The sequence below is a fragment of the Pseudomonas sp. LBUM1649 genome, from assembly GCF_059716155.1.
In genome coordinates this window covers 5,312,501-5,426,877 of the sequence record NZ_CP166807.1, presented here as the reverse complement: position 1 = coordinate 5,426,877, position 114,377 = coordinate 5,312,501, and the positions used below count along the sequence as shown (strand labels likewise).

104 protein-coding genes, 4 tRNA genes, 2 pseudogenes and 1 riboswitch (1 of these 111 cut by a window edge) are annotated in these 114,377 nt (G+C 59.2%); of the genes and pseudogenes, 65 read left to right on the top strand and 45 right to left on the bottom strand.

Features of this window, described 5'->3' with window-relative positions:
- On the top strand, window positions 1–201 hold the 3' portion of the coding sequence (locus ACA058_RS25095) for a hypothetical protein (protein ID WP_497636363.1). 30 nt of this gene lie to the left of the window's left edge; only the last 201 of its 231 coding nucleotides appear in the window; the start codon falls outside the window, past its left edge; its stop codon occupies window positions 199–201.
- Here the strand turns inward: ACA058_RS25095 and ACA058_RS25090 are convergent, their stop codons facing one another.
- From ACA058_RS25090 to ACA058_RS25080, 3 genes are all read right to left on the bottom strand, one after another.
- Window positions 202–831, bottom strand: coding sequence for a flavin reductase family protein (locus tag ACA058_RS25090; protein WP_497636362.1), 630 nt, complete (start codon window positions 829–831; stop codon window positions 202–204). It lies immediately after the preceding gene.
- A 233-nt stretch (window positions 832–1,064) separates the two neighbouring features.
- On the bottom strand, window positions 1,065–1,280 hold the full coding sequence (locus ACA058_RS25085; RefSeq protein ID WP_497636361.1) for a hypothetical protein: 216 nt from the start codon (window positions 1,278–1,280) through the stop codon (window positions 1,065–1,067).
- A gap of 317 nt (window positions 1,281–1,597) precedes the next feature.
- On the bottom strand, window positions 1,598–2,917 hold the full coding sequence (locus ACA058_RS25080) for an MFS transporter (protein WP_497636360.1): 1,320 nt from the start codon (window positions 2,915–2,917) through the stop codon (window positions 1,598–1,600).
- A gap of 238 nt (window positions 2,918–3,155) precedes the next feature.
- Here ACA058_RS25080 and ACA058_RS25075 point away from each other — a divergent pair, with 238 nt between their 5' ends.
- Complete coding sequence (locus ACA058_RS25075) at window positions 3,156–4,415, top strand: IS256 family transposase (protein WP_497635083.1); 1,260 nt, start codon at window positions 3,156–3,158, stop codon at window positions 4,413–4,415.
- Between the two features lie 173 nt (window positions 4,416–4,588).
- On the opposite strand, the gene ACA058_RS25070 is transcribed toward ACA058_RS25075, so the two are convergent.
- The 3 genes from ACA058_RS25070 to ACA058_RS25060 all read right to left on the bottom strand — a co-directional run bounded on the left by ACA058_RS25070 (window position 4,589) and on the right by ACA058_RS25060 (window position 9,347).
- The gene (locus tag ACA058_RS25070) at window positions 4,589–5,920 is read right to left on the bottom strand and encodes a sigma-54-dependent transcriptional regulator (protein ID WP_497636359.1); all 1,332 of its coding nucleotides are present in this window, start codon (window positions 5,918–5,920) and stop codon (window positions 4,589–4,591) included.
- The gene (locus ACA058_RS25065) at window positions 5,914–7,680 is read right to left on the bottom strand and encodes a sensor histidine kinase (protein WP_497636358.1); all 1,767 of its coding nucleotides are present in this window, start codon (window positions 7,678–7,680) and stop codon (window positions 5,914–5,916) included. The genes ACA058_RS25070 and ACA058_RS25065 overlap by 7 nt, the downstream gene beginning before the upstream one ends.
- Before the next feature lie 143 nt (window positions 7,681–7,823).
- The gene (locus ACA058_RS25060) at window positions 7,824–9,347 is read right to left on the bottom strand and encodes a fumarate hydratase (RefSeq protein WP_497636357.1); all 1,524 of its coding nucleotides are present in this window, start codon (window positions 9,345–9,347) and stop codon (window positions 7,824–7,826) included.
- 496 nt (window positions 9,348–9,843) lie between these two features.
- On the opposite strand from ACA058_RS25060, the gene ACA058_RS25055 reads away from it, so the two are divergent.
- Both ACA058_RS25055 and ACA058_RS25050 read left to right on the top strand, forming a co-directional pair.
- Window positions 9,844–10,950 carry a GGDEF domain-containing protein gene (locus ACA058_RS25055; RefSeq protein ID WP_497636356.1) on the top strand — a complete coding sequence of 369 codons (1,107 nt, stop codon included), beginning with the start codon at window positions 9,844–9,846 and terminating at the stop codon, window positions 10,948–10,950.
- A complete protein-coding gene (locus ACA058_RS25050) occupies window positions 10,943–11,878 on the top strand; it encodes an iron-sulfur-binding ferredoxin reductase (protein WP_497636355.1) in 936 nt (311 codons plus the stop codon). Before ACA058_RS25055 ends, ACA058_RS25050 begins: the two co-directional genes overlap by 8 nt.
- A 137-nt stretch (window positions 11,879–12,015) precedes the next feature.
- Here the strand turns inward: ACA058_RS25050 and pyk are convergent, their stop codons facing one another.
- Window positions 12,016–13,467, bottom strand: a complete 1,452-nt coding sequence (gene pyk, locus ACA058_RS25045; RefSeq protein WP_497636354.1) for a pyruvate kinase — start codon at window positions 13,465–13,467, stop codon at window positions 12,016–12,018.
- Window positions 13,468–13,639: 172 nt separating this feature from the next.
- Here pyk and ACA058_RS25040 point away from each other — a divergent pair, with 172 nt between their 5' ends.
- Together ACA058_RS25040 and ACA058_RS25035 are read left to right on the top strand one after the other, a co-directional pair.
- The gene (locus tag ACA058_RS25040) at window positions 13,640–14,014 is read left to right on the top strand and encodes a tetratricopeptide repeat protein (protein ID WP_497636353.1); all 375 of its coding nucleotides are present in this window, start codon (window positions 13,640–13,642) and stop codon (window positions 14,012–14,014) included.
- Between the two features lie 241 nt (window positions 14,015–14,255).
- Window positions 14,256–14,615 carry a PilZ domain-containing protein gene (locus ACA058_RS25035; protein WP_497636352.1) on the top strand — a complete coding sequence of 120 codons (360 nt, stop codon included), beginning with the start codon at window positions 14,256–14,258 and terminating at the stop codon, window positions 14,613–14,615.
- A gap of 733 nt (window positions 14,616–15,348) precedes the next feature.
- Here the strand turns inward: ACA058_RS25035 and ACA058_RS25030 are convergent.
- The 6 genes from ACA058_RS25030 to ACA058_RS25005 are packed head-to-tail and all read right to left on the bottom strand — an operon-like array spanning window position 15,349 to window position 22,068.
- Entirely contained in the window at window positions 15,349–16,680 is a 1,332-nt protein-coding gene (locus ACA058_RS25030) for a DUF58 domain-containing protein (protein WP_497636351.1), read from the bottom strand.
- The gene (locus ACA058_RS25025) at window positions 16,677–17,678 is read right to left on the bottom strand and encodes an AAA family ATPase (protein WP_497636350.1); all 1,002 of its coding nucleotides are present in this window, start codon (window positions 17,676–17,678) and stop codon (window positions 16,677–16,679) included. Before ACA058_RS25025 ends, ACA058_RS25030 begins: the two co-directional genes overlap by 4 nt.
- Entirely contained in the window at window positions 17,675–18,838 is a 1,164-nt protein-coding gene (locus tag ACA058_RS25020) for a DUF4350 domain-containing protein (RefSeq protein WP_497636349.1), read from the bottom strand. The genes ACA058_RS25025 and ACA058_RS25020 overlap by 4 nt, the downstream gene beginning before the upstream one ends.
- Window positions 18,835–20,382, bottom strand: a complete 1,548-nt coding sequence (locus tag ACA058_RS25015; protein ID WP_497636348.1) for a DUF4129 domain-containing protein — start codon at window positions 20,380–20,382, stop codon at window positions 18,835–18,837. Before ACA058_RS25015 ends, ACA058_RS25020 begins: the two co-directional genes overlap by 4 nt.
- Complete coding sequence (locus ACA058_RS25010; protein ID WP_497636347.1) at window positions 20,369–21,346, bottom strand: stage II sporulation protein M; 978 nt, start codon at window positions 21,344–21,346, stop codon at window positions 20,369–20,371. Before ACA058_RS25010 ends, ACA058_RS25015 begins: the two co-directional genes overlap by 14 nt.
- On the bottom strand, window positions 21,343–22,068 hold the full coding sequence (locus ACA058_RS25005) for an RDD family protein (RefSeq protein WP_497636346.1): 726 nt from the start codon (window positions 22,066–22,068) through the stop codon (window positions 21,343–21,345). Before ACA058_RS25005 ends, ACA058_RS25010 begins: the two co-directional genes overlap by 4 nt.
- Before the next feature lie 184 nt (window positions 22,069–22,252).
- Here ACA058_RS25005 and sbcB point away from each other — a divergent pair, with 184 nt between their 5' ends.
- Window positions 22,253–23,683, top strand: a complete 1,431-nt coding sequence (gene sbcB / locus ACA058_RS25000; RefSeq protein WP_497636345.1) for an exodeoxyribonuclease I — start codon at window positions 22,253–22,255, stop codon at window positions 23,681–23,683.
- Between the two features lie 98 nt (window positions 23,684–23,781).
- Here the strand turns inward: sbcB and mvaT are convergent, their stop codons facing one another.
- Window positions 23,782–24,159 carry a histone-like nucleoid-structuring protein MvaT gene (gene mvaT / locus ACA058_RS24995; RefSeq protein WP_008058684.1) on the bottom strand — a complete coding sequence of 126 codons (378 nt, stop codon included), beginning with the start codon at window positions 24,157–24,159 and terminating at the stop codon, window positions 23,782–23,784.
- A 335-nt stretch (window positions 24,160–24,494) separates the two neighbouring features.
- Between mvaT and purU the strand changes: the two genes are divergently transcribed.
- Window positions 24,495–25,343 (top strand): formyltetrahydrofolate deformylase, encoded by an 849-nt coding sequence (gene purU / locus ACA058_RS24990; protein ID WP_497636343.1) that lies wholly within the window; start codon window positions 24,495–24,497, stop codon window positions 25,341–25,343.
- 186 nt (window positions 25,344–25,529) lie between these two features.
- On the opposite strand, the gene gpgF is transcribed toward purU, so the two are convergent.
- The 5 genes and pseudogenes from gpgF to ACA058_RS24965 all read right to left on the bottom strand — a co-directional run.
- Complete coding sequence (gene gpgF, locus ACA058_RS24985; RefSeq protein ID WP_497636342.1) at window positions 25,530–26,525, bottom strand: glucosaminyl phosphatidylglycerol flippase; 996 nt, start codon at window positions 26,523–26,525, stop codon at window positions 25,530–25,532.
- Entirely contained in the window at window positions 26,522–27,298 is a 777-nt protein-coding gene (gene gpgD / locus ACA058_RS24980) for an N-acetylglucosaminyl phosphatidylglycerol deacetylase (RefSeq protein WP_497636341.1), read from the bottom strand. Before gpgD ends, gpgF begins: the two co-directional genes overlap by 4 nt.
- Window positions 27,291–28,412 (bottom strand): N-acetylglucosaminyl phosphatidylglycerol synthase, encoded by a 1,122-nt coding sequence (gene gpgS / locus ACA058_RS24975; protein ID WP_497636340.1) that lies wholly within the window; start codon window positions 28,410–28,412, stop codon window positions 27,291–27,293. The genes gpgD and gpgS overlap by 8 nt, the downstream gene beginning before the upstream one ends.
- Before the next feature lie 152 nt (window positions 28,413–28,564).
- The gene (locus ACA058_RS24970; RefSeq protein WP_371106612.1) at window positions 28,565–29,329 is read right to left on the bottom strand and encodes a methyl-accepting chemotaxis protein; all 765 of its coding nucleotides are present in this window, start codon (window positions 29,327–29,329) and stop codon (window positions 28,565–28,567) included.
- Window positions 29,330–29,422: 93 nt separating this feature from the next.
- Window positions 29,423–30,454, bottom strand: a pseudogene (locus ACA058_RS24965) (HAMP domain-containing protein); the annotation flags it as partial.
- 189 nt (window positions 30,455–30,643) lie between these two features.
- Here ACA058_RS24965 and ACA058_RS24960 point away from each other — a divergent pair.
- Window positions 30,644–32,131, top strand: a complete 1,488-nt coding sequence (locus tag ACA058_RS24960; protein ID WP_497636339.1) for a helicase HerA-like domain-containing protein — start codon at window positions 30,644–30,646, stop codon at window positions 32,129–32,131.
- 122 nt (window positions 32,132–32,253) lie between these two features.
- On the opposite strand, the gene ACA058_RS24955 is transcribed toward ACA058_RS24960, so the two are convergent.
- Window positions 32,254–32,709 (bottom strand): DUF721 domain-containing protein, encoded by a 456-nt coding sequence (locus ACA058_RS24955; protein WP_497636338.1) that lies wholly within the window; start codon window positions 32,707–32,709, stop codon window positions 32,254–32,256.
- 307 nt (window positions 32,710–33,016) lie between these two features.
- Between ACA058_RS24955 and secA the strand changes: the two genes are divergently transcribed.
- From secA to ACA058_RS24935, 4 genes are all read left to right on the top strand, one after another.
- Window positions 33,017–35,752 carry a preprotein translocase subunit SecA gene (gene secA / locus ACA058_RS24950; RefSeq protein ID WP_497636337.1) on the top strand — a complete coding sequence of 912 codons (2,736 nt, stop codon included), beginning with the start codon at window positions 33,017–33,019 and terminating at the stop codon, window positions 35,750–35,752.
- A gap of 121 nt (window positions 35,753–35,873) precedes the next feature.
- Window positions 35,874–37,091, top strand: a complete 1,218-nt coding sequence (gene argJ / locus ACA058_RS24945; protein WP_497636336.1) for a bifunctional glutamate N-acetyltransferase/amino-acid acetyltransferase ArgJ — start codon at window positions 35,874–35,876, stop codon at window positions 37,089–37,091.
- A gap of 147 nt (window positions 37,092–37,238) precedes the next feature.
- Window positions 37,239–37,871, top strand: coding sequence for a glutathione S-transferase family protein (locus ACA058_RS24940; protein WP_497636335.1), 633 nt, complete (start codon window positions 37,239–37,241; stop codon window positions 37,869–37,871).
- Entirely contained in the window at window positions 37,868–38,812 is a 945-nt protein-coding gene (locus ACA058_RS24935) for a Nudix family hydrolase (RefSeq protein WP_497636334.1), read from the top strand. The genes ACA058_RS24940 and ACA058_RS24935 overlap by 4 nt, the downstream gene beginning before the upstream one ends.
- A gap of 136 nt (window positions 38,813–38,948) precedes the next feature.
- On the opposite strand, the gene ACA058_RS24930 is transcribed toward ACA058_RS24935, so the two are convergent.
- The 3 genes from ACA058_RS24930 to ACA058_RS24920 are packed head-to-tail and all read right to left on the bottom strand — an operon-like array spanning window position 38,949 to window position 42,532.
- Window positions 38,949–39,530, bottom strand: a complete 582-nt coding sequence (locus ACA058_RS24930; RefSeq protein WP_497636333.1) for a cob(I)yrinic acid a,c-diamide adenosyltransferase — start codon at window positions 39,528–39,530, stop codon at window positions 38,949–38,951.
- Window positions 39,531–39,532: 2 nt separating this feature from the next.
- Window positions 39,533–41,569, bottom strand: coding sequence for a sensor histidine kinase (locus ACA058_RS24925; RefSeq protein ID WP_497636332.1), 2,037 nt, complete (start codon window positions 41,567–41,569; stop codon window positions 39,533–39,535).
- Window positions 41,570–41,614: 45 nt separating this feature from the next.
- Window positions 41,615–42,532, bottom strand: coding sequence for a putative 2-dehydropantoate 2-reductase (locus ACA058_RS24920; protein WP_497636331.1), 918 nt, complete (start codon window positions 42,530–42,532; stop codon window positions 41,615–41,617).
- 142 nt (window positions 42,533–42,674) lie between these two features.
- On the opposite strand from ACA058_RS24920, the gene ACA058_RS24915 reads away from it, so the two are divergent.
- Together ACA058_RS24915 and ACA058_RS24910 are read left to right on the top strand one after the other, a co-directional pair.
- Window positions 42,675–43,160 (top strand): YajQ family cyclic di-GMP-binding protein, encoded by a 486-nt coding sequence (locus ACA058_RS24915; RefSeq protein ID WP_060539637.1) that lies wholly within the window; start codon window positions 42,675–42,677, stop codon window positions 43,158–43,160.
- A gap of 141 nt (window positions 43,161–43,301) precedes the next feature.
- A complete protein-coding gene (locus tag ACA058_RS24910; protein ID WP_497636330.1) occupies window positions 43,302–44,144 on the top strand; it encodes a mechanosensitive ion channel family protein in 843 nt (280 codons plus the stop codon).
- 211 nt (window positions 44,145–44,355) lie between these two features.
- Here ACA058_RS24910 and ACA058_RS24905 read toward each other — a convergent pair whose 3' ends face one another.
- Entirely contained in the window at window positions 44,356–45,684 is a 1,329-nt protein-coding gene (locus tag ACA058_RS24905) for an OprD family porin (protein WP_497636329.1), read from the bottom strand.
- A 433-nt stretch (window positions 45,685–46,117) separates the two neighbouring features.
- Window positions 46,118–46,453: a hypothetical protein gene (locus ACA058_RS24900; RefSeq protein ID WP_497636328.1), complete on the bottom strand. Its 336-nt coding sequence runs from the start codon at window positions 46,451–46,453 to the stop codon at window positions 46,118–46,120.
- Between the two features lie 135 nt (window positions 46,454–46,588).
- On the opposite strand from ACA058_RS24900, the gene ACA058_RS24895 reads away from it, so the two are divergent.
- Together ACA058_RS24895 and ACA058_RS24890 are read left to right on the top strand one after the other, a co-directional pair.
- Window positions 46,589–47,014 (top strand): HIT domain-containing protein, encoded by a 426-nt coding sequence (locus ACA058_RS24895; protein ID WP_497636327.1) that lies wholly within the window; start codon window positions 46,589–46,591, stop codon window positions 47,012–47,014.
- Between the two features lie 3 nt (window positions 47,015–47,017).
- Window positions 47,018–47,224, top strand: a complete 207-nt coding sequence (locus tag ACA058_RS24890) for a SlyX family protein (RefSeq protein WP_007977339.1) — start codon at window positions 47,018–47,020, stop codon at window positions 47,222–47,224.
- 75 nt (window positions 47,225–47,299) lie between these two features.
- Here the strand turns inward: ACA058_RS24890 and ACA058_RS24885 are convergent, their stop codons facing one another.
- A complete protein-coding gene (locus tag ACA058_RS24885; protein ID WP_020798465.1) occupies window positions 47,300–47,902 on the bottom strand; it encodes a cold-shock protein in 603 nt (200 codons plus the stop codon).
- A 307-nt stretch (window positions 47,903–48,209) separates the two neighbouring features.
- Between ACA058_RS24885 and ACA058_RS24880 the strand changes: the two genes are divergently transcribed.
- From ACA058_RS24880 to nadA, 19 genes are all read left to right on the top strand, one after another.
- On the top strand, window positions 48,210–48,680 hold the full coding sequence (locus tag ACA058_RS24880) for a Dps family protein (RefSeq protein ID WP_180205182.1): 471 nt from the start codon (window positions 48,210–48,212) through the stop codon (window positions 48,678–48,680).
- Window positions 48,681–48,936: 256 nt separating this feature from the next.
- The gene (locus ACA058_RS24875) at window positions 48,937–49,275 is read left to right on the top strand and encodes a ribbon-helix-helix domain-containing protein (protein ID WP_497636326.1); all 339 of its coding nucleotides are present in this window, start codon (window positions 48,937–48,939) and stop codon (window positions 49,273–49,275) included.
- 135 nt (window positions 49,276–49,410) lie between these two features.
- Complete coding sequence (locus ACA058_RS24870) at window positions 49,411–49,632, top strand: FmdB family zinc ribbon protein (RefSeq protein WP_007977333.1); 222 nt, start codon at window positions 49,411–49,413, stop codon at window positions 49,630–49,632.
- 109 nt (window positions 49,633–49,741) lie between these two features.
- Window positions 49,742–51,517 carry an aspartate--tRNA ligase gene (aspS, locus tag ACA058_RS24865; RefSeq protein WP_497636325.1) on the top strand — a complete coding sequence of 592 codons (1,776 nt, stop codon included), beginning with the start codon at window positions 49,742–49,744 and terminating at the stop codon, window positions 51,515–51,517.
- Window positions 51,518–51,645: 128 nt separating this feature from the next.
- Window positions 51,646–52,392 (top strand): YebC/PmpR family DNA-binding transcriptional regulator, encoded by a 747-nt coding sequence (locus ACA058_RS24860; protein WP_272603363.1) that lies wholly within the window; start codon window positions 51,646–51,648, stop codon window positions 52,390–52,392.
- A 158-nt stretch (window positions 52,393–52,550) separates the two neighbouring features.
- Window positions 52,551–53,075: a crossover junction endodeoxyribonuclease RuvC gene (gene ruvC / locus ACA058_RS24855; protein ID WP_020798460.1), complete on the top strand. Its 525-nt coding sequence runs from the start codon at window positions 52,551–52,553 to the stop codon at window positions 53,073–53,075.
- Between the two features lie 114 nt (window positions 53,076–53,189).
- Window positions 53,190–53,798, top strand: a complete 609-nt coding sequence (gene ruvA / locus ACA058_RS24850) for a Holliday junction branch migration protein RuvA (protein ID WP_497636324.1) — start codon at window positions 53,190–53,192, stop codon at window positions 53,796–53,798.
- A complete protein-coding gene (ruvB, locus tag ACA058_RS24845) occupies window positions 53,799–54,860 on the top strand; it encodes a Holliday junction branch migration DNA helicase RuvB (RefSeq protein ID WP_497636323.1) in 1,062 nt (353 codons plus the stop codon).
- Window positions 54,861–54,987: 127 nt separating this feature from the next.
- Window positions 54,988–55,455: a tol-pal system-associated acyl-CoA thioesterase gene (gene ybgC / locus ACA058_RS24840; protein ID WP_046818806.1), complete on the top strand. Its 468-nt coding sequence runs from the start codon at window positions 54,988–54,990 to the stop codon at window positions 55,453–55,455.
- On the top strand, window positions 55,445–56,140 hold the full coding sequence (gene tolQ / locus ACA058_RS24835; protein WP_007995636.1) for a protein TolQ: 696 nt from the start codon (window positions 55,445–55,447) through the stop codon (window positions 56,138–56,140). Before ybgC ends, tolQ begins: the two co-directional genes overlap by 11 nt.
- A 23-nt stretch (window positions 56,141–56,163) precedes the next feature.
- Entirely contained in the window at window positions 56,164–56,616 is a 453-nt protein-coding gene (gene tolR, locus ACA058_RS24830; protein WP_162135951.1) for a protein TolR, read from the top strand.
- A complete protein-coding gene (tolA, locus tag ACA058_RS24825; protein ID WP_497636322.1) occupies window positions 56,616–57,713 on the top strand; it encodes a cell envelope integrity protein TolA in 1,098 nt (365 codons plus the stop codon). Before tolR ends, tolA begins: the two co-directional genes overlap by 1 nt.
- Window positions 57,714–57,730: 17 nt before the next feature.
- Complete coding sequence (gene tolB / locus ACA058_RS24820) at window positions 57,731–59,011, top strand: Tol-Pal system beta propeller repeat protein TolB (RefSeq protein WP_497639997.1); 1,281 nt, start codon at window positions 57,731–57,733, stop codon at window positions 59,009–59,011.
- Between the two features lie 52 nt (window positions 59,012–59,063).
- A complete protein-coding gene (gene pal / locus ACA058_RS24815; protein ID WP_003178634.1) occupies window positions 59,064–59,561 on the top strand; it encodes a peptidoglycan-associated lipoprotein Pal in 498 nt (165 codons plus the stop codon).
- A gap of 6 nt (window positions 59,562–59,567) precedes the next feature.
- Window positions 59,568–60,413, top strand: coding sequence for a tol-pal system protein YbgF (ybgF, locus tag ACA058_RS24810; RefSeq protein ID WP_497636321.1), 846 nt, complete (start codon window positions 59,568–59,570; stop codon window positions 60,411–60,413).
- Between the two features lie 167 nt (window positions 60,414–60,580).
- Window positions 60,581–61,228, top strand: coding sequence for a 7-carboxy-7-deazaguanine synthase QueE (queE, locus tag ACA058_RS24805; RefSeq protein ID WP_497636320.1), 648 nt, complete (start codon window positions 60,581–60,583; stop codon window positions 61,226–61,228).
- 1 nt (window position 61,229) lies between these two features.
- Window positions 61,230–61,922 (top strand): 7-cyano-7-deazaguanine synthase QueC, encoded by a 693-nt coding sequence (gene queC / locus ACA058_RS24800; RefSeq protein WP_497636319.1) that lies wholly within the window; start codon window positions 61,230–61,232, stop codon window positions 61,920–61,922.
- A gap of 63 nt (window positions 61,923–61,985) precedes the next feature.
- Window positions 61,986–62,061, top strand: a tRNA-Lys gene (locus ACA058_RS24795).
- A gap of 271 nt (window positions 62,062–62,332) precedes the next feature.
- Window positions 62,333–63,391 carry a quinolinate synthase NadA gene (gene nadA, locus ACA058_RS24790; protein WP_497636318.1) on the top strand — a complete coding sequence of 353 codons (1,059 nt, stop codon included), beginning with the start codon at window positions 62,333–62,335 and terminating at the stop codon, window positions 63,389–63,391.
- Window positions 63,392–63,526: 135 nt separating this feature from the next.
- On the opposite strand, the gene ACA058_RS24785 is transcribed toward nadA, so the two are convergent.
- The 12 genes from ACA058_RS24785 to arcD (ACA058_RS24730) all read right to left on the bottom strand — a co-directional run bounded on the left by ACA058_RS24785 (window position 63,527) and on the right by arcD (ACA058_RS24730) (window position 78,115).
- Complete coding sequence (locus ACA058_RS24785) at window positions 63,527–64,015, bottom strand: RDD family protein (RefSeq protein WP_497636317.1); 489 nt, start codon at window positions 64,013–64,015, stop codon at window positions 63,527–63,529.
- A 94-nt stretch (window positions 64,016–64,109) separates the two neighbouring features.
- Complete coding sequence (locus ACA058_RS24780) at window positions 64,110–64,322, bottom strand: cold-shock protein (protein ID WP_007977299.1); 213 nt, start codon at window positions 64,320–64,322, stop codon at window positions 64,110–64,112.
- Window positions 64,323–64,724: 402 nt separating this feature from the next.
- Window positions 64,725–65,849: a glycine cleavage system aminomethyltransferase GcvT gene (gene gcvT, locus ACA058_RS24775; RefSeq protein ID WP_497636316.1), complete on the bottom strand. Its 1,125-nt coding sequence runs from the start codon at window positions 65,847–65,849 to the stop codon at window positions 64,725–64,727.
- A 36-nt stretch (window positions 65,850–65,885) separates the two neighbouring features.
- Window positions 65,886–67,262 (bottom strand): L-serine ammonia-lyase, encoded by a 1,377-nt coding sequence (locus tag ACA058_RS24770; RefSeq protein WP_497636315.1) that lies wholly within the window; start codon window positions 67,260–67,262, stop codon window positions 65,886–65,888.
- Between the two features lie 202 nt (window positions 67,263–67,464).
- Entirely contained in the window at window positions 67,465–70,317 is a 2,853-nt protein-coding gene (gcvP, locus tag ACA058_RS24765) for an aminomethyl-transferring glycine dehydrogenase (RefSeq protein ID WP_497636314.1), read from the bottom strand.
- Between the two features lie 11 nt (window positions 70,318–70,328).
- Window positions 70,329–70,712 carry a glycine cleavage system protein GcvH gene (gene gcvH / locus ACA058_RS24760; RefSeq protein WP_497636313.1) on the bottom strand — a complete coding sequence of 128 codons (384 nt, stop codon included), beginning with the start codon at window positions 70,710–70,712 and terminating at the stop codon, window positions 70,329–70,331.
- Between the two features lie 422 nt (window positions 70,713–71,134).
- The gene (gene gcsR / locus ACA058_RS24755; RefSeq protein ID WP_497636312.1) at window positions 71,135–72,643 is read right to left on the bottom strand and encodes a transcriptional regulator GcsR; all 1,509 of its coding nucleotides are present in this window, start codon (window positions 72,641–72,643) and stop codon (window positions 71,135–71,137) included.
- Window positions 72,644–72,867: 224 nt separating this feature from the next.
- The gene (locus ACA058_RS24750) at window positions 72,868–73,230 is read right to left on the bottom strand and encodes a DUF5064 family protein (protein WP_497636311.1); all 363 of its coding nucleotides are present in this window, start codon (window positions 73,228–73,230) and stop codon (window positions 72,868–72,870) included.
- A gap of 12 nt (window positions 73,231–73,242) precedes the next feature.
- On the bottom strand, window positions 73,243–74,172 hold the full coding sequence (gene arcC / locus ACA058_RS24745) for a carbamate kinase (protein ID WP_497636310.1): 930 nt from the start codon (window positions 74,170–74,172) through the stop codon (window positions 73,243–73,245).
- 145 nt (window positions 74,173–74,317) lie between these two features.
- Window positions 74,318–75,328 (bottom strand): ornithine carbamoyltransferase, encoded by a 1,011-nt coding sequence (locus ACA058_RS24740; protein WP_497636309.1) that lies wholly within the window; start codon window positions 75,326–75,328, stop codon window positions 74,318–74,320.
- A gap of 69 nt (window positions 75,329–75,397) precedes the next feature.
- Entirely contained in the window at window positions 75,398–76,654 is a 1,257-nt protein-coding gene (arcA, locus tag ACA058_RS24735) for an arginine deiminase (protein WP_497636308.1), read from the bottom strand.
- Between the two features lie 33 nt (window positions 76,655–76,687).
- Window positions 76,688–78,115: an arginine-ornithine antiporter gene (arcD, locus tag ACA058_RS24730; protein WP_497636307.1), complete on the bottom strand. Its 1,428-nt coding sequence runs from the start codon at window positions 78,113–78,115 to the stop codon at window positions 76,688–76,690.
- A gap of 444 nt (window positions 78,116–78,559) precedes the next feature.
- On the opposite strand from arcD (ACA058_RS24730), the gene arcD (ACA058_RS24725) reads away from it, so the two are divergent.
- The 6 genes from arcD (ACA058_RS24725) to ACA058_RS24700 all read left to right on the top strand — a co-directional run bounded on the left by arcD (ACA058_RS24725) (window position 78,560) and on the right by ACA058_RS24700 (window position 82,783).
- On the top strand, window positions 78,560–79,987 hold the full coding sequence (gene arcD, locus ACA058_RS24725) for an arginine-ornithine antiporter (RefSeq protein WP_497636306.1): 1,428 nt from the start codon (window positions 78,560–78,562) through the stop codon (window positions 79,985–79,987).
- The gene (locus tag ACA058_RS24720; RefSeq protein WP_497636305.1) at window positions 79,984–80,850 is read left to right on the top strand and encodes a DNA-3-methyladenine glycosylase family protein; all 867 of its coding nucleotides are present in this window, start codon (window positions 79,984–79,986) and stop codon (window positions 80,848–80,850) included. The genes arcD (ACA058_RS24725) and ACA058_RS24720 overlap by 4 nt, the downstream gene beginning before the upstream one ends.
- Before the next feature lie 106 nt (window positions 80,851–80,956).
- Window positions 80,957–81,319 (top strand): hypothetical protein, encoded by a 363-nt coding sequence (locus ACA058_RS24715; protein WP_497636304.1) that lies wholly within the window; start codon window positions 80,957–80,959, stop codon window positions 81,317–81,319.
- Between the two features lie 36 nt (window positions 81,320–81,355).
- Entirely contained in the window at window positions 81,356–82,087 is a 732-nt protein-coding gene (locus ACA058_RS24710) for a DUF6933 domain-containing protein (protein ID WP_497636303.1), read from the top strand.
- Between the two features lie 67 nt (window positions 82,088–82,154).
- Window positions 82,155–82,400: a type II toxin-antitoxin system Phd/YefM family antitoxin gene (locus ACA058_RS24705; RefSeq protein ID WP_497636302.1), complete on the top strand. Its 246-nt coding sequence runs from the start codon at window positions 82,155–82,157 to the stop codon at window positions 82,398–82,400.
- Window positions 82,401–82,411: 11 nt separating this feature from the next.
- A complete protein-coding gene (locus tag ACA058_RS24700) occupies window positions 82,412–82,783 on the top strand; it encodes a type II toxin-antitoxin system VapC family toxin (RefSeq protein WP_497636301.1) in 372 nt (123 codons plus the stop codon).
- 257 nt (window positions 82,784–83,040) lie between these two features.
- Here the strand turns inward: ACA058_RS24700 and ACA058_RS24695 are convergent, their stop codons facing one another.
- The 4 genes from ACA058_RS24695 to ACA058_RS24680 form a co-directional block, all read right to left on the bottom strand.
- Entirely contained in the window at window positions 83,041–83,754 is a 714-nt protein-coding gene (locus tag ACA058_RS24695; RefSeq protein WP_497636300.1) for an HNH endonuclease, read from the bottom strand.
- A gap of 101 nt (window positions 83,755–83,855) precedes the next feature.
- Window positions 83,856–84,404 (bottom strand): BRO-N domain-containing protein, encoded by a 549-nt coding sequence (locus ACA058_RS24690; RefSeq protein ID WP_497639996.1) that lies wholly within the window; start codon window positions 84,402–84,404, stop codon window positions 83,856–83,858.
- Window positions 84,405–84,796: 392 nt separating this feature from the next.
- On the bottom strand, window positions 84,797–86,044 hold the full coding sequence (locus ACA058_RS24685; protein ID WP_108215199.1) for a ribonucleotide-diphosphate reductase subunit beta: 1,248 nt from the start codon (window positions 86,042–86,044) through the stop codon (window positions 84,797–84,799).
- A gap of 541 nt (window positions 86,045–86,585) precedes the next feature.
- Window positions 86,586–86,849 (bottom strand): DUF2790 domain-containing protein, encoded by a 264-nt coding sequence (locus ACA058_RS24680; RefSeq protein ID WP_497636298.1) that lies wholly within the window; start codon window positions 86,847–86,849, stop codon window positions 86,586–86,588.
- A gap of 577 nt (window positions 86,850–87,426) precedes the next feature.
- Here ACA058_RS24680 and ACA058_RS24675 point away from each other — a divergent pair.
- The 15 genes from ACA058_RS24675 (at window position 87,427) to astE (ending at window position 104,816) form a co-directional block, all read left to right on the top strand.
- Window positions 87,427–88,422, top strand: a complete 996-nt coding sequence (locus ACA058_RS24675; RefSeq protein WP_497634894.1) for an IS110 family RNA-guided transposase — start codon at window positions 87,427–87,429, stop codon at window positions 88,420–88,422.
- 166 nt (window positions 88,423–88,588) lie between these two features.
- Window positions 88,589–90,544: an acetate--CoA ligase gene (gene acs, locus ACA058_RS24670; RefSeq protein WP_497636297.1), complete on the top strand. Its 1,956-nt coding sequence runs from the start codon at window positions 88,589–88,591 to the stop codon at window positions 90,542–90,544.
- A gap of 695 nt (window positions 90,545–91,239) precedes the next feature.
- The gene (locus ACA058_RS24665) at window positions 91,240–92,016 is read left to right on the top strand and encodes an ABC transporter substrate-binding protein (RefSeq protein ID WP_180204311.1); all 777 of its coding nucleotides are present in this window, start codon (window positions 91,240–91,242) and stop codon (window positions 92,014–92,016) included.
- Between the two features lie 92 nt (window positions 92,017–92,108).
- Window positions 92,109–92,798 carry an ABC transporter permease gene (locus ACA058_RS24660; protein WP_497636296.1) on the top strand — a complete coding sequence of 230 codons (690 nt, stop codon included), beginning with the start codon at window positions 92,109–92,111 and terminating at the stop codon, window positions 92,796–92,798.
- A complete protein-coding gene (locus ACA058_RS24655; protein ID WP_497636295.1) occupies window positions 92,795–93,493 on the top strand; it encodes an ABC transporter permease in 699 nt (232 codons plus the stop codon). Before ACA058_RS24660 ends, ACA058_RS24655 begins: the two co-directional genes overlap by 4 nt.
- Window position 93,494: 1 nt before the next feature.
- Window positions 93,495–94,607 carry a M14 family metallopeptidase gene (locus ACA058_RS24650; protein ID WP_497636294.1) on the top strand — a complete coding sequence of 371 codons (1,113 nt, stop codon included), beginning with the start codon at window positions 93,495–93,497 and terminating at the stop codon, window positions 94,605–94,607.
- Window positions 94,608–94,634: 27 nt separating this feature from the next.
- Window positions 94,635–95,399, top strand: coding sequence for an ABC transporter ATP-binding protein (locus tag ACA058_RS24645; protein WP_497636293.1), 765 nt, complete (start codon window positions 94,635–94,637; stop codon window positions 95,397–95,399).
- 245 nt (window positions 95,400–95,644) lie between these two features.
- Entirely contained in the window at window positions 95,645–96,625 is a 981-nt protein-coding gene (gene argR, locus ACA058_RS24640; protein ID WP_497636292.1) for a transcriptional regulator ArgR, read from the top strand.
- Between the two features lie 325 nt (window positions 96,626–96,950).
- A complete protein-coding gene (locus tag ACA058_RS24635) occupies window positions 96,951–98,171 on the top strand; it encodes an aspartate aminotransferase family protein (RefSeq protein WP_497636291.1) in 1,221 nt (406 codons plus the stop codon).
- 200 nt (window positions 98,172–98,371) lie between these two features.
- The gene (gene aruF, locus ACA058_RS24630; RefSeq protein ID WP_497636290.1) at window positions 98,372–99,391 is read left to right on the top strand and encodes an arginine/ornithine succinyltransferase subunit alpha; all 1,020 of its coding nucleotides are present in this window, start codon (window positions 98,372–98,374) and stop codon (window positions 99,389–99,391) included.
- A gap of 73 nt (window positions 99,392–99,464) precedes the next feature.
- Window positions 99,465–100,490 (top strand): arginine N-succinyltransferase, encoded by a 1,026-nt coding sequence (gene astA, locus ACA058_RS24625; RefSeq protein WP_497636289.1) that lies wholly within the window; start codon window positions 99,465–99,467, stop codon window positions 100,488–100,490.
- Entirely contained in the window at window positions 100,487–101,956 is a 1,470-nt protein-coding gene (astD, locus tag ACA058_RS24620; protein WP_497639995.1) for a succinylglutamate-semialdehyde dehydrogenase, read from the top strand. The genes astA and astD overlap by 4 nt, the downstream gene beginning before the upstream one ends.
- 138 nt (window positions 101,957–102,094) lie before the next feature.
- Window positions 102,095–103,441: an N-succinylarginine dihydrolase gene (astB, locus tag ACA058_RS24615; RefSeq protein ID WP_497636288.1), complete on the top strand. Its 1,347-nt coding sequence runs from the start codon at window positions 102,095–102,097 to the stop codon at window positions 103,439–103,441.
- Between the two features lie 61 nt (window positions 103,442–103,502).
- Window positions 103,503–103,793 (top strand): topoisomerase II, encoded by a 291-nt coding sequence (locus tag ACA058_RS24610; protein ID WP_497636287.1) that lies wholly within the window; start codon window positions 103,503–103,505, stop codon window positions 103,791–103,793.
- A 12-nt stretch (window positions 103,794–103,805) separates the two neighbouring features.
- Entirely contained in the window at window positions 103,806–104,816 is a 1,011-nt protein-coding gene (astE, locus tag ACA058_RS24605; protein ID WP_497636286.1) for a succinylglutamate desuccinylase, read from the top strand.
- A gap of 49 nt (window positions 104,817–104,865) precedes the next feature.
- Here astE and ACA058_RS24600 read toward each other — a convergent pair whose 3' ends face one another.
- On the bottom strand, window positions 104,866–105,375 hold the full coding sequence (locus ACA058_RS24600) for a 6,7-dimethyl-8-ribityllumazine synthase (RefSeq protein WP_116261900.1): 510 nt from the start codon (window positions 105,373–105,375) through the stop codon (window positions 104,866–104,868).
- A 114-nt stretch (window positions 105,376–105,489) separates the two neighbouring features.
- A riboswitch (FMN riboswitch) is annotated at window positions 105,490–105,661 on the bottom strand.
- Between the two features lie 196 nt (window positions 105,662–105,857).
- On the opposite strand from ACA058_RS24600, the gene ltaE reads away from it, so the two are divergent.
- The 7 genes from ltaE to ACA058_RS24565 all read left to right on the top strand — a co-directional run bounded on the left by ltaE (window position 105,858) and on the right by ACA058_RS24565 (window position 111,825).
- Window positions 105,858–106,862 (top strand): low-specificity L-threonine aldolase, encoded by a 1,005-nt coding sequence (ltaE, locus tag ACA058_RS24595; RefSeq protein WP_497636285.1) that lies wholly within the window; start codon window positions 105,858–105,860, stop codon window positions 106,860–106,862.
- 146 nt (window positions 106,863–107,008) lie between these two features.
- A complete protein-coding gene (alaS, locus tag ACA058_RS24590) occupies window positions 107,009–109,630 on the top strand; it encodes an alanine--tRNA ligase (protein ID WP_497636284.1) in 2,622 nt (873 codons plus the stop codon).
- Between the two features lie 91 nt (window positions 109,631–109,721).
- Window positions 109,722–110,963 carry an aspartate kinase gene (locus ACA058_RS24585; RefSeq protein ID WP_110755162.1) on the top strand — a complete coding sequence of 414 codons (1,242 nt, stop codon included), beginning with the start codon at window positions 109,722–109,724 and terminating at the stop codon, window positions 110,961–110,963.
- Between the two features lie 188 nt (window positions 110,964–111,151).
- Window positions 111,152–111,340: a carbon storage regulator CsrA gene (csrA, locus tag ACA058_RS24580; RefSeq protein ID WP_002554426.1), complete on the top strand. Its 189-nt coding sequence runs from the start codon at window positions 111,152–111,154 to the stop codon at window positions 111,338–111,340.
- A 62-nt stretch (window positions 111,341–111,402) separates the two neighbouring features.
- A tRNA-Ser gene (locus ACA058_RS24575) sits at window positions 111,403–111,493 on the top strand.
- 107 nt (window positions 111,494–111,600) lie between these two features.
- A tRNA-Arg gene (locus ACA058_RS24570) sits at window positions 111,601–111,677 on the top strand.
- A 71-nt stretch (window positions 111,678–111,748) separates the two neighbouring features.
- A tRNA-Arg gene (locus ACA058_RS24565) sits at window positions 111,749–111,825 on the top strand.
- 19 nt (window positions 111,826–111,844) lie between these two features.
- Here the strand turns inward: ACA058_RS24565 and ACA058_RS24560 are convergent.
- Window positions 111,845–112,012 (bottom strand): annotated as a pseudogene (locus ACA058_RS24560) (cell envelope protein SmpA); the annotation flags it as partial.
- A 342-nt stretch (window positions 112,013–112,354) separates the two neighbouring features.
- Between ACA058_RS24560 and mgtE the strand changes: the two are divergent.
- Window positions 112,355–113,797, top strand: coding sequence for a magnesium transporter (gene mgtE / locus ACA058_RS24555; protein ID WP_497636283.1), 1,443 nt, complete (start codon window positions 112,355–112,357; stop codon window positions 113,795–113,797).
- Window positions 113,798–113,898: 101 nt separating this feature from the next.
- On the opposite strand, the gene ACA058_RS24550 is transcribed toward mgtE, so the two are convergent.
- Window positions 113,899–114,225 carry an Arc family DNA-binding protein gene (locus ACA058_RS24550; RefSeq protein WP_003178899.1) on the bottom strand — a complete coding sequence of 109 codons (327 nt, stop codon included), beginning with the start codon at window positions 114,223–114,225 and terminating at the stop codon, window positions 113,899–113,901.
- Window positions 114,226–114,377 lie beyond the last annotated feature (152 nt).

Below are 114,377 nucleotides of genomic sequence, written 5' to 3'. Positions count from 1 at the left end.
GCCGTTTCAGCCGTAGTACCGGGCGAGGGTGGTTACCATGCCGCAATCGCCGTCAAAGCGTTGGGTGGTTCCGGCGCCCCGCGTTTTCACAAAGTACTGGTAGGCCAGACCTTCAAGACCGCCCATGACGCCGATCTGGCGGCCGCCAAAGAGCTGACCCGCCTCAAGGACGTCAAAGAAGACGCCGACCTGCTCTGGTAATTACTTCACCGCCCCCGGGCGATACATCTTGAACAACGCCTCAGGCCCCAGCTGGAAATAATCCGCCGGCCCGCCGCCGCGCAGAATCGGTTCTGCCGCGGCGGTGTCGTACACCCCATCCTTCAACAGCCACTTGGCGATATGCACGGCGACCACTTCGCCGAGAATCAGCCAGCTCGGCACCACATTTCCATCCGCCCGCTGCAGCTGAATGATCTGGGTGACCTTGCACTCGAAGGACACCGGGCTTTCGGCGACCCGTGGTACCGCAATGACTTTCGAGGCGACGGTGGTCAGCCCGGCCAGTTCGAACTCGTTGACCTGCGGCCCGACCATGGCGCTGCTCTGGTTCATCTGCCCGGCCAATGGCCGGGTGGCCAGGTTCCAGGCGAATTCACCGGTCTGTTCGATGTTGTTCAGGCTGTCTTTGCGCCCGACGCTGGAAAAACCAATGATCGGCGGAATGTAGTTGAAGGCGTTGAAAAAGCTGTAAGGCGCCAGGTTCAAGTGGCCTTCGGCATCCTGTGAAGAAATCCAGCCGATGGGACGCGGGCCGACGATCGCGTTGAACGGATCGTGGGGCAGGCCGTGGCCGTTGGCGGGTTCGTAATAGTGGATGTCGTCGGGCATGGAGAAAATCCTGGGGCTTTCGGGAGGTGGCCATGGTGCAAGGCCCCGCTGCATTTTTCCAGCCAATTGAATTTCTGTAGGAGCAAAGCTTGCTCGCGATGAGGCCGGCACATGCAGCATCACTGTTGGCTGATACACCGTCATCGCGAGCAAGCTTTGCTCCTACAGGGAATAGTGCGCTCCAGAAATGACTAAGCCCGGGCGAAGCCGGGCTGTGGTGCCGTTATTGCGGATTAGCTGACGGAAGCACCGCCAGTACGATCGTAGCCATCTTCGGCGAAAGTTGCCGAGCCCGTGCGTTCGTAGCCATCTTCAGCGACGGTAGCGGAGCCGGTACGGTCATAGCCGTCTGCTGCAACAGCGGAGCCAGTACGGTCGTAACCATCGGCGGCGAAGGTGTTGGCAGCCAGTACGGACAGGGCGATGGCGAGGAACAGTTTGGTTTTCATCTTCATTTCTCCAGGTTCTTTGGCGTTTTGTCTCTTGGGCATGGGTTTCATGCTACGCCAATTAAACTGATTAAAAAGCGCAAAATGATGCTAAAAACAATCGATTAAGTAGATGTTAACGCTATCGGTTGTTTTCGCTTTCAAGGTCTGAGTAACCGCATCAGGGCTAATCGATTTGGCAGGTTCAGAATGGGGGACGAGCATTAACTCGTGATTAATCCGTCTTCCAAGGGGATGAAGGATTTTTCATACGGGGCTCAAGCAAAAAAAGGGGCAGATCCCGACGATCTGCCCCTTTTGCTGTAACGCGTCTGGACTTAGTCCGTGAGGATCCGCGAATGCTTGCGGGTATCTTTCATGGTGATGTACACCAGCAAAGACACGGCGATGCACGCGGTGACATACCAGTAGTAACCAGTTTCCATGCCAATGCTCTTGAACCACAGCGCGATGTATTCAGCGGTGCCGCCGAAGATCGACACGGTCAGGGCATACGGCAGGCCCACGCCCAGGGCGCGGATTTCGGTCGGGAACAGTTCGGCTTTCACCACCGCGTTGATCGAGGTGTAGCCGCTGACGATGATCAGCGCCGCCATGATCAGGAAGAACGCGCCCCACCAGGTCTGGATGGTGTGCAGGGTCATCAGGATCGGCACGGTGAAAATCGTGCCCAGTACGCCAAACGCGATCAGGATTGGACGTCGGCCGATCTTGTCTGACAGGCCGCCGATGATCGGTTGCAGGCACATGAACAGGAACAGCGTGGCCGCAGAAATGGTGGTGGAGTCGGAGATGCTCATGCCGACGGTGTTCACCAGGTATTTCTGCATGTAGGTGGTGTAGGTGTAAAACGCCAGCGTACCGCCCATGGTCAGGCCGACCACGGTCATCAGTTCCTTCGGATGGCGCATCAAGGTGCGCATCGCGCTTTCCTTGGCCTTTTCTTTCTTGGTGAACGACTCGGTTTCTTCCATGCCGCGGCGCAGGTACAGCGCGACCACGGCACACAGCGCACCGATGGCGAACGGGATGCGCCAGCCCCAGGCATACAGCTCTTCGGTGGTCAGTACGTTTTGCAGGATGATCAGTACGCCCAGCGCGATGAGCTGGCCGGAGATCAGGGTCACGTACTGGAAGCTGGAGTAGAAACCGCGACGTTCCCTGGTCGCCATCTCGCTGAGGTAAGTGGCGGAAGTACCGTATTCGCCCCCGACCGACAGTCCCTGCAGCAAACGGGCAAACACCAGCAGGATCGGCGCACCGATACCGATGATTTCATAGCCCGGGCTCAGGGCAATCAGCAGCGAGCCGAAGCACATAAGGTACACCGAGGCCATCAGCGCCTTTTTACGCCCGACTTTGTCGGCGTACAGGCCCATCAGCCACCCGCCGATAGGGCGCATCAGGAAGCCCACGGCGAAGATCGCAGCGGTGTTCAGCAGTTGTGCAGTGGTGTCGCCTTTGGGGAAAAAGGTCTTGGCGAAATAGAGAGAGAAAGCGGCGTAGACATACCAGTCATACCACTCGACCATGTTGCCGACAGAACCGCTGAAGATCGATTTGATACGGCTGGAGGTAGTACGTTCTTTTGTCGGCGCGGCAGCCGACCCACGGGGCAGGGTATTGGAGTTATCCATTGAAGGATCCTTCGTTTAATTATTTTTTATGGAGCGCGCATAAACGCAGCCTGCGGGGGCTATAGCAGGAGCTGTGCCAAGAGGGAGATGGCCGGTTTAGAGGGGTCTAGGAAAGTTTGTGAGCGGAAATTCGCTCATGGAAGACTGGGTGTGAGCGGAAAATTGCTTAGGCGCTTCTGATGTTGAGGGACTGTCATAAATTTTGTGTTCGGGCATAACATGTTGAAGAGGTGCATGTATGCCGACCAAAAAGAAACCGGCCCGCGAGGCCCAGCGTGACCTACCATCCATTCCAAAAGAGCTGATCGACCAGTTCGTGAACGGTCCGATGAGTGCCGAAGCCATTCAGGACGCTTCGATGGCGTTCAAAAAGGCGCTGATTGAACGAGCCTTGGGAGCCGAACTCGGCCACCACCTTGGCTACCCTCAGGGCGCGCAGCGCCCTGAGGAGTCGAGCAACCAGCGTAATGGTAAGAGCGGCAAGACCGTGCTGACCGATGACGGCCCGCTTCGCCTGGACATCCCCAGAGACCGCGATGGCAGCTTTGCTCCGATTCTGATCCCCAAGCACGAGCGCCGCTTTACCGGCTTCGATGACAAGATTATTGCCATGTATGCACGCGGCATGAGCGTGCGCGAGATTCGTGCATTTCTATCGGAGCAATACGGCACAGATGTCTCCCATGACTTCATCAGCTCAGTCACCGATGCAGTTCTGGAAGAGGTCAGTGCTTGGCAGCAGCGACCACTTGAACCCATGTACCCAGTCATTTTCTTCGATGCTCTGCGGGTCAAAATCCGTGACGAGGGGGTGGTTCGCAACAAGGCCATTTACTTAGCCCTGGGCGTATTGCCGGACGGTACACGAGATATTCTGGGCATCTGGATTGAAACGACCGAGGGTGCCAAGTTCTGGATGAAGGTTTTCAATGACCTCAAGACTCGAGGCGTCGAAGACGTTTTGATCGCTGTCACTGACGGACTCAAAGGCATGCCAGAAGCCTTGAGTGCGGTGTTCCCTCAGACGACGCTGCAGACCTGCATCGTCCACTTGATCCGTAACAGCCTTGATTACGCGGCCTGGGATAAACGTCGCGAACTGGCCAAAGCCCTGAAGCCGATTTATCAAGCACTCAACGCTGAAGTTGCCGAGCAGGCTTTAGATGCCTTCGAATCTGGACCTTGGGGTAAACAATATCCAACGGTGGCTGCTGCCTGGAGGCGTGCCTGGGACCGAGTCATCCCGTTTTTCATCTTCCCGCCAGCCATACGAAAAGTGATCTACACCACCAACGCCATCGAGAGCATCAATGCTCAGTTGCGCAAGATCATCAAGACAAGAGGACATTTTCCAACCGATGATGCGGCGACAAAGCTGATCTGGCTGGCACTGCAAAATATCACCGCCAATTGGGGCAGTCCGGCCCATGACTGGAAGAACGCAATGAATCAGTTCGCGGTTTTGTACGGAGATCGATTCATCAGGCCAACTTGGTGAAATGAAGGCCTGCCTTACGGCAGGCTGTTACCGGCCCGCACACAAAAAATCTGACACTCTCGATGTTGATCGTTCCCACGCTCCGCGTGGGAATGCAGCCCGGGACGCTCTGCGTCCCAAAAGCCGAACGCGGAGCGTCCGTTGAGGCATTCCCACGCGGAGGGTGGGAACGATCATTCACCGAGGAACATCTCGCGATTAAGCCCATGCCGCTGCATCTTTTCATTGAAGGTACGACGCGGCAGCTGCAGTTCTTCAAGCACCGCTTTCACATCACCTTTGTGCCGGGTCAACGCCGCACGCAGGCACTGCGCTTCAAAGGCTTCCTGCTGCGCAGCCAGTGACTGCCCCGGCTCGATGCCCGCCGGTACAGGCTCGCCAAGTCCCAAAACCTGGCGCTCGGCCACGTTTGCCAGCTCGCGTACATTGCCTGGCCAGTCGTGGCTCAACAGATGGCTCAACTGCGGCCCGCTCAACGGCGCAAAGGTGCGTCCCAAGCGCTCGGCGGCACTGCGGGCAAATGATTCGTACAACAACGGAATGTCTTCGCGACGATCGCGCAACGGTGGCAGGCGCAATTCGGCGACGTTCAAACGGTAAGCCAGGTCCTCGCGAAAGCGTCCGGCCCGTGCTTCGTCGAGCAGGTCCGGCTTGGTCGCGGCGATGATGCGCAAATCCACACGAATACTCTGGTTCGAGCCCAGGCGCTCAAGCTTCTGCTCCTGCAACACCCGTAGCAATTTCACCTGCTGCGCCAGGGGCATGCTTTCGATTTCATCGAGAAACAGCGTGCCGCCATCGGCGTATTCGAGCTTGCCGATGCGCTTGCCCTGGGCGCCGGTGAACGCGCCGCTTTCGTGGCCGAACAGCTCGGCCTCGAACAACTGCTCAGGGATAGCTGCGCAGTTGAGCGCGACAAACGGCTTGCCGGCGCGCGGCCCGAAATCGTGCAGGCAACGGGCAACCAGTTCTTTGCCGCTGCCGGTTTCACCGCGGATCAATACGTTGACCGGCAACGTCGCCAAGTCCAGAACTTGCCGACGCAGCGTTTGCAAGCCACGGGACACACCCAGCAACGTCGCGTCGAGTTTGGCGCGGTTGTCGGCCAGCTCGTGCAATGCGCGGTTTTCCAGCACCAGCCGGCGCTTTTCCAGCGCGCGGCGCAGGCTACCAAGCAGGGTTTGCGGGCTGAAGGGCTTTTCGAGGAAGTCGTAAGCGCCATCGCGCATCGCATCGACGGCCATCGGCACGTCGCCATGGCCGGTCAGCAGAATCACCGGCAAGTCGGCATCACGGCGCTGAACGTCGGCCAGCAGTTCCAGCCCGGACATGCCGGGCATGCGCACGTCGCTGAGGATCACGCCGGGGTAATGCGCGGGCAGTTGCGCCAGGCATTCATCGGCGCGGCTGAACAGTTGCACCTCGAAACCCGACAGGCTCAACCACTGTTCGACGGCGCTGCGGATGCTGCTTTCGTCGTCGACCACCATCACTGAATTCAGCATGTGCCAGGAGCCTCCGGATCGATAGGCAAGGTGAGTATGAACACCGCGCCGTTGTCGTGATTATCGGCGCTCAGTCGTCCGCCCGATTCGTGAACGATGGCAAAGGATACGGCCAGGCCGATACCCAGGCCATCGCCCACCGGTTTGGTGGTGAAAAACGGATCGAAGACCTTCGACAGGTTTTCTTCGGCAATGCCGCCGCCGTTGTCGATGACGCTCAGACGCCACAGTTGTTCGTCGACTTCGAGGCGGATTTCCAGGCGTTTGCAGGGTTTATCCTGCATCGCATCCAGGGCGTTGCGCAGCAGATTAATCAGCACCTGTTCCAGACGAATCGCATCGCCCCGCACCCACGCCGGGCGCGTCAGGTGCAGCACGGTGCTGACCTGTTCATCGCGCAGACGCGTGTCTAGCAGTTGCAACGATTGGTCCACCACTGAAGCCAGGTCCAGACGTTCGCGCAAGCCGCTGGGGCTTTTGCGGGCGAAGGTTTTCAGGTGGCCGGTGAGGGCGGCCATGCGCGTCAGCATGTCATCCACCGGTTTCAGTGCCTTGTAGGCGTCGTCGACCCGGCCGTGATCGAGCAGCAGGCGCAAGGTCGCCAGCTGCATGCGCTGGGCGGTCAGCGGTTGATTGATCTCATGGGCCAGCGCCGCCGACATCTGGCCGAGGGCCGCGAGTTTGGCCGATTGCACCAGACCGTCCTGAGCGGTGCGCAGGTCGCGGGTACGCTCTTGGACAAGCTGTTCGAGTTCTTCGCGACTGCGCTGGCGCATTTTCGCCAGGCGCCAACGCTGGTTGAGGAACAGTAGTAGAAACACCAGCGTCAGCCACAGGCCGGCCGCGGCGAGTGCGGCGTTGCGACTGTCTTCGAAGGCAACGTGCGGGCGGCGCAGCAGGTGCAGGGTCCAGCCTTCGGCGGCCAGCGGCAGAGATTCCCACAGATAATCGACAGGGCCGTCGGGGCCATTGACCCGTGCCAGGTCGCTGTTTTCGTCGAAGCGGCGCAACGATTGGTATTCAAGCGGTGTCAGCGGCTGCTTGTCGTATTGGCGGGTGGCCTTGAGTTCGGCGTGATCGCTGTCGCTCAGCGGTTTCAGGTGCCGATAGCGCCAGCCCGATTGGTTGGCGATGAAGATGATTCCGCGGGCGTCGCTGACCAGCAGGGTGTCGCTGCCCTGGCGCCATTCGCGTTCCAGCTCCGGAAACTCGAGCTTCACCACCATGGCGCCGAGAAACTGCTCGTCGTCGTTGGTCACGGCGCTGGACAGGAAGTAACCCGGTATCCCGCTGGTCACCCCAACGGCATAAAAGCGCCCGGTGCCCTGGGTTCGGGTCTGGTTGAAGTAAGGGCGAAAACCATAATTATGGCCGACGTAACTGCTGGGCAAGCGCCAGTTGCTCGCCGCCACGGCCAGGCCAGTACGATCGAGCAGTTCCAGGGTCGAGGACTCGGCGGCACCGTTGATCTTTTCCAGTTTGCGGTTCAGCACGTCCTGTTGCTCTGGGCTCACCGGGCCTTTGAGCGCGTCACGCAGCTGCGGGTCCAGCGCCAGTACCGAGGGCAGGGCGCGATAGCGTTCGATCAGGGTATGCAGGGACGTGGCGTACAGCGCCAGTTGCTGGTTGGCACGGGCCGCGTCATCGACCAGTGACTGGCGCTCGGTTTGACGAACGGCCAGGGTCGCTGCAAGGGCGGCACCCGCGATAATCAACAAGGTATACAGCGCCAGGCGCAAAGGACGAGAGGACTCAAACATGCTGGGCATTACACAGTGTACGGGGGGCGCACCATAACATGGGCCTTCGCGGTCCTCCCACAAAAGCGGCTCCTGCAAAAGGAGGCAACAAAAAAGGCGTCAGGAGAATCCCCCTGACGCCTTTGTCGTGCCAGTCGAAGCGCTTACTGCACTTCCACCGCCAGGCTTTCACTGATCTTTTGCTGCCAGATGGCAGGACCGGTGATGTGTACGGACTCGCCCTTGCTGTCGACCGCAACGGTCACAGGCATGTCCTTGACGTCGAACTCGTAGATCGCTTCCATGCCCAGTTCGGGGAACGCCACCACGCGGGATTTCTTGATGGCCTGCGCCACCAGATAAGCCGCGCCGCCGACTGCCATCAGGTAAACGGCCTTGTGGTCCTTGATCGCGTCGATGGCGGTCGGGCCGCGCTCGGATTTGCCGATCATGCCCAGCAGGCCGGTTTGCTCGAGGATCTGACGGGTGAACTTGTCCATCCGCGTCGCGGTGGTCGGGCCAGCCGGGCCAACCACTTCTTCGCGCACCGGATCGACCGGGCCGACGTAATAGATGAAGCGACCTTTGAGGTCTACCGGCAGGGTTTCACCCTTGTTCAGCATCTCGACCATGCGCTTGTGCGCGGCGTCGCGGCCGGTGAGCATCTTGCCGTTGAGCAGTACGGTTTCGCCCGGCTTCCAGCTCTGCACTTCTTCCGGGGTCAGGGTGTCGAGGTTGACGCGACGGGCCGACGGGCCGGCTTCCCAGACGATTTCCGGGTAGGCGTCCAGCGGTGGCGCTTCCAGCGAAGCCGGGCCGGTACCGTCGAGCACGAAGTGCGCGTGACGGGTGGCGGCGCAGTTCGGGATCATGCACACCGGCAGGGACGCGGCGTGGGTCGGGTAATCCATGATCTTCACATCGAGCACGGTGGTCAGGCCACCGAGGCCCTGGGCACCGATGCCCAGCTGGTTGACCTTCTCGAACAGCTCCAGGCGCATTTCTTCGATGCGGTTCTGCGGGCCGCGGGCCTTCAGCTCGTGAATGTCGATGGACTCCATCAACACTTCCTTGGCCATCACCGCGGCTTTCTCGGCGGTGCCGCCGATACCGATTCCGAGCATGCCCGGTGGGCACCAGCCGGCGCCCATGGTCGGAACGGTCTTCAAGACCCAGTCGACGATCGAGTCGGACGGGTTGAGCATGGCCATTTTCGACTTGTTCTCGGAACCGCCGCCTTTGGCTGCCACGTCCACTTCCACGGTGTTACCCGGAACGATGGAGTAGTGGATAACGGCCGGGGTGTTGTCCTTGGTGTTCTTGCGAGCGCCCGCCGGGTCGGCGAGGATCGAGGCACGCAGGACGTTTTCCGGCAGGTTGTAAGCCCGGCGCACGCCTTCGTTGATCATGTCGTCCAGGCCCATGGTGGCGCCATCCCAACGTACGTCCATGCCCACACGCACGAACACGGTGACGATGCCAGTATCCTGGCAGATCGGGCGGTGGCCGGTGGCGCACATGCGCGAGTTGATCAGGATCTGCGCCATCGAGTCGCGGGCTGCCGGCGATTCTTCACGCAGGTAGGCCTCGTGCATCGCCTGGATGAAATCCACGGGGTGGTAATAGGAAATGAACTGCAGGGCGTCGGCAACGCTCTGAATCAGGTCGTCTTGCTTGATCACGGTCATGAGTCGCGCTCCTCTAAAAGACGGGAACATTCTGTAGGGCAGCTTGAAGCTTGAGACTTGGAGCTGATCCTCTGGCACGCCGGGCATGCTGGCGCGACGCTAAAAAGGCGCGGCAGTATACCCCGCCTCGCGGGCGGGCACACGCGCCGACAGTCAATCTTGTGGCGAGGGGATTTATCTGTGGCGAGGGGATTTATCCCCGTTGGGTGGCGAAGCCGCCCCGAAAGCTGCACCTCGGTGCTTCAGGCATATCGCATGTGTCGGATTGACGACTGCTTCGCAGTCGAACGGGGATAAATCCCCTCGCCACAGATAAATCCCCTCGCCACAGATAAGTCGTCTCACCACAGGTAATCGGTTAGTCGGGGTCATGGCTTTGACGCCTGTTTGTCAATTTGAAAATTGAATGGTCATTTGTCAGACACACCACTAAAGTGACATTCGGTCTGTAGAGTAGGACGCTCTGTCAGTCTCCTTTCATAGGGTGAGTCAACGATTGACCCATAACGCCATCCAGCGCCTGTTGCTCAAACGTTTTGCCCTCGCAGCCGGCACCTACGCCCTGGCTTTGTTGCTGCTGTGGCTGGCGTTTTTTACCGGCCATTACGATGAACCGCTAGCTAATGTCGCCGTCGGCAGCGCGCTCGTGGTCGTCAGCCAGGCGGCGTTGTTCGTGGTGTTTTACAGCGGCTGCAACCTGCGTTTTTCCGACCCCAGCCTGACCGAGGCGCAGGTACTGCTGGGGCTGGGCTGGCAAACCTGGCTGATTGCCAATCTGGATGAGGCTCGCGGCGCGTTTCTGGTGTTCTACGTGCTGATTCTGTTGTTCGGGCTGTTTCATCTGTCGCGCCGTGCGTTTGCACGGTGCGCGTTGCTGGTATTTTTCAGTTTCAGCGCGCTCACGCTGTGGGAGGGCTACCACTTTCAGCTGGCCCATCCGGCGCTGGCCGCGTTGCAGGTGTGCGTGCTGTTTATCGTGCTGGTCTGGCTCGAGCTGTACGCCCGTTACGTCCAGGCCTCCCGCCTACGCATGCGTCAGCGCCGCTTCGCCTTGCAGGCGCACCAGGACACGTTGCGCGGGATGATGCGCCAGCTCGAGGACCTGGTGGCCACCGACGAGTTGACCGGATTGTTCAATCGCCGGCATTTCCTGCGCCTGGCGTCGCGCGAACTCAAAGCCATGGACGCCGGCATCGTGCATGGCCTGGCACTGATCGACCTCGATCATTTCAAGCGCATCAACGACATTCACGGACATGCGGCTGGCGATCAGGTGTTGCAAGCTTTTGCCGGCGTGGCCTCGGCCTGCCTGCGCGACGGAGATGTCCTGGCACGCTACGGCGGCGAAGAGTTCGTGGTGTTGTTGCCGGATTGCGATGCCGAGCGGTTGACTGCCTGTTGCGAGCGGCTGCGCATAGCCTTCACCGATGTCGAGTTGATCGGCTTGAAGGTCGGCAGTCTCAGCCTGTCCGCCGGCATGACCCTGCTGGTACCGGGCGATGATCTTGACGAGGCATTGCAGCGGGCTGACCAGGCGCTTTATCGCGCCAAGCGTGACGGCCGCAACCGATGCGCGGCGGCGTGGGAAAACGTCGATGCCTGAGTTGCGCGTTGGCGACCGCCAATGGTCGGTGGCAGCGGGCAGTAATCTGCTTGATGCCCTGAATCAGAACGGCGTGTCAGTACCTTATAGCTGTCGTGCCGGCAGTTGCCATGCGTGCCTGGTGCAATGCGTGCAAGGGCTGCCGAGCGACAGCCGCCCCGATGCCTTGAGCGCGGAGCAGCGCCAGCAAGGCTGGCGACTGGCCTGCCAGTGTCAGGTGGTCGTGGACTTGCAGGTGCACACTTTCGACCCGCTGGAGGATGGCCGGCCGGCCGAGGTCGCTGCCATCGATTGGCTGAGCGCCAGCGTGTTGCGCTTGCGCCTGACCCCACAACGGCCGTTGCGCTACAGCGCCGGTCAGCATCTGGTGCTATGGGCGGGCAATGTGGCGCGGCCGTATTCCCTCGCCAGCCTGCCGGAAGAGGACCGCTTTCTCGAATTTCACCTCGATTGTCGCCAGTCGGGGGAGTTCAGCGACGCAGCCCGTCACTTGAGCATCGGCGACCCGATCCGCCTCGGCGAGTTGCGCGGCGGGGCGTTGCACTACGACCCGGACTGGCACGACCGACCGCTGTGGCTGATGGCGGCCGGCACCGGCCTGGGACCGTTGTTTGGCGTGTTGCGAGAAGCGTTGCGCCAGGATCATCGGGGTGCCATTCGTGTCATCCACCTGGCCCATGATGCCAATGAGCATTATCTGGCCAAGCCGCTGCAAGCCATGGCGGTCAGTCGCCCGAACCTGACGGTCGAGCTGTGGACGCCGGCCGAGTTGCCAGCGGCTCTGGAACAACTGCGCCTTGTCTCTCGGCAAACCCTGGCCTTGGTCTGCGGAGCCCCCGACAGTGTCGACGCCTTTGCCCGGCGCCTGTACCTGGCGGGACTGCCGCGCAATCAACTGCTGGCCGATGTGTTCCTGCCCCGTGGTTGAGCGCTAGCACCACAAATCCCCTGTGGGAGCGAGCCTGCTCGCGATGGCGGCCGTTCACGCAACACACCTCCAGGATCAGGAACGCAAAAGCCCCGCCATTCACATGGCAGGGCTTTTGTTTTTCAGCGCTCGGTCACTTAGACCATCGGATCGCCAACGTGCAGGATCTTCATGCCGTTGGTGCCGCCGGTGGTGTGGTAGCTGTCACCCTTGGTCAGGATGACCCAGTCGCCTTTCTCTACTACGCCGCGCTTGAGCAGCTCGTCGATAGCAGCCTGGCTGACTTGCTCAGGCGGCAGCGATGCCGGGTCGAACGGTACGGTATAGACGCCACGGAACATGGCCGCGCGGGCCTGGGTTTCGCGGTGCGGGGAAAACGCGTAGATCGGCACCGAGGAACGGATGCGCGACATGATCAACGGCGTGTAGCCACTTTCGGTCAGGGCGATGATCGCCTTCACGCCGGGGAAGTGGTTGGCGGTGTACATGGCTGCCAGGGCGATGCTCTGGTCGCAGCTTTCGAAGACCTTGCCGATGCGGTGGCTGGAGGTCTTGCTGGTCGGATGCTTTTCAGCACCGACGCAGATGCGCGCCATCGCCTGCACGGCTTCCAGCGGGTACAGGCCGGCAGCACTTTCCGCCGAGAGCATCACGGCGTCGGTGTAATCGAGCACGGCGTTGGCCACGTCGGACACTTCGGCGCGGGTTGGCATCGGGTTCTGGATCATCGACTCCATCATCTGGGTCGCCACGATCACGGCCTTGTTGTGGCGGCGTGCGTGCAGAATGATTTTCTTCTGAATGCCCACCAGCTCGGCGTCGCCGATTTCCACGCCGAGATCACCACGCGCCACCATGACGGCGTCGGAGGCATTGATCAGTGCGTCGAGTGTGTCGTCGTCGGCCACAGCTTCGGCGCGTTCAATCTTCGCCACCAGCCAGGCAGTACCGCCGGCTTCGTCGCGCAGTTGACGGGCGTATTCCATGTCGGCGGCGTCACGCGGGAAGGACACTGCCAGGTAGTCGACCTGCATTTCTGCGGCGAGCTTGATGTCAGCCTTGTCTTTCTCGGTCAGGGCTGGAGCGGTCAGGCCACCGCCGCGACGGTTGATGCCTTTATGGTCGGACAGCGGACCACCGATGATCACGGTGCAGTTCAGTTCGGTAGCGGTGGCGGTATCGACGCGCATCACCACGCGGCCGTCGTCGAGCAGCAGCTCGTCGCCCACGCCGCAGTCCTTGACCAGGTCCGGGTAGTCGATACCGACCACTTGCTGGTTGCCTTCGGTCAGGGGATGGCTGGTGGAGAAGGTGAATTGATCACCGATCTTCAGCTCGATCTTCTTGTTGGCAAATTTGGCGATACGGATTTTCGGGCCTTGCAGGTCACCCAGCAGGGCAACGAAGCGGCCGTGCTTGGCAGCGAGGTCACGCACCAGCTGCGCGCGAGCCTTGTGCTCGTCGGGGGTGCCGTGGGAGAAGTTCAGGCGGGCGACGTCCAGGCCAGCCAGAATCAGCTGTTCGAGAACTTCCGGCGAGTTACTGGCCGGGCCAAGGGTGGCGACGATTTTGGTACGACGGACGGACATGCAAAGACTCCTGAGTTCAAGCGCTGAGTGAGGCTACTATGCTCTTGGGGTGTAGTCATTGTTCATGTGCACTACTTATTCGTTTGTTTCTTGAACCGAATACTTTTGGTTACCGGCAGCCTGAAGATTTTGAGCCACGGGTCGATACAGAGCTCAAGTCAGGAGAACTCCCATGCGATTCGTGCTCATAGCCGTCCTTGCCCTCAGTGTTGTGGGCTGCACCCGTTGGTCGATGAACCACCATTTGAACCTTGCCTACAGCGCCTATGACCGTGGCAATTGCGAGCAGGTGACGCTCGAGCTGTCCAAAGTTGAACGCGCCAGCCGCGCGCGGCCTTATGTGTGGCCGGAAGTGTCGATGCTGCGCGGTTTGTGCCTGGAACGGCAGAAACTGTTTGTCGATGCAGCGCAGACCTACCAATTCATCATCGCTTCGTATCCGCAAAGCGAATACGCCTACCGCGCCCAGGCGCGCCTGGAAACCTTGCAAGCGCTGGGTCACTACCCGCTGCGCAGTACAGCGGCGGTGCGTCCGACCCGCTTCTAATTGCGATGATCATTCAAGGGCTGGCTCACCGGCGACGGTGAGCTATAGTCGAATAAACCGGTTCAGAGCCTTGTCTTTGAACCGACGTAACACCTGTGATCGGCAGGAGTAAGCGGCAGCGGTTCATGGACTGTCGCACCGGGATCAGGGAGAGCGCGCCCATGCCTGATTCAACAGCAGGCAGGCCCGTTCCGAAGCATTAGTGCGGTCCTGCTTAAGGGCCTTGCTGGGCGAATTGCGCATGTTCACTGACCGCCGGATCGAGCGGCATCAACTGCCGTATTTTCTGAAAGTGTTCAACAGAATTACCGACAAACCGATTGGCTTTCTCGGCAACGTCTCCGAAGACGGGCTGATGCTCATCAGTCAACTGCCGATGATGATCGGCGCGGATTTCGATTTGCGCCTGAAAATCCCCGCGAGTGGCGGGCGCATGCAGGTCATCGATTTGCAGGCGTGTTGCCTGTGGTGCCATGAAGACGCAACACCCCACCATTACGACGCCGGGTTCAGCCTGCAACGGGCACCGCCGGAGTATGGGCAACTGGTGGAGGCATTGAAGCAGTACTTCAGTTTTCAGCCGTTACCGGCTTCGGCCTGAGTCGAGGTTGTAAGGTTGGCGGGGAAGAGGCTCATCGCATGAAAATTTGCGGCGCTTGACCGTGATAACCGTTGGTCGTGACTGTCAATTTTGACAGGTGTCATGGATTTTTTATCGCTCTAGATTGTGCTTGCCACCTTTCTGGCCAAGTTACTTTCGGAGCTTAAAAGCATGACTGATCAAAAAGAGCAACCAGCCCAAACTGCGAATCCACTACTTGTTGAACGTCAATGGGCTGTTCCCTTTAAGGGGCAGACTATTGCTCGCGGTCCGGGGGTGGAATTATCACTTGTTTCGGACAGTTGGCGCTATATGGAGGTTCGATACTTTGATAGGAACAGTCAGCACTATCATACGGATGTCGAGACGACAAACGAACGGTACACTTATAGCTTTAGCACGGACTTTACAATGAGAGTTGGCCAAAACGTTATCGAATACAGGTTCTCAGACGGGGGGGGAAAGGGACGGATTGGTACACCAGCGGCGGGTTTAATGTGCAATAGCCTTTTTTGTAGTTGTATTTAGCATTTGAGCTGTGGAGCTCTTGAAGAGGAGGATTTTCCTTAGGAGCTTTACAGCTGTTATTTTGATCATTGCTCGGTTCCACCCCTCAGTTGCCCACGATTGAGTGTCTTTTTCAACTCCCCATCGACTCAAATTATAATCATCGCAAGACGTTCTACCGGTTTGGTGTTTTAAGGGCTTGTTTATTCCTCGTACGTGACAACAGTTAAAAGACTCCTGCTCTCTTCCACTCCAGGTAACGCGTCACCAGCGCGGCGCCCAGTTCATGAGTGTTTGTATCCAGTACCGGCACGCCATGGGCATTCAGCCGCTCATGAAGTTCGGCCCGTGTATTCAAGAAGTCCACCGTCCCGCAATAGACCAGCGCTTCGGACAAGGTTTGCACGGTTGTCTGACGCAGGTTGTCGAGTACGTCCTCGCGCAGGCTCGCGACCAGCACCCGATGCTGTTTGCTCAGGCGTTTGACTGCCGTGAGCAGCTCCTCATCGTCTTCGTCCCGCAGGTTGGTCATCAACACCACCAGCGAGCGGCGTTTTTGTCGGGCCAGCAAATGAGTTGCCGCGGCTTGATAGTCAGCGCTGCGTTGGGTGCTGCTCAGGTCGTAGACGGTGTTGAGCAATACGTTGAGTTGGCCTGCACCTTTCACCGGCGCGAGATAACGTGGTTGCTCGACTGCAAATGTGCTGAGCCCCACCGCATCACCCTGGCGCAGGGCGATATAGCTCAGTAACAGACAGGCATTGAGCGCGTGATCGAAATGCGCCAGTTCGCCGTCCTGACTGCGCATGCGTCGGCCGCAGTCGAGCATGAACATGATCTGCTGATCGCGCTCGTCCTGATACTCCCGGGCAATCGGGGTGCGTTGGCGGGCGGTGGCTTTCCAGTCGATCTGGCGCAGGCTGTCGCCTTCGCGAAATTCCCGTAGCTGATGAAACTCAAGGCCCAGGCCGCGTCGTTGGCGCTGGCGCACGCCGAGTTGGCTGAGCCAGTTGTCCACCGCCAGTAGTTGGCCGCCGTAGAGTCGGGCGAAGTCGGGGTAGACGCGGGTGTGGTCAGTGACACTCAGAAGCCGTCTGCCGGACCACAGGCGCAATGGGCTTGGCAGGTTGATTTCGCAGTGTACGACGCTGAAGTGGCCTCGCTTGAGCGGGCGCAGTCGATAGCCGATCTGGGTGTGCTGGCCGGGCTGAAGTTCGACCGACAGAGGAAGATTCTCGAAGCTCAGACCGTCGGGGACGTGGTCGAAAATCTGGATCGTCAGTGGTTGGGGATAGGCGTGCTCAACTTCCAGTCGCACTTCGCTCCAACGACCGAGTGCCAGGCTGCCTGGCATTTGTCGCGTTATCCGGGGTGAAGGCAGGCGTTTGAGGCGAACAGCGTCGAGTATCGCCAGTGCCAATAGCGCCAGCAGCAATCCCCAGTTGATCGAGAACAGGCTCGATGGCAACGCCATGTCCAGCGCCCGCAAGGTGCCCAGCACGATGCCGATGGCCAGCAGGATCGCGAGCCAGATCAGCAGCAGTCGCGAGGGTTTCAAAGCCGTGGCGCCGGCACTTGATCGAGCAGTTGCCGCAGCACCTGATCGACGTCCAGCCCTTCGATGTCCAGCTCCGGCGCGATGCGCACGCGATGGCGCAACACGGCCAGGGCGCAGCCTTTTATGTCGTCTGGAATCACAAACTCGCCGCCGCGCAACAAGGCCCGCGCCCTTGCGCAGCGCACCAGCGCAATGGACGCCCGAGGCCCGGCGCCGAGGGTCAGGCCGGGCCAGCTGCGGGTGGTGCGGGCCAGGCGTACGGCGTAGTCGAGGACCTGATCGTCCAGCGGCAAATCACTGGCGATGCGCTGCAAGGCCAGCACCTCCTTGGCTTGCAGCACGGTGCGCAGCGGTTGCACATCGAGCATGTCGGCCCGGGTCGAGCGGCTGACCTGACGCACCATGTTCAACTCCTGCGCGGCGTCGGGGTAGTCCATGCGCACTTTGAGCATGAAGCGGTCCAGCTCGGCTTCCGGCAACGGGTAAGTGCCTTCCTGTTCGATGGGGTTTTGCGTGGCGAGCACCATGAACGGCTGTGCGATGGGCAGGGCGCGGCCTTCGAGGGTGACTTGCCGTTCCTGCATGGCTTCGAGCAGCGCGGCCTGGGTTTTTGCCGGGGCACGGTTGATCTCGTCGGCGAGCAACAGGTTGGTGAACAACGGTCCCTTGCGCAGTTTGAATTGCTCGGTCTGCAAGTCGTACACCGCATGCCCGGTGACATCGCTGGGCATCAGGTCCGGAGTGAACTGGATACGCGCGAACTCGCCGCCGAAACAGCGTGCCAGCGCCCTTACCAGCAACGTCTTGCCCAGGCCCGGCACGCCTTCGAGCAATACGTGGCCGCCGGCAAGCAGGGCTGTGAGAACGTCGTCGATGACCGTGTTCTGTCCGATCACGGCTTTTTGCAATTCATGGCGCACCGCCTGGGCCAACTGGCAGGCGCGCTGGCGTTGCCGGGTGGCGTGGTTGATTGCATCGGGCTCGATCGGTTGACTCATAACGCATTCCTCAAAGTTTGCAGACGGGCGACCTGGCGGCTGAATTCAGCGCTGGAAAGCCGCTGCTTCGCCAGCGGGCCCATGACTTGGCTGATCGCGCCCGTGGGGTGGCCGCTCAGGCGGGCGAGCACCTGCCATTGTTCGGCGACATCGAGTTGTTCATAGCCAGGATGACGATGTCTCACTCGGCGCAGTATGTCTTGCTGCAAGGCCTGCAGCAGGCTGTCCTGGCCTTTGTGCCGCAACATGAAATCGGCGCTGGCGCGCAGGTGTTCCTGCAATTGGCGACGGGCTTTGGCTTGCGGTTCCAGCAGTGGGCCCTGGCGCACACCGAAGTGCCAGCAACCCAGGCCGATCAGGGCGACCAAGGCGACCAGCGCCTGGGGGAAATGGCGCAGCAGCAATGTCAGCAGGCTGTCGTGCTCGGTGTTGAACAGCAGGGTCACACCGGTATCGACGGTCAGGTACCAAAGCAGCCAGGCATTGTCGTATTGATCGATGGCCGGGGTTTTCCACAGGTCGGCGTCGGTCACCACAATGATCGAGCCGCGCCCATGGCTCAGTTGCATCATATGAGTGGCCTTGGCACTGTTGGCCCAGACCTGGGCGAGGTTTTTCGGGTCTTCGAGATGGAACGCAGTATCGAAGCCGGCGTAAGCCGGTGCGTCTTCCTTTTCCAGATAGAGTTTGGTCAGTTGCGGGTAGGGGTCGCCCGGGGTATCGGGCGGCGGGTCCTTGAGGTCTTTGCTCAGCGATTGCTGCAGTTGCACCCGATCAAGCAACAGGTCATTGCTTTGCCCGGTCTTTTCATCCCACAGCGACTGTGCAACGAACAGCAGGCGCCCGCCGGCTCGAGTCCAGTTCAGCACTTGATCGATCTGCCAGGGCGTCATGTTGTAGCGGTCGCCGAGCAACAACAGACTGTGATGGTCTGGCGCCAGGCTTGGCAGAATGTCGAGGCTGTTGGCATGGCTGACACTCAGGCCCTGCTTGCGCAGAAAAAGCTCGGCGGCCAGATAGGGATTGGCCAGGGCTTCAGGCGCCGGGCCGTGGTCGATTTCGGCCGAGTAGGGCGTTGCCTTCAGGTACAGCCAAGTCATCAGCACGCCGAGCAGCACAGCGGTCACTGCGCTGACGATCGCCCAGGTGCGCCGGTTCAACGGGCGATTCCCGGGCCGAATACGCCACGCCAGGCGTCGCACAGTTCGCGCTGCACATGCGTGGGCGGCAGTCGGTGCCCGTAGGCCATGTTTTGCCAGTGCGCGGTCAGGTCTTTGCTGAAGGCCAACAGGGCCGGTTGCTGCAGTTGCTCGATGCGTTCCAGTACCTGACCTTCGGTGTCGGCGGCTTTGAGTGGCATGTCGAAGTCGTGCAACAGGCGGCTGAGCAGGGCGCGATAGAGCAAGCCAAGCGCTGCACGCGGGTTGCTCTGCCAGAGACTTTCGGCGCTGGCAGCGATGTCGGGGGGCAGGGTCTCGCGGCTGAAGTCCAGGCCGAATGCTTGCGGGGTAGGCGGGTGCGGGGCTTTTTTAGCGGGGCGCGGGCGACGGTTGACGAACGCCTGCAACCACTCACGGTAGTACCAGATCAAGACACCAATAGCGGTGATCACGGCTGCCCACAGCGTGACTTCAATCAGCGTGGCCAATGCGCCGAAGTGCTGGTTGTCAAACAGCTGGAGCAGCGCCTTCAGCCATTGAGGTAGCTTGTCGTCATCCGCGCGTTCCTCGGCGGCCTGGTTCTCGCCGAATCGATAGCGGGTGACGGTTTCCCTGTTCTTGAACGGTGGCTGTTCGAGGAGGGTCTTGATGCTGTCCCGGGACGCCTGGCTGGTCAGTTGTTGCTCCAGCAAGCGCGGACTGTCGGGCGTCGCAGGGGCCGACCCGGCCGCCCAGACGGTGGGTGCGATCGGCAGCAACAAGGTCGCTGCCAGTAACAGGACAAGGGATGCGCTGCTCAAACGCTGGGACAAGCGGCGAAACACCAGCTCGATATCCCAAGCTTCGAGCGCGGTGCGCCGGTTCAGATACAGGCTGAAGCCTGCGGCCACGTAGACCGGTTCCCAAACCACCAGCACCAGGACGTAGAAGGCGTTGGACAGGTGTTCCAGCCAGCGCCAATCCTGAGTCGCGGCGCTGATCAGCGACTGCCAGCTCCAGTCGAGGGCGACCTGTTGAGGCAACAGCAGATAAAACAGCACCATCAAACCGATCCATAACGCGCCTTCCAGATGCGCACCGATCACGGTCAGCCAGCGTGCCGCGCTGGCGTCACGCTGCAGCAACACCTGCAATCGCTGTTGGCGCGCATCACCGCTCAGGCCTTCGAGCTGCAACACGGGTAGTACGAAGCTGCGACTCAGGCTCAGGCGTCGCCAGGTCAGGCTGGCCAGCAGTTGCGGCTTAAGCAACCGTGGCCACTGGTAAAGCGCCTGCTGGAGGGTGGGCGTTTCTGCAAAAATGGCTTTGGAAAGGATGTACAACGGCAAGCGCTCGAAGGCCGGTTTCAGCCACCAGAAGATGAACACGGCCAGGGTCGGCGAATCCCACAGCAACCAGGTGAGCAACGCGAAAACCGGCAAAGTGACAATCGCCCAACTGCTCATCAGCAGGCGCCGGTGGCGCTGGCTCAACAGCACGCCGAGGTCCATGGCTTCCCAGGTCGGTCTTGGGCGAATGACCACTGTGGTGTCACTCAGGCGCATGGTGGGTCCGTCCGGCGAATAGCAGGTAAACCGCCACCAGCACCCAGAGGGCCGCACCGACCAGGTATTTGGTCAGGGGCGCCGGGGTCGCCATCGACGACCAGTAGGCTTCGATAAATGCCGCGATCAGCAGAAACAACATGACGCCGCAAATCAGCAGCACGCTCTTGCGGGCCGCCAGGCGCAAGGCTTCGGCACGGGACAGGCGTCCCGGTGCAATCAACGCCCAACCCAGTTGCAGGCCTGCGGCACCCGCCAGGGCAATGGCCGTCAATTCAAAGGCACCGTGGCCGACCACGAATGACCAGAAGCTTTGCCCGTAGCCAATATGCGTCAGGTGCCCGGCCACCGCGCCGATCATCAAACCGTTGAAGACCAGGAAAAACGCGCTGCCCAGGCCAAACAGCAATCCGCTGGCGTAGGTCTGAAAGGCGATCCCGATGTTGTGCATGATGTAGTAGCCGAACATCGCCCAATCTTCACTGGCTGCCCGCTCCATCGAGCGCCCCAGGTGACCGGCATCGGGGTCGTACATGCTTTGCATGTCGCTGAGCTGATCGGCCGGAATCAGGTTATAGACCAGGTCCGGAAACAGATACACGAGTCCTGCAAACGCGATCAGGCTGCCGAAAAACATCAGGCTGGCGGCGAGCACGAAGCGCCATTGTTCGCGTACCAGCCGGGGGAAGCCGGCCAGGATGAAACCCAGCGCATGGGCCCCCAGCTGACTGCGATGTCGATAAAGCTGCTGATGCCCGCGCACCACCTGTTGCTGCAATGAGTCGATCAGGAAGCTGCTGTAACCCCGCTCGCGGGCCAGCGCCAGGTGTTGGCAGATGCGCCGATAATCGGCCGGGAAATTGCCGGCTCCATTGGCTTTCCCGTCCCGCTCCAGCCTGTCCAGCATGAGGGAAAACTGCTCCCATTCGGCCAGGTGCCGATGTTCGAAAAGGCTTTGCTTCATGGCGGACCCAACAAACCGTGGGCGATGCCGTTGAGTTCGGCCACGGCGCGGGGAGCCGGAACCTGCAAGGGGCGCGCGAGGATCGAGGCGAGCTCATTGACCCTGGCGTCGGACAGTCCGGCCTGGCGTTCGGCAAACCCGAGGATGGCGCGTTGCTCGGCCAGTGTCAGGGCAAAAGGTGCGCGACGGGGATGTGAGGGTGGGAGTTGCGGGCGGGTGAGCGGCTGCTCGCGGTAGATCACCAGCGTGCCGGCGGCCAGGTCACCAAGGCGCTTGAAGTTGGGGTGTTGCAGGCAACTGATGGCGCCGAGAAAGTAGCCGAACGGCAGCATGTCGACAAATCGCAGCAGGTTGCGCAACAGTGACGTGGACCAGCCAACAGGCGTGCCATCGTCCTGAATGACCCGCAGGCCCATCCATTGTTTACCCGGTGAACACCCCTGGTTGAAGACTTCGAACAGCACCATGTACCACCAGCTCACGCCGAAGAGCAGGATCGAACCCAGCCCTGCACCGAGTTTTCCGAGCATCGCCAGGGCAATGAACAGCAGGCCCAGGATCAACCCGCGCAACGCCAGGTCGATGGAAAACGCCAGTGCGCGCACCATCAACCCGGCCGGGCGCAGTGGCAAGTCTATGCCTTCGGGCGTTTCGACCTGATATCGCGTGTCCAGTGGTGGGGACAGCGTCGCTTTCCGTGGCAGTGCTGTGGTGTCGAGCATGGGCAACCTGATGGTGTGGCCTGATCGGTTTGTCTCTTCATCGGATGCTAGCAGCCTCGCCGGGAAAAACGACATAAGTATGTATTGCACATTGAGAGCCCCGGAATGATTGAATGGCAGGATTGCTGGCCGGAGCGGGACGGGAACGCCTAGACTTCGCCAATCTTCAGTTCAGGAATAGCCCGTGACCTCCATCTTCTGGTACGACTACGAAACGACGGGTATCAATCCCCGTTGCGACCGCCCGCTGCAAATGGCGGGGTTGCGTACTGACTTCGAGCTCAATGAAATCGACGAGCCGGTCAACCTCTTTTGCCGGCCCAGCGACGACATCCTGCCGCATCCCGCGGCCTGCGCAATCACTGGCATCACGCCCGCCCGACTGGCCGAGGGCGGGTTGAGCGAAGCCGACTTCATGACCCGGGTACATGCCCAACTGGCGGCGCCGGGTACTTGCGGCGCCGGGTACAACACGTTGCGCTTCGACGATGAGATGACCCGCTACAGTCTGTACCGCAATTTTTTCGACCCTTATGCGCGGGAATGGCAGGGCGGTAACAGTCGCTGGGACCTGATCGATGTCGTGCGCGCGGCCTATGCCTTGCGCCCCGATGGCCTTGTTTGGCCGACAGACGATGAGGGGAAGGTGACCCTCAAGCTTGAACGCCTGACCGCCGCCAACGGCATCGATCATGGCAACGCCCACGAAGCGCTGTCGGACGTTCGCGCCACGATTGCCCTGGCGCGCCTGATCCGGGAAAAACAGCCGAAGTTGTATGACTGGTTGTTTCAACTTCGCAGCAAGCAAAAGGTTTTGGACCAGATACGCCTGCTGCAACCCATGGTGCATGTGTCGGGGCGCTTTTCTGCGGCGCGCAACTATGTCGGCGTGGTGTTGCCCTTGGCCTGGCACCCACGCAACAAGAACGCACTGATTGTCTGCGACCTGCACCTCGACCCGCAGGGCTTGCTCGATCTCGATGCCGAAACCTTGCGCCAGCGCTTGTATACCCGCCGCGAAGACCTGGCAGAGGGTGAGTTGCCAGTACCGCTCAAGCTTATCCACATCAATAAATGCCCCGTGGTGGCGCCGTTATCGGTTCTTCGTGCGAAAGATCAGCTGCGCCTGGGAATGGATGTTGCGCTCTATCAGCAACGCGCACTGCGGCTAAGTGACGCGCAGCAAAATTGGCAAGCTAAAGTTGTGGCTATTTATGCCCGTGAAGATTTTTCCTCGAGCGAGGATCCTGAACAACAGTTATACGATGGATTTATCGGCGACCGTGATCGGCGTCTATGCGAGCAAGTCAGAACAGTCGACCCGCTGCAATTGGCACAAGAGCAATGGCCTTTCGATGATGAACGTTTACCAGAGCTATTGTTTCGATATCGAGCACGTAACTTTCCCGATACCTTGAGTCTCGACGAGCAAGAACGCTGGCGAATATTCTGTCAGAAACGTCTGTCAGTGCCTGAATGGGGCGCGCCAAATACCCTGGATAGTTTCGTAGAGGCCGCAGCCCAATTGACCCTTACAGCGACATCGTTGCAGCAGGCGGTGCTGAATGAATGGCAGGAATATGTTCAGGATTTACGCAAACGTTTGAATCTTTGAAATCGAAAATGCCCGGGGGCTAAACTCCGGGCATAAAAAAACGCCAGCGTGTGCTGGCGTTTTTTTTGTCGCAATCGATCCGCGACAAGCGCGCGAGCTTAGCCCAGCAGGGTAGCCCAGCCTTCAACCACGTCACCGCCCCACTTGGCTTTCCACTCTTTCAGAGTTTTGTGGTTGCCACCTTTGGTCTCGATGACTTCGCCGTTGTGCGGGTTTTTGTATTGTTTAACTTTGCGAGCACGCTTGGTGCCAGTAGTTTTTACTGCGCCGCCACGTGGTGCTTTGGTTTTGGCTTCTGGATCCAGCAGCGCGATGATGTCGCGCAGGGACTTGGAATATTCGCCCATCAGGGTGCGCAGCTTGCCTTCGAATTCCAGCTCGGTCTGCAGTTTGTCGTCTTGGGACAGATTCTTCAAACGGGCTTGCAGCTCTTTGATAGCTTCTTCGGTGGCGCGATATTCGTTGATCAAGGACATGATTACTACCTTATGTAGGGCGCTGGATGCAGGTGACAGTGCGGCAATAATAGTCAGGCTGTTTCATCAAGTAAACATTAAACCCGAGTTTATTTAATTAAATTCCAGTGAATTCAGCACACATTGGATGCGCAGTTAAATAATGTGCAGCCTGTGCTACAGATATTTACAATCCAGTGCTGGTCGATGGCCAAGTACAGTGTGCCGGGTGTCACTCTGGTGCTGCGCAAACCTTGGCGCAAGCCATCGGGAAAGGCGGCGCGTCATCATTACTGCAGTTTTTCTGCGCAATCGCTAGAATGGCCGCCTTTGCGAAGTTCTGGAGTTTCCCCCTCATGCGCACTTTTCGGCTGGTGATTTCTTGCCCGGACCGCGTCGGCATCGTTGCCAAAGTCAGTAACTTTCTGGCGTCACATAACGGCTGGATCACTGAAGCGAGCCACCACTCGGACAATCTCAGTGGCTGGTTCTTCATGCGTCACGAAATTCGTGCCGATTCGCTGCCTTTCGGGATCGACGCCTTGCGCGAAGCCTTTGCGCCGATTGCCGAAGAGTTCTCGATGGACTGGCGTATCACCGATACCGAGCAGAAGAAGCGCGTGGTGTTGATGGCCAGCCGCGAGTCTCACTGCCTCGCCGACTTGCTGCATCGCTGGCACAGCGATGAACTGGATTGTGAAATCGCCTGCGTGATTTCCAACCACGACGACTTGCGCAGCATGGTCGAGTGGCACGGCATTCCCTACTACCACGTACCGGTCAATTCCCAGGACAAGGAACCGGCATTTGCCGAGGTCTCGCGCTTGGTCAAGCAGCATGATGCCGAAGTGGTCGTACTGGCCCGCTACATGCAAATCCTGCCGCCTGAGCTGTGCCGTGAATATGCACACAAGGTCATCAACATCCACCACAGCTTCCTGCCGTCGTTCGTCGGCGCCAAGCCGTACCACCAGGCTTCCCTGCGCGGGGTAAAGCTGATCGGCGCTACTTGCCACTATGTGACCGAAGAATTGGACGCCGGCCCGATCATCGAGCAGGACGTGGTGCGCGTCAGCCACAGCGACAGCATCGAAGACATGGTGCGCTTCGGTCGTGATGTCGAGAAAATGGTACTGGCCCGTGGTCTGCGTTACCACCTGGAAGACCGGGTGCTGGTCCACGGCAACAAAACCGTGGTGTTCTGATCGCTACACGGCACGGTTGAAATTCGAAGGGCCTGGGCGTTCAATCGCTGCAGGCCCTTCGCCGTTTCTGCACCGAGGACATGACCATGGCCGATCCACTGGACAAAGCCACTTCCAAGGCACCCGCCACCTTGGGCGAGGGTTGTTTGTTCGGCTGTCAGGCCGCCTTCACCGGCAGGCCAACACCTACGGATACACATTCTTCATGAGCTTCTTGAGCAATGGCCGGCCCAGCATCAGTAAAAACACCGGCCCACCCACCACCAAATAGAAGTAATAGGTCACCGCCCGCCAGATCAGAATGGCTGCCGCCGCCGTGGATTTCCCCACCATGGGTGCCAACAGCGCCGCCGACGTCAATTCCGCAGCCCCCGCACCGCCTGGCAACAGGCTGAACTGCCCCGCACTCAATGAAACCATCTGGATCAGAAAGCTCCAGGCCCACTGCAAGTCCGCGCCGAGCCCACGCAGCGCCAGGTACAACACGCTGTAACGCAAGACCCAATGCACGCACGTCAAGCCAAACACAATGATCAGCGTCTGCAGGGGCAGCTTCAGGGTGTCGGTAAACGCCGCCAGAAAGTGCAGGAGTTTTCGTGCCCAACGCATACGGGTCGAGGACTCGACGTTGAGGCGTGCCAGCAGTCGGCCCCCCATACGAATCAGCAGGCGGTGATAGCGCGCCACCACCACGCAACTGACCAGTCCACCGAACATCGAGAGGGCACTGACGATCAGCAACCACGCCATGTGCTGGCTGAGATGCTGGAACAGGGCGTAAATCAGGATCCCGCTCAATGCGCAGAGGAAAAACAACAAATCGCTCAGTTGGTCCATGGCAAACACGGCGCTGCCCCTCGCCGGTCGCACGCCGTTGCGCGCCAGTAACGCCATGATGGTCAGTGGCCCGCCGCTGCCACCCGGCGTGGCGCAATAGGCAAATTCGGCGGCCATTACCACGCCCAGGCTCCTGACCGGGCTGACCTTGTTGCGCTGATCCCCCAGTAACAGGCGCAATCGCAGGGTATTGACCACCCAACACAGCAAGATCATGCCGAACATGACCAGCAAGCTGCTCAGTGGAAAGTCATTGAGCCGCGACCAGGTTTCGCTCCCGCCCAGGAGCCAGGGAATCAGCAGCGCTGCGAGCAGGCCGATGCACAGCACAATCGTGCGACTCATGCCGCACGCCCCATGCGCTCGCTGTGCAAGGCCAGCCAACGGGTCTTGGTCATGGGTATGCGGCCCTCATCGAGCAGGCGCTTGAGGGTTTGCAACCAGTATGTACGCGAGAACTCATGACGCATGTCCACCGGGTGCAGGCCCAATCGAATCACCGGCGCTGTTCGCCAGCGATGTTCGAGTTGCTGGCTGACCAGTTTCGATACACCACGCCGCCAGGCACTGCGCGCACTCCAGACCAGCCCTGGGGCATCGATCGCAGTGAATTCAGGCAGGCGAAAAAGATGCTGCGCGTCGCTGGTGTAATTCAGCGGTAATTGGCTCAAGGCCTGGCGCGTGCCTTCGCTCATCAACCAGGCAGGAGCGACGAAACCCTGCAACGGCCAATCATATCGCTGGAATATTTCAATGCCGGCGTGCAGGCGGGTGAGGGCGGCCTCGCGAGACAAACTGTAGAACTCGCCTTCGTGCGTGTAGATCCGGCGCATGAACCAGTCGCGGGGAGTGCTCGCCTTCGGAGCGTCATCGCAGTGAAAATAACCGTGTAGCACCAGTTCATCGCCGCGCTCGAGCCGGGCGCTGAGCTGACGACAAAATTGCGGGTGGGCTTGCAGGTCGTTGTGTTTGTGAAAATCCGGCACCACCAACCAGGTGATCGGCACGCTGCCAAGCGCGTCGACGGCTTCGACAAAGGGCTGGTAATCGGCCCAGGTGGGTGGCGCGACATCGTGCAGTACCAGCAGCACGCCGGGCGCATTCATGGGTTCAGCCATTGGCGGCTCGCGGCCATTGGCTGCCGAGGACGGCGTGATAATGGCCGAGCAAACTGTTGACCACGGCGTCCCAGGCGTAATACCGCTCGACATGGTGTCGGGCTTGTTGGCCGAGGGCTGCGCTGCCCTGGTTGAACAGTTCTCGCACTGCGTTAGCCATGGCCGACGGATCGTTGGGGGCACACAACAAGCCACATTGATCGGTGATGATTTCCTCAAAGGCGCCAGCGGCCACCGCCACCACCGGGATGCCGCAGGCCATGGCTTCGAGGATCACCAGGCCAAAGGTTTCCTGGTCGCCGGCATGCAGCAATGCGTCGGCACTGGCCATCAGGCGGGCGACTTGCTTGGCAGGGCAGAACTCGTCGATGACCGTGACGTTACCCGGCACAGTGGTCGGCATCGACGAACCGACCAGCAGCAGGTGATAGCGTCGGCCCAGGCGAATCATGCAATCGAGCAGCACCGGCAGGTTCTTCTCCTTGGAACCGCGCCCGGCGAAGATCAATAGATGAGTGTTTTCGTCGAGGCCCAGCTCGGCCCGAAGGCCGGTATCGCGTGCATCGGGATGAAACACCTGGAGATCGACCCCCAGGGGCTGCACGAAAACGTTCTTTACCCCAAGGCCAGTCAGTTTGTCGGCCATGACCTGACTCGGTGCCAGTACCCGGTCGAAGTTGCCGTAGAGCTTGCTGACGTAGGCCTCGACGTTTGGCGTGACCCAGTTGCCCATTCGATTGCTGGCCAGCAGCGGCAGGTCGGAGTGATAAAAGCCGATGACTGGCACATCCAGTTGGCGACGGGCGTCCAGAGCCGCCCAGGCGGTGAGGTAAGGGTCGCCGACTTCAATCAGCTCGGGTTGCAGATCCTGCAGGACATTGCGCCAGGGCGCGAGGCGCAGAGGGAAACGATAACCTTTGCCGAAAGGCAGGGCGGGAGCCGGAACCGTGTAGATGCCATCCTGTTCGCTGAGAATGGCCCCCGGTATCAGCACGCTGTGGCGAATACCTGACCTGGTGCACAGGCGATGATGCTTGGCATCCAGATAAGTGCGCACGCCACCGCTGGCAGGGGCGTAGAACATGGTTATGTCAGCGATATGCACGATGAACATCCCTCCGGGCCGTTGATCTCCTTGGTTGACCTTTATGAAGGATAGATGTTCGGTTGGGGTTTGGAGGGGGGGGGGGCGGGGGGGAATTGGTTTCTGGGAGAACTCTTCGCGGGCAAGGCGGATCGCCGCCCGCGAAGAGGACGGATCAAACGCTAGATGCGGAAGCTGCCCACCAACTGCTTCAACCGCGCCGCCTGTTGCTCAAGGTCCGTACACGCGCGCAACGTCGATTGCAGGTTTTCCACACCTTCCTGGTTCAGCGTGTTGATTTCGGTGATGTCCACGTTGATCGACTCGACCACCGCGGTCTGTTCCTCGGTGGCGGTTGCCACCGACTGGTTCATGCCATCGATTTCGCCGATGCGTTGCGTCACGCTGCTCAGGCGCTCGCCGGCCAGGTTGGCAATTTCCACGCTGTCCTGACTGTGGCGCTGGCTGTCGCTCATGGTACTGACCGACTCACGGGCGCCGACCTGCAGTTCTTCGATCATGGTCTGCACCTGCTGCGCCGATTCCTGGGTGCGATGCGCCAGGTTGCGCACTTCATCGGCTACCACGGCAAAGCCGCGCCCGGCTTCACCGGCCCGCGCCGCTTCGATGGCGGCGTTGAGCGCCAGCAGGTTGGTTTGCTGGGAAATGCTGGTGATCACTTCAAGAATCTGTCCGATGTTCACGGTTTTGCTGTTGAGCGATTCGATGTTGCTGCTGGAGGCGCTGAGCATGTTCGACAGTTGATTCATGGCGGCAATGCTGCGGTCCACCACTTGCTGGCCATCTTCGGCCAGGTTGCGGGCATCGCTGGCCTGGCTCGACGCTTGCGCGGCATTGCGGGCGATCTCCTGGGCGGCGGCACCGAGCTGGTTGATCGCCGCTGCCACACTGCTAGTGCGCGACGCTTGCTGGTCGGAGTTGTACATCGAGGAGTTCGAGGCGGCGACCACGCGCAACGCCACTTCGTTGACCTGGCCCGTGGCCGAGGACACTTCACGGATCGAACCGTGGATACGCTCCACGAAACGGTTGAACGCGGTGCCGAGGCTACCGAACTCGTCGTTGTTCTGGATCACCAGGCGCTTGGTCAGGTCGCCTTCACCGTCGGCGATGTCGGCCATGGCCCGGGTCATCACGTGCAGCGGCTGAATCAGCAGGCGGATCAACATGCCCAGCAAGGCGATGATAATGGCGACGGCAATCACCGTGGCAACCACCGCCGAGGCGCGGAACTCGCTGAGCATCGAGAAGGCTTTGTCTTTGTCCACCGACAGGCCGATGTACCAATTGACCGACGGCAGGCCTTTGATCGGGGTAAAGGTGACGATGCGGGTCTTGCCGTCGACCACGATCTCGCTGAAGTCGTGGCTGATGCGCGGGGTATTTTGCGGGTACGCCTCGCCCAGGGACTTCATGACCAGGGTTTTGTCCGGGTGGACCAGGATTTTGCCATCGGCACTGACCAGGAAGGCGTAGCCCATGCCGTCGAAATCCCGGGCACTGAGGGTATCGATCAAGGTTTGCAGGCTAAGGTCGCCGCCCACCACGCCAACGCCTTGCCCGGCTTTCGTCGAGGCAATGGCCATGGAAATGATCGTTTGCCCAGTCGCCGCATCGATATAGGGTTCGGTCAGGGTCGGCGTGTTGCTGTTTTGCGCACCCTTGTACCAAGGGCGAACCCGTGGGTCGAAACCGTCCGGCATCTTCGCATCCGGACGAATGGTGAAGTGCCCGGTAGCGTCACCCAGGTACGACGCCATGAACGTCGACATCAGTGCTTTCTGTTCCAGCAGGGCGGCGACGTTGGCTTGTTCCGGGTTGATGGCAATGTTTTGCGAGAGGTTCTCGATCAGCAGGATGCGGCCGGTCAACCAGGTCTGGATGTTGTTGGCGGTGACATCGCCCATCTCGTTGAGATAGTTGTCCAGGTTTTCGCGGATGGCATTGCGCTGTAAATAGTCGTTATACAGGGTGAATGAGGCGAAAGTGGCAATGACAATGAGGGCGGCGGCAAGCAGGATTTTATGGCTGAAGCGTAGATTTTTATTCATGGCTTGGGGTTCCGCTAAGGTCTTAATGTCCAGCGCGTGCTTTTATAAAGGGACGCACGATGGGCAATGTTGAAAGCAAGAGATATTTCCGACGCTCCTTAAGGGAAATGTCCGACAAATTTGTGTCTGTCTGCTTTGTCGTTATTTCTATCGGCCGTGTAGGACCAAAGATTAACCATGGGTGACCAAATGCCTGATTCATTGCAACTTGTTATCGGCGCCGATCTCGCGGGGCAGCCGATCGCCCAGGCCATGCGCCTGGCGAACCGCCACGGTTTGATCGCGGGCGCTACCGGGACCGGCAAGACCGTCACGTTGCAACGTATGGCCGAAGCCTTCAGCGATGCCGGCGTGGCGGTGTTTGCCGCCGACATCAAGGGTGACCTGTGCGGCCTGGGCGCTGCCGGCAACCCCCAGGGCAAGGTCGCCGAGCGGATTGCCGGCATGCCGTGGCTAAACCACAAGCCTGCGGCGTATCCGGTGACCTTGTGGGACATTCACGGTCAGTCCGGTCATCCGTTACGCACGACATTGAGCGAAATGGGGCCGTTACTCCTGGGCAGCCTGCTGGAATTGACCGACAGCCAGCAGTCGGCGCTGTATGCCGCGTTCAAGGTTGCCGACCGCGAAGGCCTGTTGCTGCTGGATCTGAAAGACCTCAAAGCGTTGCTCAATCATCTCAAGGACAACCCCGAACTGCTGGGTGATGACGCGGCGTTGATGACCACCGGCTCCAGCCAGGCCCTGCTGCGGCGCCTGGCAACCCTGGAACAGCAGGGCGCTGAAGCGCTGTTCGGTGAACCGGCGCTGCAACTGGAGGACATTCTGCAACCGACCGCCGATGGCCGCGGACGCATTCACCTGCTCGATGCCAGTCGTCTGGTGCATGAAGCGCCGAAGGTCTACGCGACCTTCCTGTTGTGGCTGCTGGCCGAACTGTTCGAGCAACTGCCCGAACGCGGCGATGCGGACAAACCGCTGCTGGCGCTGTTTTTCGACGAGGCGCATTTGTTGTTCGCCGGCACGCCCAAGGCGCTGCAGGATCGTCTGGAGCAAGTGGTGCGGCTGATTCGTTCCAAGGGCGTGGGGGTGTATTTCGTCACCCAGTCACCGGGCGACTTGCCGGACGACGTGCTGGCACAGTTGGGCCTGCGCGTGCAGCACGGCTTGCGCGCGTTCACCGCCAAGGAGCAGAAATCCCTGCGGGCGGTGGCCGACGGCTTCCGCCCGAACCCGGCGTTCGACGCCTTGTCGGTGCTGACCGAGCTGGGCATCGGCGAGGCACTGGTGGGTACCTTGCAGGATAAGGGGACACCGGAAATGGTCCAGCGCGTGCTGGTCGCCCCACCGCAATCACGCATCGGGCCGCTGAGCGAAACGGAGCGCACGCTGCTGATAGCCGGTTCGCCGTGCAAGGGGCGGTATGACAAACCGATCGATCGCGAATCGGCTTATGAAGTGCTGATGGGGCGCAAGGGGCTGGCACCCGAACCTGAGGCGGCGCCGGCAAAACCGGCGGCGCAAGAGCCGAGCTTCACCGAGCAGGCCGGAGAGTTTCTCGGCACGGCGGCGGGGCAGGCACTGAAATCGGCGATGCGACAGGCGGCCAATCAATTAGGGCGGCAATTGGTGCGCGGGTTGATGGGTTCATTATTAGGTGGCAACAAACGCCGCTAACCCCTTGTAGGAGCGAGCGGGCGGCGATCCGACTTGCCCGCGATGAACGATAACGCGGCGCATCTGTTGCACCGCGGCGTCCCCATCGCGAGCAAGCTTTGCTCCTACAGGACTTGGTTATGTCATGCTTTGGGTCTGGCGTGCGCCGCCAGACGCTCCAGCGCCGCCCGCAGATTCGGATCACTGATGCCATCAGCCGTAGCCTGGATGGTCGCGGCCGCGTCAAAGGATAAGTCCATGGTATGCCCGGCCGCACCTTGCAGAACGGTAGGCGGCTGGACCTTGAACAGGATTCGCGTGAGGTTGGCGAACTCGTCGAACATCTGCAATTGCCGCAGCAGACGCTTTTGCTGGTAGCGCAGGCGAGTGGCCCAATGACCGTCGGTGACAATCAACAGCAAGTTGCCTTCGCGCCAGGACGCCACGTGGCAATGCGCGCGTGCGGCAGGCTGCAGCTGGCTTTCGAGCAGGCGTTGCAAATGACCCAGGCGTTGAGCGTGGCCGAGAATGGCCTTGAGCGGCTTGGCTTCGCGAAGCAGAACGGCGGGTGCTCTGGCCGTAAGAGGGCGAAATGCCATGATCAGACACCTGAAGTAACAGAGCCGCCATGGTAGCAGAAAGCACCGGATGCGCCCGACCCATTGCTTCGCGCGCGCTTTACCCATCAAATCAACAAGTAACTTCTGCCGTAAATGGCTTGAAGTTGAGCCATTTGCCCTTATTTTAAGTGAGCCCCGTCACAGCGCTGTGCCAGCATCGTGGAATAACGCCACTTTCCTCACCATCGTTTCCGGGTAGAATGCTCGTTCGCATGCGGCCATGAGGGCTGCACGGGCGACTCACGGGGCCGCCCTCCATCCCTTTAGTGTGGAAGATCCTGCCGATATGTTTGCGCCTTTGTTAAAGAAACTTTTTGGAAGCAAGAACGAGCGTGAAGTCAAACGCATGCTCAAGACGGTGCAATTCGTCAATGCCTTCGAAGAGCGAATGGTGGCCCTTTCGGACGATCAATTGCGTGCCAAGACAGATGAGTTCAAGGCCCGCATCGCCAAAGGGGAAACCCTCGACCAGCTGCTGCCGGAAGCCTTCGCGGTCGCCCGTGAAGCCGGTAAGCGCGTCATGGGCATGCGCCACTTCGATGTCCAGCTGATCGGCGGCATGACCTTGCATGAAGGCAAGATCGCCGAGATGCGTACCGGTGAAGGCAAGACCCTGGTGGCAACGCTGGGCGTTTACCTCAACGCATTGTCCGGCAAGGGCGTGCACGTTGTGACGGTGAACGACTACCTGGCCCGTCGTGACGCCAACTGGATGCGTCCGCTCTACGAATTCCTCGGCCTGACGGTCGGCGTGGTCACGCCATTCCAGCCGCCGGAAGAGAAGCGTTTGGCCTATGCCGCCGACATTACCTACGGCACCAACAACGAATTCGGTTTCGACTACCTGCGCGACAACATGGCGTTCAGCATGGAAGAAAAATTCCAGCGCGAACTCAATTTTGCCGTGATCGACGAAGTCGACTCCATCCTCATCGACGAAGCCCGTACGCCGCTGATCATTTCCGGTCAGGCCGAGGACAGCTCCAAGCTGTACATCGAGATCAACAAACTGATCCCGCAGCTGGAATTGCACATCGAAGAAGTCGAAGGCGAAGTCACCAAGGCCGGCCATTACACCGTTGACGAGAAGACCCGTCAGGTCGAACTCAACGAAGCCGGTCACCAGTTCGTCGAAGACACGCTGACCCGTCTCGGCCTGCTGGCGGAAGGCGAGAGCCTGTACTCGTCGCATAACCTGAGCCTGCTGACTCACGTTTATGCCGGTCTGCGCGCGCACAAGCTGTTCCATCGCAACGTTGAATACATCGTGCAGGACGGTCAGGTCGTACTGGTCGACGAACACACTGGTCGTACCATGCCGGGCCGTCGTTTGTCCGAAGGCCTGCACCAGGCCATCGAAGCCAAGGAAAACCTGAACATCCAGGCCGAAAGCCAGACCCTGGCATCGACCACATTCCAGAACTACTTCCGTCTGTACAACAAACTGTCCGGCATGACCGGTACGGCCGACACCGAAGCGTTCGAGTTCCATCAGATCTATGGCCTGCAGGTCATCGTCATTCCGACGAACAAGCCGTTGGCCCGTAAAGACTACAACGACCTGGTGTTCCTGACCGCCGACGAGAAATATGCGGCAATCGTCACTGACATCAAGGAAAGCATGGCTGCGGGCCGTCCGGTGCTGGTGGGTACTGCGACCATCGAAACCTCCGAGCGCATGTCCGACCTGCTCAACAAGGAAGGCATCGAGCACAAGGTCCTGAACGCCAAGTTCCACGAAAAAGAAGCCGAGATTATCGCCCAGGCCGGTCGCCCGGGTGCACTGACCATCGCCACCAACATGGCCGGTCGCGGTACCGACATCCTGTTGGGCGGCAACTGGGAAGTCGAAGTTGCTTCCCTGGAAAACCCGACCCCTGAGCAGATTGCCCAGATCAAGGCCGACTGGCAGAAACGTCACCAGCAAGTGCTCGAGTCGGGCGGTTTGCAGGTGATCGCGTCCGAGCGTCACGAATCGCGCCGTATCGACAACCAGTTGCGTGGTCGTGCCGGTCGCCAGGGTGACGCCGGTTCCAGCCGTTTCTACCTGTCGCTGGAAGACAGCCTGATGCGCATCTTCGCTTCTGACCGGGTGAAGAACTTCATGAAGGCCCTGGGCATGCAGCCTGGCGAAGCGATCGAGCACCGCATGGTGACCAACGCCATCGAAAAGGCCCAGCGCAAGGTTGAAGGCCGCAACTTCGATATTCGCAAGCAACTGCTCGAGTTCGACGACGTCAACAACGAACAGCGTAAAGTGATCTATCACATGCGTAACACGTTGCTGGCCGCTGACAACATCGGTGAAACAATTGCCGACTTCCGTCAGGACGTACTCAACGCTACCGTCAGCGCGCACATTCCACCGCAATCGCTGCCAGAGCAGTGGGACGTGGCAGGCCTGGAAGCAGCCCTGGAAAGCGATTTCGGCGTGAAGCTGCCGATCCAGCAGTGGCTCGACGAAGACGATCACCTGTACGAGGAAACCCTGCGCGAGAAACTGATGCAGGAGCTGATCGCCGCGTACAACGAGAAAGAAGACCAGGCGGGCGCCGAAGCGCTGCGCACCTTCGAGAAACAAATCGTCCTGCGCGTGCTGGATGACCTGTGGAAAGACCACCTGTCGACCATGGACCACCTGCGTCACGGCATCCACTTGCGTGGTTATGCGCAGAAGAACCCGAAGCAAGAGTACAAGCGCGAGTCGTTCACGCTGTTCTCCGAGCTGCTGGATTCGATCAAGCGCGACTCGATCCGTGTGTTGTCGCACGTTCAGGTGCGTCGCGAAGATCCGGCCGAGGAAGAGGCGCGCCTGCGCCAGGAAGCCGAGGCACTGGCGGCGCGCATGCAGTTCCTGCATGAAGAGGCCCCAGGCCTGGAGCAGCCTGAGCAGTTGGGTGAAGAGGTCGATGTGGCCCTCGCCACCGCCCCGGTTCGCAACGAGCAGAAGCTGGGCCGTAACGAGCTGTGCTACTGCGGTTCGGGCAAGAAGTTCAAGCATTGCCACGGGCAGATCCAGTAACCCCCGTTTCATACGCTGAAATACCCGCGCCGCGACCGGCTCATGCCGTCGCGGCGTTTTGCCAATTTGACCACCGCTTTTGCTGAAGCGGTGCAGACATCATCTATAAAGGAGCGCATTCATGGCTGTTGGTCTTGGTCCTTTGCCAACGTTGCACCCGGTTGCCGGTTTTGAACTCGGTATCGCCTCGGCCGGTATCAAGCGCCCGGGGCGCAAGGATGTTGTGGTCATGCGTTGTGCCGAAGGCTCAACGGTGGCGGGCGTGTTCACCTTGAACGCCTTTTGCGCAGCCCCGGTGATCCTGGCCAAGCAGCGCGTGCAGGGTCCGGTGCGTTACCTGCTGACCAATACCGGCAATGCCAACGCCGGTACCGGTGAACCGGGCCTGGCCGCGGCCGAGCGCACTTGCGCCAAACTGGCAGAGTTGACCGGTGTCGATGCAAGCCTGGTGCTGCCGTATTCCACCGGCGTGATCGGCGAGCCACTGCCGGTCGAGAAAATCGAAGGCGCACTGCAAGCCGCCCTCGACGATCTGTCGGTGAACAACTGGGAAGCTGCCGCCACCGGCATCATGACCACCGATACCCTGCCAAAGGGTGCCAGCCGCCAGTTCCAGCACGACGGCGTGACCATCACCGTCACCGGTATCAGCAAAGGCGCGGGCATGATTCGTCCTAACATGGCGACCATGCTCGGCTACATCGCCACCGACGCCAAGGTCGCCCGCGATGTGCTGCAAAACCTGATGCTGGACGGTGCCAACAAGTCGTTCAACCGCATCACCATCGACGGCGACACCTCGACCAACGACTGCTGCATGCTGATTGCCACCGGTCAGGCGGCGCTACCGGAAATCACCCGTGCCGAGGGCGAGTTGTTCGCCAAGCTCAAGCAAGCGGTGTTCGAGGTGTGCATGGAGGTGGCCCAGGCGATTGTTCGCGACGGTGAAGGCGCGACCAAATTCGTTACCGTTGAAGTCAACGGCGGCGGCACTCACCAGGAGTGCCTGGACGTCGGCTATACCGTGGCCCACTCGCCATTGATCAAGACCGCACTGTTCGCTTCCGACCCGAACTGGGGTCGCATCCTCGCGGCTGTCGGTCGTGCCGGTGTACCGAACCTGGACGTGAGCAAGATCGATGTGTTCCTCGGTGAAGTGTGTATTGCCAGCCGTGGCGCCCGCGCTGCGACCTACACTGAAGCCCAGGGTGCGGCGGTGATGCAGCAGGAAGAAATCACTATCCGTATCGAACTGGGTCGCGGCGATTGCAGCGAAACCATCTGGACCACCGACCTGTCCCACGAGTACGTGAAGATCAACGCCGAGTACCGTACTTAAGACCGAGTCGCCCCTATCGCTAGCAGGCTGGCTCCCACATTGGATTTGTGTACACCTCGAACCAGTGTGGGAGCGAGCCTGCTCGCGATGGCAGTCTGTCAGTCGCTGGCTAGACTGGCCTGTCTCCCTCATCCAAAGGTCCCGAACATGAGCCTGCACCTGATCATCGGCGACAAATTGCTTTCCTCCTGGTCCTTGCGCGGTGCCCTGGCCCTCGATCTGACCGGCGCTTCCTACACCGAAGAACTGATCAAGTTGAACCAGCCAGACACCCGCGAGCGCCTGCTCAAGCATTCGCCGACCGGCAAAGTCCCGCTGTTGAAGACCGAACACGGCACCATCGCCGACTCCCTGGCGATTGCCGAGTACCTGGCGGAACAGTTCCCCGAAGCGGGCCTGTGGCCGAAAGATATCGCCGCCCGTGCCCAGGCGCGTTCGGCGTGCGCGCAAATGCACAGTGGATTCTTCGCCATGCGCGGCAACATGCCATTCGACCTGAGCCATGACGCGCCACTGTCGCCGCTCCCGGCGGATGTGCAGGCGGACATCGAGCGCATGTCGGCATTGTGGGCTGAATGCCGCGCCGCGGCGACCGAAAGTGGCCCGTACCTGTTTGGCCGTATAACCCTGGCCGATGCGTTCTTCGCCCCGATTGCCGTGCGCCTGCGCACCTATCAGGTAAAGCTGCCCGAGGCTGACGAAGCCTATGTTCAAACCCTCTACCAATGGCCTGCTTTCAAGGCCTGGCAAAAGGCTGGCCTGGAGGAAATCGAACGGTGAAACGAGTACATGTAGCGGCCGCCGTTATCCGTGATGGCAGCGGCAAGATCCTCATCGCCCGCCGTACCGACACTCAGCACCAGGGCGGCCTGTGGGAGTTTCCCGGTGGCAAGGTCGAGGCCGCCGAGTCGGTCGAAAGCGCCTTGGCCCGTGAGCTGCAGGAAGAGCTGGGTATCGTGGTCGGCGCGGCGCGCCCGTTGATCAAGGTCCGCCATGATTACCCGGACAAACAGGTGTTGCTGGATGTCTGGGAGGTCTCGGCGTTCACCGGCGAACCTCACGGCGCTGAAGGTCAGCCATTGGCCTGGGTGACGGCGCGTGAACTGTCGGGTTACGAGTTCCCTGAGGCCAACCGGCCAATCGTGGCGGCCGCGCGCTTGCCCGAGCAATACCTGATCACGCCTGAAGACCTGGAAACCCCGGCCCTGTTGCGAGGGATCCAGAAAGCCATCGCGGGCGGCATCAAGCTGATCCAGTTGCGCGCGCCAAACGGTTACGACCCCAAGTACCGCGATCTTGCAGTGGATGCAGTGGGTCTGTGTGCCGGCAAGGCGCAGTTGATGATCAAGGGGCCTTTCGAGTGGCTGGGGGATTTCCCCTCCGCCGGCTGGCACATCACGTCGGCACAGTTGCGCAAGTACGCGGCTGCCGGTCGGCCGTTGCCGGCATCGCGCTGGTTGGCGGCGTCTTGCCATAATGCTGAAGAGCTGGCGCTGGCTGAAGAGATGGGTGTCGACTTCGTAACCTTGTCACCGGTGCAGCCGACCTTGACTCATCCGGGGGCTCTGCCGCTGGGTTGGGAACAGGCTTCGAGCTTGATCGAGGGCTTCAGCAGGCCGGTGTTTTTGCTCGGTGGTGTTGGCCCTGCGGAAGTTCAGAAGGCTTGGGCGGCAGGTGCCCAGGGTGTGGCGGGGATTCGGGCGTTCTGGCCTGAGATCTGATTTTGCGGTGAAGCTGCCGGCCTCTTCGCGAGCAGGCTCGCTCCCACAATGGATTTCTGTGAACACAATATTTGTGAGCACTAAAAATCAACTGTGGGAGCGAGCCTGCTCGCGAAGAGGCCAGTGATTGCGCTGACTATGCCCCAGGTTTCACCGCCGGCTGCCAAAGAATCTCCGCAACCCCCTGGCGTCTTGCAATCAACCTTGCCACCACAAACAACAAATCCGACAGCCGATTGATATACGCCAAACCCACCCCGGCCAACGGCTCAACAGCATTCAAATGCTGACACCGGCGCTCCGCACTACGGGCCAGGCTACGGCAGACATGGGCCTGGGCAATCAACGCCGAACCACCCGGCAGAATGAAATTCTCCAGCGGCCCCAGCTCTTCATTCCACACATCGATCGCCGCTTCCAGGCGTTCAATTTCCGCCGCATTCAACGCCTGATACTCCGGCATCGCCAGTTCACCGCCCAGGTCGAACAACCGATGCTGGCAGGGCGCCAATACCTCGATCACTTCCTTCAGCCCCGGATGCTCGACACTTTCCGCAGCTAGCCCGGCCAGCAAAACGCCCACCTGACTGTTCAGCGTATCGACCTCGCCAATGGCCTCGATCCGTGGGTGGTCCTTGGGCACACGGCGACCGTCGCCCAGACCGGTTTCGCCTTTGTCGCCGGTGCGGGTGTAAATCTTCGACAAGCGAAAGCCCATGGTTACCTCGTTAGCTGGTTGAATTCTTGAGAGACGAGCGGAGTGCTCGCCAATGGCAGGCGCAGGGTAAAGCAGGTGCCTTGACCCAGGGTCGATTGCACTTCCATCTGGCCCTTGTGGTTGTTGGTAATGATGAAGTACGAGACCGACAGGCCAAGGCCAGTACCCTGACCGATTTCCTTGGTGGTGAAAAACGGTTCGAAGGTGCGCTTGCGCACACTTTCGCTCATGCCGATGCCGTTGTCTTCGACCTGGATCTCCGCCCACGGCGGATTCAGCTTGGTGCGCAGAATTATCCGACCTGGTTCGCTGTCGTCTAAACGCTGGTGAATGGCTTGCGCGGCGTTTTTCAGCAGGTTGAGCAGTACCTGTTCCAGCTCGTTGGCGGTGCCGGGTACCGGCCCCAGCGCCGGGTCGAACTGGCGAATGATCGCCTGGCCCTTGAAGTCGAAACCGATCGCCAGGTCGAAGTCGTTTCCGGCGATTTCCACTGCTTGATCGATCAGGGCGGGCAGATCGCACGGGGCCATTTGTCGGGTGCTGCGGCGACTGAAACTGAGCATGTGCGTGACAATCTTTGCCGCCCGGGCGCCGGCCTGCTGGATGCCGTCGAGCAGCTGCGGCACTTCGCGCGCTTGCAGGTATTGGTTGACGGTCGACAGCTCGATGCCGACCTGCTCGGCCTGTTCAAGGTTCTTGGGCAGTTCGGGGGACAGCCGACGGCGGATATTCTGCACGTTGTGAAGGATCGCACCGAGCGGGTTGTTGATTTCGTGGGCCATACCGGCGGCGAGGCCACCGACGGAAAGCATTTTCTCTGACTGCACCATCATTTCTTCAAGGGACAGGCGCTGGGTGATGTCGTCGATGCGGATCACCACGCCACGCCCGGCGCCGCCCATCAGCGGATAAAAGGTCAGGGCGTAGTGGCGGGGCTCATCGTCCTTGACCCAGGTCACGCGCTCGATCTTGGCCACCGTGTGCTGCTCGACGGTTTGCTTGAGCTGCGGCAGAAAGGGCTTGAGCGGTTCGAAGGCGAGGAAGATCGGCTGGTTCAAGGCTTCGTCCAGGCGCGTACCGGAAAGGGCGCTGGCTTCCTGGTTCCACTGCGTCACGTAAAGCTGTTCGTCGAGGGCGATCAGCGCCGATGGCATGGAGTCGATGATGCTGTTGAGGTAATTTTGAAAACCCGTGAGTTTTTTCTCGATCTTGCTCCGTACCTGGACTTCGAGTTCCAGCTTGCGATTGGTGTGGCGGGTTTCTTCGGCCAGGCCCTGGGCCTGGTCATACGCGGCCTGGGAGTCATCACGGGCGCGCTTGAGTTGCTGCTCCCGTGCCTCGATCCGCGAGAGCATAGTGTTGAACGCTTCGGCCAGGCTGCCGATTTCATCGTGGTTGCCCCGGGAGGCACGCAGGGCGTAGTTCTCTTCCCGGGTCACCTGCCGGGACAGTTCCTCCAGCTGATGAATCGGCCGGGTAATCAGGCGTTTGATCTGCCGCGCGATGACCAGCCACAGCAGCACACTGAAAATCAGGATCCCCAGGCTGGCGGTCAGGGTCCCGGTGTAGAACGCCATGGGCAGCTCACTGCTGGCCACCAGCAGCAGGTGGCCGGGTGCGGTGCCGGGGCGGGGCAGGGTGATGACCTGGTTGCTGCGAAACTCGGTGACTTGCCAGGATTCGATGTGCCGGTAACGCTTGGGCAGGCTCAGGTGATCGCCATGTTGCAACTGCGCCAGGCGCTCGCCCTTGCCGTCATACAGGGCCGCAGCGCGTAGCGGTGAATAGCTGTCGAGCTCATCGAGCAGGCGTTGGGCGCTTTGCGGCGACTGCAGTGCCTCAGACACCAGGCTCGGGTTGGAGACCAGCCGGCCGATGGTCTGCAGGGCCTGGGGCGCCATGCTTTCCTGGGAGATATAGTACGCGGCGCTGATAAAGGTCAGGTTGGCAACCAGCAGTACAGTGGTCAACAGCACCAACAGGGCGGCCAGCAGTTTCTGGCCGACAGGGAGGTTTTCAAGACGCTGGCGCAATGGCATCAGGTTTATCACTGCAAAGGAACAAGTGGCCAGCGTAGCCGCTGCTCAGTCGCTGGGCAATCCAAGGCTTTGCAGGCGCGCGATCAACCTCGACTCAAGCTGATTGAGGTGCGGCAGGTTCAGTTGATGCCGTGCGGCGACTTTACAGGCATGACCCAGCAGGTAACTGATTTCGGTGCGGCGCCGGTTGCTGACGTCCTGGTACATCGAGGAGTAGTTGGCAGCGGTCGCGTGGATCACCCGTTCAACCTCCTGTTGCAGGTTTTCGGCAGCAGCCGGCTGGCCGCAACGCTCAAGCAGCTCGATCAGTTCACCGCACAGGGTGGCGACCTCACAGTGGTGCTCCTGCAACCCGCCATTGCGGCAATCGTGCAGCACCGTCAACGGATTGATCGCGCAGTTGAGTGCCAGTTTGCGCCACAACCGGGTGAGGATTTCGGTGCTCCACTCATGGGGAATACCCGCGGCGTCGAGGTCATCCAGCCAGATCGGTGCGACAGGGTGGCCAGCATCCCCCAGCCAGGTAAACCCGTGCCCGGCAAAGACTACTCGCCAGTCACCCTCGCGAAAGGCGCCTTCAGTGCTTGACGCATAAATGCAGCGCGCCTGTGGTACTTGCGCCGCCACGGCGTCCTGGCTACCCAGGCCGTTCTGCAGCAGGATCAGTTCGGCGCCGGGCACCAGGCGCGGTGCCAGCTGTGCCACGGCCTGTTCCGCGTCGTAGGCCTTGCAGGCGACCAGCAGGCGATTGATAGGGGCGTGGCTGTCGGCCGTTTCGGCGCTCACCGGATAGCGCTGTGCCTGGCCATGTTCGACCAGGGTCAAACCGCCTGCCGCCTCGTACGCCTGCAACCGGGCCGCATCACGCAGTATCAGCCGCACCGGCACTCCAGCCCGCGCCAGGCGGGTGGCCCACAATGTGCCGAGGCTGCCGGCGCCTAGAACATGCCAGGTCGTGGACATCAGCTTTTTGCTCTGTTTAAGGCGCGCATGGGAGGCTCGCAGTGAATGATCGGAAAGACCCGTTATAATCAGCGCGGATTTTAACCGCAAGCCAGGCGTGCTCCATCTTGATTGAGCGCGCCCTATTTATTGGAGAGATTACATGCCGTCGTTCGACGTGGTATCCGAACTGGACAAACACGAAGTCACCAACGCGGTCGAGAACGCCGTCAAGGAGCTCGATCGTCGTTATGACCTGAAGGGCAAAGGCAGCTTCGAGTTCAAGGAAAAGGACCTGACCGTCAATCTGACCGCTGAAGCGGATTTCCAGCTCGAAGCGATGATTGAGATCCTCAAGCTAGCCCTGGTCAAGCGCAAGATCGATGTGCAGTGCCTTGAGGTCAAGGACGCTTTTGCATCGGGCAAGTTGATGAAGCAGGAAGCTGTCCTCAAGGAAGGCATCGACAAAGAGATGGCGAAGAAAATCGTTGCTCACGTCAAGGACGCCAAGTTGAAGGTGCAGGCGGCCATTCAGGGTGAGCAAGTGCGCATCACCGGCAAGAAACGCGACGACCTGCAGGAAGCCATCGCTGCGTTGCGGGCCAAGGAATTCGGCATGCCGCTGCAGTTCAACAACTTCCGCGACTGACGTGCGAGGCGGGAACCTCTTGGCGTTTTCGGCGTCCGAGGCCCAAGCAACGGCAGGAACGATCGATCCGGATAGGGTTCGGTCTTTCTGCCGCTTTATTTTACGCGTGCCGGGTAGCCGGAAAAGTGCAGGAGAAAGCAGATGGATTTAAATGCTGAAGTAGACAACCTGGTCAGGGTGTCCCAGTCCTGGATCCCGATGATTATGGAATACGGCAGCCGTGTGCTGTTGGCGGTGATCACCCTCGCTGTCGGCTGGTGGTTGATCAACAAGGTCACGCAAAAGCTCGGTGGCTTGATAGCCCTGCGTAACGCTGACCTTGCGCTGCAAGGCTTTATCAGCAGCCTGGCGAACATCATTCTCAAGATCCTGCTGGTCGTCAGCGTGGCGTCGATGATTGGTGTGGAAACCACTTCGTTCGTGGCAGCGATCGGTGCCGCAGGTCTGGCCATCGGCCTGGCCTTGCAGGGCAGCCTGGCGAACTTCGCCGGCGGCGTGCTGATTCTGCTGTTCCGTCCGTTCCGTATCGGTGACTGGATTGAAGCCCAAGGCGTAGCGGGTACCGTCGACAGCATCCAGATCTTCCACACTGTGCTGCGCACCGGCGATAACAAAACCATCATCGTGCCAAACGGCAACCTGTCGAACGGCATCATCACCAACACCAACCGTCAGCCGACCCGTAAGGTGGTGTTCGATGTGGGTGTCGATTACGAAGCGGACTTGCAAAAAGCCCGTGAAGTCTTGCTGGAGCTGGCCAAGGATCCGCGCGTGTTGGTCGACCCGGCGCCGCAGGCAGTCATTTCGACCTTGGGTGACAGTTCGATCACCGTTTCCCTGCGAGTCTGGGTGAAAACAGAGGATTACTGGGACGTGATGTTCATGTTTAACGAACAGTCCCGTGATCGATTGAAAACGGCGGGTATTGACATTCCATTTCCTCAGCGTGTAATTCGCGTGGTTCAGGAAGCGGCAGTACAGTAACCTTGTTTTGTTAGTTGAAACACAAACCCAAGAGGTTAATAGCCTCTTGGGTTTTTTTGTGACTAATGATCAGTTCATTGAAAAAAAATATTAACGTTATGCGCGCAAGTTGCTTGCTAACAGTGTTTGGCGTGTGGCAGGCATAAAAAAACCGCCCACCTGAAGAGGTGGGCGGTTTCTTGATCTACAGAGTTCCGGTTTTACACCCTGATTACAGGATGCTCAGTGGGTACTCGATGATCAGGCGGGTGTCGTAGACGTCAGACGAGTAGCCGCTGTACGCGCCGTTCGAGCGGTAGTTGGCGAAACGTGCACGGAAAGACAGGTCTTTCGCAGGACCTTCCTGTACTACGTACTTGGACTCCAGGTTCCACTCGTTTTCCTTGCCTTCACCCAAACCGTTGGTTTTGATGTTGTCACCCATTACGTAACGGGTCATGAAGCTCAGGCCAGGTACGCCGTAGGTCGCCATGTTCAGGTCGTAGCGAGCTTGGTAGGATTTCTCCTCGCGGCCCACGAAGTCGGAGATCTGAATGGAGTTGGATACGAAGATGGTGCTGTTGCCGTCAACGCCGTAGTAGTAAGCGTTGTCGCCGCTCGACTGCTGGTAAGCCAGGGTGAACTTGTGAGCGCCCAGGCTATAGGCAGCTGCCAGGGACCACAGGTTGTTGTCCACACCCAGGGTGCCGTCGCCGATGGCGTCAACCAGGTCACCACGTTTGTCGCCCTTGGTTTTGTAACCGTTGAGGTCGAAGTTCAGCGACTGTTCGTCGTTGATTGGCACGGTGAGGTTCAGGTTGACGTAGTACTTCTTGAAGTATTCTTCAGCATCCGATGCAGCGATGGCGCCGGTGAAGTTGTCGGTGAAGGCGTAGCTGGCACCGAAGATGTTGATGCCGTCGCTCAGGCCTTTGGAGTGAAAGCCATCTTCATCTGGCAGGCCGCCGATGCTGTCACGGGCCATACCGGTTTGTTTGCTCAGTGCGGTGAAGCGACCAGCGCTTACTTCCAGGCCTTTGATTTCCTTGGAGGTCAGCAGGGTGCCGGTAGCGACTTCTGGCAGCAGACGGCTGTCGTCGGTGGCGAATACAGGGCTGGCAACGAATTGCTGGCCGTATTTCAGGACGGTGTCGGACAGACGCAGTTTCACTGCACCGCCAACCTTGCCCTGGGATTTTTCCGGGTTGCCGTCGCTGTCGTTGGCGAACAGGCCGTTGCCGCGCTTGCCCGAGCCGCCGTCCAGTTTGACCGAACCCATGGCCATGGCGTCAAGGCCGAAACCAACAGTACCTTGAGTGAAGCCCGACTCGTAAGAGAGCAACTGGCTCAGACCGGAGTCCTGGCGATAGCCGGCGGTGCCGCTGGATGGGTTGCTTGCACCGTTTTTGTAGTCGCGGTTCATATACTCAAAACGGGTTTTGAGTTTCAGGCTCGAATCGTCGATGAAACCCTTGGATTCGTCCTGGGAGGACGCCATTGCGAACTGCGAGGTGCCTGCTGCAACAGCCAGTGCGATCATGCTCCACTTCATCACGCGCATCGTGATTTGCTCCTTTGGTTTTTAGAAGAGTACTGCCGTCCCACCTGTTTTATTATCTGGGCGGCTCTTTCTTTTTGTGTCGGCGCAAACTTATATCACGCCGACAATGTTGGCGATACTTGCGCATCTAACCTTTCAGCTTCTTTACGACCCTGTCGTAAACGGCTAGCTAGATGTCGCAAATTTACAGCCCCGATGCAACCGGACTGACAACTTTAGTGCTGTTTTTCTGGACTGGCGCATCGATAAAAAGAGTCCCTGGTGAAACGTTTGAATCTCCATCGGGCTACCCTGCCACTGTTTTCTTGGTCTTAAGGCCGCCCGCTTCCAGCGGTTGCCTTATAGACGATGTGGGTATCAATGCAACAAGCGTGCACAAATCAGAAATCCATCGATTTTTTTTTCTGTCTGGCTGCCTGATGCGGTAAAAACCTCATAAAGCCGGGGGGGCATGCTTCTTTACTTCGGGCTTGACGCCGAGGTCGGCATCGTGTTTCAGCCTTCTGTCTGCTCGCGTGACAAGCAAAAGCGTTACCGGTTCACCCCTCCAGTGAGTAAAAGGCGGATATGCGAAGCACTCAGCGTAGACGTACTGTGCGGTTTTGGTGCAAAAAATTTCAATGACTGTGCTGAATTCAAACAGTCGGGCGTTTACGTAGTGTGAACAGGCCGTGGTTTTCTGGTCATTTCGGCGTTTTTTAAAGCGTGCTGGTTCTGTAATGGTGCGTTTTCGCAGAAAATGTCTCATCTCGGGGCGGACTTGAGCCATTTGTTGAACCTCGAGCGGCATAGGCAGTGGTTCGTCGTGAAGCCGGCAGGGTATGCTGCCGTCCAGTGGCCTGGCGCGCGATCTCTCTGGAGGGGCGCTAAGCTGACAAATGATGACCTGGCGGGAGTATGCGCAGTGTTCGATTTAGATCCACGACTTCAACAAGACACACTACCGATCGGCGATTTCCCGCTTTGTCGGTTGCTGTTGTCCAATGATTCGAACTACCCCTGGTTCATCCTCGTGCCACGCAGGGACGATATCAGCGAGATATTTCAGTTAAGCGTCGCCGATCAGCTGCAGCTGTGGCAGGAAACAACCTCGTTGTCAGAGTTGCTCAAGGATTCGTTCGATGCCGACAAGCTGAACGTCGCTGCCCTGGGCAACGTGGTCAGTCAGTTGCACATGCATGTGATCGTGCGCAAGCGTGACGACGCGGCCTGGCCGGCACCGATCTGGGGCAAGCATCCGGCCAGGCCCTACAGTGCAGAGCAGGTCGCGGCGATTCGCGAACGGCTGCGCCTGGTGTTGACCGATGATTTTACGTTTGTGGAGGGTTGAGTCATGAGCCTCGAAGAGCGCGTAACCGACCTTGAAAGCCGACTGGCGTTTCAAGATGACACCATCCAGGCGTTGAATGATGTCCTGGTGGCGCAGCAGCGGGTGGTCGAGCGCCTGCAGCTGCAAATGGCCGCGCTGCTCAAGCGGCAAGAGGAAATGGTCGGCCAGTTCGAGTCTTTCGAAGAAGAAGCGCCGCCACCGCACTACTAGCCGCCACCGCACTACTAATAGAAGCGCAGGCAATAAAAAACCGCGAACATGTTCGCGGTTTTTTATTGCCTTTGATCAGCGTCGCGGCAGGGCGGCGATGACGTCTTCGGCTTGCAGGCCTTTGTCACGATTCATGACGGAGAACTCGACGCGCTGGCCTTCGACCAGAACGCGATGGCCTTCACCGCGAATGGCCCGGAAGTGCACGAAAATATCGTCGCCGGAGTCGCGGGAAATAAAGCCGAAGCCTTTGGAGGTGTTGAACCACTTAACGGTCCCGGTATCGCGGTTGCTCATGTCATAGCTAGGCGAAGCGGCGGCCGGTGACGATTTGTAGAAGCTGATGGCCAGGTGCAGGGCAACAGCGATCAGGGCTGCAACCAGGCTGAACAGCACGGCAGGCTGGCCGGCAATGACCGAAATCTCCGCGATCAGCGTCAGGGTTTGCAGGACGACAGCCAGAACCAGCAGGGCGCTGACCAGGTTCTGCAGTTGATGGCGCGGGCCTTTGTTCCAGTAAGGGATAACCGGGGCAAGCGTCAGGTTGAGCAGGCCAAAAAAGGCCAGGTACAGTGCCTCGGGTTGTTGCAGGTAAGGCAGGGCTTCGGATCGCAGGCTAGGGAAGAAGGACAGCAGCAAGGCCGCTGCGCCTATCAGCAGGTGGACGATTTTCAACATTTTGATTAACTCACGTTAAGACAGCTCACAAGGAAGAGCTGATGGCGCACGGTTCGCTTCGGAATAAATAAGAGGCGTTGGACACGTACCCGGTATCAGCCTATGCGCCGCGCCCGAAAAAATAGGCACTGACGACACGCTGCCTATTTAACAGCAAAGCTGCAGCCTACTCAAATCAAGGAGTCGAGCGGTGTATCGGAGGGCCTTGCCGCCGCCCGGCGGGGCATCCGGGCTGCGGTCTGGCGACAGGCTTGCTAGAGTGGTCCTGCACCTGTTGGATGAACTTCATCACCTTTAGGGGAAAAACATGGCAATCGATATCGGTATCAGTGAAGAGGACCGCAAGTCCATCGTCGACGGACTTTCGCGCCTGCTGTCGGACACCTATGTGCTTTACCTGAAAACCCATAACTTCCATTGGAATGTCACCGGCCCGATGTTCCGCACCCTGCATTTGATGTTCGAGGAGCAATATAACGAGCTGGCTTTGGCGGTCGATTCGATTGCCGAGCGAATTCGCGCGCTCGGATTCCCGGCGCCGGGCGCCTATTCTGTTTATGCGCGCCTGTCGTCCATCAAGGAGGAAGAAGGTGTACCGGCTGCCGAAGACATGATCAGGCAACTGGTGGCGGGACAGGAGGCTGTTACGCGCACCGCCCGCGGGATTTTCCCGTTGCTCGATAAAGTCAGCGACGAACCTACGGCTGACCTGCTGACCCAGCGCATGCAGGTCCACGAAAAAACGGCGTGGATGCTCCGCGCACTGCTGGATCAATGAGATGCCGGCGCGTGGATGGCACTGTTGTTCGCGCGCTCCTTTCCTTCGGATGGGCGGCCTGTTGCTTGAGCGAATCTTCGCTTGTTGCTGTGGGAAAAGTGCCGGACTAGGACGCTCTCCCTGATCTGCCTTCCGTTGTTGGCTTATCCTACGCGGATGGTCATAAAGTCATCTGGCTATAACTTTGCCCTGGCGTTTTTATAAGCATTCAAATTGCTTTTATAGAAACCGCAAATGGCAAAGGAGTGTCAGCGATATGGAATATGAAGGCGGGAGAGATGAGGGGCGGCGTGGGCTGGCCAGGGATATAAGGATCGATCCATTTGTCAGTGAGTTCGATATGGGGCTGGCCCAGCCGTTATCCCGATCGGTGCGATTGAATGGCTTTGCCACCTGTTTGCGGCTTGAGCAGGTGTATTGGGATATTTTGGCCGACATGGCCAGGATCAATAGCTGTTCGGTCAGCGCGTTGCTGTCCCATGTTGATCGCCAAGTGCATTTGCGTCATGGCGGGGTGAGAAATTTCAGTGGGCTGGTGCGAGTGGTCTGTGTTGTCCACAGCCTCAAGGAAGGAAGTTGCCCGGTCATGGCTTGAACCTGATGATCAAAGGGCAGCGTGTCGATCTGTGCAGTCTTACGGCTGCACAGGCTGCATTTAATGGATATAATCCCGCTCTTTGCCGCAAAACCCAGCGTGCGCGGTAGCAATCTGATCGCCGAGACAACCCCCATGCCGATGTACGATTACCAATGTGCTTCCTGTGGTCATCAGTTGGAAGCCATTCAAAAGATCAGCGATGCACCGTTGGTCGACTGCCCTGCGTGCCAGGCGCCAGAGCTTAAGAAGATGCTGTCCATGCCAGGCTTCCGCCTCAGCGGCACGGGCTGGTACGAGACCGATTTCAAGACCGGTTCCAAGAAGAACCTGGCCGGCGGCGACAAAGCTGACTAGGGTTCAGGACCTGAGTTGAACCACACGCGCGAGCTCTTGCGTCATCCGTCTGCGGATCGACGCAAGGTCTCCAACCGAATGTCGAATTACGAGAAGTGAAACCACTACCATGATGCGCAGCCATTATTGCGGCCAACTGAACGAAAGCCTGGAAGGCCAGGAAATTACCCTTTGCGGATGGGTCCACCGTCGTCGTGACCACGGTGGGGTGATTTTCCTCGATATCCGTGATCGTGACGGTCTGGCCCAGGTGGTGTTCGATCCGGACCGCGCTGAATCCTTCGCCGCTGCCGATCGTGTGCGCAGCGAGTACGTCGTGAAGATCACCGGCAAGGTTCGCCTGCGTCCGGCCGGTGCCACCAACGCCAACATGGCGTCGGGCATGATCGAAGTCCTGGGCTATGAGCTGGAAGTGCTGAACGAGTCGGAAACCCCACCGTTCCCGCTGAACGAGTTCTCCGACGTCGGCGAAGAGACCCGCCTGCGCTATCGCTTCCTGGACCTGCGTCGTCCGGAAATGGCCGAGAAGCTGCGTTTGCGTTCGCGCATGACCACCAGCATCCGTCGCTTCCTGGACGAGAACGGCTTCCTCGACGTCGAAACGCCGATCCTGACTCGCGCCACCCCTGAGGGCGCGCGTGATTACCTGGTGCCAAGCCGTACCCACGCCGGTTCGTTCTTCGCCCTGCCGCAATCGCCGCAGCTGTTCAAGCAATTGCTGATGGTGGCTGGCTTCGACCGCTACTACCAGATCGCCAAGTGCTTCCGCGACGAAGACCTGCGCGCCGACCGTCAGCCGGAATTCACCCAGATCGACATCGAGACCAGCTTCCTCGATGAAAAAGACATCATGGGCCTGACCGAAGAAATGATCCGCAACCTGTTCAAGGAAGTGCTGGGTCTGGAATTCGGCGAGTTCCCGCACATGACTTTCGAAGAGGCCATGCGCCGTTACGGTTCCGACAAACCAGACCTGCGTAACCCGCTGGAACTGGTGGACGTTGCCGACCAGCTCAAGGAAGTCGATTTCAAGGTGTTCAGCGGCCCGGCCAACGACCCTAAATGCCGCATTGCCGCTCTGCGTGTTCCAGGCGGGGCAAGCATGCCGCGCAAGCAGATCGACGATTACACCAAGTTTGTTGGTATCTACGGTGCCAAGGGCCTGGCGTACATCAAGGTCAACGAGCGCGCCAAAGGCGTAGAAGGCCTGCAGTCGCCAATCGTGAAAAACATTCCTGAAGCCAACCTCAACGTGATCCTCGATCGCGTCGGCGCGGTCGATGGCGATATCGTGTTCTTCGGTGCCGATAAAGCCAAGATCGTCAGCGAAGCCCTGGGCGCGCTGCGGATCAAGCTCGGCCACGACTTGGACCTGCTGACCTGCAAGTGGGCGCCGATGTGGGTCGTCGACTTCCCGATGTTCGAAGAGAACGACGACGGCAGCTTCACCGCGTTGCATCACCCCTTCACCGCGCCGAAGTGCACCCCGGCAGAACTGGAAGCCAACCCGGCTGGCGCTCTGTCCCGTGCCTACGACATGGTATTGAACGGTACCGAGCTGGGTGGCGGTTCGATCCGTATCCACCGCAAAGAAATGCAGCAGTCGGTGTTCCGTCTGCTGGGTATCAATGAAGCGGAACAGGAAGAGAAGTTCGGCTTCCTGCTCGACGCCCTGAAGTACGGCGCGCCGCCGCACGGTGGCCTGGCCTTCGGCCTGGACCGTCTGGTGATGTTGATGACCGGCGCCCAGTCGATCCGTGAAGTGATCGCCTTCCCGAAAACCCAGAGCGCGGCGGATGTCATGACTCAGGCGCCGGGTCAGGTCGATGCCAAGGCATTGCGCGAACTGCACATTCGTCTGCGCGAAACGCCCAAGGCTGAGTAAGGCTCACCTGCAGGGCGCATCTGCGGATGCGCCCTTTCTATATACATAGAGCACTTCAAGATTTTTGTTTGCCGGCCGGCGCAAAACAGCGCGGCGGGCAATGTTTCAAAGAGAATTCGGAGCGAGTTATGGCAGGTCATTCCAAGTGGGCGAACATCAAGCACCGCAAAGAACGTCAGGATGCCAAAAAGGGCAAGATTTTCACCAAGTGGATTCGTGAGCTGACCGTCGCGGCCCGTCAGGGTGGTGGCGATCCAGGCTCCAACCCGCGCCTGCGCCTGGCGCTGGACAAGGCCCTTGGTGCGAACATGAGCCGCGACATCATTGATCGCGCGGTTGCCCGTGGTGCCGGTGCTGCCGATACCGACGATATGGTCGAGCTGACCTACGAAGGGTACGGCCCGGGTGGCGTGGCGGTGATGGTCGAGTGCATGACCGACAATCGCAATCGCACCGCAGCCGCGGTTCGTCACGCGTTCAGCAAGTGCGGCGGTAACCTCGGCACCGACGGTTCGGTGGCGTACCTGTTCGAGCGCAAGGGACAAATTTCCTTCGCCCAGGGCGTTGACGAAGATGCGCTGATGGAAGCGGCCATGGAAGCCGATGCCGATGACGTGGTGACCAACGAAGACGGTTCCATCGATGTCTTCACCTCATTTGCCGGGTTCTATTCCGTGCGTAACGCGCTTGAAGCGGCCGGTTTCAAAGGTGATGACGCAGAAATCGTCATGCTGCCGACCACCAGTGCCGAACTGGACCTGGAAGGGGCGGAGAAAGTCCTCAAGCTGATCGACATGCTAGAAGACCTGGATGACGTGCAGAATGTCTACTCCAATGCCGATATTCCGGAGTCAGTGGCCGCACAGCTCGGTTAAGGGCGACGAGGATCCTTTGTGGGAGCGAGCCTGCTCGCGAATGCGGATTTTCAGGCAACATCGTTGCTGAATATGAAACCGCTTTCGCGAGCAGGCTCGCTCCCACATTTGTTATTCACTGTATTGAATATCGTGCTTTTACTGAATCCGCAGGCGTTATGACTTTAATTCTTGGTATCGACCCCGGTTCGCGTATTACCGGTTACGGCGTGGTACGCGATACCGGTCGGGGCTGTGAGTACGTGGCCTCCGGTTGCATCCGCACCGGTGCCGGTGAGCTGCATGAGCGCCTGCAGATTGTTTATCGCGGCGTGCGGGAAATCATTCAGACCTACGGTCCGGTGACCATGGGCATCGAAAAGGTGTTCATGGCGCGTAACGCCGATTCCGCCCTGAAGCTGGGGCAGGCCCGTGGCGCGGCCATCGTGGCCGGCGCGGAAGAAAACCTGGAAATCGCCGAATACACTGCAACCCAGGTCAAGCAGGCGGTGGTCGGCACCGGAGCGGCCAATAAAGAGCAGGTCCAGATGATGGTCATGCATATGTTGAAGCTGACCAGCAAACCGCAAATCGATGCCTCCGATGCCCTGGCCATCGCCATTTGCCATGCGCACACCCGTTCCAGCCTGTTGCCCCATGGCCTGGGGGCGGCACGCAGTCGTGGCGGGCGCCTGCGTCTCTGATAGCATCAGCAATCATTTTTCTGGAATGAGGGTCATGCGCCTGTGTTGTCGGCGCAAAACCCTTGTTCTCTCAGTCGCTGGCTCAGGGCTGGCCAACGCTCAAGGATCTGTAACGTGATTGGACGCTTGCGCGGCACACTGGCTGAGAAACAGCCACCGCACCTGATTCTGGATGTAAACGGCCTGGGGTATGAGCTTGAAGTGCCCATGACCACGCTTTATCGCCTGCCGTCGGTCGGTGAACCGCTGACGCTGCATACCCATTTGGTCGTACGCGAAGACGCGCAGTTACTCTATGGCTTCGTCGGCAAACGTGAGCGAGACTTTTTTCGCGAACTGATCCGTCTCAATGGTGTAGGGCCGAAACTGGCCCTGGCCTTGATGTCGAGCCTGGAAGTCGACGAGTTGGTACGTTGCGTGCAGTCCCAGGACACCTCGGCGCTGACCAAGGTGCCGGGCGTGGGCAAGAAAACCGCCGAGCGCCTGCTGGTGGAGCTCAAGGATCGCTTCAAGGCCTGGGAAACCGTACCGGCCATGTTTGCCCTGGTGCCCAACCAGCCGGATGCCCCTGCGCCGGTCAATACCGCCGAAAACGACGCGGTCAGCGCGCTGATCTCCCTGGGCTACAAGCCACAGGAAGCCAGCAAGGCGATTTCCGCAATCAAGGAGAAAGGCTTGAACAGCGAAGACCTGATTCGTCGTGCCCTGAAGGGAATGATCTAAGTGATTGAAGCTGATCGTCTGATCGCCGCCACGGGTGCCCCCCGTGATCGCGAGGAAGTCCAGGACCGGGCGATACGTCCAGTCAGTCTGGCCGAATACATTGGCCAACCGACCGTTCGCGAGCAAATGGAACTGTTCATCCAGGCTGCCCGCGGGCGTAAGGAGTCCCTGGATCACACATTGATCTTCGGCCCACCGGGTCTGGGCAAGACCACCCTGGCCAATATCATCGCCCAGGAAATGGGCGTGTCGATCAAGAGTACATCGGGGCCGGTCCTCGAGCGTCCGGGCGACCTGGCGGCGTTGCTGACCAACCTTGAGCCCCACGACGTGCTGTTCATCGATGAAATCCATCGCTTGTCGCCGATTGTCGAGGAAGTGCTGTATCCGGCCATGGAGGATTTCCAGCTCGACATCATGATCGGCGAAGGGCCGGCCGCGCGGTCGATCAAGCTTGATCTGCCGCCGTTCACCCTGGTCGGTGCGACCACGCGGGCGGGGATGCTGACCAACCCGTTGCGTGACCGCTTCGGGATCGTCCAGCGTCTGGAGTTCTACAACACTGCCGATCTTTCGACGATTGTCAGTCGTTCAGCGGGCATTCTTGGCTTGCCGCTGGACCCGGAAGGCGCCTTCGAAATCGCGCGCCGTGCCCGTGGCACGCCGCGGATCGCCAACCGCTTGCTGCGGCGAGTACGTGATTTCGCTGAAGTACGCGCCAAAGGCCACATCACCAAGCCGATTGCCGACCTGGCCCTTAACCTGCTGGATGTCGACGAGCGTGGCTTCGATCACCAGGATCGACGTCTGTTGCTGACCATGATCGAGAAGTTCGATGGCGGGCCGGTGGGGGTAGACAGCCTGGCGGCGGCCATCAGCGAAGAGCGTCACACCATTGAAGACGTGCTGGAGCCGTACCTGATCCAGCAGGGCTATATCATGCGCACGCCGCGTGGCCGGGTAGTGACACGGCATGCGTACCTGCACTTCGGCTTAAACATTCCGTCACGATTGGGCGAGATGCCCGTGGTAGACGAGTTCCTCGATGCCGTGGACGATTAATTAACTTTTGCGCGCTGAATTTTCCGCCATTGTGCTGTCCTAGGACGGTACTTTTGCGCGAAAGCCGCAGAACATTGAAAAACAGTTGCCTGTCCGGATTGGCAACCTGAGGAGTAAGCACTAGAGTATGCGCGCGCAAAACGGGCTTGAGCCTTTCGCACATCGTTGTCGCGTTTATTACGAGGACACCGATGCGGGCGGCATCGTGTATTACGTCAATTACCTCAAGTTTATGGAACGGGCTCGAACCGAGCGGCTACGAGAGCTGGGCTTTGCCCAATCGCAGCTGGCAGGGGAGGACCTGTTGTTCGTCGTGCATTCCAGCGAAGCGCGCTACCACGCGCCGGCGCGACTGGACGACGAACTGCTGGTAAGCGCTGAAGTAATCGAATTGAACCGTGCCAGCCTGCGCTTCAAACAGCAGGTCAGGCGGGCTACGGATGATGCGCTGCTCTGTGAAGGGCAGTTTTTGGTGGCCTGTGTGCGCACTGACAGTTTGAAACCCCGGGCCATTCCCGAAGCTCTACGAGCGGCCTTTGCCGCCGTGAGCGGCGCGGGTACACACTCAAAGCAGGAGATAAAGCGTGGAAGCTAACGTCGTCGACCATTCCTCCATGTGGAGCCTGGTCAGCAATGCCAGTATCGTGGTGCAACTGGTAATGCTGACCCTGGTAGCCGCATCGGTGACCTCATGGATCATGATCTTTCAGCGCAGCAACCTGCTGCGCGCCGGTCGACGCGCCCTGGAGAGCTTCGAAGAGCGCTTCTGGTCGGGTATCGACCTGTCCAAACTCTACCGTCAGGCGGGTAGCAACCCGGACCCGGATTCCGGCGTCGAGCAGATCTTCCGCGCCGGCTTCAAGGAATTTTCCCGTCTGCGCCAGCAGCCAGGGGTCGATCCCGAGGCGGTCATGGAAGGCGTGGCCCGTGCCATGCGCGTTGCCATTTCCCGTGAAGAAGAAAAGCTCGAGCAGAGCCTGCCGTTCCTCGCCACCGTCGGTTCCGTGAGCCCGTATATCGGTCTGTTCGGTACGGTCTGGGGCATCATGAACTCCTTCCGTGGCCTGGCGACTGCCCAGCAAGCCACTCTGGCCACTGTGGCACCGGGTATCGCCGAAGCCCTGATCGCCACCGCGATCGGTCTGTTCGCCGCTATTCCAGCCGTTATCGCTTACAACCGTTTTGCTGCCCGCAGCGAAACCTTGCTGGGCCGTTACTACACCTTCGCCGATGAATTCCAGGCGATCCTGCACCGCAAAGTGCACACCAGCGAAGAATAAGCAGGTAATTTCCAATGGCTTTAATCGCTCGAGCTCGCAAAAAGCGCAAGCCGGTCGCCGAGATGAACGTGGTGCCCTACATCGACGTGATGTTGGTGCTGCTGGTCATCTTCATGGTGACCGCGCCAATGCTCAATCAGGGCGTGAAAGTTGATCTGCCCAAGGTTTCCAGCGAAGCCTTGCCGCAGGACAACAACACCCAGGTCCTGACCATTTCGATCAAGTCTGACAAGACCTACTACTGGAACCTTGGCAGCGAAGTCGACACCGAGAAGCAGCAGGACAGGGCCATGACCTTGCCGCAAATGACCGACGCCGTGACCAAGATCATTCGCGTGGGCAATGAAGGCGGCAAGCGCACCCAGGTCTTCATTCGCGGTGACAAGAGTGTCGACTACGGCTCCGTCATGGGCGCCATGGGCGGGTTGCAGAAAGCCGGCGTGGGTAATGTTGGCTTGATTACCGAGGCGCCCTGATGCAGCAACAGCGAGAGCCGTCCGCCTCGGAAAGCTACTTCTGGCCTAGTGTCTGGGCGATTGGCTTGCACTTGCTGGTGTTCGGCATGCTGTTCGTCAGTTTTGCCTTCACCCCGGAGTTGCCGCCGGCCAAGCCGATTGTCCAGGCGACCCTGTACCAGCTGAAATCGAAAAGTCAGGCAACCACCCAGACCAATCAGAAGATTGCGGGTGAGGCGAAGAAATCCGCCGCGCGCCAGACCGAAGTCGAACAGATGGAACAGAAGAAGGTCGAGCAGGAAGCGGTGAAGGCTGCGGAACAAAAGAAAGAAGAAGCGGCTCAAAAGGCCGAGGAAGCCAAGAAGGCCGACGAGTCGAAGAAAGCGGAAGAGGCGAAAAAGGCTGATGAGGCCAAGAAAGCCGACGAAGCCAAGAAAGCCGATGAAGCGAAGAAGACCGCCGAAGCCAAGAAGGCAGAAGAGAAACAATTGGCTGATATAGCCAAGAAGAAAGCGGAAGAAGAAGCCAAGAAGGCTGCTGAAGAAGAGGCCAAGAAAGCGGCCGCTGAAGAAGCGAAGAAAAAGATCGTCGAAGACGCGAAGAAGAAAGCCGCCGAAGACGCCAAGAAGAAAGCTGAAGCTGAAGAGGCGAAGAAGAAAGTCGCCGACGAAGCGAAGAAGAAAGCTGCTGCCGATGCTGCGAAGAAGAAGTCGCAGGATGCGGCACGTAAATCCGCCGAAGACAAAAAGGCCCAGGCCCTGGCAGATTTGCTTTCCGACACGCCGCAGCGTCAGCAGGCCTTGGCCGATGAGCTCGGTGACGAAGTCGCTGGCAGTTTCGACGACCTGATTCGAGCGCGTGCAGCGGAAGGCTGGGCTCGTCCACCTTCGGCCCGCAAAGGCATGACGGTCGTGTTGCAAATCGGCATGTTGCCGGACGGTACGGTGACTTCGGTCAGCGTTTCCAGGTCCAGTGGCGATGGTCCGTTTGACGCGTCGGCGGTAGCGGCGGTGAAGAATATTGGACGTTTGACAGAAATGCAGGGAATGAAGCCGAGCGATTTCGCTCCGTATCGTTCATTCAAGATGACATTCACACCTGAGGATCTAGCCTTGTGAGAAACCTTCTTCGAGGAATGCTGGTCGCTATCTGCTGCATGGCAGGGATGGCGATGGCAGATGAGAAAAACATTCTGGTCACCAGCGGCAGCGATCGGGCCACCCCGATCGCGGTCGTGCCGTTCGGCAACCAGGGCGGCAGCGTGCTGCCGGACGACATGGCGGAAATCATCGGTAACGACCTGCGCAACTCGGGTTACTACTCGCCGATTCCAAAGCAGAACATGATCAGCCAGCCAAGCCAGGCCAGCGAAATCATCTTCCGTGACTTCAAGGCGCTGGGCGCCCAGTACGTCATGGTCGGCAGCATTGCGCCAGCGGGCGGTCGCCTGCAGGTTCAATACGCCCTGTTCAACGTCGCCACCGAGCAGCAAGTGCTCACCGGCAGCGTGTCGGGCAGCGTCGATCAGTTGCGCGACATGTCGCACTACATCGCTGACCAGTCGTTCGAAAAACTCACCGGTATCAAGGGTGCGTTCTCGACTCGCCTGCTGTACGTGACGGCCGAGCGCTTCTCCGAAAAGAACACGCGTTACACACTGCAGCGTTCGGACTATGACGGTGCCCGTGCCGTGACCCTGCTGCAATCGCGCGAGCCGATCCTGTCGCCGCGTTTCGCTCCCGATGGCAAGCGTATCGCCTACGTCTCGTTCGAGCAGAAGCGTCCGCGCATCTTCATGCAGAACATCGACACCGGTCGCCGTGAGCAGATCACCAACTTCGAAGGCCTGAACGGCGCGCCAGCATGGTCGCCGGATGGTCAGCGCCTGGCGTTCGTGCTGTCCAAGGACGGTAACCCGGACATCTATGTGATGAACCTGGGTTCACGCCAGATCAGTCGCGTTACCAACGGTCAGGGCATCAACACCGAACCGTTCTGGGGCAAGGATGGTTCGACCATCTATTTCACCTCCGACCGTGGCGGCAAGCCGCAGATCTACAAGACCAGCGTGAGCGGTGGCGGTGCCGAGCGTGTGACGTTCGTGGGCAACTACAACGCCAACCCCAAGCTGTCGGCTGATGAAAAGACCCTGGTGATGATCCATCGTCAGGAAGGTTTCACCAATTTCAAGGTGGCGGCCCAGGATTTGCAACGCGGTAGCGTAAAAATCCTCACTGATAGCACTCTGGACGAGTCGCCTACTGTCGCGCCCAACGGCACCATGGTAATCTACGCCACCCGCCAGCAGGGCCGGGGAGTCTTGATGCTCGTGTCCATCAATGGACGCGTAAGGCTCCCGCTTCCTACCGCTCAAGGCGAAGTCAGAGAACCTTCCTGGTCCCCTTACCTGAACTGACGCGGCGCTATACGTTGTACTTAACACACTGGGGTTCATTAGGAGTTTCACGATGGAAATGCTGAAGTTTGGTAAATTTGCTGCGCTGGCACTGGCCATGGCTGTAGCTGTAGGTTGCTCGTCCAAAGGCGGCGACAATGCCGGTGAAGGCGCGGTAGATCCAAACGCTGGTTACGGCGCAAACACTGGTGCAGTTGACGGCTCCCTGAGCGAAGAAGCTGCACTGCGCGCAATCACCACTTTCTACTTCGAATACGACAGCTCGGACCTGAAGCCAGAAGCCATGCGCGCTCTGGACGTTCACGCCAAAGACCTGAAAGCAAACGGCGCTCGCGTTGTTCTGGAAGGCAACACCGACGAACGTGGTACTCGTGAGTACAACATGGCACTGGGCGAGCGTCGTGCGAAAGCCGTTCAACGCTACCTGGTACTGCAAGGTGTTTCCCCAGCTCAGCTGGAACTGGTTTCCTACGGCGAAGAGCGTCCAGTTGCTACCGGCAACGACGAGCAGTCCTGGGCTCAAAACCGTCGCGTCGAACTGCGTAAGTAATTCGTCATGCGAACGTGCCGTCGTGCTGTAACTGTTCTGGCTCTCAGCCTCGCGCCGCTTGCGGCGTGGGCTGCGGTTCCTGTGGTCGAAAACGACTCCGGCTATAACAATAGCGGGACCAGTTATCCGCCTGCAGGTTACGGTACGAACGGCGCCTATGCCGGGGGAGGGGTTTCGGCCCCTGTCTCGGCACAGGGCGAGCTGTTCAACCAACTGCAATCAATGCAGCAACAGATCGAGCGCCAGCAAGGTGTGATCGAGGTTCTGCAAAATGATGTAGCGCGCATGAAGCAGGAAAGCCTGGAGCGATACCAGGATCTTGATCGGCGCATAGGAAGCGGTGTTGCACCTGCCGCGACTCCTGAAAATTCTTCCACCGGTGGCGATTTGAACGCCCCCGGTGCAGCAGCTGGCGCAGCTGCAGGTGCAGGAGCGGCAGCCGCTCAAGCACCCGCCGCGGGTAGCGAGCCGGCGGATCCGGCGAAGGAAAAGCTCTATTACGATGCTGCCTTCGACCTGATCAAGGCCAAGGATTTCGACAAGGCCAGCCAGGCTTTTGCCGCTTTCCTGCGCAAGTACCCGAACAGCCAGTACGCAGGCAATGCCCAGTACTGGTTGGGCGAAGTGAACCTGGCCAAAGGCGATCTGCAAGGTGCGGGTCAGGCATTTGCCAAGGTTTCGCAGCTGTACCCCAAGCATCCCAAAGTGCCTGACTCGCTGTACAAGCTCGCTGATGTAGAACGCCGCCTGGGTCATCCCGACAAGGTAAAAGGCATTCTGCAACAGGTTGTGTCGCAATACCCGGGCACTTCCGCCGCTCAGCTGGCCCAGCGTGATCTGCAAAAAATGTAAGGGCTGCTTGACCCGTTTCGAAGAAACCCGCGCTTGTCGCGGGTTTTTTCGTTAGAATTCACGCCCTTTTTATGAAACACGCTTTTTGGGACCTGCGCATTGCCGGGGTTCCTTGAAGTGCCTGACGGAGGCGGACAGCCTGTTTAGCTGTTACGCCCGTGGCGACTATGCAAGACACATTGAGAATTACCGAAGTTTTCTACTCGTTGCAGGGTGAAACGCGGACTGCTGGCCTGCCCACTGTTTTCGTGCGCCTGACCGGTTGCCCTCTGCGTTGCCAATACTGCGACAGCGCCTACGCCTTCACCGGTGGGACCATTCGCACCCTCGACGATATCCTCGAGCAAGTAGCCGGCTTTCGGCCGCGTTATGTCTGTGTGACGGGCGGCGAGCCCCTGGCCCAGCCCAATGCCATTCCCTTGCTCAAGCGCTTGTGCGATGCCGGTTACGAAGTGTCACTGGAAACCAGTGGCTCTCTTGATATCTCGGCGGTAGATTCCCGGGTCAGTCGCGTTGTCGACCTGAAAACCCCGGGTTCGAAGGAAGCTCACCGCAATCGCTACGAAAACATCGAGCTGCTGACGCCCAACGATCAGGTGAAGTTTGTCATCTGCTCGCGGGAAGACTATGACTGGTCCGTGTCCAAGCTGATCCAGTACGGTCTGGACCAGCGCGCCGGTGAAGTCCTGTTCTCGCCAAGCCACCATGATCTCAATGCTCGAGACCTGGCGGACTGGGTGGTGTCGGACAACTTGCCAGTGCGTTTGCAATTGCAGCTGCATAAATATCTATGGAATGACGAGCCGGGGCGCTGAAATGACTGAACCACTCAACACTGCTGAAAAACGCGCGGTCATCCTGTTGTCCGGTGGCCTGGACTCGGCAACTGTTGTGGCCATGGCACGTGCCGAAGGCTACAGCTGCTACACCATGAGCTTCGACTACGGTCAGCGCTCTCACGCTGAGCTGTACGCCGCCGAACGCGTCGCCCGCGACCTGGGTGTGGTCGAGCACAAGGTCATCGGTCTTAACCTGAACGGCATGGGCGGCTCGGCACTGACCGACACCAGCATCGACGTCCCGGAAGTCGCGGGTGAAGGTATTCCGGTGACTTACGTGCCTGCGCGTAACACGGTGTTCCTGTCCCTGGCGCTGGGCTGGGCAGAAGTGCTCGGTGCGCGGGATATCTTTATCGGTGTCAATGCAGTGGATTACTCCGGATACCCGGACTGCCGGCCCGAGTTCATCGAGTCTTTCGAGCGCATGGCCAATCTGGCGACCAAGGCCGGCGTAGAGGGCAAGGGTTTTCGCATTCAGGCACCGCTGCAAAACCTCAGCAAGGCGCAGATCGTCCAGGCAGGTGTAAAGCTTGGCGTGGACTACGGCCTGACCGTTTCCTGCTATCAGGCCGACGATAACGGCCGTGCCTGCGGCAAGTGCGACAGCTGCCGACTGCGTGCAGAAGGCTTTGCCGCGGCCGGAATCAGCGACCCAACACCTTATTTTTGAATTATTTTAAAATAGGTGTTGAATAGTCCTTAAAAATCAGTATTATACGCGCCACCACACAGCGGGTCGTTAGCTCAGTTGGTAGAGCAGTTGGCTTTTAACCAATTGGTCGTAGGTTCGAATCCCACACGACCCACCATTTTTGGCGGTTTAGAAAATCCGGAAGGCCCACGAAAGTGAGGATTTCCGGGTTTTTTTTTGCCCGCGATTTAACTCCGCCCGATTCCTGGGCTGTACTGCAGGGCGCAGGTCAGAATCATCTTTTGCATCCATCCGATATTCTGTAGCCTTGCGCAGCTTCAACGCTGTCCGTGCCTGATCAATACTCACTTTCCCGGCGGTACCCTGATGGGTCCGGAGCCGGGTGTATACTCGACTTTCGCGCGAATGCGCCTGCAGGTCTTGCGAACATGACGCAGATTCCCGAACGCCTTCTGGTTCAAGCCCACCTCGACGCCAAGCAGCCCAAGCCGCTGACCGCCGATGAGGAAGCTTATTATCGTGCCGCCATCGCCGCCGAGCTAAAAGCTCAGGACGCGGTGCTGGTGGCGCACTTCTATTGCGATCCGGTGATTCAGGCCCTGGCCGAAGAGACCGGAGGCTGTGTCTCCGACTCGCTGGAGATGGCCCGCTTCGGCAACGCCCACCCGGCCAGGACGGTGGTGGTCGCCGGTGTGAAATTCATGGGCGAGACGGCCAAGATCCTCAACCCCGAGAAACGCATCCTGATGCCGACCCTGGAAGCGACGTGCTCGCTGGACCTTGGGTGCCCCGTCGATGAGTTTTCCGCGTTCTGCGACCAGCATCCGGAGCGTACGGTGGTGGTTTACGCCAATACCTCGGCGGCGGTCAAAGCTCGCGCGGATTGGGTGGTGACTTCGAGCTGCGCGCTGGAAATCGTCGAAAGCCTGATGGATAACGGTGAAACCATCATCTGGGGGCCGGACAAGCACCTGGGCACCTACATTCAGCGTCAGACCGGCGCCGACATGCTGCTGTGGGACGGTGCCTGCATCGTTCACGAAGAGTTCAAGTCCAAGCAGCTCGAAGACATGAAGGCGTTGTATCCGGATGCGGCGATCCTGGTGCACCCGGAGTCGCCGACCTCGGTGATCGAGCTGGCGGATGCCGTCGGCTCCACCAGTCAGTTGATCGCGGCGGCACAGAGCCTGCCGAACAAGACCCTGATTGTCGCCACCGATCGCGGTATCTTCTACAAGATGCAGCAGTTGTGCCCGGACAAGGTCTTTATTGAAGCGCCAACGGCCGGTAACGGCGCGGCATGCCGCAGTTGCGCGCATTGCCCATGGATGGCGATGAACACCCTTGAGCGCACGCTCAAGAGCTTGAAGGAAGGGACTAACGAGATCTTTGTTGATCCGGCGTTGATTCCGCAGGCGATTCGGCCGTTGAAGCGGATGCTCGACTTTACTCAGGCTGCGCGGATGAAGCTGGCTGGCAACGCCTGATATCTCTCGGCTAGTTGCAAAAAAACTGTGGGAGCGAGCCTGCTCGCGATGGCGGCCTGTCAGTCACATGCATGTTGACTGATACGCCGCCATCGCGAGCAGGCTCGCTCCCACAGTGATTTTTGTCTGCCGAAACTACTTGGTCTTCTTTGGAATGCGCACCAGCTGGGTGCCGGAATACATGTCATGCCAGCTGCGTTTCTGCTTATCGAACAGCGACCAGAAGAACCCCAGACCCACGCACAGCAACGACGCGATCGACACCACAAAGCGCAACAGCGCCTGCCACAAGCTGATGGACGAGCCATCGGCGTTCTGCACGCGCACGCCCCAGACCTGCATGCCCAGGGTCTGGCCGGAGTAAGTCCAGAACTTGGCGAAGAAGCCGAACAGCACGAACAGCAGCACCGTTGAAAGCAGTGGATCACCATCGAGCGCGCCAGCTTCGGTGAGGGTGCGCATTTTCTCTTCGCCGATGATCGCCATCTGGATCATCTTGTAGACCCCGCTGGTGACGATCAGCAGGGCGGTACACAGCAGGAAGTCATAGAACATGGCTGCCAGGCGACGACCCAGGCCAACGGCGGGGAAGTCGCCCTGGGGTTTGAGCAGGTGTTTCGACATGGCAGCCTCTGGGCGCAAAAGAAGCCATTTTACGGATTTACGCGCACAAAAAAGCCCCTGATGTCAGCATCAGGGGCTTTTTCGTTACAGAAGATTAGGCTTCTGCTTGTACTTCGTCAGCCTGCATGCCTTTCTGGCCCTGCACGGCGATGAAAGTCACTTTCTGGCCTTCTTTCAGGCTCTTGAAGCCGTTGCCCTGGATGGCGCGGAAATGCACGAACAGATCCGGACCGCTTTCAGGCGTGATAAAACCAAAACCTTTCTCGTCGTTAAACCACTTGACGGTACCGCTCTGACGTTGGGACATTTCTTATTTCCTTTGACGCAAAAAATTAATGACAGTCTCCTTCAAATGAAAGAGTACTGGGGCTGGTTGCAGGAGAGTAAGAAGACGTCGAACGGGATGTAGCTAACTTGTAGGCTACTGCCCAGGTCACGATTCCAAGCGACCCATGCAAACACAGTGAACAAACTCTACGCCAACTACGGGAGAAAAAACAAGCCCCGTGGAAGGCCCGGATTTGCTCATGTTGCTGGCACACCCGACAACTAGCACGGGCTTATGCACTGGCGGTGTTCAATTGTTTTCGATCGTTATAAGCAAAGTTCATAATCGAAGCTTAGAGCCAAACGATGCACTGTTTTATGGCGGTTGCGTTACACATTAGTGCAGTGTAAGCGCAACCGCGTTACTTATAGGAACAGTCAATCAGCCGCGATAGTAGCGTTGTGGAACAAATGGCATTTTGCTTACAAGCAACGCTACCTTTTTCCCACGCACAATTGCCCAAACCGGCGTATCGAGGGCGATGTAAGCGCTATCCAGGTAACCCATGGCCAAAGGGCCACCCAGGGTCGGTCCGAAGCCGCCGCTGCAAACGCTGCCGATGATTTCACCGGCTTCGTTGACGATTTCGGCACCTTCGCGCACCGGGGTGCGTTCCTGCGGTAGCAGGCCGACGCGCTTGCGGGTAACACCGGCTTGTTGTTGGGCGAATACGCTTTCTGCGCCAGGGAAGCCGCCGGCGCGCACACCATCAGCACGACGTGGCTTGGAGATGGCCCACAACAGGCTGGCTTCGATCGGGGTGGTGTCAGTGTTCATGTCATGGCCGTACAGGCACAGGCCGGCTTCCAGGCGCAGCGAATCGCGCGCGCCGAGGCCGATGGCCGCCACCTCAGGCTCGGCCAGCAGGGCCCGGGCCAGGGCCTCGGCGCTATCGGCCGGTACCGAGATTTCGAAACCGTCTTCGCCGGTGTAACCGGAGCGGCTGACAAAGCATTCCACGCCGAGCAATTTCACGCGGGCGAACTGCATGAAGGTCATCTTTGCAACCTCTGGCGCCAGGCGTGCCAGCACGGTCACTGCGGCCGGACCTTGCAGGGCGAGCAGGGCGCGTTCTTCAAACAGCGGCTCGATGGTGCACTGGTCGCCGATGTGCTTGCGCAGGTGAGCCAGATCCTGGTCCTTGCAGGCGGCGTTGACCACCAGAAACAGTTCGTCGTTACCCAGGTTGGCGACCATCAGGTCGTCGAGGATGCCACCGGTCTCGTTGGTGAACATCGCGTAGCGCTGCATGCCCACCGGCAAGTCGACGATGTCCACTGGCACCAGGGTTTCCATGGCCTTGGCGGCATTGGCGCCGGTCAGGCGAATCTGGCCCATGTGCGAGACATCGAACAGGCCGGCCTGCTCGCGGGTGTGCTGGTGTTCTTTCATCACTCCCAGCGGGTACTGCACCGGCATGTCATAGCCGGCGAACGGCACCATGCGCGCGCCCAATTCGATATGCAGGGCGTGCAACGGCGTTTTCAACAGTTGTTCGGTGGACATATTCAGCTCCTGGAGAAGTGTGAAGATGAGCGCGCATCAGCACTCGATAATGTTGACCGCCAAACCGCCACGGGCGGTTTCCTTGTATTTGCTTTTCATGTCGGCACCGGTCTGGCGCATGGTGCGGATGACCTTGTCGAGGGACACGAAGTGCTGCCCGTCGCCCCGCATGGCCATGCGCACGGCATTGATGGCCTTGACCGAGCCCATGGCGTTGCGTTCGATGCAAGGTACTTGCACCAGCCCGCCAATCGGGTCGCAGGTCAGTCCGAGGTTGTGCTCCATGCCGATTTCCGCGGCGTTTTCCACTTGCTGCACGGTGCCGCCAAGCACCTCGCACAGGGCGCCCGCCGCCATGGAACACGCCACGCCGACTTCGCCCTGGCAGCCGACTTCGGCGCCCGAGATCGAGGCGTTTTCCTTGTACAGAATGCCGATGGCCGCGGCGGTCAGCAGAAAGCGCACCACCCCGTCATCGTTCGCGCCGGGAATGAAGCGCATGTAGTAATGCAGCACCGCTGGGATGATCCCCGCCGCGCCGTTGGTCGGGGCTGTCACCACGCGCCCGCCATTGGCGTTTTCTTCGTTTACCGCCAGGGCGTACAGGTTGACCCAGTCCAATACCGACAGTGGATCGCGCAGTGCCGATTCGGGGTTGTTGCACAATTGCCGATGCAGCGCTGCTGCCCGGCGTTTGACCTTCAGGCCACCGGGCAGGATGCCTTCGTTGCGGCAACCGGCGGCGACGCAGTCCTGCATCACTTGCCAGATTTTCAGCAGGCCGGCGCGGGTTTCCGCTTCCGGGCGCCAGGCACTTTCGTTGGTCAGCATCAGCTGGCTGATGGACAAGCCGTAGGTGGCGCAGTGAGCAAGCAGGTCCTTGGCGCTTTTGAACGGGAAGGTCAGGGGGGTAGCGTCTTCGACGATGCGGTCGGCGCCGGCGGCGTCTTCATCGACGACAAAACCACCGCCGACCGAGTAGTACTCGCGGCTGCGGATCTGCAGGCCCGCTGCGTCGAAGGCGCGGAAGATCATGCCATTGGGGTGATAGGCCAAGGGTTTGCGAATCATCGCCAGGTGTTCTTTCTCATTGAACGCAATGCTGTGTTCGCCGAGCAGGTTCAAACGAGCATTGCCGCGAATCTCTTGCAGACGGGCGGCAACGGTTTCGGTATCCACGGTGTCCGGGTGTTCGCCTTCCAGGCCCAGTAGCACGGCCTTGTCGCTGCCATGGCCTTTACCGGTGGCGCCGAGTGAACCGTAAAGTTCGACTTTGACGCAGGTGGTTGCAGCCAACAGCCCTTCACGGCGTAAACCTTCGGCGAAACGTGCAGCAGCGCGCATCGGACCGACGGTGTGGGAGCTGGAGGGGCCGATGCCAATCTTGAACAGGTCGAACACGCTTAACGACATGGTTGTTCTCCGGTTTCTTGTTATAGGTATGGGCGGAATCTGGTGCTTGGCACCGAACCTTGTGGGAGCGAGCTTGCTCGCGATAGCGGTCTTCCAGTCGACATTTATGGTGAATGTCAGTCCGTCATCGCGAGCAAGCTCGCTCCCACAGGGTTTTGTGGTGTTCTTGAAAGTGGGGCGAGTAAACCCGCCCCCTTATTTGTTAAGCGTAGCTTTCGATCGACGGGCAGGCGCAGACCAGGTTGCGGTCGCCGAAGACGTTGTCGACACGACCGACCGGCGGCCAGTACTTGCCTTCGATCAGCGAGGCAACCGGGTAAACCGCCTGCTCACGGCTGTATGGATGCGACCACTCGCCGACCAGCTCCGCCGCGGTGTGCGGGGCGTTCTTCAGCGGGTTGTCGTCCTTGTCCAGGGTGCCGTTTTCCACCGCGCGGATTTCTTCGCGGATGCGGATCATGGCGTCGCAGAAGCGGTCCAGTTCTTCCTTGGATTCGCTTTCGGTCGGCTCGATCATCAAGGTGCCGGCCACCGGGAAGGACATGGTCGGGGCGTGGAAGCCGAAGTCGATCAGGCGCTTGGCGACGTCATCGACGCTGATGCCGCTGCTGTCTTTCAATGGGCGCAGGTCGAGGATGCACTCGTGGGCCACCAGGCCGTTGCTGCCGGTGTACAGCACTGGGTAGTGCTCTTCGAGGCGGCGGGAAATGTAGTTGGCGTTGAGGATCGCCAGCTGCGAAGCACGCTTCAGACCAGCGCCGCCCATCATGCGGATGTACATCCAGGTGATCGGCAAAATGCTCGCGCTGCCGAACGGTGCGGCGCACACCGCGCCTTCCTTGCGTGCCATGTGCGCGTGGCCCGGCAGGAACGGCGCCAGGTGCGACTTGACGCCGATCGGGCCGACGCCCGGGCCGCCACCGCCGTGGGGAATGCAGAAGGTCTTGTGCAGGTTCAGGTGCGAGACGTCGCCGCCGAACTTGCCCGGGGCGCAGAGGCCGACCATGGCGTTCATGTTGGCACCGTCGATGTACACCTGGCCGCCGTGGTCGTGAATGATGCCGCAGATTTCGCGGATGCCTTCTTCGAATACGCCGTGGGTCGAGGGGTAGGTGATCATCAAGGCCGCGAGATGTTCGCGGTGCTCGATGGCCTTGGCGCGCAGGTCTTCGATGTCGACGTTGCCGCGGGCGTCGCAGGCGGTGACGACCACGCGCATGCCGGCCATTTGTGCGGTGGCCGGGTTGGTGCCGTGGGCCGAGGACGGGATCAGGCAGATGTCGCGACGGTCTTCGCCACGGCTCTGGTGGTAGGCGCGGATCGCCAAGAGACCGGCGTATTCACCTTGCGAACCGGCGTTCGGTTGCAGCGAGATCGAGTCGTAACCGGTGGCGGCGCAGAGCATCGCTTCCAGTTCATCGGTCAGTTGCTGGTAGCCGGCGCTTTGCTCGGCCGGGGCGAACGGGTGCAGGGCGCCGAATTCGGCCCAGGTCACCGGGATCATTTCGCTGGCGGCGTTGAGTTTCATGGTGCACGAGCCCAGCGGGATCATAGTGCGGTCCAGCGCCAGGTCCTTGTCGGCGAGCTTGCGCAGGTAGCGCATCAGCTCGGTTTCCGAGTGGTAGCGGTTGAACACTGGGTGGCTGAGGATTGGCGATTGGCGAACCAGAGTGGCCGGGATAGTCGCTTGAGTAGCAGCGGCGAGGGCGGTGAAGTCCGGCAGGGTCTGGCCAGCGGCGAAGAGCGCCCACAGGGTTTCAACGTCAGCTTGGGTGCTGGTTTCGTCGAGAGACAGGCCCAGGCGTTCAGCATCCACCACGCGCAGGTTGATCTGCTGGGCGCGGGCCTGCTCGTGCAGCGCAGCGGTTTGCGCGCCAGTGTTCAGGGTCAGGGTGTCGAAGAAGTTTGCTTGTTCAACCTGCAAGCCCAAAGCATTCAAGCCCTTGGCCAGAATCGCGGTCAACTGGTGCACACGCTGGGCGATCTGCGTCAGGCCTTTCGGACCGTGATACACGGCGTACATGCTGGCGATGTTGGCGAGCAATACCTGCGCAGTGCAGATGTTGCTGGTGGCCTTCTCGCGGCGGATGTGTTGCTCGCGGGTCTGCATCGCCAGGCGCAGGGCCGGCTTGCCGAAACGGTCGACGGAGACACCGACCAGACGGCCCGGCATGTCGCGCTTGAACGCATCCTTGGTGGAGAAGTAAGCCGCGTGCGGGCCACCGAAGCCCAGCGGCACGCCGAAGCGTTGTGCACTGCCGATGGCCACGTCGGCGCCGAATTCGCCCGGCGGGGTCAGCAGGGTCAGGGCCAGCAGGTCGGCGGCCACGGCCACCAGGGCGTTGGCAGCGTGCAAGCGCTCGGTCAGTTCGCGGTAGTCGAAGACGTCACCGTTGCTCGCCGGGTATTGCAGCAGGGCACCGAAGAACGGCGTCACGTCGCTCAATTCGCGCTCGTCACCGACCACCACCTCAATGCCCAACGGCTCGGCACGGGTGCGCAGCACGTCGAGGGTCTGCGGGTGGCAATGCACGGAGGCGAAGAACTGGTGGCTGCCCTTGTTCTTGCTCAGCCGCTTGCAGAAGGTCATGGCTTCGGCGGCGGCGGTGGCTTCGTCGAGCAGCGAGGCGTTGGCGATCGGCAGGCCGGTGAGGTCGCTGATCAGGGTCTGGAAGTTCAGCAGGGCTTCGAGACGGCCCTGGGAAATTTCCGGCTGGTACGGCGTGTAGGCGGTGTACCAGGCCGGGTTTTCCAGCAGGTTGCGCAGGATCGGCGACGGCGTGTGGGTGCCGTAGTAGCCCTGGCCGATGAAGGTCTTGAACAGTTGGTTCTTGCTGGCGATGCCTTTGATCATTGCCAGGGCGTCAGCTTCGCTCAGGCCGTCTTCCAGGCCGAGCACGCTGGTGCCCTTGATGCTGTCGGGAATGACGCTGGCGCTGAGGGCTTCGAGGGAGTCGAAACCGAGGGTGTTGAGCATGGCTTGCTCGTCACCGGCACGGGGGCCGATGTGACGGGCGATGAATTCGTTGGCGGTGGTCAGATTGACTTGAGTCATGTCGGCGCTCCTCAGGCTTCGGCTTGGGCTTTGATCAGACGGTCGTACGCGTCCTGATCCAGCAGTTTGGCGACCGCCGAAGCGTCGCTTGGCTGGAAGCGGAAGAACCAGCCTTCGCCCAGCGGATCTTCGTTGACCAGCTCCGGGCTGCCGTCCAGCGCCGGGTTCACTTCCAATACTTCTCCATCCAGTGGCATGTACACGCCGCTGGCAGCTTTTACCGATTCCACGGTGGCTGCTTCAGCGCCTTTTTCGTAGGACTGCAGCTCTGGCAGTTGTACGAAAACCACGTCGCCCAGTGCGTTTTGCGCGAAAGCGGTGATGCCGACTGTGACGCTGCCGTCAGCTTCGGTGCGCAGCCATTCGTGATCTTCAGTAAAACGCAACTCGCTCATGGAAACTCCTAGGGGGCCAGACTCGTCTGGTGGACGCGATTGAATGCTTGGGCAATGCCCTGATTTATGAGGGGTTACTAAGCAAGAACGCGGCCAATGTTTTTTTATCGTTATAAATCAATGATTTATGTTGTTTTGTGGTTCGACGAAAACGACAGCCTGTAGCGAAATCGCTACAGCCGCAGCAGAAGAAAAAAGCTGAACTGGATCAAAGCCTTGCGCAGGGCTGGTTGGAGAGGGGTGTAGCGATATCGTTCCGCTGTAGCGCTTTCAGTACAGGTGGAGGTCGCTTTCAGTGATATTTTTTTGATTCCCACGCTCTGCGTGGGAACGCCTCTTGTGACGCTCTGCGTCACGCTTTGGGACGCAGAGCGTCCCGGGCTGCATTCCCACGCGGAGCGTGGGAACGATCAATCAGCACCTCAGGCTTTGTTGGGAATCCCGTACTTGCGCAACCGATGGGCAATCGCTGTGTGGGAGGTTTGCAGGCGGGTGGCCAGTTGGCGGGTCGAGGGGTAGCTGACGTAGAGCTTTTCCAACAGGGTTTTCTCGAATTCATCCATGGCTTGCTCCAGGCTGTCGACATCGTGATCGCCTTGGCGTGCCACCGAGGTACCGGCGATGTCGAGGTCGCCAATGTCCACCAGACTGCTTTCGCAAATGGCCGCTGCACGGAAGATCACGTTTTGCAGTTGCCGCACGTTGCCCGGCCAGCGGTTGCCCAGCAACGCCGGATAAGTGCCCGGCGCCAGGCGGCAGACCGGGCGCTGGATCTGTGCGCAGGCCTGCTGCATGAAGTAGCGGGCCAGGAGCAGGATGTCCTGTCCGCGTTCGCGCAGGGGCGGGACTTCGACATTGAGCACGTTGAGGCGGTAAAACAGGTCTTCGCGGAACAAACCTTCGCTGACCATTTTTTCCAGGTCGCGGTGGGTCGCGCTGAGGATCCGCACGTTAACCTTGACCTCGCGATCGCCGCCGACCCGACGGAAGCTGCCATCGTTGAGGAATCGCAGCAATTTGGCCTGCAAGTACGGTGACATCTCGCCGATTTCGTCGAGAAACACCGTGCCCTGGTTGGCCAGTTCCATCAGCCCCGGCTTGCCGCCCCGTTGCGCGCCGGTGAAGGCGCCGGGGGCGTAGCCGAACAGTTCGCTTTCGGCGAGGTTCTCCGGCAATGCTGCACAGTTCAACGCCAAAAACGGTGAGTTGTGTCGTGCACTGATGGCGTGGCAAGCCCGGGCCACCAGTTCCTTGCCGGTGCCGGTTTCGCCCTGGATCAACAGCGGTGCATCGAGTGCCGCGACCCGTTGCGCGCGGACCTTGAGCGTGCGAATCACCGGCGATTCACCAAGCAGCGCATCGAAGCCTTCGGCGTGATCATGGTGCAGTGCCGAAAGGCGCTCACCGATGCGATTCGGTTGATACAGGGTCAGCAGGGCGCCGGCGTCGGTGATGGGTGTGGCGTCCAGCAACAACGTCTGGCCGTTGACGGTTATTTCCCGCAGTGGCAAGCGAAAACCGTGTTCGAGCAGCGCATCGAGCAGCGCCGGGTCGGCGAACAGGTCGGCGACACTTTCTCCGGCCGGCTCGCGACCGTACAAATCAATCAACGCCGGATTGGCCAGCAACACCTTGCCGGCGCTGTCCAGCGCAAGCACCGGGTCGGTCATCGCCGCGAGCAGCGCATCGAGCTGCAAGTGCCGACGCTGGCCGGGAAGAATGTCGACCACTGTCATCGCCTGCACGCCACGCACGCTCAGCAGCGCATCGCGCAGTTCTTCCAGGACTTCCGGCCTCAGAGTCGGGGCGTCGATGTAGACGTTGGGCGGGACCATTTCCACCGCATCCAGATTGAGGTTACGTCCACCGAGCAAGGCCAGGACTTCCTGGGTGATGCCGACGCGATCGATGAAGCTGACGTGGATACGCATGGTGCGGTTTTGGGTTCTGGAATGCGGAGGGTGGCAAGTATGCCTTGGAGCAGGGGGTAAGGTGAAATCCAGCGCGGGATATTGCGGTAATGAAAGTTCCCTGTGGGAGCGGGCTTACCCGCGATGACGGCGGCAGATCCGGCATTGATGTGACAGATGTACCGCTATCGCGGGCAAGCCCGCTCCCACAGTGGTTTGGGTTGACCACAGAATGTGTGTTCGGGTTATTCGAAGTGCTCGGGGTTTACCGGGTCACCGGATTTCATTTTCAACTGCTCCCGGATATCTTCAAACATCAAATCGTAATGCTTGTGGATCGAGCCGATCTGGCTGTGTGTTTTCGGAATTCCGTACTTCTCGGCAATTCTCGTCACATCCCTGGCGAAGTTGTAGGCCTCCTCCTTGGGCAGGAAGAAGGGCTCTGACATCTCCTTGCCCTGAATGCTGCCATGCATGGTGAACTGGATGCCTTTTTCACCTTTGTCATTCTTGCTGACTTCATAGTCGAGGTGCACGTTGTAGCTGACATCATCCGGTGTCAGCGCATGACGCTCAATGTGCAAGTGACCTGGCTCAAACTGTGCCATGGGCGTCTCTCCTTACGAGTAGGTAATGCCAGGTGTCGCCGTGCTGATGCGGGTGCCGGCCTTGCCCTGGACGATCGCTTCGATATCCGCGAGTGAGCCAATCACCGCGACCTTTCCAGTATGGCGCGCGAATTCGCAGGCTGCCTGCACCTTCGGTCCCATGGAGCCGGCCGCGAAGCCGAGTTTTTCCATTTCGTCGGGGTGCGCCTGGGCAATGGCTTTCTGCGTGGGTTTGCCGAAGTCGATAAAGGCGGCGTTGACGTCGGTGGCAATCACCAACAGATCGGCTTCCAGCTGTTCGGCCAGCAGCGCCGAGCACAGGTCTTTGTCGATCACCGCTTCGACGCCTTCAAGTTTGCCGGGTGCGGTGTACATGGTCGGAATGCCGCCACCGCCGGCGCAGATCACGATGCTGCTTTTTTCCAGCAGCCATTTGATCGGGCGGATTTCGAAGATGCGTTTGGGTTTGGGGCTGGCGACCACACGGCGGTATTTGTCGCCATCGGGGGCAATGGCCCAGCCTTTTTCAGCAGCGAGTTTTTCTGCCTCGGCCTTGGTGTACACCGGACCGATGGGTTTGGTGGGGTTCTGGAAGGCCGGGTCGTTGGCATCGACTTCGACTTGGGTCAGCAAGGTGGCGAATGGCACCTCGAAGTCCAGCAGATTGCCCAGTTCCTGTTCGATGATGTAGCCGATCATGCCTTCGGTTTCGGCGCCGAGTACGTCCAGCGGGTAAGGCGACACCGAGGTGTAGGCCGCCGCCTGCAACGACAGCAGGCCGACTTGCGGGCCATTGCCGTGGGCGATGACCAGTTGGTTGCCGGGATGGATCTTGGCGATCTGCTCGGTGGCGATCCGGATATTGGCGCGCTGGTTGTCCGCGGTCATGGGTTCACCCCGGCGGAGCAGGGCGTTACCGCCCAGAGCAACGACGATACGCATGGTGCATGTCCTTTCAGTTTGATCGTTCCCACGGTCCCCGTGGGAATGCATCCCGTGACGCTCCGCGTCACATCGGACGCGGAGCGTCCGTGGCGGCATTCCCACGCAGAGCGTGGGAACGATCGGATGGAGGGGGCTTCAGTCCCTACAAGTCAGCCAAGGTCGACACCAGAATCGCCTTGATCGTGTGCATACGATTTTCCGCTTGCTCGAAGGCGATGCAGGCCGGCGACTCGAACACGTCATCGGTCACTTCGATGCCGTTCTTCAGGTTCGGGTACTGCTCGGCAATTTGCTTGCCGATCTTGGTGTCGCTGTTGTGGAAGGCCGGCAGGCAGTGCATGAACTTGGTGCGCGGGTTGCCGGTGGCTTTCATCAGTTCGGCATTCACCTGATACGGCAGCAATTGCTGGATGCGTTCGGCCCAGGCTTCGACCGGCTCGCCCATGGAGACCCAGACGTCGGTGTGGATGAAGTCCACGCCCTTGACTGCGGCTTTCGGGTCTTCGGTGAGGGTGATCCGCGCGCCGCTTTCTTCACCGTACTGTTTGCAGCGGGCCACCAGGTCGTCCGCCGGCCACAGGGCCTTCGGCGCGCAGATGCGCACGTCCATGCCCAGTTTGGCGCCGATCAGCAGCAGCGAATTGCCCATGTTGTTACGCGCATCCCCAAGGTAGGCGTAGCTGATGTCGTGGATCGGCTTGTCGGCGTGTTCACGCATGGTCAGCACGTCGGCGATCATTTGCGTCGGGTGATATTCATCGGTCAGGCCGTTGAACACCGGCACGCCGGCAAACTTGGCCAGTTCCTCGACGATTTCCTGTTTGAAGCCACGGTACTCGATGGCGTCGTACATGCGCCCGAGCACGCGGGCGGTGTCCTTCATGCTTTCCTTGTGGCCGATCTGCGAGGAGTTCGGGTCGATGTAGGTGACGTTGGCACCCTGGTCATAGGCGGCGACTTCGAACGCACAGCGGGTGCGGGTCGAGGTTTTTTCGAAGATCAGCGCGATGTTGTTGCCCTTGAGGTGTTGCTGTTCGGTGCCGGTGTATTTGGCGCGCTTGAGATCGCGGGACAGGTCGAGCAGGTAGCGCAATTCGCGAGGGGTGTGGTGTTCCAGGCTCAGCAGATTGCGGTTATGGATATTGAACGCCATTTTGGATCTCCTAAGGTGTCGGTTATCCCGTTGGCCCGCACTCGGTCAGTGCGGGCCAAGGCTGATAAGTTAGTAGTCGATCGGATCGCGGATGATCGGGCAGGTCATGCAGTGGCCACCGCCGCGACCGCGTCCGAGTTCGCCGGCGCTGATGGTGATGACCTCCACCCCGGCCTTGCGCAGCAGGGTGTTGGTGTAGGTGTTGCGGTCATAGCCGATGACCACGCCGGGCTCCACGGCGACCACGTTGTTGCCGTCATCCCATTGCTCGCGTTCGGCGGCGAAACTGTTGCCGCCGGTTTCGACGACGCGCAGGGCCTTGAGGTTGAGGGCCTGGGCCACGGTGTCGAGGAAGTTGGTTTCTTCGCGGCGGATGTCGATGCCACCCGGTTTGCTTTCATCGGGGCGCAGGGTGAAGGCGACGATCTGGTTCACCACTTCCGGGAAGATGGTCACTACATCGCGGTCGCAGAAACTGAACACGGTGTCCAGGTGCATCGCCGCGCGGGATTTCGGCAGGCCGGCGACTATGACTTTCTCGACGGCTTTGTTCTTGAACAGGTTGACCGCCAGTTGGCCGATGGCCTGGCGCGAAGAGCGTTCGCCCATGCCAATCAACACCACGCCGTTGCCGATCGGCATCACGTCGCCGCCTTCAAGGGTGGAGTTACCGTGCTCCACATCCGGATCGCCGTACCAGATCTGGAAGTCGGCGTTGGTGAATTGCGGATGAAACTTGTAGATGGCGGTGGTCAGCAGGGTTTCCTGGCGGCGCGCCGGCCAGTACATAGGGTTGAGCGTGACACCACCGTAGATCCAGCAGGTGGTGTCGCGGGTGAATTGGGTGTTGGGCAGTGGCGGCAGAATGAAGCTGGAGTGGCCGAGGAAGTCGCGGAACATCTCGATGGTCTTGCCGCCGAAACTGTCCGGCAGGTCATCGGCTGAGACACCACCGATCAGGAACTCGGCGATCTTGCGCGGCTCCAGGCTGCGCAGCCACGAGCCGGTTTCATTGATCAGGCCCAGGCCCACCGAATCGGCGGTGATCTTGCGTTCAAGAATCCAGTCCAGGGCGTCGGGGATGGCGACAATGTCGGTCAGCAGGTTGTGCATTTCCAGCACATCGACATTGCGTTCGCGCATTTTGGTGACGAAATCGAAATGGTCGCGCTTGGCCTGGGCTACCCACAGCACATCATCGAAAAGCAGTTCGTCGCAGTTGTTCGGGGTCAGCCGCTGATGGGCAAGTCCTGGGGAGCAAACCATGACTTTGCGCAGTTTGCCGGCTTCGGAATGGACGCCGTACTTAACTTTTTCCGTGGTCATTTCAGTGAACCTCCAGATGACAAAACAATCGTGTTACAGGGTCAGGAAGCCGTCGTAGAGGCCGTAGGCCGCCACCAGGGCGCCGACGACCACCAAGGCGAAAATCAGCTTCTCGACGTTGGTGAAAACCGGTTTTTTGAGTTCCAGCTTGGCCTTGGCGAACAGGATCACCCCGGGGGCGTAGAGCAGGGCCGAGAGCAGCAGGTATTTGATGCCACCGGCGTACAACAGCCAGACCGCGTAGATCAGGGCCACGGCGCCAATGATCAGATCCTTCTGGCGCTCGCCCGCCGCGCCTTCGTAGGTTTCGCCGCGCACGGCCAACAGCAGGGCGTACGCCGCCGACCACAGGTACGGCACCAGAATCATCGAGGTGGCGAGGTAGATCAGCGACAGGTAAGTGCTGGCCGAAAACAGCGTGATGACCAGGAATATCTGCACCATGGCATTGGTCAGCCATAGGGCGTTGACCGGTACCTGGTTGGCGTTTTCCTTGCGCAGGAACGCCGGCATGGTGTGGTCCTTGGCGGCGGCGAACATGATCTCCGCGCACAGCAGCACCCACGACAGCAGCGCTCCGAGCAACGAGATGATCAGGCCGACGCTGATCAGCACCGCCCCCCACTGACCCACCACGTGCTCCAGCACGGCGGCCATCGACGGGTTCTGCAACTTGGCCAGTTCCGGTTGGGTCATGATGCCCAGCGACAGCACATTCACCAGCACCAGGATCAGCAGCACGGTGATAAAACCGATCACCGTGGCTTTACCCACATCACTGCGTTTTTGCGCACGCGCCGAGAAAATGCTCGCGCCTTCGATGCCGATGAACACCCACACGGTGACCAGCATCATCTTGCGCACCTGGTTCATCACGCTGCCCAGGTCCGGATTCTTCAGGCCCCAGATGTCGGCGGTGAAGATCTCCAGTTTGAAGGCGAAAATCGCAATCAGCACAAACAGTATCAGCGGTACGATCTTGGCGACCGTGGTGACCAGGTTGATGAACGCCGCTTCCTTGATCCCCCGCAACACGAGCAAATGCACGGCCCATAGCAACACGGACGCGCCGATCACGGCGGCGACGGTATTGCCCTCGCCGAACACCGGGAAGAAGTAGCCCAGGGTGCTGAACAACAGCACGAAGTAACCGACGTTGCCCAGCCAGGCACTGATCCAGTAACCCCAGGCCGAAGAAAAACCCATGTAGTCGCCGAAACCGGCCTTGGCGTAGGCGTAGACCCCGCCGTCCAGGTCAGGCTTGCGGTTGGCCAGCGTCTGGAAGACAAACGCGAGGGTGAGCATGCCGACAGCGGTGATCGCCCAGCCAATCAGAATGGCACCGACGTCAGCACTGGCTGCCATGTTTTGCGGCAGGGAAAAGATACCGCCACCAATCATCGAACCGACGACCAATGCAACCAGTGCGCCGAGTTTCAGTTTTCCGGGAGCTTCAGACATTCAGTGACTCCATTGCAGGAGAAGAGAGACAACGAGACTAAGTCCGCCAGCCATTCAGTCGACTGACTTAGATCAATCCAGGTCTACATTCCATTGTTAATAACTGAAAGATTGGCGCGCACACTACGATTGCCGGTAATGCTTGTTCCAGAGGCTTCGTTGAATTTTTGTTGAAACTTTTTCGCATTCCTTGCGATGTATGACGCTAGTCCCTTTTTTTCAATTCGCAAATTTTCCTCATGGTTGTAAGAACAGAAATGGCTTATTTAAAACTCGTATAAAGCGAATGATTATATCGATGCCCATTTCGACATATTTGGGAATTAAAAGGCCGTTGGTTGGCGTTATCCAATAAACGTCATTACGCTTCATCCATTTAGTTAATACAGGTTTAGTGACGATCTCGCGGCTACTGCCGCCCCTTGGGAACTGGAGACGCCGCCCATGTCGCAATCGACGCAAAAGCTTCGCCTGAGCGCACTGATCGCCCTGGTGGTGGGGTCGATGATTGGCGGCGGGATCTTTTCCCTGCCGCAGAACATGGCGGCCAAGGCCGATGCGGGCGCGATCCTGATTGGCTGGTCCATCACCGCCGTCGGCATGCTCACCCTCGCGTTCGTGTTCCAGACCCTGGCCAACCGCAAGCCGGAACTGGACTCGGGGGTATACGCCTACGCCAAAGCCGGATTCGGCGATTACATGGGATTCTCTTCGGCATGGGGCTACTGGATCAGCGCCTGGCTGGGCAACGTCGGTTACTTCGTGCTGCTGTTCAGCACCCTGGGGTTTTTCTTTCCGGTGTTCGGCGAAGGCAACACACCGATCGCCATCGCCTGTGCGTCGGTGCTGCTGTGGACGGTGCATTTCGTGGTGATGCGCGGAATCAAGGAGGCAGCGTTCATCAACCTGCTGACGACCGTGGCCAAGATCGTGCCGCTGATCATGTTCATCGTGATCGCCGCCGTGGCGTTCAGAGCGGACGTCTTTACCCGTGACATCTGGGGACGCAGCAACCCGAGTTTCGGCAGCGTGATGGACCAGGTACGCAACATGATGCTGGTCACGGTGTTCGTGTTCATCGGCATCGAGGGGGCCAGTGTCTACTCGGCGCGGGCGGAGAAACGCGCGGATGTGGGCCGGGCCACGGTCATCGGATTTCTCGGGGTGCTGGCGCTGCTGGTGTTGGTCAACGTGCTGTCGCTGGGAATCCTGAGTCAACCGGAACTCGCCACCTTGCAGAACCCGTCGCTGGCATCGGTGCTGGAGCATATCGTCGGCCCGTGGGGCGCGTTGCTGATCAGTATCGGCCTGGGGATTTCACTGTTGGGTGCCTTGCTGTCCTGGGCGTTGCTTTGTGCGGAGATCCTGTTTGCCACGGCCAGGGACAAGACCATGCCGGCGTTCCTGACCAAGGAAAACGCCAACCATGTGCCGGTCAATGCGTTGTGGATGACCAACGTGATGATTCAGCTGTTTTTGCTGATCACGCTGTTTTCCGCCGGCACCTACACCAGCCTGATCTACCTCGCTTCATCGATGATCCTGGTGCCGTACCTGTGGTCGGCGGCTTATGCGGTATTGTTGAGCGGGCGCGGTGAAACCTATGAACACGCGTCCGCCGAAAGGACCAAGGACCTGCTGATCGGCGGCATCGCCCTGAGCTACGCGGTGTGGTTGCTGTATGCCGGTGGCGTGAAGTACTTGCTGCTCTCGGCGCTGCTCTATGCGCCGGGCGTGATCCTGTTCGCCAAGGCCAGGCGTGAGCAGGGCAAGCCGGTGTTCACCCTCATCGAGAAGGGTATATTTACTTGCGTCATCGGCGCTGCCGGGTTGGCGGCATATGGGCTGTACAGCGGATTGCTCAGCCTGTGAGGTTGCTGCTGGCGTTCCAGCCGCCCTACGACTGGCCCGCGATGCTGGGGTTCCTGTCGGCACGGGCGATCGCCGGAATCGAAGAAGTGGTCGACGACGTCTACTCGCGCAGCATCGGCTTGAACGGGGGGCACGGCACGCTATCGATCAAGCCTGCGACGGCGGATTCACTGGAGCTGACGCTGGACTTTTCCGATACCAGCGCAGTGCCAGAGATCGTCGCCAGGCTGCGGCGGATGTTTGATCTGGATGCCGATCTGATCACGATTCATCGGCATCTGGCGGCTGACCCAATGCTGGCACGGTTGATTGCGGAACGTCCCGGGCTGCGCGTGCCGGGGACGTGGGACGGTCTGGAACTGGCGATTCGTGCGGTATTGGGGCAGCAGATTACCGTAGGCGCGGCCATCAAACTGGCGGGGAAACTGGTGGCGCAATATGGCGCGCCATTGACCTCGGCGCGCGGTAATTTGACCCATGTGTTTCCCGAGGCGGCAGTGTTGGCGGCGGCGGACCTTGCGACATTGGGAATGCCGAAAAGCCGAGGCCGTACGCTATCGGGCGTGGCCCAGGCGTTACTCGATGATCCCCTATTGTTTGAACCCGGTCGGCAGGGCGGCGTGGCACGGTTGCTGGCGTTGTATGGCATTGGCGACTGGACGGCGCAATACATCGCCCTGCGGCAGATGCGGGAAATGGATGGGTTGCCGAATGGAGATGTGGGGCTGATCAATGCGTTGGCGGCACTGGAGGGTGGGCCGGTGACGGCTCGACAGTTGTTGGCGCGGGCTGAGGGGTGGCGGCCTTATCGAGGGTATGCGGCGCAGCTGCTTTGGACTTCGTTGAGTCGGCAAAGCGGATAAGCGTTTGATTGCGGCGCCTGTCGGACAGTGATGACCTGAATGCGACAGGACTTTTTAGCAAGATTCAGTTTTACTTCGTCAATGATTCTTCGCAGAGGTAATGCTCATGTCCATCATCGAAAGCGACTGGAAGAAGTTCAAGGAACTGCACAAGCTTGCGCTCGACCGTTTCTGCCAAGGTGTGTTAGCCGATGCCCAGACCATCACTCAACATGGTGCGCGTTCGGCTCAAGCCAGGTATGGGATGCTTTATCGGCTGATGCGCGACCGGGACAAAGACATCGTCCGGACTTTCGATCCTTACAGTCGCTCTAACGCACTTATGGCTTTGAGAATGATGGTCAGGCACGACTTGCTGACCGATGCAGAGCTGTCGGTCCTCAGCGAAGCGGCGCGGGAAGAGATTGCTGACGCTGTTCGCCAGCCCTATGAGATTGAATGGGCTGATGAGATCGTGCGGCCGGACTGACAACCGCTATCACCCGCCTTCTAACAGAGAACCAGGATGTTGATCTTCAATTGCACCGAAGCCGCCGCCAACTTTTTCAGTCGTGTCCACAAGGGCAAGAAAATCACCCCGGTGGGTAAACCACCATCGCCCATTATTGAGGACGATGCGCCTGATGAGTCTGCCGAACAATGGCTGGTCCACGCCATTACCGTTCAACGCAAGCACGTGCTGTTCGTCATCCATGTGCAAACCCGCTATTGCATGATTTTTGCGGAGGCGAAAAAAGCGGACATCGAAGGTTTTGTCGATCGTTTTGCCGAGCGTTGGATAAACGGCCTGATCCGCCATGCGGGCCACCACGACATCCTTCGCTGGGTCGATGAAGAGCCGATGATGGAACGTTTCCAGGAGAGTTGCCGGGAGTACGTGTTTTTCAAACGCGGGCATCGCGGCGCGCAAAAACATCTCAATGAGATTTCCTGGGTATTCGAGGATTGCGCCGCGGAATGGGGTACGTTGCCCCCGGATGAATTCGCGGCTGGCCGCTTCGACAGTGATATGAACGACACCCCGCGAGGGAGTAAAGGCCACAAAGACTATTACTACCCGGATGAGGAAATGATCGTTCACTGGTTACGTCGTTACGGTGGCCTTGATGAGTCTCGCATTCAAGCCGCCCGAGATAGGCGCATGGAAGTGAAGCGGGAGATATGGGCGCTGGAAGATCAGCTTCGGCACGCGCTCGAGCCAGCGGCACTCGCGAAGGGCCTGCCGGACAGACGGTGAACCTGACATCTTGCCTTCAGAAGATCACCGGCTTAGGCTAGCTTAGCTAACTTTATCGAGGTGCAATATGAATGAACTGGTGCAAGTAAACATGCATGAAGCAAAATCCCAACTCTCCCAACTTGCTGAGCGTGCATGGCATGGTGACAAGGTTGTAATTGCCAAGGCCGGCAAGCCATATCTGGATCTGCTACCTCATGTCGAAACACCTCGGGCGCGCAAGCCTGGGCGGTTGAAAGGGAAAATTCGGATGTCCACGGATTTCGACAAGACGCCTGAAGACATCATTGCTGGATTTGAAGGCAGCTTATGAGGCGATTGTTATTGGATACCCATGTGTTTCTTTGGTGGTTGTCCGATGATCCCGCTTTAGGCGCAGCAGCTCGACAAATGATTGGGGAGCCGCGCAATCAGGTACTGGTGAGCGCCGCTTCGATCTGGGAGATATCGATCAAGCAGGCTAAAGGGATGCTGGAAGCACCAGAGGATCTTGAGGCGTTGGTTGAGGACGAGGGTTTTACCAAACTGCCGATTTCGCTGTTTCATGGACAGCAGGCGGGCAAGTTACCGGAGATTCACCGCGATCCCTTTGATCGGATGTTGATTGCCCAGGCTCAGGCGGAAGGGTTGGAGTTGGTTACAGCGGACGGGATTATTCCGCAGTATGGGGTACGGGTGGTTGCGGCAAGGTTGTGAGGGGGCGGCCACTATTTTTTTCCCAACCCGCCGTAGCTCCCAATGTGGGAGCCGGCAGCCTGCTGGCCGATTCCAAAAATCACCACAGCCATTAAGCCGAGGACCAACCTGTGGCGAGGTGGATTTATCCCCGTTGGGGCGAAAAGCGCCCCTAAAATCAGCAAACGTGGTGTATCAGTAATACGGCTTGTGATTATTGGCGACCTCTACGGAACCGAATTGGGCAAACCCCTCACCACAAAGGTCAATTCGCGCAGCTACTCGGGATTTAATCCTTTAACATTTTTATAAAGCGACTCAGTGAATTTACATCTATCGCTTGAGTGGTGGCAACGTCGATGACAGTTTGGGCAAAGAGCAACCGTATTCCACGTGCTATCAGCGCCGCCATTAATAAGATATTTCACATGATGGACTTCAAGAAAAGGTTCGTTTTTTTCGTTCAGAAACGGGGCAGGTTGTCCACAACCTTCACAAATGCCTTGAGCGCGAGCTAGTACCCATTTTTTCACACTATTTGCACGCGAAAGTCTCATGACCGTTGCACTGGTCAGCTTGGGGTTCAAGATGCCTGATGGAGCATCGTGCATTTGAGGTTGATGAACTTTAACCAGCTGAACTGAAAAGGATGGCTTAGCCTGTTCTATGTTTTTGCGGAACTCATCAATGTCCTTCTTTGTGAGGATTTTTTTGATGCGGCTGCTAACGCCCGTACCAAGATTTTTTGCTGAGACATACCCAGTAATTCGCGGCAAATCCAATTGCTCCATCACCGCAGAAATGTTTTGCATGCGGTACTCAACCGATGAGGCGCTACGTTTGCTCAACGGACCTTCACGCAGGAGCTGTCTTTCCACTGACTTCTTGAACGTTTTCCCGCTTAGTTCAAGGCGCAGCATTTTCAGATAAGCATCGATCGAAGCCTCAAGCTCCTGATCGCTCCAGCCACTTTTTTCCTTTTGGGTATCCATACAATCGCCGAGGGATGTAAACCCTCGGACGATACTGAATGGCCATTACTACTGTCTACGAATTTTCCTACAAGCAATAGCGACGGATCTTGCAGGAGATCCTACAAGCGCGTCATCCAACCCATCGAATGCTTCGACGACTGAAAAATCTTCGCGATTCTCCGCCACCAGAGCTTGGCGACAGGCACTCGCCGCTGCGTGTGATCATGCAGTAGATAAGGCATGTCTCGAAGCCGAATCCAACCTTCGTTCTGCCAATGCAATAGGCTCAGGGACATCTCCGGCCAATCCAACAAACTCAGCATCGGTCGGCCCGTATTTGCCGAAGGTTCAGCGTCGCGTAAGGCCGGTACCACCTGATGAGTCAGCCACTCACGCAGCAATCGATTCCCAGGGACGTAGTGATACACCAACAACGCGTACACACCGGACTCGCTGAGCATCAGTTGTTTTTCTGGTTTCCGGAAATACTCAATCCAAAAAATGCGGCGCTGATCCTTATCCAGCTTGCTGACCATACGATCACTCAGATGGACGCCCATTAAGCGACCGATATCTCGGGCGCAGAACCAGGTTTGGTTTTCCAGGAGAAGGGCATGGAGTTGAAGGTTATGACGGGTAAAGACTGTCGGGCTGCAAGGATCAGGCATGACTGATCGGTGCGGGATTTCTGCAGGCATATCCGTTACCTCTACGTATGAAATTGGAGAGGGCCGGAACCCGACGTAGAGGATCAAAGAAATCCCAACCAGCAGCTCCTTTTACACACAGGATTGCGCAAACATAGCTGGCGCCAGCATGCGTACTGTGTGAGGGAGTTGCCTCTACGTTGGGCGTTTCTTAGGCACCTGCAACAGAGCTTAAAAGCGCTTGAGACGGTCTTCAATACGGACGCAGCTGTAATTTCTGTGGGAGGTTTAGCAACTACTGAGAGGGTTAGTAAGAGTTTTCCTACTCCATAAAAAAAGCCCCCGAACGGATCAGGGGCTTTTAGATTTTCGATTTGCCGATTCAAGTCGTCAAATCGTGGCTAGCTCTGGAATCAATCCCAGCTAAGCGCACCACCGGTTTGGTACTCGATTACGCGAGTCTCAAAGAAATTCTTCTCTTTCTTCAAGTCCATGATCTCGCTCATCCAAGGGAACGGGTTAGTCGTCCCTGGGTACTCTTCTTTCAAACCGATCTGGCTCAGGCGACGGTTGGCGATGAACTTCAGATAGTCCTCCATCATCGCCGCATTCATGCCCAACACGCCGCGAGGCATGGTGTCGCGGGCGTATTCGATTTCCAGTTGGGTGCCTTGCAGGATCATCTGCGAAGCTTCTTCTTTCATTTCGGCGTCCCACAGGTGTGGGTTTTCGATTTTGATCTGGTTGATCACGTCGATGCCGAAGTTCAGGTGCATGGATTCGTCGCGCAGGATGTACTGGAACTGCTCGGCGACGCCGGTCATTTTGTTGCGGCGACCCATGGAGAGGATCTGGGTGAAGCCGCAGTAGAAGAAGATGCCTTCCAGAACGCAGTAGTAGGCGATCAGGTTGCGCAGCAGTTCTTTGTCGGTTTCGACGGTGCCGGTTTCGAACTTCGGATCGGAGATCGAGCGGGTGTATTTCAGGCCCCAGGTGGCTTTTTTCGCGACCGATGGGATCTCGTGGTACATGTTGAAGATTTCGCCTTCATCCATGGCCAGCGATTCGATGCAGTACTGGTAGGCGTGGGTGTGGATCGCCTCTTCGAACGCCTGGCGCAGGATGTACTGGCGGCATTCCGGGTTGGTGATCAGGCGGTACACGGCCAGGACCAGGTTGTTGGCAACCAGGGAGTCGGCGGTGGAGAAGAAGCCGAGGTTGCGCATCACGATGCGGCGCTCGTCGTCGGTCAGGCCTTCCGGGTCTTTCCAGAGGGCGATGTCGGCGGTCATGTTGACTTCTTGCGGCATCCAGTGGTTTGCGCAACCGTCCAGGTACTTCTGCCAGGCCCAGTCGTACTTGAACGGTACGAGCTGGTTGAGGTCGGCGCGGCAGTTGATCATGCGCTTTTCATCGACAGCGACACGGGCGGAGGCGCCTTCGAGTTCGGCGAGGCCTTCGGCGACGTCGAGCGAATCCAGGGCGGCCTTGGCGCGGGCGACAGCGGCGGAGTCAGAAGCGGTCACGGCGCGAGCTTCCAGGGCGGCGGCACCGCCGGCGCTGTCGAGACGGTCCATGTTGGCTTCGGTGGCGTGGCCAGCGTTGGCGCTCTTGACTGCTACTTCCGTGTCTTCTTTGTCGAATTCGTCCCAGCTCAGCATGACGTGTCGTCTCCTGCGTGAGGGCCAGTGTGCCCGTGTGAAAATTGATCGATTGGTTTTTTCACACGGCAGTGCTGGCCGCGTTGGATATCGTTTTTTTGCGGTGCTACGCAGGCAAATAAACATAAATTTGTACGGGGTTCCGAGAGCCACTGATGGGCGCAATCAGCATCGAATGCTGCTGCGGGGCTTCAGACTGGCTATTCATCCCTGTAAGGGGATATTGCAGGCCCGTTTAAGGCCGCATTATAGGGAAATTTTCACGATCGTGGTGGGGCGAATCCGCGCATGGAGCGGTCGAGAGGGCAGGTATTTCGGTCGGAGCGAGGGTTTACAGGGCTTTGGCGGGTGAGAATTTTTTTTCGTGGAAATGGCGTGGAATCGGTTTTGCTCAAAAAGTAAGCAGAAAAGGGCCTTTTTCACTACATCTTGTGTTTGTGGGCGATTTTTGACCAGTCCAGACACAACTGAGCCCGACGTTAGCCGGGCTGGAATCGACCTTCCGCAAGCTGCTGAGCAGACCGGATTCGGCGCAGTCAGATCAGCCGCTGGAGCAGCCGTTACCCATGACGCTGTAGCGCAGAATATGACGCTGGCCTTTGGAGTCGTCATATTCCATTTTCATCGGGACAACTTCACACATATTGGGGACTTCGCTCATTGAAATAACTTTGGCGATGTCCAGGTGCATCGAGTAGGTGTAATCCTCGATGGCCGGTTGTTGCTGCGCGACATCAGTCTGGGCCTCGTCTGCCATGGCGGTTGCGCACAGGCTAGTGAGGGCCAGAACCAATAAAGCTTTCATCTAGTGTTTACCTTTTTGAAGTCGAGTGGGGTCACGCAACCTTTTTGGGGTTGCGTGTGGATCGGACTACTTGGATTTGGGTTAACTGCCTTCGTGGGGGCTGTAACTTGGTTAACTCAGTTTGCCGGGTTGGCGGGGCGAATTTTAGGCGTGGGGGTGGCATTCATATAGGCGTGGTTTTGATAAACACCTTTGACGGATTTTGTAACAATCCCCTGTAGGAGCGAGCATGCTCGCGAAAAACCTGAGAACACCACGGGGTCAGACATGGCGCGTTATCGTTAACGACCATCGCGAGCATGCTCGCTCCTTGTATGTTGACCTTGATTCCATGAGAGAGGTTACGCTCAAGGATTCATTCAACAGCAAGTACGTTTCTGGGGGAGGCCGATCGCTCCTGAAGGCAGGATTTGCTCCTGACCTTGTCTGTAGAGAGGCCCCCCCGCCTCATTGCCCACCACGAAGAGTATCGAGAAGCCGACAAGTCGGACTTCGCATTACAAGGTTGCAGTGGCATGAAGTTCGAGGTCGGGGGAACCAGGTGCAATCTTACCTAAAGCCAAGGAAGTGAAAAGCAATGAATGCGCATGTCGGCATAGATATCAGTGCTCGCAGTTCAGCCATGGGATGGCGGCAGAACGGCAAAGCAGCAGGCAATGGAGACATTCTGCACACGCCCAAAGGTCGCAAGGCCGCTGTGGAAAAGCTGCTACGTCTCAAGCCGCTGAGCGTTGTCATGGAGGCTACCGGTATTTACTACCTGGATCTTGCGATGGAATTGCACGCCGCCGGCTTGCCGGTCTCGGTGATCAACCCCAAAAGCTTCCACAACTTTGCCAAGCTGATGTTGCAAAACAGCAAGACTGACCAGATCGATGCCCAACTGCTGGCCGAATACGGCGAGCGTATGGGGCCTAGGCTGTGGGTCCCGCCCACTGCGGAACAGATGATGCTGCGTGCGATTGGTCGCCACATCAACCGACTGATTGGCCATCGGACGCGAGCCAAGAACGAGCTGCATGCGCTACAAGCGACAGAAACGAGCATCGCACTGCTGATCGAGGATGAGAAAGACGCGATAAGCGCGTTGGACGCTCGAATCGATCGATTAAAACAGGCTGCGCGCGACGCCATCGCCAAATGCCCTGATCTGAGCCTGCAATTTCGCTGCATGATGGCGGCGCCCGGCGTTGGAGAGGCCTCGGCCATCGCCGCACTGGCTGAGCTGACGACCCTTCCAGTGACGCTTAAATCGGCACAGGTAAGCCGCTATGCAGGCCTGGATGTCAGACTGACCCAGTCAGGCACCAGCGTGAACCGGCCAGGACGAATGTCCAAGTGCGGTAATGCTTACTTGCGTGCAGCGATGTTCATGCCGGCGATGACGGCAATCCGTTGTGATGAGAATGTGAAGGCCTTCTACGAGGCACTGGTAGCGCGCGGCAAGAAGAAAATGCAGGCCATCGGCGCGGTCATGCGCAAATACCTAACCGGGTTATGGGCATGCATGCGCTCTGGAGAAGAATTTAATACGGCCAAGCTTTTTAGCAAAAAACATCTCGCGAAAGCTTGACCGTGAACAGAGTATCTACAGGGGGGGAACGTGGAATTTCGGATGTTTGTTCGGTTATCAGGACGTTTTGTGTGGGCTTGTTACTACCATCGTCGAATGGTTCTATAGGCCCCACCCGGCTACAACAGGGTCATACAAAAACAACTATTCCACCGAGGTAAGAAAGATGAGTGCGGCTTCCCTGTATCCCGTTCGTCCCGAGGTTCTGGCCAACACCCTGACCGACGAGGCGACCTACAAGGCCATGTACCAGCAGTCGGTCGTCAACCCGGACGGCTTCTGGCGCGAGCAAGCCAAGCGCCTCGACTGGATCAAGCCTTTCACCACGGTGAAGCAGACTTCCTTCGATGATCACCATGTCGACATCAAATGGTTCGCCGACGGCACCCTGAACGTTTCCTACAACTGCCTCGACCGCCATCTGGCCGAGCGCGGCGACCAGGTCGCAATCATCTGGGAAGGGGATGACCCTTCCGAAAGCCGCAACATCACCTACCGCGAGCTGCACGAACAAGTCTGCAAGTTTGCCAACGCCTTGCGTGGCCAGGACGTGCACCGCGGCGATGTGGTGACGATCTATATGCCGATGATCCCCGAAGCCGTGGTCGCCATGCTGGCCTGTACCCGGATTGGCGCGATTCACTCGGTGGTGTTCGGCGGTTTTTCGCCGGAAGCCCTGGCCGGTCGCATCATCGACTGTCGCTCCAAGGTGGTGATCACCGCCGACGAGGGTATTCGTGCCGGCAAGAAGATCCCGCTCAAGGCCAACGTTGATGACGCCCTGACCAATCCGGAAACCAGCAGCATCCAGAAAGTCATCGTGTGCCAGCGCACCGGTGGCGAGATCAAGTGGAACCAGCACCGCGACATCTGGTACGAAGACCTGATGAAAGTGGCGGGCACCGTTTGCGCACCCAAGGAGATGGGCGCCGAAGAAGCGCTGTTCATCCTTTACACATCCGGCTCCACCGGCAAGCCCAAGGGCGTGCAGCACACCACCGGCGGCTATCTGTTGTACGCGGCCATGACCCACGAGCGCGTGTTCGACTACCGCCCGGGTGAAATCTACTGGTGCACCGCCGACGTCGGCTGGGTCACCGGCCACACCTACATTGTCTACGGGCCGCTGGCCAACGGCGCGACCACGCTGCTGTTCGAAGGCGTGCCGAACTATCCGGACATTACCCGGGTGGCGAAGATTGTCGATAAGCACAAGGTCAACATCCTCTACACCGCACCCACCGCGATTCGCGCGATGATGGCGTCGGGTACGGCCGCCGTTGAAGGCGCCGATGGCAGCAGCCTGCGCCTGTTGGGTTCGGTGGGCGAGCCGATCAACCCGGAAGCCTGGGATTGGTACTACAAGAATGTCGGTCAATCCCGTTGCCCGATCGTCGACACCTGGTGGCAGACCGAGACCGGCGCGACCCTGATGAGCCCGCTGCCCGGTGCCCATGGCTTGAAGCCGGGTTCCGCGGCGCGTCCGTTCTTTGGCGTGGTGCCGGCCTTGGTGGACAACCTGGGCAATATCATCGAGGGTGCGGCCGAGGGCAACCTGGTGATTCTCGATTCGTGGCCAGGCCAGGCGCGTACGCTGTACGGCGACCATGACCGTTTCGTCGACACCTACTTCAAGACCTTCCGCGGCATGTACTTCACCGGTGACGGTGCCCGTCGCGACGAAGACGGTTACTACTGGATCACCGGTCGCGTCGACGACGTACTCAACGTGTCCGGCCACCGCATGGGCACCGCCGAGATCGAAAGCGCCATGGTCGCTCACCCGAAAGTCGCCGAAGCGGCGGTGGTCGGTGTGCCGCACGAAATCAAGGGGCAGGGCATCTACGTGTATGTCACGCTGATCTCCGGCGAAGAGCCGAACGAGCAACTGCGCCTGGAGCTGAAAAACTGGGTGCGCAAGGAGATCGGCCCGATTGCTTCGCCGGATGTCATCCAGTGGGCGCCGGGGCTGCCGAAGACCCGTTCGGGCAAGATCATGCGCCGCATTCTGCGCAAGATTGCTACCGCTGAGTACGATGCGTTGGGCGATATCTCCACCTTGGCCGATCCGGGTGTGGTGCAGCATTTGATTGATACGCACAGGACCATGAATGTGGCGTAAGTAACGTTCAGCGTTATCCAAGCCCTGCCGGGTGTGAGTCCGGTGGGGCTTTTTGTTGCCTGGGGTTTTGTGGTGGCAGTTCGGGCCTCATCGCGGGCAAGCCTTGCTCCTACAGAGTCGGTGTCGTGCCGAGGGCCGGCGGACGACACAAAACTGTAGGAGCAAGGCTTGCCCGCGATGGCGATCTGTCAGACGCCCAATAAAAAACAGCCAATAATTATCGGCTTACCCTGTAGGCTCTTTCCCACTGTTACCTGTCAGTTTTCAAGTAACTGAATGTGTAACCGCTCGGCGCCGATACGGGGCGTTGGGAAACGTAAAATGCCAGCAACGGTGCATTTGCGGTGCTAAAAAAATAACATTCCACGCCAAGCTTGCCGGATTAGAAGGGTTTGCCAATAATAGGCCCGCAACTTGCAATAAAGATCGGTTCACTGTCTTTTGCTCTTGCATGATTTTGCAGGGCTGTCAACGCGCCCGGGCGGCTTTCTCGGTGCTTCTGTAATTAGTTGTCGCATTGAAGAAATATCGGCTTCGGGCCTGTCGTTAGAATGCCGATCACTCGCTCGTCGTTGCCGGTGTTTAATTTCAACACCCACATCCCAGGACGCAGCAACGCTTTCCGGTTCCACTCATTCGCATATTGGGCTGTCGCTCACTCTGCCGTTTTAGCCCTTTACCGATGGAGTCCCAAGATGAAGAAACTCGTGCTGCTTGGCGCCTTGGCAATGTCCGCCGTGTTGTCCCTGCCATCCTTCGCCGATGAAAAACCTCTGAAGATCGGTATCGAAGCGGCTTACCCTCCGTTCGCTTCCAAAGCACCGGACGGCAGCATCGTTGGTTTCGACTACGACATCGGTAACGCCCTGTGCGAAGAGATGAAGGTCAAGTGCGTGTGGGTCGAGCAAGAGTTCGACGGTCTGATCCCGGCACTGAAAGTGCGCAAGATCGACGCGATCCTGTCGTCCATGTCGATCACTGAAGACCGCAAGAAGTCCGTGGACTTCACCAACAAGTACTACAACACCCCAGCTCGCCTGGTCATGAAGCAAGGCACTCAGGTCAGCGAAGGCCTGACCGAGCTCAAGGGCAAGAACATCGGTGTACAGCGTGGTTCGATCCACGAGCGTTTCGCCCGCGAAGTCTTGGCGCCACTGGGTGCCGAGATCAAGCCTTACGGTTCGCAAAACGAAATTTACCTCGACGTGGCCGCCGGCCGCCTCGACGGCACCGTGGCAGACGCTACCCTGTTGAATGACGGCTTCCTGAAAACCGACGCCGGCAAAGGTTTCGCTTTCGTTGGCCCGGCGTTCACCGACGTCAAATACTTCGGCGATGGCGTGGGTATCGCGGTTCGCAAGGGCGACGCGCTGAAAGACAAGATCAACACCGCGATCGCTGCCATTCGCGAGAACGGCAAGTACAAGCAAATCCAGGACAAGTACTTCGATTTCGACATTTACGGCAAGTAAATACGTCGCAACGACAAGTCCGAAATGGCGCAAGCAACAGGATCTCTGAGGTTTGCGCCATTTTTTCATCCCAACTTTCGAGGACCTGAATCATGTTGAAAGGCTACGGGGCTGTCATCCTCGATGGCGTTTGGCTGACGCTTCAGCTCGCCTTGTCGTCCATGGCCCTGGCCATTGTCCTGGGCCTGATCGGCGTGGCACTGCGTCTGTCGCCGGTGCGCTGGCTGGCCTGGCTGGGCGATTTGTATTCCACGGTGATCCGCGGGATTCCCGACCTGGTGCTGATTCTGCTGATTTTCTACGGCGGCCAGGACCTGCTCAACCGCGTCGCGCCGATGCTCGGCTATGACGACTACATCGACTTGAACCCCTTGGCCGCCGGTATCGGCACCCTGGGCTTTATCTTCGGTGCATACCTGTCGGAAACCTTCCGTGGCGCGTTCATGGCGATCCCCAAAGGGCAGGCCGAAGCTGGCATGGCCTACGGTATGAGCAGTTTCCAGGTGTTCTTCCGGGTGCTGGTGCCGCAGATGATTCGCCTGGCGATTCCGGGTTTCACCAACAACTGGCTGGTGCTGACCAAGGCCACCGCGCTGATTTCGGTGGTGGGCCTGCAAGACATGATGTTCAAGGCCAAGCAGGCGGCAGACGCTACCCGCGAACCATTCACCTTCTTCCTCGCAGTGGCGGCGATGTACCTGGTGATCACCAGTGTCTCGTTGCTGGCATTGCGTCACCTTGAGAAGCGCTACTCGGTAGGCGTAAGGGCGGCTGAGCTATGATCTTCGACTACAACGTCATTTGGGAGGCCTTGCCGCTGTACTTCGGCGGCCTGGTGACCACCCTCAAATTGCTCGCGCTGTCGCTGTTTTTCGGTCTGCTGGCGGCCTTGCCGTTGGGCCTGATGCGCGTCTCGAAGAATGCAGTCGTCAATTTGTCGGCCTGGCTCTTCACTTACGTGATCCGCGGCACGCCGATGCTGGTGCAGCTGTTTTTGATCTACTACGGTCTGGCGCAATTCGAAGCGGTGCGAGAAAGCATCTTCTGGCCGTGGCTTTCCAGCGCGACGTTCTGTGCGTGCCTCGCCTTCGCGATCAACACCAGCGCCTACACCGCTGAAATCATCGCCGGCAGCCTGCGCGCCACGCCGAACGGTGAGATCGAAGCGGCCAAGGCGATGGGCATGTCGCGCTTCAAGATGTACAAGCGGATTCTGCTGCCATCGGCCCTGCGCCGGGCGCTGCCGCAGTACAGCAACGAAGTGATCATGATGCTGCAGACCACCAGCCTGGCGTCCATCGTGACCCTGATCGACATCACCGGTGCCGCGCGCACGGTCAACGCCCAGTTCTACCTGCCGTTCGAGGCGTATATCACCGCCGGCGTGTTCTACCTGTGCCTGACCTTCATCCTGGTGAAGCTGTTCAAGATGGCCGAGCGCCGCTGGCTGGGCTACCTGGCCCCGCGGAAGCACTGATATGGAACGCATCGATCATTCATTGCCGTGGAGCCACCTGGGCAGCGGACGCCGGATTTCGGTGTTCCGCTTCGGTAGTGGCGAGCGCAAGGCCTACATCCAGGCCAGCCTCCACGCCGATGAACTGCCGGGCATGCGCACCGCTTGGGCGCTGAAAAAGCGCCTGGCCGAACTTGAAGCCCAAGGTTTGTTGAACGGTGTGATCGAACTGGTACCGGTGGCCAATCCTCTGGGCCTCGGCCAGTTGCTTCAGGGCAATCATCAAGGGCGTTTCGAGGCCGGTAGCGGCAAGAATTTCAACCGGGATTTCGTTGAGTTGAGCGCGCCAGTGGCTGCGCAACTTGATGGGCATCTGGGTGATGATCCGCACGCCAATATTCGTTTGATTCGCCAGGCCATGAGCGATGTGCTGGCCGCTTTGCCGCCAGCCTCCAGTCAGTTGCAAGGCATGCAGCGCATCCTGCTCAGCCATGCCTGCACCGCCGATGTGGTGCTGGACCTGCATTGCGATGCCGAAGCCGCGCTGCACATGTACGCCTTGCCGCAGCACTGGCCGCAGTGGCGTTCGCTGGCGGCGCACCTGAATGTTCGGGTTGGCTTGCTGGCGGAAGATTCCGGCGGCAGCTCTTTTGATGAAGCCTGTTCGCTGCCTTGGTTGCGCCTGTCGCGTCTGTTCCCGGACGCGCAGATTCCGCTGGCGTGCTTGGCGACTACCCTTGAACTGGGTGGTCAGGCTGATACCGGCCGCTTTGAAACCGAGGCCTACGCCGAAGGCATTCTGGCGTTCCTCGCCGAGCAAGGGTTGATCAGCGGTGACTGGCCGCAACCTGCGCAGGAGGCGTGCGAAGGCCTGCCGTTCGAGGGCACGCAATTGCTGTTCGCGCCACATCCCGGTGTGGTGAGTTTCCTGCGCAAACCCGGTGAATGGGTTGAGGCAGGCGATGAGATTTTCGAAGTGATCGATCCGCTGGCGGATCGGGTCAGCACGGTGTGTGCTGGTACGTCCGGGGTGCTGTTTGCCATTGAACGGCTGCGTTACGCCCAACCCGGTTTCTGGCTGGCCAAGGTGGCGGGGCGCGAAGCGCTGCGTCACGGGCGCTTGCTCAACGACTGACTGACTGTTTTTGTGAGAACCGACCGCATGTACAAGCTTGAAGTCCAAGACCTGCATAAACGCTATGGCAGTCACGAGGTGCTCAAGGGCGTGTCCCTGAAAGCGGCGGCCGGCGATGTGATCAGCATCATCGGCTCCAGTGGCTCCGGCAAGAGTACCTTCCTGCGCTGCATCAACCTGCTGGAGCAGCCCCACGCGGGCAGGATCCTGCTCAATAACGAAGAGTTGAAACTGGTGGCGAACAAGGACGGCGCACTGAAGGCTGCCGACCCGAAACAGCTGCAACGCATGCGTTCGCGCCTGTCGATGGTGTTCCAGCATTTCAACCTGTGGTCGCACATGACGGCCCTTGAAAACATCATGGAAGCGCCGGTTCACGTGCTGGGCATGTCCAAGGCCGAAGCCCGTGAAAAAGCCGAGCTCTACCTGAACAAGGTTGGCGTGGCTCATCGTAAAGACGCTTACCCGGGCCACATGTCCGGCGGTGAACAGCAGCGCGTGGCGATTGCCCGTGCGCTGGCGATGGAGCCTGAGGTGATGCTGTTCGACGAACCGACCTCGGCCCTCGACCCGGAGCTGGTCGGCGACGTGCTGAAGGTCATGCAGGCCCTGGCCCAGGAAGGCCGGACCATGGTCGTGGTGACCCACGAAATGGGCTTCGCCCGTGAAGTGTCGAACCAGTTGGTGTTCCTGCATAAAGGTGTCGTTGAAGAAAGTGGCAACCCGCGTGAGGTGCTGGTCAATCCACAGTCCGAACGTCTGCAACAATTCCTCTCAGGTAGCCTGAAATAATCAGAGCTGCCGTTGTGCACCGAGATAGTGCATGCTTCGCGATCTAGAGGCTAGCCCCGATTCTTGTGGGAGCTGGCTTGCCAGCGATAGCGGTGGGTCAGTTTGCATCTCTGGCGCAGACACACCGCCATCGCTGGCAAGCCAGCTCCCACAGGGGATCGATGCTGGTTTTGAGATTTGCGTTCATTTACGGGCTAGCATTGGCCCATGCCTTCATCACTGTTCTTCGTTTCGGATTGCCCGCCATGACTGCCCATCGAATAGGTTTCCTGATTTGGCCCAGCACAAAAGCACTGACGCTGGCGCTGGCTGAGGAGGCCTTGCGAGTTGCCCAGCGTGTGCACCCGGACGTGGTCTACGAACTGTCATTTTTGCAGGCCGAACCGCCGGGTGAAGGCCAATGGCAATTGCCTGGTGAACCCTGGGCCGGCAAGCTCGAAAACTTCCAGAAACTGTTCCTGCTCGCTGACGAGCCACCGACCAGTCTCGCGCCGGCGCTGAGCAGTGCGCTCAAGCAGCTGGTGCGTGCCGGCTGCGTGATCGGCGGGCTGTCGGCCGGTGTTTATCCGTTGGCGCAACTGGGCTTGCTCGACGGATACCGCGCGGCGGTGCACTGGCGCTGGCAGGATGATTTCGCCGAGCGTTTCCCGAAAGTCATCGCCACCAGTCATTTGTTCGATTGGGATCGCGATCGCCTGACCGCGTGTGGCGGCCTGTCGGTGCTCGACTTGCTGTTGGCGGTACTGGCGCGCGATCACGGCGCCGAACTGGCCGGCGCGGTGTCGGAGGAACTGGTGGTCGAGCGTATCCGTGAGGGTGGTGAACGCCAACGCATTCCGTTGCAGAACCGCCTCGGTTCCAGCCATCCAAAGCTCACCCAGGCGGTGTTGCTGATGGAAGCCAACATCGAAGAGCCGCTGACCACCGACGAAATCGCCCAGCATGTGTGCGTATCCCGTCGGCAGCTCGAGCGGATCTTCAAGCAATACCTCAACCGCGTGCCGAGCCAGTACTATCTGGAACTGCGCCTGAACAAGGCCCGGCAGATGTTGATGCAAACCAGCAAGTCGATCATCCAGATCGGCCTGTCCTGTGGCTTCTCGTCAGGGCCGCACTTCTCCAGCGCCTACCGCAATTTCTTCGGCGCCACGCCGCGGGAAGATCGCAACCAGCGGCGCAGCAGCAGCCCGTTCGAATTGTCGTCGGTGCCTTCCGAGCGCGGCTGATTCCTGCCTGATAAGGCCATGGCGGGTTTTGCCATGGCGCGACCTGTTCAAGTCCTCGCTCATCTTTCTTTATAAGTGTGCCGCGCGCGTCGACAGGTCGCGGCATCTCGGCAAATCAAATCCCCACAACCTGCCGCTAACCCTGTCGGGCAGTTAAACTGCGCCTTTGCGACCCTATATGTCGCATTGCCGTAAACCCGGGAAAAACCGGGGTTTGCGCTATAAGAAGTTGTCGCTTGGCGGCAAGGCCGGGCTGAAAACTGTCCTTACAATCCCCCCCATCGCTCGCCAGTTTCAGGCGGGTGTTCCTCTTCAGGAGACTCCGATGTCCGTTGAGCACGCTGCGGTAGAACGCGCCGATTTCGACCAGGTAATGGTTCCCAACTACGCGCCAGCCGCCTTCATTCCTGTGCGTGGCGCCGGTTCCCGCGTTTGGGACCAGTCCGGTCGCGAGCTGATCGACTTCGCCGGCGGCATCGCCGTCAACGTATTGGGCCACGCGCATCCGGCGCTGGTCGGTGCCTTGACCGAGCAGGCCAACAAGCTGTGGCACGTGTCCAACGTGTTCACCAATGAGCCGGCCCTGCGCCTGGCCCATAAGCTGGTCGATGCCACCTTTGCCGAGCGTGCCTTCTTCTGCAACTCTGGCGCCGAAGCCAACGAAGCGGCCTTCAAGCTGGCCCGTCGTGTCGGTTTCGACCGCTTCGGCAGCGAGAAGTACGAGATCATCGCCGCGCTCAACAGCTTCCACGGCCGTACCCTGTTCACCGTCAACGTCGGTGGCCAATCGAAGTACTCCGACGGCTTCGGTCCGAAGATCACCGGTATCACCCATGTGCCGTACAACGATCTGGCCGCGCTGAAAGCCGCCATTTCCGACAAGACCTGCGCTGTGGTGCTGGAGCCGATCCAGGGCGAGAGCGGGGTGATTCCGGCGGAACTCGAATACCTGCAAGGTGCCCGCGAACTCTGCACCGCACACAACGCGCTGCTGATCTTCGACGAAGTGCAAACCGGCATGGGCCGCACCGGCCATCTGTTCGCCTACCAGCATTACGGCGTGACTCCGGACATCCTGACCAGCGCCAAGAGCCTGGGCGGCGGTTTCCCGATCGCGGCAATGCTGACCACCGAAGACCTGGCCAAGCACCTGGTCGTCGGCACCCACGGCACCACCTACGGCGGCAACCCGTTGGCGTGCGCTGTCGCGGAAGCGGTGATCGATGTGATCAACACCCCTGAAGTGCTGGCTGGCGTGAATGCCAAGCACGACAAGTTCAAGGCGCGCCTTGAGCAGATCGGCGAGAAGTACGGCCTGTTCACCAAGGTTCGTGGTATGGGCCTGTTGATCGGTTGCGTACTGAGCGATGCCTGGAAAGGCAAGGCCAAGGACATCTTCAACGCCGCCGAGCGTGAAGGCCTGATGGTGCTGCAAGCCGGCCCGGATGTGGTGCGTTTCGCGCCAAGCCTGGTGGTCGAAGACGCGGACATCGACGAAGGTCTGGACCGCTTCGAACGCGCGGCGGCAAAACTGACGCAAGCCTGATAGACCCTTCGGCGCCTGACCTTTCAGGCGTCGAACCCAATTTTTATGCCGGGCTTGTTCCATTGTGGGAGCGAGCCTGCTCGCGAAGAGGGCGTGTCAGTCGATATCTCTGCTGACTGATACACCGCTTTCGCGAGCAGGCTCGCTCCCACAGTGTCCGGCGTTTTTTCTGTGAATTTAAAAGAGAAAGGAGTGACACCATGCTGGTGATGCGCCCCGCGCAAATGGCTGATCTGGGCGAGGTACAGCGTCTGGCTGCGGACAGCCCGATTGGTGTCACTTCCTTGCCGGATGACGTTGACCGCCTGAGCGACAAGATCGCCGCGAGCGAAGCCTCGTTCGCTGCCGAAGTCAGCTTCAACGGTGAAGAGAGCTATTTCTTCGTGCTCGAAGACACGGCCACCGGCAAGTTGGCAGGCTGTTCGGCGATCGTGGCCTCGGCGGGTTATTCCGAGCCGTTCTACAGTTTCCGTAATGAAACCTTCGTGCACGCCTCCCGTGAGCTGAAGATTCATAACAAGATCCACGTGCTCTCGCAGTGCCACGACCTGACGGGCAACAGCTTGCTGACCAGTTTCTACGTGCAGCGCGAGCTGGTGGGTTCGCCTTGGGCCGAGCTCAATTCCCGTGGCCGCTTGCTGTTCGTCGCCAGCCACCCGGAGCGCTTCGCCGATTCGGTGGTGACCGAGATCGTCGGCTACAGCGATGAAAATGGCGACTCGCCGTTCTGGGATGCCATCGGTCGCAACTTCTTCGACCTCAACTACGCAGAAGCCGAGCGTCTGTGTGGCCTGAAGAGCCGGACCTTCCTCGCCGAACTGATGCCGCACTACCCGATCTACGTGCCGCTGCTGCCGGACTCCGCTCAGGAAGCGATGGGCCAGGTGCACCCTCGGGCGCAGATCACCTTCGACATCCTGATGCGCGAAGGCTTCGAAACCGATCACTACATCGACATCTTCGACGGCGGCCCGACCCTGCATGCCCGTGTCTCGGGGATCCGTTCGATCGCCCAGAGCCGCGTGGTGCCGGTGAAGATCGGTGAGCCGGTCAAAGGTGCCGGTCGTCAGTACCTGGTGTCCAACGCCCAGTTGCAGGATTACCGCGCAATCATGCTCGAGCTCGATTACGCGCCGGGCAAGCCCGTGACCCTGGATCTGGAAGCGGCCGAAGCCCTGGGCGTCGGTGAAGGTGCGAGCGTGCGCCTGGTGGCGGTTTAACGCCTGCTTCAAAAAATGCCTGAAAAGCAGCGAGTTTCACGGGTGGCGCAAGCGGCCCGATTGAGGAGATAGCATGATCGTTCGTCCCGTACGCAGCAGCGATTTACCCGCTCTGATCGACCTGGCCCGCAGCACGGGCACCGGCCTGACCACCTTGCCGGCCAACGAAGAGCGTCTGGCCCACCGGGTCGGCTGGGCCGAAAAGACCTTCCGCGGCGAAGCCGGGCGGGGCGATGCGGACTACCTGTTCGTGCTCGAAGACGACAACGGTCGTGTGGTGGGCATTTCCGCCATCGCTGGTGCCGTCGGCCTGCGTGAGCCCTGGTACAACTTCCGGGTCGGCCTGACCGTCAGCGCTTCGCAAGAGCTGAACATCTATCGCGAAATCCCGACGCTGTTCCTGGCCAACGACCTGACCGGCAATTCCGAGCTGTGCTCGCTGTTCCTGCATGCCGATTACCGCAGTGGCCTCAACGGCCGCATGCTGTCCAAGGCGCGGATGCTGTTCATCGCCGAGTTCCCGCAACTGTTCGGCAACAAGATCATTGCCGAGATGCGCGGTGTTTCCGACGAAGCCGGGCGTTCACCGTTCTGGGAAAGCCTGGGCCGGCACTTCTTCAAGATGGAATTCAGTCAGGCTGACTACCTGACCGGCGTGGGCAACAAAGCCTTCATTGCTGAGCTGATGCCGAAGTTTCCGCTGTACACCTGCTTCCTGTCGCCCGATGCGCGCAACGTGATTGGCCAGGTGCACCCGGACACCGAGCCTGCATTGTCGATGCTCAAGAGCGAAGGCTTCAGCTATCAAGGCTACGTCGACATCTTCGACGCCGGTCCGGCCATCGAGTGCGAAACCGGCAAGATCCGCGCAGTGCGCGACAGCCAGGCGCTGGTGCTGGCCATCGGCACGCCGGGTGACGACGCCACGCCGTTCATCATTCACAACCGCAAGCGCGATGACTGCCGCATCACTGCCGCTCCGGCACGTCTCGCCGCCGGCACGCTGGTGGTCGATCCACTGACCGCCAAACGTCTTCAACTCAACGCTGGCGATCAAGTGCGCGCCGTGGCGTTGTCCGCTGCTCGGGAGTCGAAATAATGAAGTCGCTATACATTGCAGGTGAATGGCTGGCCGGTCAGGGCGAAGCCTTTGAATCGCTGAACCCGGTGACCCAGCAAGTGCTGTGGTCCGGAACCGGTGCTACCACTGATCAGGTCGAATCGGCCGTGCAGGCTGCGCGCCAGGCGTTTGCCGGTTGGGCCCGTCGGACCCTGCAAGAGCGTATTTCGGTGCTGGAAGCCTTTGCTGCAGCCCTGAAAAATCACGCGGACGAACTGGCGCATGCCATCGGTGAGGAAACCGGCAAGCCCCTGTGGGAAGCAACCACCGAAGTCACCAGCATGGTCAACAAGATTGCGATCTCGGTACAGAGCTATCGCGAGCGCACTGGCGAGAAGAGCGGCCCGCTGGGCGACGCCACCGCGGTGCTGCGCCACAAGCCGCACGGCGTGGTGGCGGTGTTCGGCCCTTACAACTTCCCGGGTCACTTGCCCAACGGGCATATCGTGCCGGCGCTGCTGGCCGGTAACACTGTGCTGTTCAAGCCGAGTGAACTGACGCCGAAAGTCGCCGAGCTGACGGTCAAGTGCTGGATCGAAGCCGGTTTGCCGGCGGGCGTGCTGAACCTGCTGCAGGGCGCTCGCGAAACCGGTATCGCCCTGGCGGCGAACCCGGGCATCGACGGCCTGTTCTTCACCGGTTCCAGCCGCACTGGCAATCACCTGCACAATCAATTCGCCGGTCGTCCGGACAAGATTCTTGCGCTGGAGATGGGCGGTAACAATCCGTTGGTGGTGGATCAGGTCGCCGATCTCGATGCCGCTGTCTACACCATCATCCAGTCGGCGTTCATCTCTGCCGGCCAGCGCTGCACCTGTGCCCGCCGCTTGCTGGTGCCGCAAGGCGCCTGGGGCGACACATTGCTGGCGCGTCTGGTGGCGGTCTGCTCGTCGATTGAAGTCGGCGCGTTCGATCAGCAACCGGCGCCATTCATGGGCTCGGTGATTTCCCTCGGCGCGGCGAAAGCGTTGATGGATGCCCAGGAGCATTTACTGGCCAACGGCGCCGTGGCGCTGCTGGAAATGACTCAGCCTCAAGCCCGGGCCGCCTTACTGACCCCAGGGATTCTCGACGTCACGGCAGTAGCTGGACGCCCGGACGAAGAGCTGTTCGGTCCGTTGCTGCAAGTGATCCGCTACGCTGATTTTGAAGCGGCGATCGCTGAAGCCAACGACACCGAATATGGTCTGGCGGCCGGCCTGTTGTCGGATTCCGAAGCGCGTTACCAGCAGTTCTGGCTGGAAAGCCGTGCCGGTATCGTCAACTGGAACAAACAACTGACCGGTGCAGCGAGCAGCGCGCCATTCGGTGGCGTCGGCGCCTCGGGCAACCACCGCGCCAGCGCCTACTACGCGGCGGATTATTGCGCGTACCCGGTGGCCTCGCTGGAAACCCCGAGCCTGGTGTTGCCCGCAGCTTTGACGCCCGGCGTCAAGATGGCGTGACGGCCATTCGCGAGCAGGCTCGCTCCCACAGGGAAATGCATTCCAATGTGGGAGCGAGCCTGCTCGCGAAGGCCGCGACTCGGTCTAAAAGATTTGTTACTTGAAGCCATAACAACAGATTCTCGTGGAGCCTCGCTGATGAAATCCTATGAAGTCAATTTTGACGGTCTAGTGGGGCCGACCCATAACTACGGCGGCCTGTCCTACGGCAACGTCGCGTCCCAGAGCAACAGCCAGCAGTCTTCGAACCCGAAGGAAGCGGCGCTGCAAGGCCTGGCGAAGATGAAGGCGCTGATGGACATGGGCTTTCAACAAGGCGTGCTGGCGCCACAGGAACGCCCAGACGTGGCGGCACTGCGTCGCCTGGGTTTCAGCGGCACCGACGCTCAAGTCATCGAGCGCGCCGCCAAAGAAGCGATGCCATTGCTGGTCGCCAGCTGCTCGGCATCGAGCATGTGGGTGGCCAACGCCGCCACCGTCAGCCCGAGCGCCGACACCGCGGATGGCCGCGTGCATTTCACCGCCGCCAACCTCAACTGCAAGTACCACCGCAGCATCGAACATCCGACCACCAGCCGCGTGCTGGGCGCCATGTTCGCCGACCAGCAGCACTTCGCCCACCATGCCGCGTTGCCGGCCGTGGCGCAGTTCGGTGACGAAGGCGCGGCCAACCACACGCGTTTCTGCCGTGAATACGGCGAAGCCGGTGTCGAATTCTTCGTGTTCGGTCGCAGTGCCTTCGACACCCGCTACCCGGCACCGCAGAAATACCCGGCGCGCCAGACCCTCGAAGCGTCCCAGGCGGTCGCTCGCCTGCACGGTTTGAGCGATGACGGCGTGGTCTACGCCCAGCAGAACCCGTCGGTGATCGATCAGGGCGTGTTCCACAATGACGTGATCGCGGTCGGTAATGGTGAAGTATTGTTCTATCACGAGGACGCTTTCCTCGAGCCCGAGAAGATGCTCGCCGAATTGCAGAGCAAACTCGCCAAGGTCGGTGGGAAATTTCAATCAGTGTGCGTTCCGCGTTCCGCGGTAACCGTCGAAGACGCAGTTCGGTCCTACCTGTTCAATAGCCAACTGCTGTCGCGTCCTGACGGCTCCATGCTGTTGATCGTGCCGGAAGAATGCCGTGGCAACGAGCGCGTATGGCAATACCTGCAGGGTTTGACCAGCTCCGGCGGCCTGATCCGCGAAGTGAAAGTCTTCGATCTCAAGCAGAGCATGCAGAACGGCGGTGGCCCTGCTTGCCTGAGGTTGCGTGTCGCACTTAACGAAACCGAGCTGGCGGCCGTCAACCCAGGGGTTATCATGACGGCACCGTTGTACGGCACTCTGACCGAATGGGTCGAGAAGCACTACCGCGACCGCATGACCGAAAACGATCTAGCGGACCCGCAATTGCTGCTTGAGTGCCGGACGGCACTGGATGAACTGACGCAAATCCTTAAACTGGGCGCGGTTTATCCATTCCAGATCAATTGATCGACGGCGCGTTGTTGTGCACGACAGCGCGCCGCTTCATCTCAACCGAGAGCGTAAAGACATGAGCGATACCCTGCAGCTGATCCTTGAAGACACCGACGGCACGCAACTGGAAACGTCCTGCACCCGCGTCGCGGTCATGTGGCAAGGCAAAGAGCTGTGGATCCAACACGATGGCCGCGGTCAGTTGCTGATCGGCGTAGACGTCGAAGAAGGCGACGCCGAGTACGCCAACCTGCTGCTGCGCCCATTGGCGACTAATCTGGTAAGTCTGCAGCTGGAAATGGAACCGGCGGAAATCGGTGACGACGAGGACCATGTACACGGCCCGGATTGCAATCACGACCATTAAGGAAACCGCTCTATGCTCGCCCTCGGCAAACTGCTTGAACTGACCCTCGCCGGCCGCGAACCGGCGGAGAAGACTCAACTGACTGTCGAAGGCGTGCGCATGCGCTGGTTGAGCGAAGGTGCGCTGGAAGTCCGGCCACCCGAAGCGCGCGACAATGGCCTGGATCTGCTGCTGTCTGCGGGGATCCACGGCAACGAAACAGCACCGATCGAATTACTTGATCGGCTGCTGCATGACATCGCTCGCGGCGATCTGAAGCCGCGCGCACGTATTCTGTTCCTGTTCGGCAACCCCGACGCCATTCGCCGTGGCGAGCGTTTCGTCGAGCAGGACGTCAATCGGCTGTTCAATGGTCGTCACGAGCAGAGCAGTGGCTGCGAAGCCCTGCGGGCTTGTGAGCTGGAGCGACTGGCCGCCAGTTTCTTCAGCCTGCCGGATCGCCAGCGTCTGCACTACGACCTGCACACCGCGATTCGCGGCTCGAAAATCGAGCAGTTCGCTTTATACCCCTGGAAAGAAGGGCGCCTGCATTCGCGCCAGGAACTGGCTCGACTGCGCGCCGCGGGCATGGAGGCAGTGCTGTTGCAGAACAAGCCGTCCATCGTCTTCAGTTCCTATACCTATGACAAACTCGGTGCCGAGTCCTTCACGCTCGAACTGGGCAAGGCGCGGCCGTTCGGGCAGAACGACGGGGTGAACGTCTCCTTGCTGGAAAACCGTCTCCAACAGATCATCGAAGGCACCGAGCCCGAATTGACTGAAGAGGCGCTGGACGGTTTGCAGCTGTTCAGTGTGGCACGGGAAATCATCAAGCACAGCGACAGCTTCCGCCTGAACCTGCCAGTGGACATCGAGAACTTTTCGGAACTGGAAGTGGGTTACCTGCTGGCGGAAGACATCGCCAATACCCGCTGGATCATCGAGGAGGAGGGCGCCCGGATCATCTTCCCGAACCCCAAGGTGAAGAACGGCCTGCGTGCCGGCATCCTGGTCGTGCCGACCACCGACGAAAACCTCGCCTGACTTCGCGTACTGATCGTTCCCACGCAGAGCGTGGGAACGATCATCCAACTCAGACGGCTACGGCACGCGGTTCAGTGCGACGCAGGCTGCGGATCTTCAGCAACGTATCCGCACATGTCTTCGCCGCTTCCTGACCCTTATGCACGAAATGCTCGAAGAAGAACTTCTGATGTTCTTCACCGGCATGGAAGTGGTGCGGGGTCAGCGACACCGAGAACACTGGCACTTCGGTTTCCAGTTGCACCTGCATCAAGCCGCTGACCACCGACTGGGCGACGAATTCATGACGGTAAATCCCGCCATCCACCACCAGGGCTGCCGCGACAATGCCGGCATAACGACCGGTCTTGGCCAGCAACTTGGCGTGCAGGGGCATTTCAAATGCGCCGCCGACTTCAAAGAAATCGATATCCGACTCCTGATAACCCTGGGCAATCATTTCGGCGACGAAGCCTTTACGGCTTTGGTCGACAATGTCCTTGTGCCAGCAGGCCTGGATGAACGCAACGCGCTCGCCCTGATGGTGTTTGCTTTTGCTGTCGATTGCGGTGGGTTGCATGTTCTGACTCCTGTTTGTGTGAAAAACAGGGCTTATGAATCGAAGGGGATTTAAGGGTACGCAGGCACAAGTGCCTGCGGACGGCGCTTTGGTATAGAGCCTGGGCGGCGCCAATCCCGTTCTCTCTTCATCCGGACTATGACCGTCGGCCCCGGGATCACACCGGGTCTGCTGACCTTGTTGCCATACACAGCAAAGGCCGTGTCTGTCACCAAGCGCTCGCGGGCTATGCGTGTTGCACGCAATTACCGCCGGTGGGGAGTTGCACCCCGCCCTGAGAACGTTTTGCCGCCAGATTGTCTGGCGGCGCAGAGTTTTTAACACATATTTCTCGTCTATGCATTGCTGCTAACTGATGATTGCTATCGACTTTTTCGTCGGCTCAAGAAGCCGTTTACTCCCCAAGGGTTGAATATTCGTTGGCATGACCGCAGTACTTGCTGTCTGAAAGGGATTTCCCCCTGCTAACCGAGGCCAGATTCATGAGCGTTATCGATCTTCGCAGCGACACCGTCACCCAACCCACTCCTGGCATGCTCGACGCGATGGCTACCGCCGCCACCGGTGACGACGTTTATGGCGAAGATCCGACGGTCAATCGACTGGAAGCCGAGCTGGCAAATCGGTTGGGTTTTGCTGCCGCACTGTTTGTCCCGACGGGCACCATGAGCAACCTGCTGGGCTTGATGGCCCATTGCGAACGCGGTGACGAATACATCGTCGGCCAGCAGGCTCACACCTATAAGTACGAAGGAGGCGGGGCGGCGGTGCTCGGCTCGATCCAGCCGCAGCCACTGGAAGTGCAGGCCGATGGCTCGCTGGACCTTTCGCAGGTTGCTGCGGCGATCAAGCCGGACGACTTCCACTTTGCCCGCACCCGTTTGCTGGCGCTGGAAAACACCATGCAGGGCAAGGTCCTGCCCTTGGATTACCTGGCCCGGGCCCGCAGCTTTACCCGCGAACACGGGTTGCTACTGCATCTGGACGGTGCGCGGCTGTACCACGCGGCGGTGAAGCTGGCTGTCGATGCCCGGGAAATCACCCGGCATTTCGATTCCGTCTCGGTGTGCCTTTCCAAAGGCCTGGGCGCACCGGTTGGTTCCGTGCTGTGTGGCTCGGTTGAATTGATTGCCAAGGCACGGCGCCTGCGCAAGATGGTTGGCGGCGGCATGCGCCAGGCCGGGATCCTGGCGGCGGCAGGCCTGTACGCGCTGGAGCATAACGTTCAACGCCTGGCCGACGACCACGCCAATGCCCAATTGCTCGCCGAAGGCCTGCGTGCAGCAGGTTTTGAGGTCGAGCCGGTGCAGACCAACATGGTTTACGTCGCAATGGGCGACAAGGCCGAAGCACTCAAGTCTTTCGCCGCCGAGCGCGGGATCAAGCTCAGTGCTGCCGCTCGTCTGCGCATGGTCACGCACATGGACGTCAGCCCTGCACAAATCGAGCAGGTCGTCGCCACATTCGTCGACTTTTCCAGTAAGTGATAGCGTTAGCGCTCCAATTGACCGTTTCTATCGTATAAACACGCTGTACCCCGCGCGCAGGGCCGATATAATGCGGCCCTTTGCCGTCGCTTCGTCTGTTGACGTTTCGAACAGGCCTTTGGCCGCAGCCTCCGTGGAAGAACCTAATGAAAAGCGCAGAAATCCGTGAAGCCTTCCTTCGCTTCTTCGAAGAGCAAGGCCACACCCGTGTAGCCTCCAGCTCTTTGATTCCGGGCAACGACCCAACCCTGCTGTTCACCAACGCGGGGATGAACCAGTTCAAGGACTGCTTCCTGGGCCAGGAAAAGCGCGCGTACACCCGCGCCGTCAGCAGCCAGAAATGCGTGCGCGCTGGCGGCAAGCACAACGACCTGGAAAACGTCGGTTATACCGCTCGTCACCACACCTTCTTCGAAATGCTGGGTAACTTCAGCTTCGGTGACTACTTCAAGCGTGACGCCATCACCTACGCCTGGAACTTCCTGACCTCCGACAAGTGGCTGAATCTGCCAAAGGAAAAGCTCTGGGTCACCGTCTACGCCAGCGATGACGAGGCGTACGACATCTGGACCAAGGAAATCGGCGTGCCGGCCGAGCGCATGGTTCGCATCGGCGACAACAAGGGCGCGCCGTACGCTTCCGACAACTTCTGGACCATGGGCGATACCGGCCCGTGCGGCCCTTGCACCGAGATTTTCTACGATCACGGCGCCGACATCTGGGGCGGCCCACCGGGCTCGCCGGAAGAAGACGGCGACCGCTACATCGAAATCTGGAACAACGTGTTCATGCAGTTCAACCGCACCGCCGACGGCGTGTTGCACCCGCTGCCAGCGCCGTCGGTCGATACCGGCATGGGCCTGGAGCGAATCAGTGCCGTGCTGCAGCACGTTCACTCGAACTATGAAATCGACCTGTTCCAGAGCCTGCTCCGCGCTTCGGCCAAGGCCATCGGTTGCACCAACGACGCTCAGGCTTCCCTTAAAGTCGTGGCTGACCACATTCGTTCCTGCGGTTTCCTGATCGCTGATGGCGTGCTGCCATCCAACGAAGGCCGCGGTTATGTACTGCGCCGCATCATTCGTCGCGCTTGCCGTCACGGCAACAAACTGGGCGCCAAGGGCAGCTTCTTCTACCAGATCGTCGCGGCCCTGGTCGCCGAGATGGGCGAAGCCTTCCCGGAACTGAAATCCCAGCAGTCGCACATCGAGCGCGTGCTCAAAGCCGAGGAAGAGCAATTCGCCAAGACCCTGGAGCAGGGCCTGAAAATCCTCGAGCAGGATCTGGCCGAGCTCAAAGGCGAAGTGGTACCGGGCGACGTAGTGTTCAAACTCTACGACACCTACGGTTTTCCAATGGACCTGACAGGCGACATCGCTCGCGAGCGCAGCCTGACCATCGACGAAGCAGGTTTCGAGCGCGAGATGGAAGCCCAGCGCGTCCGTGCACGTTCGGCCAGTTCCTTCGGCATGGACTACAACAGCCTGGTCAAGGTTGATGTGGACACCGAGTTCACCGGTTACACCGCTCACAGCGGTTCGGCAAAAATCGTTGCTATCTATAAAGACGGGCAATCGGTCGACGCGTTGAGCGAAGGCGAAGAGGGCGTGGTCGTTCTGAACCAGACGCCCTTCTATGCCGAATCCGGTGGTCAGATCGGTGATTGCGGCTTCCTCCAGGCTGGCGCTGCGCGTTTCGACGTGCGCGACACCACCAAGACCGGCGGTGCGTTCCTGCACCACGGTGTGCTGGACTCGGGCAGCCTGATCGTTGGTTCGCCAGTTCAGGCGCAGGTGGATGCCGACGTACGTCACGCCACGTCGCTGAACCACTCGGCGACTCACTTGCTGCACGCCGCGTTGCGTCAGGTGCTGGGTGATCACGTTCAGCAAAAAGGCTCGTTGGTCGACAGTCAGCGCCTGCGCTTCGACTTCAGCCACTTCGAAGCCATCAAGCCTGAGCAGTTGAAGGCACTGGAAGAAATCGTTAACGCCGAGATTCGCAAGAACTCCGAAGTTGAAACCGAAGAAACCGACATCGAAACCGCCAAGCAAAAAGGCGCCATGGCGCTGTTCGGCGAGAAGTACGGCGACAACGTGCGCGTACTGAGCATGGGCGATTTTTCCGTCGAGCTGTGCGGCGGTATCCACGCCAACCGTACCGGCGACATCGGCCTGCTGAAAATCATCAGCGAAGGCGGTGTGGCTTCGGGTGTGCGTCGTATCGAAGCGGTGACAGGCGCTGCAGCACTGGCTTACCTGAACGCTGCGGAAGAACAACTCAAGGAAGCGGCCAACCTGGTCAAGGGTAGTCGCGACAACCTGATCGACAAGCTGTCAGCTGTGCTGGAGCGCAACCGTCTGCTGGAGAAGCAACTCGAGCAGTTGCAAGCCAAGGCCGCCAGCGCGGCGGGTGACGATCTGTCGGCGCAAGCCTTGGACGTCAAGGGCGTGAAAGTGCTGGCCGTGCGTCTGGACGGGCAGGATGGCAAGGCGCTGCTGGCGCTGGTCGATCAACTGAAAAACAAACTCGGCCGCGCAGTGATCCTGCTCGGCAGTGTCCATGAGGAAAAGGTCGTTCTGGTTGCAGGCGTAACCAAAGACCTGACTGGCCAACTCAAAGCCGGTGATTTGATGAAGCAGGCCGCTGCGGCAGTGGGCGGGAAGGGCGGTGGTCGTCCAGACATGGCGCAAGGCGGCGGTACTGACGCTGGCGCCCTGGATGCGGCACTGGCGCTGACCGTTCCATTTGTAGAGCAGGGTTTATAAGGCAGTGCCTGCGGCCCGCAGTCTAGTGGCGGGCCGCAACGCTGTTTGAGTGATTATTTGGGCGCCCTACATGGGCAGAGGCGGCTTTGAAATGGCTTTGATCGTACAGAAATTTGGAGGCACCTCGGTCGGCACCGTCGAGAGAATCGAGCAGGTCGCCGACAAGGTTAAGAAATTCCGCGATGCCGGCGATGACCTGGTGGTTGTGCTGTCTGCAATGAGCGGCGAAACCAACCGTCTGATCGATCTGGCCAAGCAAATCAGTGGCGGCGATCAACCGGTTCCTCGCGAGCTGGATGTGATCGTCTCCACCGGTGAGCAGGTGACGATTGCCCTGTTGGCCATGGCGCTGATCAAGCGCGGTGTGCCGGCAGTGTCCTACACCGGCAACCAGGTACGGATCCTGACGGATAGCGCACACAACAAAGCGCGTATCCTGCAGATTGACGACCAGAAGATTCGCGGCGACCTGAAGGCCGGTCGCGTGGTGGTTGTCGCCGGTTTCCAGGGCGTCGACGAGCACGGCAACATCACAACCCTCGGTCGTGGCGGTTCCGACACCACCGGTGTGGCCCTGGCCGCAGCCTTGAAGGCTGACGAATGCCAGATCTACACCGACGTCGATGGCGTCTACACCACTGACCCGCGCGTCGTGTCCGTGGCTCAGCGCCTGGACAAGATTACCTTCGAAGAGATGCTGGAAATGGCCAGCCTCGGTTCCAAGGTGCTGCAGATCCGTGCGGTGGAGTTCGCCGGCAAGTACAACGTCCCGCTGCGCGTATTGCACAGCTTCAAGGAGGGGCCGGGCACCCTCATTACTATTGATGAAGAGGAAACCATGGAACAGCCGATCATTTCCGGTATCGCTTTCAACCGCGATGAAGCCAAGCTGACCATCCGTGGCGTGCCAGACATCCCGGGCGTTGCCTTCAAGATTCTCGGCCCTATCAGCGCCGCGAACATCGAAGTCGACATGATCGTGCAGAACGTTGCGCACGATAACACCACTGACTTCACCTTCACTGTTCACCGCAACGACTACCAGGCGGCGCAAACCGTGCTGGAAAAAACCGCTGGCGAGCTGGGTGCCCGTGAAGTCATCGGTGACACCAAGATCGCCAAGGTGTCGATCGTCGGCGTTGGCATGCGCTCCCACGCGGGCGTCGCCAGCCGCATGTTCGAAGCCCTGGCCAAGGAAACCATCAACATCCAGATGATCTCGACGTCGGAAATCAAAGTCTCCGTGGTGATCGAAGAGAAGTACCTGGAACTGGCTGTGCGCGCCTTGCACACGGCTTTCGAACTGGACGCACCGGTCCGCCAGGGCGAGTGATGCGTTTGCCAAAGGGCGCGGTCTGACCGCGCCCTTTGTTTTTTTGCAAGGCGCGACCCCAAGGCTGTTCTTTTGCTCGCGCTGGTCAATACTCAGGCATGTAGGACTATGACCTTTTTGGTTGTAGGTCGAGTGCCTTTTTTTTGCAGACTGTTGTCCCTGAAAATGTAATGCGTGAGGAGAAAGGTATGCTGATTCTGACTCGTCGGTGTGCAGAAAGCCTGATTATTGGTGATGGCGAAATCACTGTGACCGTGCTCGGCGTCAAAGGAAATCAAGTGCGTATCGGTGTCAACGCCCCGAAAGAGGTTGCGGTCCACCGTGAGGAAATTTACCTGCGTATAAAGAAAGAGAAGGACGAAGAACCAAGCCATTAATTTTTATCGTTTTTTATGTTTGCAAACGGGGAAAAGGTTGGTTAAGATACGCCCCGTGTTGCGGAGAGCTGGCCGAGTGGCCGAAGGCGCTCCCCTGCTAAGGGAGTACACCTCAAAAGGGTGTCGGGGGTTCGAATCCCCCGTTCTCCGCCATTATTTGCGTAGTACGTTGTAATCTGGCTTCTTCGGTAAGTTGTTGAAATTACTAGAAAAAGTGCTTGACATAGAGATTAGACGGCCTATAATGCGCGGCAACAAATGCACTCGTAGCTCAGCTGGATAGAGTACTCGGCTACGAACCGAGCGGTCACAGGTTCGAATCCTGTCGAGTGCACCATTTAAGAGTTGTTTGCAGTAATGTGAATGACTTGGCTCCAACCAGTTGTGATCTGGTATAAAAACACAAATGCACTCGTAGCTCAGCTGGATAGAGTACTCGGCTACGAACCGAGCGGTCACAGGTTCGAATCCTGTCGAGTGCACCATACACCAAAAAGCCCGCGTTTAACGCGGGCTTTTTGCCGTCTGGGATTTGGCTTTTTCCTTCGTGCATCCTCTCTCGTCGAACTCGATGTTGGCGCTGCGACCTCGTTTGGTCTGGTAGCGGGTGCTTGAGTTTCGAATGCTTATCTTGCCCAGAGCGCTTTCGACCTCCTGTTGGCTCAAGCCGGCGGCGGGATGTTCTCGGTGACATTCAGCGTCCTCCATGACGGCTTCCGATCAAGCCTAGCGCCTGCATTTTCCATCGCCAGTGTGTTTTCTTTTCGAGATGAGTCGTCGCACTTTCAAGTGTCAGCGCGCGCTCAAGATTGTTTCGCAAGCGCTTGTTTCAGCCGCGATTTTTTAACGTTTTAAGCCGTCAGTCGGTGTATGATTGCGCCCGTCAGCCCCGCCGGGGCTTTTGGATTACCTCCATGGACTTACCCAGTAGTTACTCAATACCCCGATTTTCCAATCATGAATTGACTGATTGATCCTTCCGGCGCGCCCCGCTGCTGGGAGTGGAGTTCGCCTATGTCTGAAGTTGAAGTAAAGAAAACGCAGGAAAGCTTGCAGGACCGCCTGGCTCAAGTTGTTGAGCTGTTGCAGCGTCAGCGAGTGGTTGAAGACCTGACTCATCGCCAGGAAGGTCCGAATCAGGATCGCGTCGAAAACCTGGTTCACCGGCAAAATCTCGTTGAGCTGCAACGCAAGCTCGATGACCTGCACTCCGCCGACGTCGCCTATATTCTTGAAGCCTTGCCGCTGGATGACCGCCTGACGCTCTGGCAATTGGTCAAGGCCGATCGCGACGGCGACATCCTGCTCGAGGTATCCGATTCGGTTCGTGAAACCCTGATCGCCGACATGGACGATCACGAGCTCCTGGCTGCGGCCAAGGACATGGATGCCGACGAACTGGCTGACCTGGCCTCCGAACTGCCGCGAGATGTCGTCCATGAGCTGATGGAGACCCTCGATGCTCAGCAACGCGAGCGAGTGCGCTCGGCGTTGTCCTATGACGAGGACCAGGTCGGCGCGCTGATGGACTTCGAGATGGTCACCATCCGTGAGGATGTCAGTCTCGAAGTGGTTCTGCGCTACCTGCGACGCCTCAAGGAGCTGCCTGGCCATACCGACAAATTGTTCGTGGTTGACTACGACGGCGTACTCAAGGGTGTGCTGCCGATCAAGCGCTTGTTGGTCAATGATCCGGATAAGCAGGTTTCCGAGGTCATGGCCAGCGATCCGGTGAGTTTCCATCCGGATGAAGAGGCCTACGAGGCTGCTCAGGCGTTTGAGCGTTATGACTTGATTTCGGCGCCCGTTGTCGACAAGAACGGCAAGTTGATCGGCCGTCTGACCATCGATGAAATGGTCGACCTGATTCGTGAGGAGAGCGAAAACGAAGTTCTCAACATGGCGGGTTTGCGTGAAGAAGAAGATATTTTCGCGTCGGTCTGGAAGTCCCTGCGTAACCGCTGGGCTTGGCTGGCAGTGAACCTGATCACCGCATTTGTTGCTTCCCGGGTGATCGGTCTGTTCGAAGGCTCCATTGAGAAGCTGGTGGCACTGGCTGCATTGATGCCGATCGTCGCAGGCATCGGAGGTAACTCCGGCAACCAGACCATCACCATGATCGTTCGGGCCATGGCGCTGGATCAGGTGAGTACGGGTAACACTTCGCGGTTGATGCGCAAGGAGCTGGCGGTCGCCTTGATCAATGGCGTGATTTGGGGCGGGGTGATCGGCGTTGTTGCCTACCTGTTGTATGGTAGCTGGTCGCTCGGTGTGGTGATGACCGCTGCCATGATCCTCAATCTGTTGCTTGCGGCATTGATGGGGGTCTTGATCCCGATGACGCTGGCGCGACTCGGACGAGATCCTGCCATGGGTGCCAGTGTGATGATTACCGCCATGACCGATAGTGGTGGCTTCTTTATCTTCCTTGGGCTGGCAACGATTTTCCTGCTCTGAGGTGCTTGTTTTAAAGCCCGCCCTACAGCGGGCTTTTTTACGGCCGGATTTCAGGCAAAAAAAAGCCAGCGATCAGGCTGGCTTGAACTTGCGGGGATGAATCAGGAGGCGTCAGCAGCCATTTCGGCGTCATGGGCGATCAGTGAAACAAGAGCATTTTGCTGGCGGTGAGAGAGTTGGCGGAAGCGCTGCAGCAGTTCGCGCTCGTGCAATGACAGCTCCGGGCTGTCCAGGCGCATGCTCAGCTCTTCGCCCAGAGCGCCTTCCTGGATGAGACTCTGCTCCAGGCGCGCAATGATTTCGGAGTTCATGCTGCGGTGATGATTGCGAGCCACCTCGGCAATGCGTTCACGCATTCCGTCTGGCAGACGTACGACGAACTTGTCAGCCGTACGGCTGGAATAAATTGCCTGTTTCAATGGGCGCATATATTTAACCGGTTAGTTCAGGGGAGCGGTTCTCGGGATTGGCCGCGGGATGTCTGATAGGACAAGAGCTCTGGCCAAATGTTCAACCTGAATTGATAGAGGCTCGCATCATGCCTCAAATTCGCCAGATCATTGGCGTCAATTCTGTGACA

Excerpts from the sequence above, each read along its gene's own strand:
- ACA058_RS25090 (WP_497636362.1), bottom strand. The coding sequence starts at position 831 with ATGCCCGACGACATCCACTATTACGAACCCGCCAACGGCCACGGCCTG.
- ACA058_RS25085 (WP_497636361.1), bottom strand. The coding sequence starts at position 1,280 with ATGAAAACCAAACTGTTCCTCGCCATCGCCCTGTCCGTACTGGCTGCC.
- ACA058_RS25080 (WP_497636360.1), bottom strand. The coding sequence starts at position 2,917 with ATGGATAACTCCAATACCCTGCCCCGTGGGTCGGCTGCCGCGCCGACA.
- ACA058_RS25075 (WP_497635083.1), top strand. The coding sequence starts at position 3,156 with ATGCCGACCAAAAAGAAACCGGCCCGCGAGGCCCAGCGTGACCTACCA.
- ACA058_RS25070 (WP_497636359.1), bottom strand. The coding sequence starts at position 5,920 with ATGCTGAATTCAGTGATGGTGGTCGACGACGAAAGCAGCATCCGCAGC.
- ACA058_RS25065 (WP_497636358.1), bottom strand. The coding sequence starts at position 7,680 with ATGTTTGAGTCCTCTCGTCCTTTGCGCCTGGCGCTGTATACCTTGTTG.
- ACA058_RS25060 (WP_497636357.1), bottom strand. The coding sequence starts at position 9,347 with ATGACCGTGATCAAGCAAGACGACCTGATTCAGAGCGTTGCCGACGCC.
- ACA058_RS25050 (WP_497636355.1), top strand. The coding sequence starts at position 10,943 with ATGCCTGAGTTGCGCGTTGGCGACCGCCAATGGTCGGTGGCAGCGGGC.
- pyk (WP_497636354.1), bottom strand. The coding sequence starts at position 13,467 with ATGTCCGTCCGTCGTACCAAAATCGTCGCCACCCTTGGCCCGGCCAGT.
- ACA058_RS25040 (WP_497636353.1), top strand. The coding sequence starts at position 13,640 with ATGCGATTCGTGCTCATAGCCGTCCTTGCCCTCAGTGTTGTGGGCTGC.
- ACA058_RS25035 (WP_497636352.1), top strand. The coding sequence starts at position 14,256 with ATGTTCACTGACCGCCGGATCGAGCGGCATCAACTGCCGTATTTTCTG.
- ACA058_RS25025 (WP_497636350.1), bottom strand. The coding sequence starts at position 17,678 with ATGAGTCAACCGATCGAGCCCGATGCAATCAACCACGCCACCCGGCAA.
- ACA058_RS25015 (WP_497636348.1), bottom strand. The coding sequence starts at position 20,382 with ATGCGCCTGAGTGACACCACAGTGGTCATTCGCCCAAGACCGACCTGG.
- ACA058_RS25010 (WP_497636347.1), bottom strand. The coding sequence starts at position 21,346 with ATGAAGCAAAGCCTTTTCGAACATCGGCACCTGGCCGAATGGGAGCAG.
- ACA058_RS25005 (WP_497636346.1), bottom strand. The coding sequence starts at position 22,068 with ATGCTCGACACCACAGCACTGCCACGGAAAGCGACGCTGTCCCCACCA.
- mvaT (WP_008058684.1), bottom strand. The coding sequence starts at position 24,159 with ATGTCCTTGATCAACGAATATCGCGCCACCGAAGAAGCTATCAAAGAG.
- purU (WP_497636343.1), top strand. The coding sequence starts at position 24,495 with ATGCGCACTTTTCGGCTGGTGATTTCTTGCCCGGACCGCGTCGGCATC.
- gpgF (WP_497636342.1), bottom strand. The coding sequence starts at position 26,525 with ATGAGTCGCACGATTGTGCTGTGCATCGGCCTGCTCGCAGCGCTGCTG.
- gpgD (WP_497636341.1), bottom strand. The coding sequence starts at position 27,298 with ATGGCTGAACCCATGAATGCGCCCGGCGTGCTGCTGGTACTGCACGAT.
- gpgS (WP_497636340.1), bottom strand. The coding sequence starts at position 28,412 with ATGTTCATCGTGCATATCGCTGACATAACCATGTTCTACGCCCCTGCC.
- ACA058_RS24970 (WP_371106612.1), bottom strand. The coding sequence starts at position 29,329 with ATGTACAACTCCGACCAGCAAGCGTCGCGCACTAGCAGTGTGGCAGCG.
- ACA058_RS24960 (WP_497636339.1), top strand. The coding sequence starts at position 30,644 with ATGCCTGATTCATTGCAACTTGTTATCGGCGCCGATCTCGCGGGGCAG.
- ACA058_RS24955 (WP_497636338.1), bottom strand. The coding sequence starts at position 32,709 with ATGGCATTTCGCCCTCTTACGGCCAGAGCACCCGCCGTTCTGCTTCGC.
- secA (WP_497636337.1), top strand. The coding sequence starts at position 33,017 with ATGTTTGCGCCTTTGTTAAAGAAACTTTTTGGAAGCAAGAACGAGCGT.
- argJ (WP_497636336.1), top strand. The coding sequence starts at position 35,874 with ATGGCTGTTGGTCTTGGTCCTTTGCCAACGTTGCACCCGGTTGCCGGT.
- ACA058_RS24940 (WP_497636335.1), top strand. The coding sequence starts at position 37,239 with ATGAGCCTGCACCTGATCATCGGCGACAAATTGCTTTCCTCCTGGTCC.
- ACA058_RS24930 (WP_497636333.1), bottom strand. The coding sequence starts at position 39,530 with ATGGGCTTTCGCTTGTCGAAGATTTACACCCGCACCGGCGACAAAGGC.
- ACA058_RS24925 (WP_497636332.1), bottom strand. The coding sequence starts at position 41,569 with ATGCCATTGCGCCAGCGTCTTGAAAACCTCCCTGTCGGCCAGAAACTG.
- ACA058_RS24920 (WP_497636331.1), bottom strand. The coding sequence starts at position 42,532 with ATGTCCACGACCTGGCATGTTCTAGGCGCCGGCAGCCTCGGCACATTG.
- ACA058_RS24915 (WP_060539637.1), top strand. The coding sequence starts at position 42,675 with ATGCCGTCGTTCGACGTGGTATCCGAACTGGACAAACACGAAGTCACC.
- ACA058_RS24910 (WP_497636330.1), top strand. The coding sequence starts at position 43,302 with ATGGATTTAAATGCTGAAGTAGACAACCTGGTCAGGGTGTCCCAGTCC.
- ACA058_RS24905 (WP_497636329.1), bottom strand. The coding sequence starts at position 45,684 with ATGCGCGTGATGAAGTGGAGCATGATCGCACTGGCTGTTGCAGCAGGC.
- ACA058_RS24900 (WP_497636328.1), bottom strand. The coding sequence starts at position 46,453 with ATGGCTCAAGTCCGCCCCGAGATGAGACATTTTCTGCGAAAACGCACC.
- ACA058_RS24890 (WP_007977339.1), top strand. The coding sequence starts at position 47,018 with ATGAGCCTCGAAGAGCGCGTAACCGACCTTGAAAGCCGACTGGCGTTT.
- ACA058_RS24885 (WP_020798465.1), bottom strand. The coding sequence starts at position 47,902 with ATGTTGAAAATCGTCCACCTGCTGATAGGCGCAGCGGCCTTGCTGCTG.
- ACA058_RS24880 (WP_180205182.1), top strand. The coding sequence starts at position 48,210 with ATGGCAATCGATATCGGTATCAGTGAAGAGGACCGCAAGTCCATCGTC.
- ACA058_RS24875 (WP_497636326.1), top strand. The coding sequence starts at position 48,937 with ATGGAATATGAAGGCGGGAGAGATGAGGGGCGGCGTGGGCTGGCCAGG.
- ACA058_RS24870 (WP_007977333.1), top strand. The coding sequence starts at position 49,411 with ATGCCGATGTACGATTACCAATGTGCTTCCTGTGGTCATCAGTTGGAA.
- aspS (WP_497636325.1), top strand. The coding sequence starts at position 49,742 with ATGATGCGCAGCCATTATTGCGGCCAACTGAACGAAAGCCTGGAAGGC.
- ACA058_RS24860 (WP_272603363.1), top strand. The coding sequence starts at position 51,646 with ATGGCAGGTCATTCCAAGTGGGCGAACATCAAGCACCGCAAAGAACGT.
- ruvC (WP_020798460.1), top strand. The coding sequence starts at position 52,551 with ATGACTTTAATTCTTGGTATCGACCCCGGTTCGCGTATTACCGGTTAC.
- ybgC (WP_046818806.1), top strand. The coding sequence starts at position 54,988 with ATGCGCGCGCAAAACGGGCTTGAGCCTTTCGCACATCGTTGTCGCGTT.
- tolA (WP_497636322.1), top strand. The coding sequence starts at position 56,616 with ATGCAGCAACAGCGAGAGCCGTCCGCCTCGGAAAGCTACTTCTGGCCT.
- tolB (WP_497639997.1), top strand. The coding sequence starts at position 57,731 with ATGCTGGTCGCTATCTGCTGCATGGCAGGGATGGCGATGGCAGATGAG.
- pal (WP_003178634.1), top strand. The coding sequence starts at position 59,064 with ATGGAAATGCTGAAGTTTGGTAAATTTGCTGCGCTGGCACTGGCCATG.
- ybgF (WP_497636321.1), top strand. The coding sequence starts at position 59,568 with ATGCGAACGTGCCGTCGTGCTGTAACTGTTCTGGCTCTCAGCCTCGCG.
- queE (WP_497636320.1), top strand. The coding sequence starts at position 60,581 with ATGCAAGACACATTGAGAATTACCGAAGTTTTCTACTCGTTGCAGGGT.
- queC (WP_497636319.1), top strand. The coding sequence starts at position 61,230 with ATGACTGAACCACTCAACACTGCTGAAAAACGCGCGGTCATCCTGTTG.
- nadA (WP_497636318.1), top strand. The coding sequence starts at position 62,333 with ATGACGCAGATTCCCGAACGCCTTCTGGTTCAAGCCCACCTCGACGCC.
- ACA058_RS24785 (WP_497636317.1), bottom strand. The coding sequence starts at position 64,015 with ATGTCGAAACACCTGCTCAAACCCCAGGGCGACTTCCCCGCCGTTGGC.
- ACA058_RS24780 (WP_007977299.1), bottom strand. The coding sequence starts at position 64,322 with ATGTCCCAACGTCAGAGCGGTACCGTCAAGTGGTTTAACGACGAGAAA.
- gcvT (WP_497636316.1), bottom strand. The coding sequence starts at position 65,849 with ATGTCCACCGAACAACTGTTGAAAACGCCGTTGCACGCCCTGCATATC.
- ACA058_RS24770 (WP_497636315.1), bottom strand. The coding sequence starts at position 67,262 with ATGTCGTTAAGCGTGTTCGACCTGTTCAAGATTGGCATCGGCCCCTCC.
- gcvP (WP_497636314.1), bottom strand. The coding sequence starts at position 70,317 with ATGACTCAAGTCAATCTGACCACCGCCAACGAATTCATCGCCCGTCAC.
- gcvH (WP_497636313.1), bottom strand. The coding sequence starts at position 70,712 with ATGAGCGAGTTGCGTTTTACTGAAGATCACGAATGGCTGCGCACCGAA.
- gcsR (WP_497636312.1), bottom strand. The coding sequence starts at position 72,643 with ATGCGTATCCACGTCAGCTTCATCGATCGCGTCGGCATCACCCAGGAA.
- ACA058_RS24750 (WP_497636311.1), bottom strand. The coding sequence starts at position 73,230 with ATGGCACAGTTTGAGCCAGGTCACTTGCACATTGAGCGTCATGCGCTG.
- arcC (WP_497636310.1), bottom strand. The coding sequence starts at position 74,172 with ATGCGTATCGTCGTTGCTCTGGGCGGTAACGCCCTGCTCCGCCGGGGT.
- ACA058_RS24740 (WP_497636309.1), bottom strand. The coding sequence starts at position 75,328 with ATGGCGTTCAATATCCATAACCGCAATCTGCTGAGCCTGGAACACCAC.
- arcA (WP_497636308.1), bottom strand. The coding sequence starts at position 76,654 with ATGACCACGGAAAAAGTTAAGTACGGCGTCCATTCCGAAGCCGGCAAA.
- arcD (WP_497636307.1), bottom strand. The coding sequence starts at position 78,115 with ATGTCTGAAGCTCCCGGAAAACTGAAACTCGGCGCACTGGTTGCATTG.
- arcD (WP_497636306.1), top strand. The coding sequence starts at position 78,560 with ATGTCGCAATCGACGCAAAAGCTTCGCCTGAGCGCACTGATCGCCCTG.
- ACA058_RS24715 (WP_497636304.1), top strand. The coding sequence starts at position 80,957 with ATGTCCATCATCGAAAGCGACTGGAAGAAGTTCAAGGAACTGCACAAG.
- ACA058_RS24710 (WP_497636303.1), top strand. The coding sequence starts at position 81,356 with ATGTTGATCTTCAATTGCACCGAAGCCGCCGCCAACTTTTTCAGTCGT.
- ACA058_RS24705 (WP_497636302.1), top strand. The coding sequence starts at position 82,155 with ATGAATGAACTGGTGCAAGTAAACATGCATGAAGCAAAATCCCAACTC.
- ACA058_RS24695 (WP_497636300.1), bottom strand. The coding sequence starts at position 83,754 with ATGGATACCCAAAAGGAAAAAAGTGGCTGGAGCGATCAGGAGCTTGAG.
- ACA058_RS24690 (WP_497639996.1), bottom strand. The coding sequence starts at position 84,404 with ATGCCTGATCCTTGCAGCCCGACAGTCTTTACCCGTCATAACCTTCAA.
- ACA058_RS24685 (WP_108215199.1), bottom strand. The coding sequence starts at position 86,044 with ATGCTGAGCTGGGACGAATTCGACAAAGAAGACACGGAAGTAGCAGTC.
- ACA058_RS24680 (WP_497636298.1), bottom strand. The coding sequence starts at position 86,849 with ATGAAAGCTTTATTGGTTCTGGCCCTCACTAGCCTGTGCGCAACCGCC.
- ACA058_RS24675 (WP_497634894.1), top strand. The coding sequence starts at position 87,427 with ATGAATGCGCATGTCGGCATAGATATCAGTGCTCGCAGTTCAGCCATG.
- acs (WP_497636297.1), top strand. The coding sequence starts at position 88,589 with ATGAGTGCGGCTTCCCTGTATCCCGTTCGTCCCGAGGTTCTGGCCAAC.
- ACA058_RS24665 (WP_180204311.1), top strand. The coding sequence starts at position 91,240 with ATGAAGAAACTCGTGCTGCTTGGCGCCTTGGCAATGTCCGCCGTGTTG.
- ACA058_RS24660 (WP_497636296.1), top strand. The coding sequence starts at position 92,109 with ATGTTGAAAGGCTACGGGGCTGTCATCCTCGATGGCGTTTGGCTGACG.
- ACA058_RS24655 (WP_497636295.1), top strand. The coding sequence starts at position 92,795 with ATGATCTTCGACTACAACGTCATTTGGGAGGCCTTGCCGCTGTACTTC.
- ACA058_RS24650 (WP_497636294.1), top strand. The coding sequence starts at position 93,495 with ATGGAACGCATCGATCATTCATTGCCGTGGAGCCACCTGGGCAGCGGA.
- ACA058_RS24645 (WP_497636293.1), top strand. The coding sequence starts at position 94,635 with ATGTACAAGCTTGAAGTCCAAGACCTGCATAAACGCTATGGCAGTCAC.
- argR (WP_497636292.1), top strand. The coding sequence starts at position 95,645 with ATGACTGCCCATCGAATAGGTTTCCTGATTTGGCCCAGCACAAAAGCA.
- ACA058_RS24635 (WP_497636291.1), top strand. The coding sequence starts at position 96,951 with ATGTCCGTTGAGCACGCTGCGGTAGAACGCGCCGATTTCGACCAGGTA.
- aruF (WP_497636290.1), top strand. The coding sequence starts at position 98,372 with ATGCTGGTGATGCGCCCCGCGCAAATGGCTGATCTGGGCGAGGTACAG.
- astA (WP_497636289.1), top strand. The coding sequence starts at position 99,465 with ATGATCGTTCGTCCCGTACGCAGCAGCGATTTACCCGCTCTGATCGAC.
- astB (WP_497636288.1), top strand. The coding sequence starts at position 102,095 with ATGAAATCCTATGAAGTCAATTTTGACGGTCTAGTGGGGCCGACCCAT.
- ACA058_RS24610 (WP_497636287.1), top strand. The coding sequence starts at position 103,503 with ATGAGCGATACCCTGCAGCTGATCCTTGAAGACACCGACGGCACGCAA.
- astE (WP_497636286.1), top strand. The coding sequence starts at position 103,806 with ATGCTCGCCCTCGGCAAACTGCTTGAACTGACCCTCGCCGGCCGCGAA.
- ACA058_RS24600 (WP_116261900.1), bottom strand. The coding sequence starts at position 105,375 with ATGCAACCCACCGCAATCGACAGCAAAAGCAAACACCATCAGGGCGAG.
- ltaE (WP_497636285.1), top strand. The coding sequence starts at position 105,858 with ATGAGCGTTATCGATCTTCGCAGCGACACCGTCACCCAACCCACTCCT.
- alaS (WP_497636284.1), top strand. The coding sequence starts at position 107,009 with ATGAAAAGCGCAGAAATCCGTGAAGCCTTCCTTCGCTTCTTCGAAGAG.
- ACA058_RS24585 (WP_110755162.1), top strand. The coding sequence starts at position 109,722 with ATGGCTTTGATCGTACAGAAATTTGGAGGCACCTCGGTCGGCACCGTC.
- csrA (WP_002554426.1), top strand. The coding sequence starts at position 111,152 with ATGCTGATTCTGACTCGTCGGTGTGCAGAAAGCCTGATTATTGGTGAT.
- mgtE (WP_497636283.1), top strand. The coding sequence starts at position 112,355 with ATGTCTGAAGTTGAAGTAAAGAAAACGCAGGAAAGCTTGCAGGACCGC.
- ACA058_RS24550 (WP_003178899.1), bottom strand. The coding sequence starts at position 114,225 with ATGCGCCCATTGAAACAGGCAATTTATTCCAGCCGTACGGCTGACAAG.